The organism is Brenneria nigrifluens DSM 30175 = ATCC 13028 (assembly GCF_005484965.1).
In the GTDB taxonomy this organism is placed as follows: Bacteria; Pseudomonadota; Gammaproteobacteria; order Enterobacterales; family Enterobacteriaceae; genus Brenneria; species Brenneria nigrifluens.
Genome location: NZ_CP034036.1, coordinates 2809270 through 2924612 on the forward strand (window position 1 = coordinate 2809270; position 115343 = coordinate 2924612).

Annotated in this window: 111 protein-coding genes (2 of these 111 only partly in view); 43 read left to right on the plus strand and 68 right to left on the minus strand. The window is 52.7% G+C overall.

The genetic code is table 11. The features are described 5' to 3' along the window. Window positions 1-287, plus strand: the final stretch of a protein-coding gene (locus EH206_RS13175) for an aspartate:alanine antiporter (protein WP_009113263.1). Its footprint begins 1402 nt before the window's first position; only the last 287 of its 1689 coding nucleotides appear in the window; the start codon falls outside the window, past its left edge; its stop codon occupies window positions 285-287. Between the two features lie 196 nt (window positions 288-483). Here the strand turns inward: EH206_RS13175 and EH206_RS13180 are convergent, their stop codons facing one another. The 4 genes from EH206_RS13180 to EH206_RS13195 all read right to left on the minus strand — a co-directional run bounded on the left by EH206_RS13180 (window position 484) and on the right by EH206_RS13195 (window position 4581). Further along, window positions 484-1689 (minus strand): serine hydrolase, encoded by a 1206-nt coding sequence (locus EH206_RS13180; RefSeq protein WP_009113264.1) that lies wholly within the window; start codon window positions 1687-1689, stop codon window positions 484-486. A gap of 277 nt (window positions 1690-1966) precedes the next feature. Then, on the minus strand, window positions 1967-2626 hold the full coding sequence (locus tag EH206_RS13185) for a methionine ABC transporter permease (protein WP_009113265.1): 660 nt from the start codon (window positions 2624-2626) through the stop codon (window positions 1967-1969). Beyond that, on the minus strand, window positions 2619-3635 hold the full coding sequence (locus EH206_RS13190) for a methionine ABC transporter ATP-binding protein (RefSeq protein ID WP_009113266.1): 1017 nt from the start codon (window positions 3633-3635) through the stop codon (window positions 2619-2621). Before EH206_RS13190 ends, EH206_RS13185 begins: the two co-directional genes overlap by 8 nt. 100 nt (window positions 3636-3735) lie before the next feature. Continuing rightward, window positions 3736-4581, minus strand: a complete 846-nt coding sequence (locus EH206_RS13195; protein ID WP_009113267.1) for a MetQ/NlpA family ABC transporter substrate-binding protein — start codon at window positions 4579-4581, stop codon at window positions 3736-3738. Window positions 4582-4745: 164 nt separating this feature from the next. On the opposite strand from EH206_RS13195, the gene EH206_RS13200 reads away from it, so the two are divergent. Continuing rightward, the gene (locus tag EH206_RS13200; protein ID WP_009113268.1) at window positions 4746-5363 is read left to right on the plus strand and encodes a glutathione S-transferase family protein; all 618 of its coding nucleotides are present in this window, start codon (window positions 4746-4748) and stop codon (window positions 5361-5363) included. 41 nt (window positions 5364-5404) lie between these two features. Here EH206_RS13200 and EH206_RS13205 read toward each other — a convergent pair whose 3' ends face one another. After that, window positions 5405-6559, minus strand: a complete 1155-nt coding sequence (locus EH206_RS13205) for a PQQ-dependent sugar dehydrogenase (protein ID WP_009113269.1) — start codon at window positions 6557-6559, stop codon at window positions 5405-5407. A gap of 209 nt (window positions 6560-6768) precedes the next feature. Here EH206_RS13205 and rimO point away from each other — a divergent pair, with 209 nt between their 5' ends. Further along, on the plus strand, window positions 6769-8082 hold the full coding sequence (gene rimO, locus EH206_RS13210; protein WP_009113270.1) for a 30S ribosomal protein S12 methylthiotransferase RimO: 1314 nt from the start codon (window positions 6769-6771) through the stop codon (window positions 8080-8082). Window positions 8083-8321: 239 nt separating this feature from the next. After that, the gene (gene sanA, locus EH206_RS13215) at window positions 8322-9035 is read left to right on the plus strand and encodes an outer membrane permeability protein SanA (RefSeq protein WP_009113271.1); all 714 of its coding nucleotides are present in this window, start codon (window positions 8322-8324) and stop codon (window positions 9033-9035) included. A 28-nt stretch (window positions 9036-9063) separates the two neighbouring features. On the opposite strand, the gene yeiB is transcribed toward sanA, so the two are convergent. The 3 genes from yeiB to EH206_RS13230 all read right to left on the minus strand — a co-directional run bounded on the left by yeiB (window position 9064) and on the right by EH206_RS13230 (window position 12956). Continuing rightward, window positions 9064-10224, minus strand: coding sequence for a DUF418 domain-containing protein YeiB (yeiB, locus tag EH206_RS13220; RefSeq protein ID WP_009113272.1), 1161 nt, complete (start codon window positions 10222-10224; stop codon window positions 9064-9066). Between the two features lie 124 nt (window positions 10225-10348). Continuing rightward, entirely contained in the window at window positions 10349-11011 is a 663-nt protein-coding gene (gene folE, locus EH206_RS13225; RefSeq protein WP_009113273.1) for a GTP cyclohydrolase I FolE, read from the minus strand. Between the two features lie 265 nt (window positions 11012-11276). Continuing rightward, window positions 11277-12956: a methyl-accepting chemotaxis protein gene (locus tag EH206_RS13230; protein ID WP_009113274.1), complete on the minus strand. Its 1680-nt coding sequence runs from the start codon at window positions 12954-12956 to the stop codon at window positions 11277-11279. Window positions 12957-13772: 816 nt separating this feature from the next. Between EH206_RS13230 and EH206_RS13235 the strand changes: the two genes are divergently transcribed. The 3 genes from EH206_RS13235 (at window position 13773) to EH206_RS13245 (ending at window position 16267) form a co-directional block, all read left to right on the plus strand. Then, complete coding sequence (locus EH206_RS13235) at window positions 13773-14894, plus strand: S-(hydroxymethyl)glutathione dehydrogenase/class III alcohol dehydrogenase (protein ID WP_009113275.1); 1122 nt, start codon at window positions 13773-13775, stop codon at window positions 14892-14894. Between the two features lie 28 nt (window positions 14895-14922). Next, complete coding sequence (fghA, locus tag EH206_RS13240) at window positions 14923-15768, plus strand: S-formylglutathione hydrolase (RefSeq protein WP_009113276.1); 846 nt, start codon at window positions 14923-14925, stop codon at window positions 15766-15768. A 286-nt stretch (window positions 15769-16054) separates the two neighbouring features. Then, window positions 16055-16267 (plus strand): KTSC domain-containing protein, encoded by a 213-nt coding sequence (locus EH206_RS13245; RefSeq protein WP_040343912.1) that lies wholly within the window; start codon window positions 16055-16057, stop codon window positions 16265-16267. Between the two features lie 51 nt (window positions 16268-16318). Here EH206_RS13245 and EH206_RS13250 read toward each other — a convergent pair whose 3' ends face one another. Next, a complete protein-coding gene (locus EH206_RS13250) occupies window positions 16319-17407 on the minus strand; it encodes an oxidoreductase (RefSeq protein ID WP_009113279.1) in 1089 nt (362 codons plus the stop codon). A gap of 230 nt (window positions 17408-17637) precedes the next feature. On the opposite strand from EH206_RS13250, the gene EH206_RS13255 reads away from it, so the two are divergent. Continuing rightward, entirely contained in the window at window positions 17638-19149 is a 1512-nt protein-coding gene (locus EH206_RS13255; protein ID WP_040343914.1) for a sugar ABC transporter ATP-binding protein, read from the plus strand. A gap of 71 nt (window positions 19150-19220) precedes the next feature. Beyond that, window positions 19221-20141, plus strand: coding sequence for an ABC transporter permease (locus tag EH206_RS13260; RefSeq protein WP_232216606.1), 921 nt, complete (start codon window positions 19221-19223; stop codon window positions 20139-20141). A 325-nt stretch (window positions 20142-20466) separates the two neighbouring features. Here the strand turns inward: EH206_RS13260 and EH206_RS13265 are convergent, their stop codons facing one another. The 3 genes from EH206_RS13265 to yieE form a co-directional block, all read right to left on the minus strand. Further along, window positions 20467-21429: a 2-hydroxyacid dehydrogenase gene (locus tag EH206_RS13265; protein WP_009113282.1), complete on the minus strand. Its 963-nt coding sequence runs from the start codon at window positions 21427-21429 to the stop codon at window positions 20467-20469. A 502-nt stretch (window positions 21430-21931) separates the two neighbouring features. Continuing rightward, complete coding sequence (locus EH206_RS13270) at window positions 21932-23404, minus strand: amino acid permease (protein ID WP_009113283.1); 1473 nt, start codon at window positions 23402-23404, stop codon at window positions 21932-21934. Between the two features lie 136 nt (window positions 23405-23540). Then, window positions 23541-24413 carry a DNA-binding transcriptional regulator YeiE gene (yieE, locus tag EH206_RS13275; RefSeq protein ID WP_009113284.1) on the minus strand — a complete coding sequence of 291 codons (873 nt, stop codon included), beginning with the start codon at window positions 24411-24413 and terminating at the stop codon, window positions 23541-23543. A 250-nt stretch (window positions 24414-24663) separates the two neighbouring features. Between yieE and nfo the strand changes: the two genes are divergently transcribed. Next, complete coding sequence (nfo, locus tag EH206_RS13280; RefSeq protein ID WP_009113285.1) at window positions 24664-25515, plus strand: deoxyribonuclease IV; 852 nt, start codon at window positions 24664-24666, stop codon at window positions 25513-25515. Between the two features lie 63 nt (window positions 25516-25578). On the opposite strand, the gene fruA is transcribed toward nfo, so the two are convergent. From fruA to fruB, 3 genes are read right to left on the minus strand one after another with little or no spacing between them, the layout of a single operon-like run. Next, window positions 25579-27264 (minus strand): PTS fructose transporter subunit IIBC, encoded by a 1686-nt coding sequence (gene fruA, locus EH206_RS13285; protein ID WP_009113286.1) that lies wholly within the window; start codon window positions 27262-27264, stop codon window positions 25579-25581. A 16-nt stretch (window positions 27265-27280) separates the two neighbouring features. Next, a complete protein-coding gene (gene fruK / locus EH206_RS13290; protein WP_009113287.1) occupies window positions 27281-28219 on the minus strand; it encodes a 1-phosphofructokinase in 939 nt (312 codons plus the stop codon). Next, window positions 28216-29349, minus strand: a complete 1134-nt coding sequence (gene fruB, locus EH206_RS13295; RefSeq protein WP_009113288.1) for a fused PTS fructose transporter subunit IIA/HPr protein — start codon at window positions 29347-29349, stop codon at window positions 28216-28218. Before fruB ends, fruK begins: the two co-directional genes overlap by 4 nt. Window positions 29350-29688: 339 nt before the next feature. Here fruB and EH206_RS13300 point away from each other — a divergent pair, with 339 nt between their 5' ends. After that, a complete protein-coding gene (locus tag EH206_RS13300) occupies window positions 29689-30870 on the plus strand; it encodes a sugar efflux transporter (RefSeq protein ID WP_040343915.1) in 1182 nt (393 codons plus the stop codon). Here the strand turns inward: EH206_RS13300 and EH206_RS13305 are convergent. Next, entirely contained in the window at window positions 30857-31135 is a 279-nt protein-coding gene (locus EH206_RS13305; protein ID WP_009113291.1) for a YkgJ family cysteine cluster protein, read from the minus strand. The genes EH206_RS13300 and EH206_RS13305 overlap by 14 nt on opposite strands. Window positions 31136-31341: 206 nt before the next feature. Here EH206_RS13305 and yeiP point away from each other — a divergent pair, with 206 nt between their 5' ends. From yeiP to yejF, 8 genes are all read left to right on the plus strand, one after another. Further along, the gene (gene yeiP / locus EH206_RS13310) at window positions 31342-31914 is read left to right on the plus strand and encodes an elongation factor P-like protein YeiP (protein WP_009113292.1); all 573 of its coding nucleotides are present in this window, start codon (window positions 31342-31344) and stop codon (window positions 31912-31914) included. Window positions 31915-31992: 78 nt separating this feature from the next. After that, window positions 31993-32979, plus strand: a complete 987-nt coding sequence (locus EH206_RS13315) for a CobW family GTP-binding protein (RefSeq protein ID WP_009113293.1) — start codon at window positions 31993-31995, stop codon at window positions 32977-32979. A gap of 41 nt (window positions 32980-33020) precedes the next feature. Then, on the plus strand, window positions 33021-33737 hold the full coding sequence (locus tag EH206_RS13320) for a phosphatase PAP2 family protein (protein ID WP_009113294.1): 717 nt from the start codon (window positions 33021-33023) through the stop codon (window positions 33735-33737). A 289-nt stretch (window positions 33738-34026) separates the two neighbouring features. Continuing rightward, on the plus strand, window positions 34027-34611 hold the full coding sequence (gene mepS, locus EH206_RS13325) for a bifunctional murein DD-endopeptidase/murein LD-carboxypeptidase (protein ID WP_009113295.1): 585 nt from the start codon (window positions 34027-34029) through the stop codon (window positions 34609-34611). A 325-nt stretch (window positions 34612-34936) separates the two neighbouring features. Continuing rightward, complete coding sequence (locus tag EH206_RS13330) at window positions 34937-36745, plus strand: extracellular solute-binding protein (RefSeq protein WP_009113296.1); 1809 nt, start codon at window positions 34937-34939, stop codon at window positions 36743-36745. 11 nt (window positions 36746-36756) lie between these two features. Continuing rightward, the gene (locus EH206_RS13335; protein ID WP_009113297.1) at window positions 36757-37854 is read left to right on the plus strand and encodes a microcin C ABC transporter permease YejB; all 1098 of its coding nucleotides are present in this window, start codon (window positions 36757-36759) and stop codon (window positions 37852-37854) included. Further along, a complete protein-coding gene (locus EH206_RS13340) occupies window positions 37851-38876 on the plus strand; it encodes an ABC transporter permease (protein WP_009113298.1) in 1026 nt (341 codons plus the stop codon). Before EH206_RS13335 ends, EH206_RS13340 begins: the two co-directional genes overlap by 4 nt. 1 nt (window position 38877) lies before the next feature. Further along, entirely contained in the window at window positions 38878-40470 is a 1593-nt protein-coding gene (gene yejF, locus EH206_RS13345) for a microcin C ABC transporter ATP-binding protein YejF (protein ID WP_009113299.1), read from the plus strand. Between the two features lie 78 nt (window positions 40471-40548). Here yejF and EH206_RS13350 read toward each other — a convergent pair whose 3' ends face one another. Together EH206_RS13350 and rsuA are read right to left on the minus strand one after the other, a co-directional pair. Then, a complete protein-coding gene (locus tag EH206_RS13350) occupies window positions 40549-40893 on the minus strand; it encodes a YejG family protein (RefSeq protein ID WP_009113300.1) in 345 nt (114 codons plus the stop codon). Between the two features lie 456 nt (window positions 40894-41349). Then, window positions 41350-42045 (minus strand): 16S rRNA pseudouridine(516) synthase RsuA, encoded by a 696-nt coding sequence (gene rsuA / locus EH206_RS13355; protein WP_009113301.1) that lies wholly within the window; start codon window positions 42043-42045, stop codon window positions 41350-41352. A 252-nt stretch (window positions 42046-42297) separates the two neighbouring features. Between rsuA and EH206_RS13360 the strand changes: the two genes are divergently transcribed. The 3 genes from EH206_RS13360 (at window position 42298) to rplY (ending at window position 44722) form a co-directional block, all read left to right on the plus strand. Continuing rightward, window positions 42298-42537, plus strand: a complete 240-nt coding sequence (locus tag EH206_RS13360; RefSeq protein WP_009113302.1) for a YecH family metal-binding protein — start codon at window positions 42298-42300, stop codon at window positions 42535-42537. A 3-nt stretch (window positions 42538-42540) separates the two neighbouring features. Next, window positions 42541-44301, plus strand: a complete 1761-nt coding sequence (gene radD / locus EH206_RS13365; RefSeq protein WP_009113303.1) for a DNA repair helicase RadD — start codon at window positions 42541-42543, stop codon at window positions 44299-44301. A gap of 136 nt (window positions 44302-44437) precedes the next feature. Next, complete coding sequence (rplY, locus tag EH206_RS13370; RefSeq protein ID WP_009113304.1) at window positions 44438-44722, plus strand: 50S ribosomal protein L25; 285 nt, start codon at window positions 44438-44440, stop codon at window positions 44720-44722. A gap of 109 nt (window positions 44723-44831) precedes the next feature. Here the strand turns inward: rplY and phoH are convergent, their stop codons facing one another. The 7 genes from phoH to EH206_RS13405 all read right to left on the minus strand — a co-directional run bounded on the left by phoH (window position 44832) and on the right by EH206_RS13405 (window position 54292). Next, window positions 44832-45620 (minus strand): phosphate starvation-inducible protein PhoH, encoded by a 789-nt coding sequence (gene phoH, locus EH206_RS13375; RefSeq protein WP_009113305.1) that lies wholly within the window; start codon window positions 45618-45620, stop codon window positions 44832-44834. 525 nt (window positions 45621-46145) lie between these two features. Then, complete coding sequence (gene fliZ, locus EH206_RS13380) at window positions 46146-46655, minus strand: flagella biosynthesis regulatory protein FliZ (protein WP_009113306.1); 510 nt, start codon at window positions 46653-46655, stop codon at window positions 46146-46148. Window positions 46656-46704: 49 nt separating this feature from the next. After that, on the minus strand, window positions 46705-47427 hold the full coding sequence (locus EH206_RS13385; protein WP_009113307.1) for an RNA polymerase sigma factor FliA: 723 nt from the start codon (window positions 47425-47427) through the stop codon (window positions 46705-46707). Between the two features lie 286 nt (window positions 47428-47713). Further along, window positions 47714-48508 carry an Rpn family recombination-promoting nuclease/putative transposase gene (locus EH206_RS13390; RefSeq protein ID WP_009113308.1) on the minus strand — a complete coding sequence of 265 codons (795 nt, stop codon included), beginning with the start codon at window positions 48506-48508 and terminating at the stop codon, window positions 47714-47716. 105 nt (window positions 48509-48613) lie between these two features. Further along, window positions 48614-49780, minus strand: coding sequence for a nucleotide sugar dehydrogenase (locus EH206_RS13395; protein WP_009113309.1), 1167 nt, complete (start codon window positions 49778-49780; stop codon window positions 48614-48616). Between the two features lie 96 nt (window positions 49781-49876). Then, window positions 49877-53239, minus strand: coding sequence for an O-linked N-acetylglucosamine transferase, SPINDLY family protein (locus EH206_RS13400; protein ID WP_168709093.1), 3363 nt, complete (start codon window positions 53237-53239; stop codon window positions 49877-49879). Window positions 53240-53398: 159 nt separating this feature from the next. Then, the gene (locus tag EH206_RS13405) at window positions 53399-54292 is read right to left on the minus strand and encodes a flagellin N-terminal helical domain-containing protein (protein WP_009113311.1); all 894 of its coding nucleotides are present in this window, start codon (window positions 54290-54292) and stop codon (window positions 53399-53401) included. Between the two features lie 283 nt (window positions 54293-54575). On the opposite strand from EH206_RS13405, the gene fliD reads away from it, so the two are divergent. The 3 genes from fliD to fliT are packed head-to-tail and all read left to right on the plus strand — an operon-like array spanning window position 54576 to window position 56793. Continuing rightward, window positions 54576-55997 (plus strand): flagellar filament capping protein FliD, encoded by a 1422-nt coding sequence (gene fliD / locus EH206_RS13410; RefSeq protein WP_009113312.1) that lies wholly within the window; start codon window positions 54576-54578, stop codon window positions 55995-55997. Window positions 55998-56009: 12 nt separating this feature from the next. Further along, a complete protein-coding gene (fliS, locus tag EH206_RS13415; RefSeq protein ID WP_009113313.1) occupies window positions 56010-56417 on the plus strand; it encodes a flagellar export chaperone FliS in 408 nt (135 codons plus the stop codon). A 1-nt stretch (window position 56418) separates the two neighbouring features. Beyond that, the gene (gene fliT / locus EH206_RS13420; protein WP_009113314.1) at window positions 56419-56793 is read left to right on the plus strand and encodes a flagella biosynthesis regulatory protein FliT; all 375 of its coding nucleotides are present in this window, start codon (window positions 56419-56421) and stop codon (window positions 56791-56793) included. Between the two features lie 115 nt (window positions 56794-56908). Here the strand turns inward: fliT and fliE are convergent, their stop codons facing one another. Next, a complete protein-coding gene (gene fliE / locus EH206_RS13425; protein ID WP_009113315.1) occupies window positions 56909-57223 on the minus strand; it encodes a flagellar hook-basal body complex protein FliE in 315 nt (104 codons plus the stop codon). Between the two features lie 336 nt (window positions 57224-57559). Between fliE and fliF the strand changes: the two genes are divergently transcribed. From fliF to fliR, 13 genes are all read left to right on the plus strand, one after another. Further along, on the plus strand, window positions 57560-59278 hold the full coding sequence (gene fliF / locus EH206_RS13430) for a flagellar basal-body MS-ring/collar protein FliF (RefSeq protein WP_009113316.1): 1719 nt from the start codon (window positions 57560-57562) through the stop codon (window positions 59276-59278). Beyond that, a complete protein-coding gene (fliG, locus tag EH206_RS13435; RefSeq protein ID WP_009113317.1) occupies window positions 59275-60267 on the plus strand; it encodes a flagellar motor switch protein FliG in 993 nt (330 codons plus the stop codon). The genes fliF and fliG overlap by 4 nt, the downstream gene beginning before the upstream one ends. Next, window positions 60260-60958, plus strand: a complete 699-nt coding sequence (gene fliH / locus EH206_RS13440; protein ID WP_009113318.1) for a flagellar assembly protein FliH — start codon at window positions 60260-60262, stop codon at window positions 60956-60958. Before fliG ends, fliH begins: the two co-directional genes overlap by 8 nt. After that, window positions 60958-62340 carry a flagellar protein export ATPase FliI gene (fliI, locus tag EH206_RS13445; RefSeq protein ID WP_009113319.1) on the plus strand — a complete coding sequence of 461 codons (1383 nt, stop codon included), beginning with the start codon at window positions 60958-60960 and terminating at the stop codon, window positions 62338-62340. The genes fliH and fliI overlap by 1 nt, the downstream gene beginning before the upstream one ends. Further along, on the plus strand, window positions 62337-62783 hold the full coding sequence (fliJ, locus tag EH206_RS13450) for a flagellar export protein FliJ (protein ID WP_009113320.1): 447 nt from the start codon (window positions 62337-62339) through the stop codon (window positions 62781-62783). The genes fliI and fliJ overlap by 4 nt, the downstream gene beginning before the upstream one ends. Then, window positions 62780-64072 (plus strand): flagellar hook-length control protein FliK, encoded by a 1293-nt coding sequence (locus tag EH206_RS13455; protein ID WP_009113321.1) that lies wholly within the window; start codon window positions 62780-62782, stop codon window positions 64070-64072. Before fliJ ends, EH206_RS13455 begins: the two co-directional genes overlap by 4 nt. Before the next feature lie 155 nt (window positions 64073-64227). Next, window positions 64228-64707: a flagellar basal body-associated protein FliL gene (fliL, locus tag EH206_RS13460; RefSeq protein WP_040343261.1), complete on the plus strand. Its 480-nt coding sequence runs from the start codon at window positions 64228-64230 to the stop codon at window positions 64705-64707. A gap of 5 nt (window positions 64708-64712) precedes the next feature. After that, window positions 64713-65726: a flagellar motor switch protein FliM gene (gene fliM, locus EH206_RS13465; RefSeq protein WP_009113323.1), complete on the plus strand. Its 1014-nt coding sequence runs from the start codon at window positions 64713-64715 to the stop codon at window positions 65724-65726. Beyond that, window positions 65719-66132: a flagellar motor switch protein FliN gene (gene fliN, locus EH206_RS13470; RefSeq protein ID WP_009113324.1), complete on the plus strand. Its 414-nt coding sequence runs from the start codon at window positions 65719-65721 to the stop codon at window positions 66130-66132. The genes fliM and fliN overlap by 8 nt, the downstream gene beginning before the upstream one ends. Continuing rightward, complete coding sequence (fliO, locus tag EH206_RS13475) at window positions 66132-66560, plus strand: flagellar biosynthetic protein FliO (RefSeq protein ID WP_009113325.1); 429 nt, start codon at window positions 66132-66134, stop codon at window positions 66558-66560. Before fliN ends, fliO begins: the two co-directional genes overlap by 1 nt. Further along, window positions 66557-67333, plus strand: coding sequence for a flagellar type III secretion system pore protein FliP (gene fliP, locus EH206_RS13480; RefSeq protein WP_009113326.1), 777 nt, complete (start codon window positions 66557-66559; stop codon window positions 67331-67333). Before fliO ends, fliP begins: the two co-directional genes overlap by 4 nt. Window positions 67334-67392: 59 nt before the next feature. Beyond that, a complete protein-coding gene (gene fliQ / locus EH206_RS13485) occupies window positions 67393-67662 on the plus strand; it encodes a flagellar biosynthesis protein FliQ (protein ID WP_009113327.1) in 270 nt (89 codons plus the stop codon). Window positions 67663-67664: 2 nt separating this feature from the next. Beyond that, complete coding sequence (gene fliR / locus EH206_RS13490) at window positions 67665-68447, plus strand: flagellar biosynthetic protein FliR (protein ID WP_009113328.1); 783 nt, start codon at window positions 67665-67667, stop codon at window positions 68445-68447. Window positions 68448-68620: 173 nt separating this feature from the next. Here fliR and flgL read toward each other — a convergent pair whose 3' ends face one another. The 11 genes from flgL to flgB form a co-directional block, all read right to left on the minus strand. Continuing rightward, window positions 68621-69577, minus strand: a complete 957-nt coding sequence (gene flgL, locus EH206_RS13495; protein WP_009113329.1) for a flagellar hook-associated protein FlgL — start codon at window positions 69575-69577, stop codon at window positions 68621-68623. Between the two features lie 29 nt (window positions 69578-69606). Beyond that, window positions 69607-71298: a flagellar hook-associated protein FlgK gene (gene flgK / locus EH206_RS13500; RefSeq protein ID WP_009113330.1), complete on the minus strand. Its 1692-nt coding sequence runs from the start codon at window positions 71296-71298 to the stop codon at window positions 69607-69609. A gap of 126 nt (window positions 71299-71424) precedes the next feature. Then, entirely contained in the window at window positions 71425-72372 is a 948-nt protein-coding gene (gene flgJ, locus EH206_RS13505; protein ID WP_009113331.1) for a flagellar assembly peptidoglycan hydrolase FlgJ, read from the minus strand. Then, window positions 72372-73481: a flagellar basal body P-ring protein FlgI gene (locus tag EH206_RS13510; protein WP_009113332.1), complete on the minus strand. Its 1110-nt coding sequence runs from the start codon at window positions 73479-73481 to the stop codon at window positions 72372-72374. The genes flgJ and EH206_RS13510 overlap by 1 nt, the downstream gene beginning before the upstream one ends. 19 nt (window positions 73482-73500) lie before the next feature. Continuing rightward, window positions 73501-74217 (minus strand): flagellar basal body L-ring protein FlgH, encoded by a 717-nt coding sequence (flgH, locus tag EH206_RS13515; RefSeq protein ID WP_040343919.1) that lies wholly within the window; start codon window positions 74215-74217, stop codon window positions 73501-73503. Between the two features lie 122 nt (window positions 74218-74339). Continuing rightward, on the minus strand, window positions 74340-75122 hold the full coding sequence (gene flgG / locus EH206_RS13520) for a flagellar basal-body rod protein FlgG (RefSeq protein ID WP_009113334.1): 783 nt from the start codon (window positions 75120-75122) through the stop codon (window positions 74340-74342). A 28-nt stretch (window positions 75123-75150) separates the two neighbouring features. Continuing rightward, complete coding sequence (locus EH206_RS13525) at window positions 75151-75906, minus strand: flagellar basal body rod protein FlgF (RefSeq protein ID WP_009113335.1); 756 nt, start codon at window positions 75904-75906, stop codon at window positions 75151-75153. A gap of 21 nt (window positions 75907-75927) precedes the next feature. Continuing rightward, window positions 75928-77157 (minus strand): flagellar hook protein FlgE, encoded by a 1230-nt coding sequence (gene flgE / locus EH206_RS13530; protein ID WP_009113336.1) that lies wholly within the window; start codon window positions 77155-77157, stop codon window positions 75928-75930. Window positions 77158-77234: 77 nt separating this feature from the next. After that, window positions 77235-77906, minus strand: a complete 672-nt coding sequence (gene flgD / locus EH206_RS13535) for a flagellar hook assembly protein FlgD (RefSeq protein ID WP_009113337.1) — start codon at window positions 77904-77906, stop codon at window positions 77235-77237. A gap of 12 nt (window positions 77907-77918) precedes the next feature. Continuing rightward, complete coding sequence (gene flgC / locus EH206_RS13540; RefSeq protein WP_009113338.1) at window positions 77919-78323, minus strand: flagellar basal body rod protein FlgC; 405 nt, start codon at window positions 78321-78323, stop codon at window positions 77919-77921. 22 nt (window positions 78324-78345) lie between these two features. Then, window positions 78346-78762 carry a flagellar basal body rod protein FlgB gene (gene flgB / locus EH206_RS13545; RefSeq protein WP_009113339.1) on the minus strand — a complete coding sequence of 139 codons (417 nt, stop codon included), beginning with the start codon at window positions 78760-78762 and terminating at the stop codon, window positions 78346-78348. A gap of 159 nt (window positions 78763-78921) precedes the next feature. Here flgB and flgA point away from each other — a divergent pair, with 159 nt between their 5' ends. The 3 genes from flgA (at window position 78922) to EH206_RS13560 (ending at window position 80472) form a co-directional block, all read left to right on the plus strand. Continuing rightward, a complete protein-coding gene (flgA, locus tag EH206_RS13550) occupies window positions 78922-79590 on the plus strand; it encodes a flagellar basal body P-ring formation chaperone FlgA (protein WP_009113340.1) in 669 nt (222 codons plus the stop codon). 143 nt (window positions 79591-79733) lie between these two features. Then, complete coding sequence (gene flgM, locus EH206_RS13555; RefSeq protein ID WP_009113341.1) at window positions 79734-80030, plus strand: flagellar biosynthesis anti-sigma factor FlgM; 297 nt, start codon at window positions 79734-79736, stop codon at window positions 80028-80030. A gap of 4 nt (window positions 80031-80034) precedes the next feature. Continuing rightward, the gene (locus tag EH206_RS13560; RefSeq protein WP_009113342.1) at window positions 80035-80472 is read left to right on the plus strand and encodes a flagella synthesis protein FlgN; all 438 of its coding nucleotides are present in this window, start codon (window positions 80035-80037) and stop codon (window positions 80470-80472) included. A 71-nt stretch (window positions 80473-80543) separates the two neighbouring features. On the opposite strand, the gene EH206_RS13565 is transcribed toward EH206_RS13560, so the two are convergent. The 17 genes from EH206_RS13565 to dsrB all read right to left on the minus strand — a co-directional run bounded on the left by EH206_RS13565 (window position 80544) and on the right by dsrB (window position 98246). Next, complete coding sequence (locus tag EH206_RS13565; protein WP_232216499.1) at window positions 80544-80948, minus strand: flagellar protein FlhE; 405 nt, start codon at window positions 80946-80948, stop codon at window positions 80544-80546. 5 nt (window positions 80949-80953) lie between these two features. Then, a complete protein-coding gene (gene flhA / locus EH206_RS13570) occupies window positions 80954-83032 on the minus strand; it encodes a flagellar biosynthesis protein FlhA (RefSeq protein ID WP_009113344.1) in 2079 nt (692 codons plus the stop codon). After that, complete coding sequence (gene flhB, locus EH206_RS13575; RefSeq protein ID WP_009113345.1) at window positions 83025-84176, minus strand: flagellar biosynthesis protein FlhB; 1152 nt, start codon at window positions 84174-84176, stop codon at window positions 83025-83027. The genes flhA and flhB overlap by 8 nt, the downstream gene beginning before the upstream one ends. Before the next feature lie 258 nt (window positions 84177-84434). Further along, window positions 84435-85082 (minus strand): protein phosphatase CheZ, encoded by a 648-nt coding sequence (gene cheZ / locus EH206_RS13580; protein ID WP_009113346.1) that lies wholly within the window; start codon window positions 85080-85082, stop codon window positions 84435-84437. 9 nt (window positions 85083-85091) lie between these two features. Then, window positions 85092-85481, minus strand: a complete 390-nt coding sequence (gene cheY, locus EH206_RS13585; RefSeq protein WP_009113347.1) for a chemotaxis response regulator CheY — start codon at window positions 85479-85481, stop codon at window positions 85092-85094. Between the two features lie 38 nt (window positions 85482-85519). Then, window positions 85520-86572, minus strand: a complete 1053-nt coding sequence (locus tag EH206_RS13590) for a protein-glutamate methylesterase/protein-glutamine glutaminase (RefSeq protein ID WP_009113348.1) — start codon at window positions 86570-86572, stop codon at window positions 85520-85522. Continuing rightward, a complete protein-coding gene (gene cheR / locus EH206_RS13595; RefSeq protein WP_009113349.1) occupies window positions 86572-87444 on the minus strand; it encodes a protein-glutamate O-methyltransferase CheR in 873 nt (290 codons plus the stop codon). The genes EH206_RS13590 and cheR overlap by 1 nt, the downstream gene beginning before the upstream one ends. 27 nt (window positions 87445-87471) lie before the next feature. Continuing rightward, the gene (locus EH206_RS13600; RefSeq protein WP_009113350.1) at window positions 87472-89100 is read right to left on the minus strand and encodes a methyl-accepting chemotaxis protein; all 1629 of its coding nucleotides are present in this window, start codon (window positions 89098-89100) and stop codon (window positions 87472-87474) included. Window positions 89101-89163: 63 nt separating this feature from the next. After that, window positions 89164-90849 carry a methyl-accepting chemotaxis protein gene (locus tag EH206_RS13605; protein ID WP_009113351.1) on the minus strand — a complete coding sequence of 562 codons (1686 nt, stop codon included), beginning with the start codon at window positions 90847-90849 and terminating at the stop codon, window positions 89164-89166. Window positions 90850-90992: 143 nt separating this feature from the next. Then, window positions 90993-91490, minus strand: coding sequence for a chemotaxis protein CheW (gene cheW / locus EH206_RS13610; protein ID WP_009113352.1), 498 nt, complete (start codon window positions 91488-91490; stop codon window positions 90993-90995). A gap of 35 nt (window positions 91491-91525) precedes the next feature. Beyond that, window positions 91526-93541, minus strand: coding sequence for a chemotaxis protein CheA (gene cheA / locus EH206_RS13615; protein ID WP_009113353.1), 2016 nt, complete (start codon window positions 93539-93541; stop codon window positions 91526-91528). Between the two features lie 39 nt (window positions 93542-93580). Then, window positions 93581-94633: a flagellar motor protein MotB gene (gene motB / locus EH206_RS13620; RefSeq protein WP_009113354.1), complete on the minus strand. Its 1053-nt coding sequence runs from the start codon at window positions 94631-94633 to the stop codon at window positions 93581-93583. Beyond that, window positions 94630-95517, minus strand: coding sequence for a flagellar motor stator protein MotA (gene motA, locus EH206_RS13625; protein ID WP_009113355.1), 888 nt, complete (start codon window positions 95515-95517; stop codon window positions 94630-94632). The genes motB and motA overlap by 4 nt, the downstream gene beginning before the upstream one ends. A 132-nt stretch (window positions 95518-95649) precedes the next feature. Beyond that, the gene (gene flhC / locus EH206_RS13630; RefSeq protein WP_009113356.1) at window positions 95650-96228 is read right to left on the minus strand and encodes a flagellar transcriptional regulator FlhC; all 579 of its coding nucleotides are present in this window, start codon (window positions 96226-96228) and stop codon (window positions 95650-95652) included. Between the two features lie 2 nt (window positions 96229-96230). Further along, entirely contained in the window at window positions 96231-96581 is a 351-nt protein-coding gene (gene flhD / locus EH206_RS13635; protein ID WP_009113357.1) for a flagellar transcriptional regulator FlhD, read from the minus strand. Between the two features lie 525 nt (window positions 96582-97106). Then, on the minus strand, window positions 97107-97253 hold the full coding sequence (locus EH206_RS23070; protein ID WP_156803278.1) for a hypothetical protein: 147 nt from the start codon (window positions 97251-97253) through the stop codon (window positions 97107-97109). A 792-nt stretch (window positions 97254-98045) separates the two neighbouring features. After that, window positions 98046-98246, minus strand: coding sequence for a protein DsrB (gene dsrB / locus EH206_RS13645; protein WP_009113358.1), 201 nt, complete (start codon window positions 98244-98246; stop codon window positions 98046-98048). A gap of 412 nt (window positions 98247-98658) precedes the next feature. Here dsrB and EH206_RS13650 point away from each other — a divergent pair, with 412 nt between their 5' ends. Both EH206_RS13650 and EH206_RS13655 read left to right on the plus strand, forming a co-directional pair. Beyond that, entirely contained in the window at window positions 98659-100323 is a 1665-nt protein-coding gene (locus tag EH206_RS13650; protein WP_009113359.1) for a methyl-accepting chemotaxis protein, read from the plus strand. A gap of 176 nt (window positions 100324-100499) precedes the next feature. Further along, complete coding sequence (locus EH206_RS13655) at window positions 100500-100718, plus strand: KTSC domain-containing protein (RefSeq protein WP_009113360.1); 219 nt, start codon at window positions 100500-100502, stop codon at window positions 100716-100718. Between the two features lie 672 nt (window positions 100719-101390). On the opposite strand, the gene EH206_RS13660 is transcribed toward EH206_RS13655, so the two are convergent. The 14 genes from EH206_RS13660 to EH206_RS13720 all read right to left on the minus strand — a co-directional run. Beyond that, on the minus strand, window positions 101391-101654 hold the full coding sequence (locus EH206_RS13660) for a hypothetical protein (protein WP_009113361.1): 264 nt from the start codon (window positions 101652-101654) through the stop codon (window positions 101391-101393). After that, window positions 101651-102028 (minus strand): hypothetical protein, encoded by a 378-nt coding sequence (locus EH206_RS13665; RefSeq protein ID WP_009113362.1) that lies wholly within the window; start codon window positions 102026-102028, stop codon window positions 101651-101653. The genes EH206_RS13660 and EH206_RS13665 overlap by 4 nt, the downstream gene beginning before the upstream one ends. After that, window positions 102013-102558 carry a lysozyme gene (locus EH206_RS13670; RefSeq protein WP_009113363.1) on the minus strand — a complete coding sequence of 182 codons (546 nt, stop codon included), beginning with the start codon at window positions 102556-102558 and terminating at the stop codon, window positions 102013-102015. The genes EH206_RS13665 and EH206_RS13670 overlap by 16 nt, the downstream gene beginning before the upstream one ends. After that, entirely contained in the window at window positions 102545-102829 is a 285-nt protein-coding gene (locus EH206_RS13675; RefSeq protein WP_009113364.1) for a hypothetical protein, read from the minus strand. The genes EH206_RS13670 and EH206_RS13675 overlap by 14 nt, the downstream gene beginning before the upstream one ends. A 66-nt stretch (window positions 102830-102895) precedes the next feature. Beyond that, window positions 102896-103033 (minus strand): hypothetical protein, encoded by a 138-nt coding sequence (locus EH206_RS23075; protein WP_009113365.1) that lies wholly within the window; start codon window positions 103031-103033, stop codon window positions 102896-102898. Beyond that, entirely contained in the window at window positions 103033-105237 is a 2205-nt protein-coding gene (locus EH206_RS13680; RefSeq protein WP_009113366.1) for a right-handed parallel beta-helix repeat-containing protein, read from the minus strand. Before EH206_RS13680 ends, EH206_RS23075 begins: the two co-directional genes overlap by 1 nt. A gap of 15 nt (window positions 105238-105252) precedes the next feature. Continuing rightward, window positions 105253-106863, minus strand: coding sequence for a phage terminase large subunit (gene terL, locus EH206_RS13685; RefSeq protein ID WP_009113367.1), 1611 nt, complete (start codon window positions 106861-106863; stop codon window positions 105253-105255). Beyond that, window positions 106860-107207, minus strand: a complete 348-nt coding sequence (locus EH206_RS13690; RefSeq protein ID WP_009113368.1) for a hypothetical protein — start codon at window positions 107205-107207, stop codon at window positions 106860-106862. The genes terL and EH206_RS13690 overlap by 4 nt, the downstream gene beginning before the upstream one ends. A gap of 64 nt (window positions 107208-107271) precedes the next feature. Next, a complete protein-coding gene (locus EH206_RS13695) occupies window positions 107272-107679 on the minus strand; it encodes a bacteriophage protein (protein WP_009113369.1) in 408 nt (135 codons plus the stop codon). 2 nt (window positions 107680-107681) lie between these two features. Then, complete coding sequence (locus EH206_RS13700) at window positions 107682-108440, minus strand: tetratricopeptide repeat protein (protein WP_009113370.1); 759 nt, start codon at window positions 108438-108440, stop codon at window positions 107682-107684. 124 nt (window positions 108441-108564) lie between these two features. Then, complete coding sequence (locus tag EH206_RS13705; RefSeq protein WP_009113371.1) at window positions 108565-109077, minus strand: Rap1a/Tai family immunity protein; 513 nt, start codon at window positions 109075-109077, stop codon at window positions 108565-108567. 371 nt (window positions 109078-109448) lie between these two features. Then, complete coding sequence (locus EH206_RS13710; protein WP_009113373.1) at window positions 109449-112802, minus strand: hypothetical protein; 3354 nt, start codon at window positions 112800-112802, stop codon at window positions 109449-109451. Window positions 112803-112804: 2 nt separating this feature from the next. Next, window positions 112805-114946 carry a hypothetical protein gene (locus EH206_RS13715; RefSeq protein ID WP_009113374.1) on the minus strand — a complete coding sequence of 714 codons (2142 nt, stop codon included), beginning with the start codon at window positions 114944-114946 and terminating at the stop codon, window positions 112805-112807. Further along, window positions 114946-115343, minus strand: partial view of a hypothetical protein gene (locus tag EH206_RS13720; protein WP_009113375.1) — the 3' portion only. It continues 133 nt past the right edge of the window; the window shows 398 of its 531 coding nt (coding positions 134-531); its start codon lies off the right edge, out of view; it ends in the stop codon at window positions 114946-114948. Before EH206_RS13720 ends, EH206_RS13715 begins: the two co-directional genes overlap by 1 nt.

Below are 115343 nucleotides of genomic sequence, written 5' to 3' on the forward strand. Positions count from 1 at the left end.
TTGGCGAGATAGGCGTGCAGATGCTGATATCAGGATTAATCGTCAGCCTGGTGCCGGTGGTTATCTGTTTTCTGTTCGGCGCCTACGTGCTGCGCATGAACCGCGCGCTGCTGTTTGGCGCCATGATGGGCGCTCGAACCTGCGCCCCCGCCATGGAGATTATCAGCGATACCGCCCGCAGCAATATTCCGGCGCTGGGGTATGCGGGAACCTACGCCATCGCCAACGTATTGCTGACTCTGGCGGGTTCGCTGATTGTTATTATCTGGCCTGAATTACCCGGTTGATAAAAAATGCAAAAAATCGTAAATATTTCTTAGATAAGACAGAACTTTTCCTGAGCGGTAAAGTCTGAATTTATGCCACTGCTTTTCTTTGATATCCCCATATTGAGGAGCCCATCTTTCCCGCCATTAAGGTTCAAGATTGATGGGCCTTTTCTTTTCAAATATTCCCGTCATTTCGCTGAATACCTTTCTGGCATTACAGGAATAAGCCGCCAAACCACTGCTGAAGTTTTATCAGCACCGAATCCCACAGGCGGCTGAAAATCCCGGCCTGGGGGATATCGTCCAGCGCCACCAACTGCCGCTGCCCGATGCTTTTACCATCAAGCTGAAAATCGATGGTGCCCACCACCTGATTTTTCGCCAACGGCGCGGACAGCTGCGGTTGAAGCAGCGTAAAGCTGGCCTTGAGATTTTTCATCTGCCCTTTGGGGATGGTCAGCGCGGCATCCTGCGCCACGCCGAGCCGAGCCTCTTTCTGGCTGCCGAACCACACGCGCTGCGTGGTAAACGGCGCCCCCGCCTTGACCGGCGTGACCGTTTCAAAGAAGCGGAATCCCCAGGTCAGCAGTTTTTCACTTTCGCGGAAACGCGTCGCATCCGTCGGCGCCCCCAGCACCACCGAGATCAGACGCATATTCCCTTCGGTGGCCGACGCCACCAGGTTATGCCCGGCGCCGCTGGTATGACCGGTTTTAATCCCGTCCACGTTCAGATTGCTGCTCCACAGCAGGCGGTTACGGTTGGGCTGACGGATATTATTAAAGGTGAACTCTTTTTCTTTATGCAGCGCATATTCATCCGGCACGTCGCGAATCAACGCCTGCCCCAACAGCGCCATGTCGCGCGCGGTGCTGTACTGACCCGGCGCATCCAGCCCATGAACGGTGAGAAAATGGGTATTGGTCAACCCCAGCGCTTTAACATAATTGTTCATCAGGCTGACGAACGCATCCTGACTGCCGGCAACGTAGTCTGCCAGCGCAATGCTGGCGTCATTGCCCGATTGAATAATAATACCTTTATTCAGTTCCGAAACCGGAATGCGATCGCCAGGTTTAAGGAACATCAGCGATGAACCGCGCAACACCGGATTACCCGTCGCCCAGGCGTCCTTCCCCACGGTAACTTCATCAGTGGGGCGAATTTTGCCGGCCTTTATCGCCTGCCCGGTAACGTAACTGGCCATGATTTTCGTCAGACTCGCCGGATCAAGACGTTCATCCGCGTTAGCTTCAGCCAGCACTTTGCCGCTGTGATAATCCATCAGAATAAAGGCTTTGGCATCAATTTGAGGAACCGCGGGAAGCTGTTCGGCAGAGGCGGAAGCGATCAGCCCCGTTAACAATACCGTTCCCGTAGTGAAAGATTTTAGCCTGCAAAGGAAAGTCGTTTTCTTCATGAGATCGCCGCGATGTCCGTAAGTCGTTAGAAATACTTAATTTTCAATATGTTTTGAAAAGTTTAGCAACATCCAAAGGTAACGCTTCATTTCCATCAAGGAAACCGTTCAGTCTGTAAAGATAATCAAAGAAATGAAAAAGTCTAAAAAACAGCGGCATGCGGGGAAAAAATCAGACGACCGCCCATGGCGTTTGTTGCGCCGCAGCGGCAGGGGCTGCGCGGCACCGCTGAGGATGCCGCGCGTTAAGCGGTCAGTGTCGCCGCGGGAAAAGCGATCAGCGCCGCTCGCGCTTATCCGCCCGCCTTGACAGCCAGTCGCCCAGCATTTGCACAATCTGCACCAGAATGACCAGCGCGATAACCGTCACAATCATCACGCCGGTTTCATAGCGGTAATAGCCGAAACGAATGGCCAGATCGCCCACACCGCCGCCGCCGACAATCCCCGCCATGGCCGAATAGCCGATCAGGCTTACCAGCGTAATGGTCAGTCCGCGCAATAAACCGGCTTTCGCCTCCGGCAGCAATACGGTACAGATGATGCGCATCGGGCTGGCGCCGAAAGCCTCCCCCGCCTCAACAATGCCGGGATCCACGTCGCGCAGCGCGCTGTCCACCAGACGGGCATAGAAAGCGATCGCCGCGACCGACATCGGCACCGACGCCGCCACCGGGCCAATGGTGTTGCCCAGCAGAATCTGCGTCAGCGGCAACAGCAGCACCAGTAGAATCACAAACGGAATGGAGCGGATGATATTTACCAGCACCGTGCTGAACAGATACACCGCACGGTTCTCCCAGAACAGGTGACGGTCGGTGACATAGATAATAAAACCCAGGGGCAAGCCGCCGACCAGGGCAAACAGCGTCGAAATCCCCACCATCTGGAATGTCTCGCCGAATGCCGCGACCAGATCGATCCATAAATCAGCCATGCAACACCTCCACCTGGGCGGTTCTCGCCCGAATATGCTCCACCGCCTCCACGACCTTTGCCGCCTCGGAAGGGTGCGTCAGCAAAGCGACCAGTATTCCCAACGCGCGGTTGCCGATATACTCGATTTTGCCATGCAGTATGTTGACCGACACGCCAAAGCGGGTCGCTACGTCTGACAGTACCGGTTGTTCCGCCGAATCGCCAACGAACAGAATTTTCAGCAGGGTGCCCTGCAAATCCTCCAGCAGACGGGGAGGAAGCTCAAGATTCAACGTATGAGCCACCAGTTGCCGGGTAAACGGATGCTGCGGCGCGGCGAAAATATCAAACACGTCGCCCTCTTCCACCACTTTACCGCCGGTCATCACCGCGACCCGGTCGCAGATCGACTTGATCACGCTCATTTCATGGGAAATCAAGACAATGGTAATACCCAGCTTTTTATTGATCTCTTTGAGCAACGCTAAAATCGCCGCGGATGTTTCCAAATCAAGCGCCGAGGTGGGTTCGTCGCACAGCAGCACTTCAGGATGATTGGCAATCGCCCTGGCGATGCCCACCCGCTGTTTCTGCCCGCCGCTGAGCTGGGAAGGAAAAGCCGCGGACTTATCGGCCAACCCCACCAGATTGAGAATTTCCGGCACCCGCTGAGCAATGTCCTCGCTGGATTTTCCCGCCGCCTTGAGGCTAAAGGCGACGTTTTCCGCCACGGTGCGCGTTTGCATTAAATTAAAATGCTGGAAGATCATGCCCATTTTCTGCCGCTGCGCGCGCAGCGTTTTGCCTTGCAGATCGCTGACCTTCACCCCATGCACCTGGACAACCCCGGCTGTGGGGCGTTGTAATAAATTGATGGTGCGCAACAGCGTGCTTTTCCCGGCGCCGCTGGTTCCGACAATGCCGTAAACCTCTCCCGGCCGGATATGCAAAGTCACATTATCCACGGCTCGGTTTCCTCGCTGTTTCCCCTGAGGAAAATCAACGCTAACACCCTCTAACTGAATCATTATCCGCAAACTCCTGGCACAAGCGGAAAAGAAAAAAGCCGGTCATAGACCGGCCAGAAGAATACAGCTCATAAATCTCTGACCAGTACCGACTCGCGAATTACTGTGCTGGCGCCGGCGTTGTCGCCTGCATCCATTCTGGTTTCTGGAACTGACTGAACATGGAGCCCGGCTGATCAATCACCGCCGCATAGGCGGGCGACTCGACGATAGCCTTGGTATCTTTGACGAACGGCTTATCCAGATCGGCGGTGCGTACCGCAATCACGTTCTTAAGATTTTCATCCAACGTTTCCAGTTTGATGGCGGAAGAGAGTTTCAGTCCCGCGGCAAAGGCGAAATTACCGTTAACCAGCGAAGCGGTCACGCTATCCAGCGTGCGCGGCAACTGAGCGGCTTCCAGCGGCTTGAAGACCAACCCGCGCGGATTTTCAACAATATCTTTTTCCGACGCTTTGGTCGCATCAATATCGGGCTTGATGGTAATCAACCCCAGCGATTGCAGAAAACGCAGGCCGCGCGCCAGATTGGTGGCGTCGTTGGATAAGGTGACGACATCGCCTTTCTTCAGTTCATCCAGCGATTTAATCTTATTGGAGTAAAACCCCATGCTGGCCGTTGGCACGGTGATCAATTTGGTGATTTTCAGATTCTTATCGGCGGCGAACTTTTCCAGATACAGCGTATGCTGGAACAGGTTGGCGTCGATGCTGCCGTTGGCCAGCGCCAGGTTCGGCTGAACATAATCGCTGAACTCACGCACCACCACCTTGTAGCCTTTTTTCGTCAATTCGGGTTTAATCGCCTGATTGACCATATCGCCATAAGGGCCCGGGGCCACGCCAAAAACGATAGTTTGCGGATCGCTGTCGGCGCTGGCCTGTTGAATGCCGGCTGCCAACAGCGCGATACATAACGTGGCGCGCAAAGAATGGGTAAATTTCATTGAATAGCTTTCCTGTCTGTATGTAACTACCTGTCATTATTAAGAATGACAAGTTAAATCATAAAGACTAAAAAGGTATATCATTATTTCTCATCTTTCCTTCTCTCGGCGGTCCGCCCCACCCGCGGCGGCCTAAATTCTCTTCTTTCACAGTGAGATCCAGAATGCTGACAATTTGGGGACGTGAAAATTCAACCAACGTCAAAAAAGTGCGCTGGTGCGCGGCGGAATTGGCGCTGTCTTATCAACATATTCCGGCCGGCGGACAGTTTGGCCGCAATCAGGATGCGGACTATCTGGTGCTGAACCCGAACGGGCTGATCCCCTGTTTGCAGGACGACGATCTGGTGCTGTGGGAATCCAACACCATAGTGCGTTATCTGGCGGCGCAATACGGGCAGGATTCGCTGTATCTCGCGAACGCCGGCGCGCGGGCGAGCGCGGAGAAATGGATGGACTGGACCACTACGCTGGCGGTCTCATTTGGCGCCGTGTTTATCAACCTGGTGCGCGTGGCGCCGGAAAAACGCGATATGGCGCTGGTGAATAAAAGCATGGCGGAATGCGAGCGCTTATTGAGCATCGCCGACGACGCGCTGGCGCGGCAACGGTGGCTGTCCGGTGAGAAATTCGGCATTGGCGACATCCCGCTGGGCTGCATCGCCTATGCCTGGTTTTCTATGAATATCGAACGCCAGCCGCGCCCCAATCTGCAACGCTGGTATCAACAGTTGACCGAACGTCCGGCCTATCAGCAAACGGTGATGCTGCCGTTGACGTAGGTTGAATAGCGCGGGATCGCGTAATACGCCGGCGATGGCCGCTACTCCGGCCCCACCTTCAGCAGCTTGCCGTTATCATGATCGGTCAGCAGATAAATATAGCCGTCCGGCCCCTGCCGCACCTCGCGAATGCGTTCGTCCCGGTCATCCAATAAGCGCTCTTCCGCCACCACCTTATCGCCCTCCAGCGTTAAGCGAATAAGGTTTTCCTCCGCCAACGCGCCGATAAACAGCGAGTTTTTCCACTGCGGGAAACGGTCGCTGTTATAGAACGCCATTCCGCTGACGCCGGGTGATTTCTTCCAGTAATAATCCGGGTTCTCCATACCGGCCACCTGCTCGCCCTGGGATTCGGGGATCTTAAGCCCGGAATAGTTGATGCCGTAAGTCGCCAACGGCCAGCCGTAATTTTTACCGGCCTGGGGTATATTGATTTCATCGCCCCCTTTCGGACCGTGCTCATTTTCCCATAACGCCCCGTTCCAGGGATTGATCGCCAGCCCCTGCGGATTGCGATGGCCGTACGACCAAATCTCCGGGCGCGCGCTCGGCCGTTCGACCAGCGGATTATCCGCCGGGACCTTGCCGTCGGCGGTCAGGCGCACGATTTTGCCTTGCAGCTTATCCAGATCCTGTGCCGTCGGGCGCTGGTTATTTTCTCCCAGGGAAATAAACAGATATCCTTGGCGGTCAAAAGCCAGTTTGCCGCCAAAATGGTTCCCGGTGGACAGCTTGGGCTCCTGACGGAAGAAAACGGTAAAATTCTCCAGCCGTTTATAATCCTCCGACAGGCGGCCGTAGCCCACCGCCGTTCCCGCTTTGCCATCGCTGCCTTCTTCGGCGAAACTCAGGTAGATGCGTCGGCCCTCGGCAAAATCGGGCGACAGCGCCACTTCCAGCAGCCCGCCCTGCGATTTGGCATACACTTGCGGTACGCCGGCGATAGGTTCGGAAAGTCCGCCTGCCGCCTGCCAGCGGCGTAAATTGCCCGCCCGTTCGGTAATCAGCATCCCCTGTTCGTCCGGCAAAAACGCCAGCGACCAGGGATGATCGAGTTTATCCTGCAACTCCGTCACCTTGGGCGAAGCGGCAAACAGGGAGGCGGAAAACAGCAGCGCCGTCGCCGGAAATAACCAGCGACTCAGCGGCGGTAGGGATGACGATAGAGAGGAGTAAGGCATCGCGCTACGAGGCATGGCGTTGTCTCCATTCAACAAAAGTTCTGTAAATTTAGGCGTCGGGGGATGTTTGTGCAAAAAATAGACGACAGGTTTACATTTGTTGAAGAAAGGTCATGGGCGGTTGGACTAACATACCGACTTTTACCGTGGTGACTATAAGACGCGCCGACTATGGTGTAGAATCCGGCGGTTTTTCTTTTTTGAATACATTGTGAGCAAATAACATGCAACAACCCCGTATCGGCTTCGTTTCCCTGGGCTGCCCGAAAAATCTGGTGGACTCCGAAAGGATCCTCACCGAACTGCGTACTGAAGGTTATCAGGTGGTGCCGCGCTATGACGATGCCGAACTGGTGATCGTCAATACCTGCGGTTTTATCGACAGCGCCGTGCAGGAGTCGCTGGAGGCCATTGGCGAAGCGCTGAATGAAAACGGCAAGGTTATCGTCACCGGCTGTCTGGGCGCAAAAGAAAATCAAATCCGGGAAGTACATCCCAGGGTGCTGGAAATCACCGGGCCGCACAGCTACGAACAGGTATTGTCGCACGTACATCAATATGTGCCGAAACCCGAACACAATCCGTTTACCAGTCTGGTTCCGGCGCAGGGCGTGAAACTGACGCCGCGTCATTACGCCTACCTGAAAATATCGGAGGGCTGCAACCATCGCTGCACATTCTGCATTATTCCGTCGATGCGCGGCGATCTGGACAGCCGCCCTATCGGTTCGGTGCTGGATGAAGCGAAACGTCTGGCGGGTGCGGGGGTGAAAGAGCTGCTGGTGATCTCGCAGGACACCTCCGCCTACGGCGCCGACGTGAAACAGCGTACCGGTTTCTGGAACGGTCAACCGGTCAAAACCAGTATGGTCAGCCTGTGCGAACAGCTGGCTTCGCTGGGGATATGGGTGCGTTTGCATTACGTCTACCCTTATCCGCATGTGGATGACGTTATTCCGCTGATGGCCGCCGGAAAAATCCTGCCGTACCTGGATATTCCGCTGCAACACGCCAGCCCGCGTATTCTCAAGCTGATGAAGCGCCCCGGCGCGGTGGAAAGAACGCTGGAACGCATCAAGCGCTGGCGCGAAATTTGCCCGGAGCTGACGCTGCGTTCAACCTTTATCGTCGGCTTTCCCGGCGAAACCGAAGCAGAGTTCCAGATGCTGCTCGACTTCCTGCAAGAAGCCCAACTGGATCGCGTCGGCTGTTTCAAATACAGCCCGGTGGAGGGCGCAGCGGCGAATCAGCTGCCGGATCAGGTGCCGGAAGAGATCAAGGAGGAACGCTACCATCGCTTTATGCAGCTTCAGCAGAGCATTTCCGCCCGCCGCCTACGGGAGAAAATCGGCCGCGAACTTCTGGTACTGATCGATGAAGTCGATGGGGAAGGCGCCATCGGACGCAGCATGGCCGATGCCCCGGAAATCGACGGCGCGGTCTATATGAATGGCGAAAGCGGCGTCAGCGTGGGCGATATCGTAAAGGTAAAAATCGAGCACGCCGACGAGTACGACCTGTGGGGAAGCCGGATTTGATTATCCGGCCTTCACCGCTAAGGCGTGCCTGATAGTAGGTCTCAACCTGTATTTTCCCCATCAGCCGCTCTTTTGCGCCATCAAAGAGCGGCTTTTTTAGCCGCTTCGCCTGTTTTTTGCTCCGTCGTTGCAAAATCCGTCAATAAACCGCCCCTGCAACGTCTGCTCCTTGCGTCCGACTTTCAGGTAAAGTAGCCTTGAGGCATGACTCTCCCAATCGCCTTACCTGAGGCATAAGCATGTGGAAACGCCTGATATACGGCCTGTTGATAATTATTGGCGTGCTGCTGCTGTCCGCTTTTGCCCTCGATCGCTGGATCAGTTGGAAAACAGCGCCTTTTGTTTATGACGAGCTTCAAGCGCTGCCGTCGCGACAGGTTGGCGTGGTATTGGGCACCGCCAAGTATTACCGCACCGGGGTCATCAATCAGTATTATCTTTTCCGTATCCAGGGGGCGTTGAATGCCTATAACAGCGGCAAAATCAGTTATCTGCTGCTAAGCGGCGACAATGCGCTGCAAAGTTACAACGAGCCGATGACCATGCGTCGCGACCTGATAGCGGCCGGCGTTTCTCCGACGGATATCGTGCTGGACTATGCGGGATTTCGTACGCTGGACTCGGTCGTCAGAACGCGGAAGGTGTTCGATACCAATGACTTCACCATCATTACCCAGCGTTTCCACTGCGAACGGGCGTTGTTTATCGCCCTGCACCTCGGCATTCAGGCGCAGTGCTACGCGGTTCCCTCCCCCAAAAATATGCTCACCGTGCGTCTGCGGGAATTCGGCGCCAGGCTGGGCGCGCTCTTTGATCTGTACATTGTGAAACGGGAACCCCGTTTTCTCGGACCGCAGATTTCGATTCCGGCAGAGCATAAAATTCCCGAGGATGCGCCGGATTACCCCGCCGTTCCCCCTGAGCAGGCGCTTAACCCGGCCCGCCAGGGCTAGACGATAGCGATACCCGCCGCGCGCGGCGTTATGCCGCTTTGGCGATCGCCGCGGTCAGCCGGCGCCACAGCCACTCAAGCGGCCCCTGACGGAAATGACGCAGCCAGTAATGAGAAAACAGCAGGTTTATGCCCCAGACTACGGGCACCACGGCCAGCAGCTGCAGGCGATCCAGGCGCATAAACAGCCCGAAATGGTTAAACAGCAGGCTACAGACCAGGGTCTGCAGCAGATAATTGGTCAGCGCCATACGGCCGATATCGCCGATCCAGTAAGTGATACGCCAGCGGCATAACGTCGGCCAAAAGCCATAACACAACGCGAGATAGCCCACCGCCTGCAGAATAGCGCTCAACTCGCGGGGGATCTGCAACAACAGGCCGCTCCAGCGATATTCCCACTGCACCAGCCACTGCGTCGCCACGCCGCCGCCGTTGATCAATAACGCCAGCGGAATCAGCCAGCAGGCAATGCGCCGGTAGTGCCGCTGGCTGAACGTCCCTTTCAGCCAGCCGCTGCGCATCAGGCCGGCGCCCAGCAGCATGGCGCCGGCCAGCAGCCAGCCGTATTGGACGCCCAGCGATAATAGGCTGTCGGTAAGCAAATCCACCCTGTTGCCCCATGCCTCCGGCCCGCCCGTGGTCTTCCAGTAGGCCTCATAGGTAATGTCGGCGGCGCCCGGCTGCCAGAATCGTCCCGGCTGCGGACTGAGCAAGCGGCTTAAAACAAACAGCACGCCCACCCCGACAAGATACATTATCGCCCCGGTGCGCAGTAACGCCCGGCTACCCTCGGCGTGGCGGATCATACCGTAGCACACCAGCCCAATCAGGCCGTAATCCAGCAGAATATCGCCGTCCCAGAAAAAAATGCTGTGCGCCAGCCCAATCAGCATCAGCCAGAACAGTCGGGCATGTACCCAGCGCTTTCCTCTGGGCAGCAAAAGCTGTAGCCCGGCCCCGAACAGCAGCGAGAATAACGTCAAAAATTTTGCCTGTACGGCGAGATCCATGATGGCCCAGGTCCAGGCATCCGTCGGCGACGGCAAACCCTGCCAGGCAGGATTGAGATAGGCGGCCTTCGGTAAGCCGAAAGCGGTGATATTGAGCAGTAGAATACCGAGTACGGCGACGCCGCGCGCAAAATCCAACGTGGCGATACGTGAGGACGGTGTGGGTTGAGCAGGCATAGGCGTCAGGGTTCAGGTCATCGGAATACCGATTGTATTAACAGATGGCGTGAAATAATACGCCTTTTATTTCTACGTTGCGTCGCACAGCGGCGGCCAACGTAGAAACTAGGCAATGCCGCCGCTAGCCGTGATGGCGTACCGCGCGCAGAAATTCCTGACGGGTGTTCTGGCTGGATTTAAATAATCCGCCCAGCGAGGTAGTGGTGGTCGCGCTGGTCGCATCGCGGATACCGCGGGCTTTGACGCAATAATGCACCGCATCAATGCATACTGCGACATTGCTGGTACCGAGCAACGTTTGCAATGCAATCAGAATTTGTTGCGTCAAACGCTCCTGAACCTGCGGGCGCTGGGAAAAGAACTGTACGATACGATTGATTTTCGACAAACCAATCACGCCCTCTTTCGGAATATAGGCCACCGTCGCCTTACCATCAATGGTCACGAAATGATGTTCGCAGGTGCTGGTTAAGGTGATGTCCCGGACGGTGACCATTTCATCCACCTTCATTTTATTCTCAATGATGGTGATTTTGGGAAAATTGGCGTAATCCAGCCCGGAGAATATTTCATCGACATACATTTTGGCGATACGGTGCGGCGTCTCCGCCAGACTGTCATCTTGCAAATCAAGGCTTAACAGATTCATGACTTCCGTCATATGTTCGGCAATGCGCTGTTTACGCGTCTCCCGATCCAACAATTCTCCGCGCAGCGGCGTCTCGAGGCCGCGCGCCATCAGCGCCTCATGAACCAGAACGGCTTCTTTACTTAACGATGACATTATTATTCTCCTGCAGGTGTGACTTATGGTGACGTCGGTCGAGTCAAAACGCCGCCACCACTGTAGTTGAGAGCGCTGCGATTATCCAGTGATTGTATGTCATGATTATTGAAATAGATTCAGGTTATCAACCGGCAGGTATCGGCCGGCAAAGCGCATGTCGTAAAGAAAAGGCGCTGGGAGCAATGCCCCTCAGCGCCTGTTTTAAGTGAAATTCCCTGGTGTGGCGTTAATAAACTAGCCTAATCGTGTTGTTGCTTCTTTATTAGAAGGTTTCCCAGTTGGCGCTGCCGCTCTTTTGGCCGCCCTTTGCCGTCAGCAGAGCGGGCTTGATAACCGGGGCCGCTTTTTCAGATAACAGATTTTTAGCGGATTGCCGTTTTTCATCCGCCGCCAATTGGAAGACGGATACCGCTTCATTCAGCTGGCGGGCCTGATCTTCCAGAGAAGCGGCCGCGGCGGCGGACTCCTGCACCAATGCAGCATTCTGCTGGGTCACGCCATCCATTTCAGTCACCGCCTGACCGATCTGGCTGATACCGCGGCTCTGTTCGTCGGAGGCCGAGGCAATCTCGCCCATCAGATCGTTTACCCGGGTAATGGCGGTGATGATGGACTCCATCGCTTCCCCCGTTTGCGTAACCTGATGCGACCCGGTATTCACCCGCTCCACCGACTCGGCGATCAACCCTTCGATTTCCTTGGCGGCCTGGGCGCTGCGCTGCGCCAGATTACGCACTTCCCCCGCCACCACCGCAAAACCACGTCCTTGCTCGCCGGCTCTGGCCGCTTCCACCGCCGCGTTAAGCGCCAGAATATTGGTCTGGAAGGCAATACCGTTGATAACGCTGGTAATATCGGCAATCTTCTTCGAGCTGGTGGCGATAGTGGCCATGGTTCCCACCACCTCAGTGGTGACGTCTCCCCCTTTTTTGGCGGCGATGGCGGCATCCTGCGCCAGTTTGCTGGCCTGATGAACGTTTTCCGCGTTTTGCTTCACCGTGGCGCCGAGCTGCTCCATACTGGCGGCCGTTTGCTCCAACGCCGCGGCCTGCTGTTCGGTGCGGGACGAGAGATCGTTGTTGCCGCTTTTGATTTCGCTCGCTCCCTGATAAATCGAAGAGGCGCTGTCACGAATAGTTGAAACCGTGTTAATCAGGCTGCGTTGCATATCTTTTAAAAAGGGGATTAACTGGCCGGCGCAGTTACGGCCAAAGTCATCAAGATGTATTCCTAACTGACCATCCGCCAGAACCCTGAAGTGGCCTTTAATCATCTCCAACGGCTTGACCAGATAATTCACCAGATAGCGGTCGGTCAATAGCAGAATCAACAGGCCGACCAGCACCGCGACCAGCAGGAGATGTTTGTTCCAACTGACCAGATCGTACACGCGGGCAAACGAGCTGCCGGAGGAGGCGATAGCATTGGCCTGATATTTGTCCATGCTGCCGCCGAAGGTAAGACTCAGATTAGGATAAACGTCTCTGAACAGATGACGGAACTCCTCGGGACGATTGTCGCGAACCGATGCTAACAACGGTTGCAGCCCGTTCTCAATCAGCCGCGTCCAGTTTCCCACCATCTCTTCGACCATGACCTTGTCCACATCGCCGTGATCGGCGGCTTTAAATTCCGCCAGTTTGGCCGAGGTGTTTTTTATCGCCTCATCCGCCAAGACAAGCAACTTGTCCACCTCGGCGGTTTCGCCGCTCTGGTTATAATCCATTGCCCGAACTAAACGGATAGCGGCGCGAAAATATTGATCGCTGCCGTCGGCTATGGTGTCGGCATTCTTTTTCTGTACTTCCCCCGATTCTAATAAGTTGGTCATTTCACTGAGTGACGATGACATATAGAAAGATACCCCTCCCCATAAGAGTAGGAATATTCCCAATATCGTTAAAAGCATTGCCCTGATGGTGATATTTTTTAAAAATTCCACGAAAAACCCCTATAAACTATTTAACCACTTTTATCTGCGCTTTTTGGTAACTTGCCCACGCATTTTTAATTTAAATCAGAGTGACAATTCATAATCTAATGGTGAGATCATACCACAAACCACACAAAAAACTCACAACCTTAACAATTTGATATATTTATTTACATGAAACGCGGACTCCTCCCGGTCTGTACTCCAGGTTATCGGCAGAAATTATAAGGAGTTTACTTTTTTTGATCATTGGCGTTGATCAAAAAAAAGCAAATGATAGATTTAGACTATCAATAACATGCGATTATTTATGAAATTCTTTAACTCTTGAATTTAGATATTTATGTAAAGCCCGGATGATTCACTGAGTTTAACGTTTGGCAGTTTATTTATCGCTAAATGCCCTGCGATTGATTGCTAAAAATATGCCGTATTTCATCTAAACCAAGATCAAAAAAACTATTTAATCGTTGCTGACACAGAAAAATGCTTTAATAAATAGAATGCTATTAATCATTGATGTTAATTATTTATTTCGTTCACTGCCGGCGCGTATCCCGCCATACCCATCCGTTATCGACGCTATACGCCGCGCAGCCAGAAGCTCGCCTGGCGCAAGGTTTGGCGGCGTGCGTCGCCCCTGATTGTTACATGAACGTTGCTAACAGGGCGACTTATGGTTAGTCTCATCACAGTTTTCGGCCCCGATGCGGCAGCCCTGAAAAAACGCATTATCGCGAAGTTCCCCGCCAGCGATAAGTTTCGCTAAAATCAACCATTAACTACTACAAAACTTTTACGCAACACGACAACAGGAGCCACACCATGCAAATGATCAAAACCCGCGCCGCCGTCGCCTGGGGGCCAAACCAACCGCTTTCCATTGAAGAAGTGGATCTGATGCCGCCGCAGAAAGGCGAGGTGCTGGTACGTATTGTCGCCAGCGGCGTTTGCCATACCGATGCCTATACGCTTTCAGGCAAAGATCCCGAGGGCGTTTTCCCGGCCATTCTCGGCCATGAAGGCGGCGGCATTGTGGAAGCCGTCGGCGAAGGCGTGACCAGCGTGGCGGTTGGCGATCACGTTATTCCGCTCTACACGCCGGAATGCGGCGAGTGTAAATTCTGCCGCTCGGGAAAAACCAACCTGTGCCAGGCGATCCGCACCACGCAGGGGAAAGGACTGATGCCCGACGGCACTACCCGCTTCTCCAAAGAGGGTCAGCCCATTTTCCACTATATGGGCACCTCCACGTTCTCCGAACTCACCGTAGTGCCTGAAATCTCGCTGGCTAAAATCAGCAAGGAAGCGCCGCTGGAAGAAGTCTGCCTGCTGGGCTGCGGCGTCACCACCGGCATGGGCGCCGTTATCAACACCGCCAAAGTGAAACCGGGCGACAGCGTGGCTATTTTCGGACTCGGGGGCATCGGGCTGTCGGCAATTATCGGCGCGCAGATGGCCGGCGCCGGACGGATTATCGGTATTGATATCAACACCAGTAAATTCGATCTGGCGCGCAAGCTGGGCGCCACCGATCTGATTAATCCCAAGGATTACGACAAACCGATTCAGGAGGTAATTGTCGAACTGACCGACGGCGGCGTGGATTTCTCTTTTGAATGTATCGGTAACGTCAGCGTGATGCGTTCGGCGCTGGAGTGTTGTCATAAAGGCTGGGGCGAATCGGTGATTATCGGCGTTGCCGGCGCGGGCGAAGAGATCGCCACCCGTCCGTTCCAACTGGTGACCGGCCGGGTATGGCGCGGTTCCGCTTTCGGCGGCGTGAAAGGACGCAGTCAACTGCCGGGGATCGTGCAGCGCTATATGGATGGCGAGTTTCAGCTCAGCGATTTTATTACCCACACCATGGGGCTGGAAGAGATCAACACCGCCTTTGATTTAATGCACCAAGGCGAATCGATCCGCTCTGTCATCCATTTCAGCTAACGCCATAGATAAGGGAGGCAGCACCGAGATGAACCTGTCGCTGGAACTTTTGGAAGAACACCGTATGTTCGGCGGCTGGCAGCAGCGCTACAGCCATGCGTCCGAGACGCTGAACTGCAATATGACGTTCAGCATCTATCTGCCGCCGACGTCCGATGATACCCCGCCCCCGGTGCTTTACTGGCTATCGGGATTGACCTGCAACGATGAAAACTTCACCATCAAAGCCGGCGCGCAACGCATCGCCGCGCAGCTTGGGCTGGTGCTGGTGATGGCGGACACCAGCCCGCGGGGCGACGACGTGGCGAATGACGCCGGATATGATCTGGGCCAAGGCGCCGGATTTTACGTCAACGCCACCCGGCAGCCCTGGGCGGCGCATTATCAGATGTATGACTACATCGCCGTTGAACTGCCGGCATTGATTCAGCAACATTTTAACGTTAGCCGCCGTCAGTCGATCAGCGGGCATTCGATGGGCGGCCACGGCGCGCTGATGCTGGCATTGCGCAATCCGCAACATTATCTGTCCGCATCGGCCTTTGCGCCCATCGTTAACCCCAGCCAGGTGCCCTGGGGGCGTAAAGCGTTATGCGCTTATCTGGGTGACGACGAAACCCAGTGGTTGCAGTACGACAGTTGCCATTTACTGGCCAAAGGCGGGCACAAACTGCCGATACTTGTCGATCAAGGCGATTGCGATCAGTTTTTACCCGACCAGTTGCAGCCGGCGAAACTGGCCGAAGTGGCCCGTCGGCACGACTGGCCGCTCACGCTGCGCACCCAGTCAGGCTACGATCATAGCTACTTCTTTATCGCCAGCTTTATTGAAGATCATCTGCGCTTTCACGCCCGGTATTTACACCAGCAATAATGTCCCCGCTATTGTCATCCCCGCGCAGGCGGGGATCTCGGCAACACCGATCGCCAGCGAAAACAGATCCCCGCCAACGGCCGCAAGGATGACGGGAACCAAGCGGTTCCAGGTTTCCTCCTGGGTGGGTAAAGGAATCAGCCGGCATGCCGATAAAATGCCATAAGGGGCGGGCCTATTTTCGCAACCATAAGAGACGGCCATCCTCATCTGACTGGCGGTTATCTGATAAATAGCGCCTTTTTAGCGCGAAAGCGCGGCGTTATTCGGTTGGGAGTATATGATTTTGCAAAGAAAACGAGTTTCATCAGCAGAGCTGTTCGCCATCGGCTACGATGCGGAAAAAAGCATACTGGAAGTAGAATTACTCAACGGCAGCATCTATCAATATAGCGGCGTGGCGCGCATGATTTATGAAGAGTTAATGTCGAGCACCGCCAAACACCGCTACTACTCGCGCTATATCAAAAGCTCGTTTCCCTACGAGAAATTACAGTAAAAACCGGGCGGATCGGCAGCCTATCGTCATGGCCTCGCGATCCGCTCACGGTTATTCCGCCAGCGTCTCTACGGTTTTAAACGCTTCCAGCAGCAGCGACTCATTCAGCGTTAACGGTAAATAGTGGATAGACTCCTCCCGCTGCAGGGTGCGTTCAATCACCGCCCGCACGGACGCCCGGTCATTAATATCCACACTCAGTTCGGCCAGCGATGTCGGCAGTCCCAGCACCTTATAGGCGGCCTTTAATTGCCGTAACGTATCGATATCGCCCAGCAGAGCGCTCTGCACCAGGATGCCATAGGCGACTTTTGTTCCGTGCAGGAAGCGCTCCGTCTGCGGCAAGACCGTCAGCCCGTTATGCACCGCATGGGCGGCCGCCACCCGCGTGAAGCGCTCCCCTAATCCGCCCACCATACCGCCGCCGGCGATCACCGCATCGATTACGTCAAGAAAATCCTGGGTCAGCGTACCGTCAGCGGCCGCCTGCAGCGCGGCGGCGCTTTTTTGCAGCAGTACGTCGCGAATATCCAGCGCGGTTTGCAACCCAAGGCGCACGGTCAACGGCAAGGTTTCAGGACGCGGGCTGAGCACCATCGCTTCGTACCACTTCGCCAGCGTATCCCCCACGCCGGCCAACAGATACTCCACCGGCGCGGCTAAAATAATGCGCGGCTCCACCAGCACCAGATGGTTGGCGTCGGTAAAAATCTCAAAACGCAGCGCTTGCCCGGCATCGTTATACCATACGGAAAGCGGCGTCCAGGCGGAGCAGGTGGCGGCAATGGTCGGAATCGCCACCAGCGGCGCACCCAGTCGGCGCGCCGCCACCTTGGCCGTATCCAGCACCGCCCCGCCGCCGATGCCGATCACCACCCGACACTCCTCCCCCGCGCGCGCCACCAGTTTTGCCACCTCGCCTTCGCTGCAATGGGCGCCGAACACCACGCGCCGGGCCGCCGGGGCGTCGAATTCAGCGGGAAGATAGGGCCTTGCCGCCGCCAGCGCCCGCTCGCCGGTTATCCATAACGCGTTGTTCAGCACCGCGGGCGGATAAAATTCCCGCAGTTTATCGATTGCCCCAGGGAATGAAAAATAGTTGGCCGGACCGACCTGTACGCGGATTGCCGTTGTGTTCATCTGCTGATATTCCTTGCGTGTCATTGTCTGTAATAAGCGCCAAATCGCTGATAACGCCATCTTAGGCACTTGCCTGGCGCGGTTTAAGAATTTTTTTACTTAACTTATGCTTTTTCATTCGTAGTTAAGACTCCCGCGGACGTTGAATCTGTATTAAATTCTGCCGGCTATATGTTACCTTGCAGGCCAGTTTCTGATGCGACTTATCGCCAAGAGCGTTACCGAACATGATGTCTAACACCCAACCATCCCGACTGGAAATGCGCCATATTTCCATCTCATTTTCCGGCTTTCATGCGCTGAAACAGGTTGATTTCACTCTGCGGGGCGGGTCTATCCATGCCTTGACCGGGGCGAACGGCGCGGGAAAATCGACGTTAATGGCGATTCTGTCCGGCGCCTACGACCACTACAGCGGCGACATCATTATCGACGGCGCGCGGGTTGATATCCATTCTCCGCGCGACGCCAAACGGTATGGCATCCATCTGGTGCAGCAGGAGGTGGACGTGGCGCTGGTGCCGAGTCTGTCGGTGGCGGAAAATATTATGCTGGATACGCTGGCGCAGTCCGGACATGTGCTTAACTGGCCGCAGCTTTATCGCCAGGCGCAGTCCCTGCTCGACCAGCTCGGCATCCATCTGAATGTCCGCCAGCGCCTGGACCGCTGCTCGCTGGCGGAAAAGCAACAGATCCTGTTGGCCAGAGCTTTATCCCATGAGTGCCGTTTTTTAATTCTGGATGAGCCGACCGCCCCGCTGGATCAGGCGGAAAGCGCCCGTCTGTTTCAGGTGGTGCGACGCTTGCAGGCCGAGGGGATCGGCATCGTTTTTATTTCTCACCGCATCCATGAGCTGAGTGAAATCTGCGACACGCTGACCGTGCTGCGCGACGGCGAGTTCGTCAGCAGCGGCGCGATGCAAGGACTAAGCGGCGAGCAAATCGTCGAACGCATGCTCGGCCACCGGCTGGATGATATTTTTCCGCCGCGCCGCACGGCGCCGCCGGCGGATCCGCTGCTGCGGGTCGCCGGCCTGCACGACGAAACGCTGTTGCGGGATATCTCGCTGACGCTGCATAAAGGCGAAGTGCTGGGGATCGCCGGGCTGGCGGGCGCCGGCAAAACCGAGCTATGCAAAGCGCTGTTCGGCGCCACGCCCAGTCAGATCGCCCAGGGAGAATATAACGGCGTCGCCTGGCGGCCCCACTCGCCGCATCAGTCTGTCGAACAGGGTATTGCGCTGGTTCCCGAAGAGCGGCGCAAAGAGGGCATATTTCTCGATGAGTCCGTCACCATGAATCTCAGCGTCAGCGCCAGCGACAGCTTTTCCCGCTGGGGAATATTCAACCGCCGGCAGGCGCTGGCCTGGGCCGGAAAAGTGATTCAGCAGTTAACCATTCGCACCACCGGACCGATGCAAAAGCTGGTTCGGCTGTCGGGCGGCAATCAACAAAAAGTAGCCATCGGCAAATGGCTGCGCAGCGAGGCGCAGGTGCTGATCTTTGATGAACCCACCAAAGGGGTGGATATCAAAGCCAAACAGGATCTGTTCTCGCTGATTGACGGCCTCGCCCGGCAGGGTAAAGGCATTATCTACGCCTCGGGCGAATTTTCCGAACTGGTCGGGCTGTGCGACCGTATCTGCGTACTGTGGGATGGCCGTATCGTCGCCGAACTGGACGCATCCGCCATCGATGAAGAAACACTATTATTGTATTCAACCGGAGGAACTCCCGCGTGAGTCACCAACTTTCACCTAACGGGGTTCTCCCCTTTCGCCACCACCTGTTTGAGTTTTTGTACAAGTGGGGCATGCTGATCACCGTTCTGGCGCTGATTACCCTTTTCGGCCTGGCATCGGATAACTTTCTCGATCCCTACAACATCATCAATATCCTGCGCTCCATCGCCATCGTCACGGTGATTGCCATCGGCGTATCCATTTCCCTCTCCGTGGGCGGGTTCGACCTTTCCGTCGGATCGACGGCTTCGCTTGCCAACGCGCTGGTGATTTCGCTGTTCGTCTGGCACGGCTTCGGCACCACCGGAGCCATCGTCCTGACGCTGCTGCTGTGTACGCTGGTGGGGCTGTTTAACGCCTTTCTGATCGTGGTGCTGAAAATCCCCGATATGCTGGCGACGCTCGCCAGCCTGTTTGTCATTCAGGGCGTGGCGATGACCTACAGCTACGGCGGTTCCATCACCCAGAATATGGTGCTGCCCGGCGGCGAAATAGCCGAAGGCCTTATCCCCGAGTTTTTCTCCACGCTGGGGCAGGTTCCGGTGATTGTCGTCATCATGCTGGTGGTGACGCTGGTGGTGCAACTTTATCTGTCGCTGACCAAACACGGCCGCCGCATGTACGCCATTGGCGGCAACCCGGAAGCGGCGCGTCTGGCGGGCATCAGAACGGCGCGCTATCGGGTTCAGGCGTATATCTTCTCTTCGCTGCTGGCGGCGCTGGGGGGAATTTTACTGGCCTCGCGCATCGGCTCCTCACAGGTCAACGCCGGCGGAGGCTATTTAATGGACGCGGTGGCCGCCGCCTATATCGGTTTCTCGCTGGCGGGTTCCGGCAAGCCGAATGCGTTGGGAACGCTGGTCGGCGCGGTGATTCTCGGCGTACTGCAAAACGGGCTGGTGATGCTCTCCGTGCCATACTACGCCATGGATATCATCAAAGGCCTGGTGCTGGCGCTGGCGCTGGCCATCACCTACATCCAGAAACGCTAACCACCCCCGCCCCTCACTGCCTGACGACGCCAAACTCAGGCAGTGTCCCGCCGCTGTCCGTATCGCGACTTTCGGGCGATTTATTGCCGTGGCGACATTCATCGGGAAAAAGGATGACCGCTAAAAATAGTAAACTTACTTATTTAAGGCGGAATCATTTATAACGTCGTATTAATAATATAAATAAAAACCTTTTACGTGGACTCCGCAAACCAATAAGCAGTCTAATTAAATGCCAAGAGAGGATTACCTACGCGATATTACTGCCAGAGGATACCTGGAAACTGACCGATATATCCCCCGGCTATACTCTAATAGGCAGATATCAATATCCATTTTGCTGAACAAACTCATCAATATTCTCGACCGTTTTTTCCATCAATACCTGTAGAGATGAAGCGGAAGTCCAGCCAATATGAGGCGTAATCAGCAAGTTAGGCAATATTTTCGCCGCGTTCATTAACGGATTATCTTTTGCCGGCGGCTCCTGGGTCAGACAATCCAATGCCGCGCCGGCGATGCGGCGGTGATTCAGGGCGGACAACAGCGCGGCTTCATCAATCAGCCCCCCTCTGGCGGTATTAACAATCGAGACCGTGGGTTTACACAATGCCAGCGTGTGTGAATTTATCAGACAGCGGGTTTCATCGCTTAACGGGCAGTGCAGGGAAAGGGTATCCGCAGACTGCAAGACCTGTTCAAACGGTAAATACCCCGGACGGCACTGCGCCACGCCCCTGCGTTCGGCGAACAGGACTTTCATCCCCAGCGCCGTGGCCAGGCGCGCCACTTCGCGGCCAATGGCCCCGGCGCCAATGATTCCCAGCGTTGAACCGGCGATATCTTTTACCGGATGGTCAAAATAGGAAAACTGCGGCTGAATGGCCCAGCGATCGCCAAGCTGATCGCGATACCAGCCTATCAGGCTATGTTTAAGCGCGAAAATCATGGCGATGGCGTGTTCGGAAACCGCCTGGGTGGAATAATTGGCCACGTTCTTTACGCTGATGCCCAGTTCCGCGGCGGCGACGGTATCAATATTATTGGTGCCGGTAGCCGTTACCGCAATCAGTTTAACCGCGGGTAACGCCGTCAGGATTTCCCGCGTCAATACCGTTTTACTGGTGATAATGATATCGCTGTTTTTCGCCCGGGCAATAACCAGCTCAGGAGGAGTATGGCTATATTCAATCCATTCATGGCGGCATTGTGGACGCCTGAAACTATTTTTTTTCAAAAAAATAGTTTCAGGCAATGCGCCCTTATCTAAAAAGGTAATTTTTAACATTGCGTGTGTCCTGTTTATTATTTATACGTTAAGCGTTTAATAGCGATAGTAACAAAATCCACTTGCCAAAACTAACCGCTCTAATTTCCCTGCGGAAATAACAGCGGCGCTTTTCCGCTTATATTTCCAAAAGCATAGCATGCTAATTATTTAGTTCTAAATTTAATTTGTGATAAATCTTATTTTCATCCGGCGCTGATATATGCATCGCGACTTAGTGGCTATCAGCGTAGACAGCATTAAGAAAATTAACAACGTAACGCTAATGAATTTCATTCATTAGCGTGTTTATAAAAACACTCAACAAAAAAGTGAATAAATGTTTTAACTATGCTGACTTAAACCACGTCAACCGACGGAGGATGCAAGAAATCAGATGAAAAAAATTGGCAGGGCAAGATAAACAGCATAACAAAGGGTTATCCCACCTGCGTGAAACAACCCGATAAGAGCCGGCGCCATACCCGTCAGATATTGAGAGCAACACCTGCGGGCATAGGGCTTATTTGCTTTCCGGGAAGGTCATATCCCGATATTTGATAAAACGCGTACCGCGGGAAAGTTTATAGCCAAACCAAATCAATAAAAACAATGGGATACCGATATAGGTTGCCGTTACGCCGTACCAGTCGATCTTATCTGCCAGAAAAGCCTGATAGTTTTGCCCGAGAGTGATGGTCAGGCAGAGCACGAAGGCGAAGATCGGCCCCAGCGGGAAGAAACCGGAACGGTACGGAAGAAGGTCAAGATCGCGCCCCTGCATCACGTAACCGCGGCGGAAGCGATAGTGGCTGATGGCAATCCCCAGCCAGGCGATAAACCCGGTCATGCCCGAGGTGTTCAGCAGCCACAGATACACCGTCTGGTTGCCGTACATCGACGACAGGAAACAGAGCGCCGCCACCACCGTGGTGGCATACAGCGCATTGCGCGGCACGCCGCCTTTCGACAGCCGGGCGAAAATACGCGGCGCCTTGCCTTCGGAGGCCAGGGTAAACAGCATGCGCGTCGAAGCGTACATGCCGGAGTTACCCGCGGACAGCACCGCCGTCAGGATAACCGCGTTCATAACCGCCGCCGCCGACAGCAGCCCGGCTTGCTGGAACACCAGGGTAAACGGGCTGACGGTAATGTCTTTCACATCGTTACGCAGCAGGCTGGGGTCGGTATAGGGAATGATCAGGCTGATGATCAGGATGGCGAAAATATAAAACAGCAGAATACGCCAGAACACCTGACGAACCGCGCGGGGAATATTTTTCTGCGGATCTTTCGACTCGCCGGCGGCAATGCCGATAAGCTCCGTGCCCTGAAATGAAAAGCCGACGATCATCGCCACGCCGATCATGGCGGAGAAACCGCCGGCAAAAGGTGCATCGTCGATCTGCCAGTTATGGAAGCCGGCGTTTTCCGCGCCGCGCAGAATGCCGGCGATCATCAGAATCCCCACGGCGATAAAGATAATGACCGTCGTCACCTTAATCAGCGAGAACCAGTATTCCGCTTCGCCGAATCCTTTTACCGAAATGTAATTCAGCAGGAACATCAGGGCCAGGAACAGCGCGCTCCAGATCCAGCCGGACACCTCCGGAAACCAATATCCCATCACCAACTGGGCGGCGACCAGATCGACCGCAATGGTAACGGCCCAGTTGTACCAGTAATTCCATCCCAGCGCGAAGCCGAAACCCTCTTCCACGTAGCGGGCGCCATAGGTGGAAAATGAGCCGGACGTCGGCATAAACGCCGCCAGCTCTCCCAGACTGGTCATCAGGAAGTAAACCATCAGGCCGATCAGGGCATAGGATAACAGCGCGCCGCCCGGACCCGCCTGTGAAACCGTGGCGCCGGAAGCGACGAAAAGCCCGGTGCCAATCGAGCCGCCAATGGCGATCATCGTCAAATGCCGGGCTTTAAGCTCGCGGCGTAGTGTGGGTTGCCCCTGAATATCACGTTGAGTGTTTTGCTGAGCCATTATTATCCTGACTGCTCTTACTAAAAATCGAGGCGGGATTGTAACAAATAGCCTTATGCTGAATAGTCAGGATCGCCGAGTTATAAGTGAGGTTCATAACTCGCGCCCGATTATTAGCAACGGTACAAGGAGAAGGCTACGCCGTTGCGCGGCAATAGCTCAGGAAACGCTGCCAAACCGTTGAAATATGTTTCTGGCGATGGTGAACCAGATACAGCGTACGCAGCAACTTGGGCAACGGCACGGAGAGTTCCACCAGCGTGCCGATCTCCAACTGTTCGGCAATAACGTGGCGCGACAGGCAGCTAATCCCGATACCGTGACGCACCGCATGTTTGATGGCCTCGGAATTGCCCAGTTCCATTACCAGATGAAAATGGGGCAGACGCGCCAGCAGCAGATGGTCCAGCACCTCCCGCGTGCCCGAACCGCGTTCGCGCAGGATCCACGGCGCTTCGGCCAGCGACGTTAATGTAATGTCCTGTTGGCTGAGAGGATGGGTCGGCGCGCAGAATACCACCAGCTCATCTTCCAGCCAGGGTTGCGTCACCAGATCGGGATGATGGCACGGCCCTTCAATCAGCCCGAGATCGACCCTGAATTCGGAAACGCCGGTAATCACATCCAGCGTGTTGCCGACATGCAGCTCCAGCGGGATATCGGGGAAATCCCGGCGATAGCGGGCAATCATTTCCGGTAACAGGTAATTGCCGATGGTGCTGCTGGCATAAATGCGCAACGCGCCGTTGTCGCGGCGAAAAAGCTGTTCAATCTCCACCGATTGCTCAAGTAATGACAATGCCTTGGGATAAAGCAGGCGCCCGTGCTCATTCACCACCAGCCGTTTACCAACGCGGTCAAATAACTGAACGCCCAACTGCCCTTCCAGATCGGCCAGCGCGGCGCTGACGGCGGACTGGGAAAGCGCGAGTACCACCGAAGCCTGAGTTGTCGAACCGCTTTTCAGAACTTCAGTAAAAACTTCTAACTGGCGTAAGGTAATATGCATAATCGGCTTTTATCGAAAATATCTATAGTTGGGAAGATATTAATAAATATCTCTGGAGAATTCACGTAGTCAACGGTCCGAGCGCCGGCCTGTTTTCGCGTTGCGACCTGGCGGGCGCAAGACCTGCATTACAGTATAGATTCTTTAGACAAGATGGTTTTTTCTATAGTCATGGATAATTTTCCGTTTAACGCCTGGTTAACCGCTCTGACAATGCCATAATGCCTGCGTCATCAAGAGGAAAATCATCATGAAATACATAGGCGCCCACGTCAGCGCCGCCGGTGGCGTAGACCAGGCGGTAATACGAGCCCATGAGCTTGAAGCGACCGCTTTCGCATTGTTTACCAAAAATCAGCGTCAATGGCAGGCGGCGCCATTGACTCCGGAAACGATCGCGCGGTTTAAATCCGCCAGTGCAAAATATGGCTACACTCCGGCGCAGATTCTGCCGCACGATAGCTATCTGATTAATCTCGGACACCCGGAAAACGCGGCGCTGGAAAAATCGCGCGCCGCCTTTATCGACGAGATGGCGCGCTGCCAGCAGTTGGGGCTGAGCCTGCTTAATTTCCATCCCGGCAGTCACCTGAAGCAGATTGATGAAGACCGTTGTCTGGCGCGCATCGCCGAGTCGATCAATATTGCGCTGGCGGCCACCGAGGGCGTTACCGCGGTAATTGAAAACACCGCTGGCCAGGGAAGCAATCTGGGATTTCGCTTTGAACATCTGGCCGCCATTATCGCCGACGTCGAAGACAAGAGCCGCGTCGGCGTGTGCATCGATACCTGTCACGCCTTTGCCGGGGGATATGATTTACGCACCAGCGGCGCATGCGACCGAACCTTTGCCGAATTCGAGCGCATCGTCGGTTTTGATTATTTACGCGGTATGCACCTGAACGACGCCAAAAGCGAGTTCAACAGCCGGGTGGATCGTCACCACAGCCTGGGGGAAGGAAATATCGGTAAAACCGCCTTCAGCTACATCATGAAGGATCGGCGTTTTGACGGCATCCCACTGATTCTGGAAACCGTTAATCCGGATATCTGGGCGCAGGAAATCGCCTGGCTTAAGGCGCAGGATCCGCAATCTTGCTAAAACGAAAAAAGGAGCCGCTGAGCGGCCCCTTTTTTCTACATCCCTGTATACCGACTCGTCCCGTTAAGCGGTTTTTTTCACCAGTTGCTCATCCGGGCGTTTCAGGAACGCGTACAGCACGCCCGCAACCACCGTTCCGGCGATAATGGCGAACAGATAACCCAGTACCGGCGCAATGGCGCCAGGGATCAGCAGCACAAACAGGCCGCCGTGCGGCGCCATCAGCTTGGCGCCGACCGCCATGGACAAGGCCCCGGTCAGCGCGCCGCCGATGATACAGCACGGCAATACGCGCATCGGATCGCGGGCGGCGTAAGGAATCGCCCCTTCGGAGATAAAGCACAGCCCCAGAACCAGCGCCGCCTTGCCCCCTTCACGTTCCGTCGCGTTGAATTTCTTACCGGCCAGCAGCGTCGCCAACCCCATCGCCAGCGGCGGCACCATCCCGCCGGCCATAACCGCGGCCATCGGCGCATAAATCTGGCTACTCAGCAAGGTGGTGCCGAACACGTAGGCCACTTTGTTTACCGGCCCACCCATATCGGTACACATCATGCCGCCGAGGATGGCGCCGAGGATCACCGCATTCGCCGTGCCCATGGATTGCAGCCAGTCGGTCAGACCGGTCAGGATCTTGGCGACCGGCGTTCCCACGGCATACACCATAATCAACCCCATGATCAACGTCGCTAACAGCGGGATGATCAAAATCGGTTTCAGGGCCGACATACTCTGCGGAAGGTGAATGTGATTACTGAGCGCTCTGGCCACGTAACCCGCCAGGAAGCCGGCAATAATACCGCCGAGGAACCCCGCGCCCATACCGACCGCCAGCACCCCGCCGGCCAGCCCCGGAGCCAGACCAGGACGATCGGCGATGGAAAACGCAATATAACCCGCCAGCACGGGAACAATCAGCGCAAAGGCAGAATCCCCCACCATTTTCAGCGCCGCGGCCAACGTACCTTCTTCCTTAAAGGCTTCGATGCCGAACACAAACGACAAGGCGATACACAGGCCGCCGGCCACCACCACCGGCAGCATATAGGACACGCCGGTCAACAGGTGGCTATAAGGACCCGCCCCGCCTTTTTTGGCCTGACTGGTCGCCTCGGCGCCGCTCTGCCCGTTCGGCTGATAAACCGTCGCTTCCGCCAGCGCCTTATCTAGCTCCTGCGCAGTCTTTTTCAAGGCCAGACCGGTGGAGGTACGGTACATTTTCTTACCGGCGAACTTGCTTAGATCGACTTCGATATCCGCGGCGACAATCACCACGTCCGCCTGTTCCACTTCTTCGGGCGTAATCGGATTGCCGGCGCCGACGGAGCCGCGGGTTTCAACCTTAACCCACCAGCCGCGTTTCTTCGCCTCGGTTTCAATGGCTTCAGCCGCCATAAACGTATGCGCCACCCCTGTCGGACAGGCGGTCACCGCCACAATGCGTGTGGCCGAGCCTGGCTGAACGGGTGCTGACGCCGGCGCCTGATAGGGCGCGGCATCGGCTTTCGCCTGATTGAGGAACGCCTCCGGCTGGCTGACCGCCAGTTCCACGTCGCCAACAAATACCTGTTTGCCATTCAGCGCGGCGTCCGCGGCGGCGGAAGCGCCAAGCACGATCGCCAGTTCGGCCTCATCGGCCTGTTCGGTAAACGTCAGCCCGGCTTTCTCAGCGGCAGCGCCGAGCAGGTTCTTCACCAGATGGCTTCGCGCCAGACCCAGTGATTTATCTAAAATCAGCAGCGTTTTCATCATTCGTCTCCTGCTGTCAGTTAAAGGGTTTCAGATCGACACGCGCCATCATTGCGGCCAACTGAGGACGATCGGTAATGCCGACGTTGCTTTGGCTGACCGCCAGCGCAGCAACCGCTGTCGCCAAACGCAACGTATGTTCACTGGACTCGCGCATTAATAAGCCATAAATCAGTCCTCCAACCATGGAGTCACCCGCTCCGACCGTACTTACCACGTCACAGGCAGGCGGTTTTGCCAACCACGCACCGGATGCATTTACCCACAGAGCGCCTTCCGCCCCCAGTGAGATCACCACATGCGCGATACCCTGCTCACGCAGCGCGTGCGCAGCATCAACCACATCGGCCAGCGTAGGCAGTTTACGCCCGGCCCAGATTTCCAGCTCCCGGCGATTGGGTTTAACCAGCCAGGGAGCGGCTTTCAACCCGGCGACCAGCGCCTCGCGGCTGCTGTCGAAAATAATGCACGGACAATGGCTGCGTAGCCGGGACATCCAGTCGGTAAAGGCGTCCGGATCGACGCCGGCCGGCAGACTGCCGCTGACGGCGACCATATCGAACTGCCCCAGCCAGCTCAGGGAGTCATTGACGAAGCGCTGCCAGTCCTGCGGGGTGACCTCGAAACCGGAAAAATTGAGATCGGTAACGTCTCCGTCTTTTTCGGTCAGTTTGACATTGATACGCGTACGTCCCGGAACAACCTGAAAACGGTTGGCAATGCCCAGTTCGCTGAACAACTGCTGAAAACCGTCCTGATTGTCTTTCCCCAGGAATCCACCCACCGTGACATCAATCCCGAGGTCTTTCAGCACTTTGGCAACGTTGATGCCTTTACCGGCGGCATGCAGACCCGCCGTCTGAACCAGGTTCACTTCGCCCCGCTCGATTTCCGGGCAATAGCCGACCAGGTCATAGGCCGGATTCAGGGTAATGGTGGCGACTCGCCTGCTCATGCCGCCCCCTCACCCAAACCGGAATTAATGGCTTCGCCAATGGCGGCCAGTGCCTGCTCCGCGTCGCTGCCGCTGGCGGTAAAGCGTAGTTTGTGGCCTTTCTTCACCCCCAGAGCGATAACTTTCATCAGGCTGCGGCCATTTACCGCTTTGCCGGTACCGTCCAGATTGGCGACGGTGACTTCGCTGTCGAACTGTTTAATCACATTAACCAGCGTGGTGCCCGGGCGCGCGTGCAAGCCGTGTTCGTTACGCACGGTGAATTCCGCCGTCAGCACGTCGCTTTCTTCCGCCGCATCGCTGGTCAGCAGGGCTAACAGCGTTGGCGCGTCGGCCTTCAGCAAGCGTTCAGCTTTTTGCGCCGTCAGCAGATTGGCGAGGTAATCAATCGGGGCCAGCGCCTGTTCATCCGCCGCCGCGACGGTCACCAGCAAGGCGACCGATTCGTTATCCACGCTGAACGGCGCCGCGGGACGGGCAACCGCGACCGCGCTGCCGAGGTTTCCCTCGGCGCTGTCGCTGAACCACACGCCCTGCCCCAGATTCAGCGGTTTATGGCCGACCACGTTGCTGACGAAAGCGGCATCCACCGCGCCGACCTGTTGCAGACGTCCGGCGTTCAGCGCCTGCAGCGTCAGCAGATTATCCGTTGCCACATCAAGCGCAATCAGCGAGGTATCGAAACGGAAGTCGGCCGGTTGCTGCTCGCCCATCAGCAGGCTGCGCAGTTCTTCCGCCGAGTCGGTGTCCGCCAGACGGGCGGCGACGCGGTCGTCGCTTAGCACATGCGTAAGCTGACGCAATAGCGCCAGATGCTCATCGGAACTGGCGGCGATGCCCAGCACCACGTAAGCGGTCTGGTCTTCACCCCAGGCAACACCCTGCGGAAACTGGAAAACCTGTACCCCGGTTTTCAGCACCAGATCGCGGGTATCGGTGGTGCCGTGGGGGATCGCAATACCGCTCCCCAGGTAAGTGGACGTCTGTTGTTCGCGCTGCAGCATGCCATCGACATACCCTGCGCTGACGCACCCGGCGTCAGTCAGCGCTGAAGCAACAAGCCGTATGGCTTCCTGCTTGCTGCCGGCCGTCGCGCCTATATGAATATCCTGCTGTGACAACTGGAACATGGCTCTCCTCTCTTGCTGAAAGTTGAATCGTTTCAGCTTTTATGAGAAAAAAATGTGTCCGTTAAGGACAGGGTTTCAAAAAAAACATCGCTGAAACGTTTCAATGAGTCTGTTGCCATTGCGATGTTTATGCAAGTATTCTCCACAATCGGCGTAACAAAATTTAGACATCACGCACATTTTAGCCGGCAGAACCCCGGTCGATAGCATAAAAAAACCCTCAGGCTGAACCTTTGCTGAAGAAAAATTATGCAACAGGTTTTCTGTTTTTTTATAAACCGGCGTAATATGACGATGTACGGTCTGTCTTCCACCTCCTTCTTAAGCGTTATCACTTTTATGCACACATCCGTCAGCAGCACGCCTCGACGTCAGCCCGATCTGACTTCGTCGGCATTTTTGGTCATCGCCTTTCTGACAGGGATTGCCGGCGCACTGCAACTCCCGACGCTCAGCCTCTTTCTGTCAAACGAAGTACAGGTGCGGCCATTTCTGGTCGGCATGTTCTATACCGGCAGCGCGGTGATCGGCATCGTCGTCAGCCAGTTGCTGGCAAAGCGCTCAGACAGGCAGGGCGATCGCAAAACGCTTATTTTTCTCTGCTGCCTGATAGGCGCCCTGGGCTGCATGTTGTTCGCCTGGAACCGGAATTACTTTATTTTGCTGTTTGTCGGCGTGCTGCTCAGCAGTTTCGGCTCCACCGCCAATCCGCAGCTATTCGCGCTGGCGCGGGAACACGCCGATCGCACCGGCCGCGAAGCCGCCATGTTCAGCTCGGTGATGCGCGCCCAGATCTCGCTCTCCTGGGTTGTCGGCCCCCCTATCGCCTTTGCCCTGGCGCTGGGTTTCGGCTTTACCACCATGTATCTCACCGCGGGGCTGGTCTTTGTTCTCTGCGCCATACTGGTCAGGCTATTTCTTCCGTCCATGCCGAAAGTGATGGTGAAAACGGCGGCGACGCTTGAATCCCCGCGCCGCAACCGCCGGGATACGTTGCTGCTGTTCGCCGCCTGTACGCTGATGTGGACCTGTAACGGTCTCTATATCATCAATATGCCGCTCTATCTGGTGCACGAGCTGAATCTACCGGAAAAAATGGCCGGGATTATGATGGGAACGGCCGCCGGACTGGAGATCCCGACCATGCTGATCGCCGGTTACGTCGCCAGCCGTTTTGGCAAACGCCTGCTGATGCGTCTGGCCATCTCCGCAGGTCTGCTGTTTTATGTGGGATTATTGTTGCTCGACGGGGAGATCGCCCTGCTGGCTTTACAGTTGCTGAACGCCATTTTCATCGGCATTCTCGCCGGGATCGGCATGCTCTATTTCCAGGATCTGATGCCCGGTCAGGCGGGCGCTGCAACCACGCTCTTTACCAATACCACTCGGGTGGGCTGGATTATTTCCGGCTCCCTGGGGGGCGTGGTTGCGGAAGTCTGGAGTTATCATGCGGTCTTCTTTATTGCGCTGATCATGATCGCCAGCGCAGGCTACTGCATGTGGCGCATCAAGGACGCGTAGCAGCCGGGGCATCGGACGCGGTGTCCGCTTCCAGCCGCGCCAGATAAATCAGCGCGTCGTCGCGATGGCTGAAACACATGTCTGCGCGCGCCTGCAACCCGGCGCATACCGCGGGTCGCAGCGGCGAATGGAATATTGCGCAGCGCATATGCGCATCCAGATGAATACAGCGGGTATTGGCCGGCTTGCCGTTCGGCATGCCCGGCAGCGGGCTGGATATTGAAGGCGCGATGCAGCAGGCGCCGCAGTCGGGGCGACAGTCCATCAGCAGGCTCCGGCTGGCTGGCTATAAATGAGGGAACGTCCGCCACCATAACAGCCATGCGGGCAAATACCAATGCTTATCCCCCGCGCGCGATAAATGGTTAACCGCGTCAATCATGCCGCACGGTAAATTCCCGCTTGCCTGAATCCTGCGGCGCGAGTAACGTGTCGCCACAAAAATCTCACTCCTTATAACAGGTAATTTGTATGGCAAGAGCGAACGAAATCAAACGCGGTATGGCCGTCAACTATAACGGCAAATTGCTGCTGGTAAAGGACATCGATATCCAGAGCCCCAGCGCCCGCGGCGCCAGTACGCTGTATAAAATGCGATTTGCCGACGTGCGCAGCGGATTAAAGGTTGAAGAACGTTTTAAAGGCGATGATATTCTCGATACCATCTCCCTGACCCGCCGCACGGTCACCTTCTCCTATATTGACGGCGACGAGTATATCTTTATGGATGACGAAGACTACACGCCTTACCACTTCAAAAAAGAACAAATAGAAGAAGAGCTGCTGTTTATTCCCGAAGGCGGCATGCCTGGTATTCAGGTGCTGACCTGGGACGGCGAAATCATTGCCCTTGAACTGCCGCAAACGGTGGATATGGAGATTGTCGACACCGCGCCGGGCATCAAAGGCGCATCGGCCAGCGCCCGCAACAAACCGGCGACCATGAGCACCGGTCTGACGATTCAGGTGCCGGAATATCTGAGCGCCGGAGAGAAGATCCGTATCCATATTCCAGAACGCCGCTATATGGGACGCGCTGAATAAGCAACCGTCGCACCGTCCGCCGGGGTAACGCTCCGGCCGGCGGGTCAATCCCCGGCGCTATTTTCTCAGGAGCCCGTTTTGTTAACCCAAGTGAATGTCATTACCGGCTTTCTCGGCAGTGGAAAAACCACGACGATCCGCCATCTGCTTTCTCAAAAGCCCGAGGATGAAGTCTGGGCCGTATTGGTTAATGAATTCGGCGAAGTCGGGATTGACGGCGCCTTGCTGGCCGACAGCGGCGCGGTATTGAAAGAGATCCCCGGCGGCTGCATGTGCTGCGTGAACGGCCTGCCGATGCAGGTCGGCCTGAATATGCTGCTACAGCAGAAAAAACCGCACCGCCTGTTGATCGAACCGACGGGCCTCGGCCACCCGAAGCAAATCCTCGCGCTGCTGACGGGCGAAAGCTACCGGCCCTGGCTAACGTTGCAGGCCACACTATGTCTGCTGGATGCCCGCCAACTGAATCAACCCCGTTATACCGAGAATGAGAATTTCCGCGATCAGCTGGCGGCGGCCGACATTATCGTCGCCAATAAGCAGGAAACCTACCTCGATGCGGATCTCTCCGCCTTGCGGCAGTGGCAAAGCAGCAACGGCGATAACCGCCAGGTGGTGCTGGTCAGCCAGGGAGAGGTGGAGCGGCAGCTGCTGGCGCAGCCGCGCCATAATCTGCGCGAGCTGCCCGACGGCGCGCATCATCACCCGCATAGCGCCGCGCAGGGGCTGGCCGCGTTACGGCTGCCGGGGGGCGAATCCTGGCGTCGTTCATTGAATCAGGGCCAGGGCTACCACGCCTGCGGCTGGATTTTCTCGCCGGACACCGTCTTTGATACCGCCGCGCTGCTGGACTGGGTTCGCCTCTCCCCCGTCAGCCGGGTTAAAGGAGTGATGCGTATCCGGGAAGGTACGTTGGTCGTCAATCGTCAGGGTTACGACCTGCATATCGAAACCAGACCGGCCGCGCCGGTGGATAGCCGTATCGAGCTGATTAACGAGACGCCGGCGCAATGGAATAACCTGCAAGCCGGCCTGTTAAAGGCTCGTTTAACTACCGCCGGGTAGAATGGCGATTCAGTTCTAGCGGATCCTGGGTTGTTTCCTGTATGTCTCGGCGTAACATTTTTTTTATCTTGCTGCTCAATGTGTTAGGCATCGGGCTGTTTTTGTCCTGGTATTTGCCGCCCGACCACGGCTTTTGGTTCGGGTTGGACAGCGCTGTTTTCTTCTACTTTAATCAGCAATTGATCGAAAGCCCGATATTCCTGCGATGGGTGGCGATAACCAACGTCCGGGCGTTTGACGGCTGTGCGCTGCTGGCGATGGGTCTGTTGTATCTGTCATTTTATCTGCGGGCGACGCCGCCGGAGCGTCGACGCCTGCTGATCGTCGGCATGGTTATGCTGCTTAGCGCGTTAATCCTTAATCAACTGGGCCATTTATTGCCGGTTCAGCACGCCAGCCCGACCCTTTCTTTCAGCAATATCAACCGCGTTGGCGAACTGACGTCGATCCCGGCAAAAGATGCCTCCAGGGACAGTTTTCCCGGCGATCATGGCATGATGCTGATGGTCTTTGCGGCATTTATGTCGCGCTATTTCACCCGTACCTCCTTTGCCGTAAGCCTGGCGATAGTGATTATTTTTTCCCTGCCCCGCGTTATGATTGGGGCGCACTGGTTTAGCGATATCGCCGTGGGATCGCTATCGGTGGTACTGACCGGATTAAGCTGGTGGTTGCTTACCCCGGCCAGCGATGCATTAATTAATTTGCTGCATCGCTATCTGCCCGGCAAATATCGTCCGATAAATAACCATCCGTAGCGGTCGCCGGCTATCGACATTTTTTTGCTGACTACATCATTAGATCTTATAAATAAAATAGTTAAAACTGCTCGCAATCCGTTTATCGATACGGTAGTCTCGATGAAGTTTGCTTTTTTCCCTATATTGAGCTAGCGGCGAAAGGAGAAATAATGTGCGTTCAGGCACACTTTCACCGTTCGATATTTGGTGAACCGCAAACTCTGCTTTAGTCTGAATCTCGTTTTCGTTTGGCATTTATTACATAACGGCATCCGTCCGTTAAGGACTTCAAGGGAACATAACAATAATGGTCACATCTCAACCGATCCTGAGATATATCTGGCGGGCGTTGCCTGCCGTCGCGATAGCGATAACGCTTTCCGCATGTGGTAGTAACAGTGCATCCAACAATCAGAACGCGCAAACTGAGATGCATGCAGTCAATGATAAAGACGGTCTTTTACTGCAAGCCTCTCAGGATGAATTTGAAGCATTGGTGCGTAATGTGGATATCAAATCCAAATTGCTTAACCAATATGCCAGTTGGAAAGGCGTTCGCTACCGTTTAGGCGGCGACAGCAAACGCGGCATCGATTGTTCCGCATTCGTGCAGCGTACTTTCCGCGATCAATTCGGCATGGACTTACCGCGTTCAACCTCCGAACAGCAAGCAATCGGTCAGAAAGTGCAACCTGCCAAGCTGCGTCCCGGCGATCTGGTGCTGTTTCGCGCCGGTTCAACCGGTCGCCACGTCGGCATCTATGTCGGCAACGGACAGTTTGTTCATGCCTCCACCAGCAGCGGCGTAATGATCTCCAATATGGATGACAGCTATTGGAAAAAGCGTTACCGGGAAGCCCGGCGCGTGCTGAGTAAAGGAACCAACAGCTAACCGATTTTTATCCCTGATGTACCTGAGATGCCAAACGAGACAGTAAACGCCGCTTAGCAATAAGCGGCGTTTTTTTATTCGTCGCAAGCGACGTTTTTTTAGTTAAAATTTCCCAAACAATTTCTTACAGTGGTTGCAACTTGCAAGGCAGTGATTATGGTAGGTTTATTACAGTCATTCATGGTAAAAAGGGAAAAACCCGGTTTACGGGAGGTAATGTCTGTTATATCAACAACTTTATATCGCCAAAAACCGCTATAGAAAATCATGCCTGAACGCAGGCATCCGATAAACCCTTGTTGGTCCGCAGGAGATTACCGTCAAGATGTTGAAACGCGTCGTTACCGCCGTATTGCTTTGCGCCCTGCCCCTGGGGCTGCATGCCGAAACGATCGAACACAGCACGTCTTTCGCTATTTTGGGGGAAGCTAAATACGGCGCGGACTTTCGCCATTTTGACTACGTCAACCCCGATGCGCCGAAAGGCGGCGCTATTACGCTCAGCACGCTCGGCACCTTTGACAACTTTAACCGCTATGCTTTACGCGGCGTGGCGGCGACCCGCACCGAGCGGCTCTACGACTCCCTGTTCGTGACCTCCGACGATGAGCCCGGCAGCTATTATCCGTTAGTCGCCCAATCCACCCGCCATGACGCTGATTTTCACTGGATAGAAGTCGACCTCAACCCCAGCGCGCGCTTTCATGACGGTACGCCGATTACCGCGGCCGATGTCGCTTTCACCTACAATATGTTTATGACGCAGGGCGTTCCCCAGTTTCGCATCTACTTTAAAGGCGTGACGGCCAAAGCCGTGGCGCCGCTGACGGTGCGCTTTGATTTCCCCGTCCCCGATAAAAACCACATGTTCAGCCTGCTTTCGCTGCCGATCATGCCGGAAAAGTTCTGGAAAAATCATAAGCTAAGCGATCCGCTGCCCTACCCGCCGCCAGCCAGCGGCCCCTATCGCATTACCGCCTATCGCACCGGGCAATATGTTACCTACTCGCGCGTACAGGATTACTGGGGAGCGGACCTGCCGGTAAATAAAGGCCAGTACAACTTCGATAAGATCCGCTACGACTACTATCTGGACGACAACGTCGCCCTGGAGGCCTTTAAAGCCGGCGCTTTCGATCTGCGTATCGAAGGTTCGCCAAAACATTGGGCGACGCAGTATCACGGCGGTAACTTCAGCCGGGGCTATATCATCAAGCAGGATCAGGAGAATGAGTCCGCGCAGGACACACGCTGGCTGGCGTTCAATATCCAGCGCCCGATTTTCAGCGATCGCCGGGTTCGCCAGGCGCTGACGCTGGCGTTTGATTTTAACTGGATGAACAAGGCGCTGTATTACAGCGCCTATCAGCGTGCCGACAGCTATTTCCAGAATACCATCTATGCTGCGAAAGACGAGCCGAGCGCGGATGAACTTGTCTGGCTGACACCGTTGAAAGATAAAGTGCCGCCGGAGGTATTCGGCCCGCGCTACCAGCCGCCGTCATCCGACGGCAGCGGCTACGACCGGGAAAACTGGCGCAAAGCGTTGGCGCTGCTAAAGGAAGCCGGGTGGGAACTGAAAGATCAGCGTTTGGTTAACCATCAGACCGGAAAGCCGTTTACCTTTGAACTGCTGCTGCCGAGTGCGGGAAATTCCCAGTATGTGCTGCCTTTCCAGCAAAATCTGAAAAAACTGGGCATTACCATGACGGTGCGCAATATCGACAGCGCCCAGTTTAGCAGCCGCGTGCGCAAGCGCGATTTCGATATGACGGCAACGCTGTACAGCGCCTACATTTACCCCAACACCAATTTACAGATGGAATGGCATTCGCAGTATATCGACTCCACCTACAACAGGCCCGGCGTACAGGATGCGGCGATCGATACACTGGTTGAGCAAATCGTCGCCCATCAGGGACAGGCTGCCCCCTTGCTGTCGTTAGGGCGGGCGCTGGACCGCGTGCTGACCTGGAATCAGTTTATGATCCCCATGTGGTATTCCAATCATGACCGTTTTGCCTACTGGAACAAATTCGCCATGCCGGCGGTGCGTCCGGCCTATTCATTAGGTTTCGACGGCTGGTGGTACGATGTTAAACAAGCGGCTACGCTGCCGGCAGAGCGACGTTAAGGAGTCACGACGTGGGAACTTACCTGTTACGCCGCCTTTTACTGGTGATCCCGACGCTATGGGCGATTATCACCATTAACTTCTTTATCGTGCAAATCGCCCCCGGCGGCCCGGTCGACCAGGCGATTGCCAATATCGAGATGGGGCGCGGCGGCGGTTATACCGCCAGCGGCGGCCTTGACGCCGGCATGGCCCGTTCCGGCAGCGCAGGCGCGCCCAATATCGAGAATACCTATCGCGGCGCCCGCGGGCTGGATCCCGAGGTAATTGAAGAGATCACCAAACGCTACGGTTTTGATAAGCCCATCCATGAACGCTATTTCAAACTGCTGTGGGATTATGCGCGTTTCGACTTTGGCGACAGCCTGTTTCGCGGCTCTTCGGTGATGCAGCTGATCAAAGAGAGTATGCCGGTTTCCATCTCGCTGGGGCTGTGGAGCACGCTGATTATCTATCTGGTTTCCATTCCGCTGGGGATCAAAAAGGCGGTCAAAAACGACACCTCCTTTGATACCTGGAGCAGTACGCTGATTATTATCGGCTACGCCATTCCCGCATTCCTGTTCGCCATTTTGCTGATTGTCGTGTTCGCCGGCGGCAGCTATCTGGACTGGTTTCCGCTGCGCGGGCTGGTATCCAGCAATTTCGATACCCTGCCCTGGTACGGCAAAATCACCGATTATCTATGGCACATCGCCCTGCCGGTGCTGGCTACGGTGATCGGCGGTTTCGCCACGCTGACCATGTTGACGAAAAACTCCTTTATGGACGAAATCCGCAAACAGTATGTGGTGACGGCGCGCGCCAAGGGGCTGGATGAAAAAAGCATTCTCTACCGTCATGTGTTTCGCAACGCTATGCTGCTGGTGATTGCCGGCTTTCCCGCCACCTTTATCAGCATGTTTTTCACCGGCTCGCTGTTGATCGAAGTGATGTTCTCATTGAACGGACTGGGCCTGTTAGGCTACGACGCCACCCTGCAGCGCGATTACCCGGTGATGTTCGGCACGCTGTATATTTTTACCCTGATCGGTCTGTTACTGAATATCATCAGCGATCTGACCTATACGCTGGTTGACCCGCGTATTGATTTCGAGGGACGCCAATGAGCCGATTAAGCCCCATTAATCAGGCGCGCTGGGCGCGTTTCAAGAGCAACCGCCGCGGCTACTGGTCGCTGTGGATTTTTCTGGCGCTGTTTGTGGTCACGCTGTTCTCAGAGCTGATCGCCAATGACAAACCGCTGCTGGTGAAGTACGACGGTAAACTCTATACGCCCTTTATCGTCAACTACAGCGAAACCACCTTCGGCGGTCAGTTTGACACCCGCGCGGATTTTCGCGATCCCTACATCGCCCAGCGCATCGACAGCCACGGCTGGGCATTGTGGCCGCTTATCCGCTATAACTATGACAGCATAAACTTCGCTACGACCGTCTCTTTCCCCTCTCCGCCGTCATGGCAAAACCTGCTGGGAACCGACAGCCAGGGGAAAGACGTCGTTGCCCAGGTCATGTACGGATTCCGTATCTCAATCCTGTTCGGCCTGGCGCTGACGATACTTTCCAGCCTGATCGGCATTACCGTCGGCGCCACGCAGGGATATTACGGCGGGCGGCTGGACCTCTGGGGCCAGCGCTTTATTGAAGTCTGGTCCGGGATGCCGACCCTGTTTCTGATTATTCTGCTCTCCAGCGTGATCCAGCCCGATTTCTGGTGGCTGCTGGGCATCACGGTGCTGTTCGGCTGGATGAGTCTGGTGGGGGTGGTGCGGGCCGAGTTCCTGCGTACCCGCAATTTTGACTATATCCGCGCCGCGCAGGCGATGGGCGTCAGCGATCGGATGATTATGTACCGCTGTATGCTGCCGAACGCCATGGTCGCCACCCTGACCTACCTGCCGTTTATTCTGTGCGGATCGATCACCACCCTGACCTCGCTGGACTTTCTGGGATTTGGTTTACCGATGGGATCGCCCTCGTTAGGCACGTTATTGCTGGAGGGGAAAAACAACCTGCAGGCGCCATGGCTGGGCATTACCGTATTTATGGCGCTGTCCGTGGTGCTGTCTTTACTTATTTTTATCGGCGAAGCGGTGCGCGACGCCTTCGACCCCAGTAAGGCGTATTGATATGTCTACCTCACCGTTACTACAGATTAAGGATCTCAGCATCGCCTTTCGCAACGGAGAGAACGAACAGCGCGTCGTAGATGGGGTCTCGCTTAGCGTAAACGCCGGCGAAACGCTGGCGCTGGTCGGCGAGTCCGGTTCAGGCAAGAGCGTGACCGCCCTTTCCATCCTGCGCCTGTTGCCGTCGCCCCCCGTCGTCTATCAGCAGGGGGATATCCTGTTCGCCGGTCAGTCACTATTGCATGCGGATGAGAAAACGCTGCGCCGCATCCGCGGCGATCGTATCGCCATGATCTTTCAGGAACCGATGGTGTCGCTCAATCCGTTGCAAAGCATCGAAAAACAGCTCGTCGAGGTTTTAGCGCTGCATCGGGGCATGCATAATGAGGCGGCGCGCGGCGAGGCGCTTTCCTGTCTGGATCGCGTGGGCATCCGGCAGGCGAAAAGCCGGCTGAAGGATTTCCCTCATCAGCTTTCCGGCGGAGAGCGCCAGCGCGTGATGATTGCGATGGCGCTGCTGACCCAGCCCGACCTGCTGATCGCCGATGAGCCCACCACGGCGCTGGACGTTACCGTACAGGCGCAGATACTGACGTTGCTGAACGAGTTGAAACAGGAGCTGGGCATGAGCTTGCTGTTTATCACCCACAATCTGCATATTGTCCGCCGGCTGGCGGACAATGTCGCGGTGATGAAATCCGGCCAATGCGTTGAACGCAACACCTGCGACGGCTTATTCAGCGCGCCGCAACACGCCTATACCCGCCAGTTGTTGGATGCCGACCCCGCCGGCGAACCTTTGCCGCTCGTCGGCGATGCGCACCCCATTCTGCGCGTCGAGCAGTTGCGGGTTTCTTTCCCCATCAAACGCGGACTGCTGCGGCGCACCGTCGATGAAAAACGGGTGGTCGACAATATCAGCTTCAGCCTGCGCCGCGGAGAAAGCATCGGGCTGGTGGGCGAATCAGGTTCGGGTAAAAGCACCACCGGGCTGGCGCTGCTGCGTCTGCTGAATTCAAGCGGCGAAATCTGGTTCGATAACCAGCCGCTGCACGGCTTGACCCGCAAGCAGATGCTGCCTTTCCGGCGGCGGATCCAGGTGGTGTTCCAGGATCCCAACTCCGCCTTGAACCCGCGGCTGAACGCCGAGCAGATTATTGCCGAAGGGCTGACCGTCCATCAGAAACTGAGCGAGGAGCAGCGGCAACAGCGGGTGATTGAAGCCATGCGGGAAGTCGGGCTGGATCCGGCCACACGCCACCGTTACCCCGCCGAGTTTTCCGGCGGACAGCGCCAGCGTATCGCCATTGCCCGGGCGCTTATTCTGCAACCGGAACTGCTTATTCTGGATGAACCGACGTCATCGCTGGACAGAACTGTGCAGGCGCAGATTCTGGCGTTGCTGAAATCGCTGCAGCAAAAGCACCGGCTGGCATACCTGTTTATCAGTCACGATCTACAGGTGGTGCGGGCGCTGTGTCATCAGGTTATTGTGCTAAAACAAGGCGAAGTGGTGGAGCAAGGAGAGTGCCGGCAGGTATTCGCGCATCCGGCGCAAGACTATACGCGGGAACTGCTGCAACTGTCGTCTTAAAAGCGGCCGAACGTTAGGTCGTTCCAAATTCCTACGCGTAAAAGAGCGGCAAGATCAGCTTGACTGATGTTGCCGCTCTCAAAACGGATACTGCGCCGACACCGGCTCCGCAATCGCCACGCCGACATTTTTCAAGCGACACATGGCGGTGCTTTCATCATTACGGTGTAAAAACAGGCAAGGCTCACCTTCCCATTCCAGCACAACGCACTCAACCTGGATTTCCTCCAGCGACTGACGCAGTTGGTGCATGATTTTCCATGCCACATCGCCATCATGGCTCAATAACTTGAGACCAATCAGATTATTGTCTTCTTCTCTGCCGCTCAGCGGAATCGGTTCGACTTTTACACCGGCAAAACCCGATAGCCAGCGATAACTTAGCGGCAAACGATGCACTACCGAAAGTTGGACATTAGCCACTACTGTTTTTCCTCAGGTTAAGTTTTACTGCAATTTTACAATACAATAACATATTTATCATGGCAGCCTGACCGCCGCCTCTTTTTTTACCACTTTCCCAATCTAAAAAAGCAACGCACTCAGAACAAATAAGCATCAACAGCCGTTGGTATAGGTTACTACAACGTTAATTAATGCTTGGGAGATCACAAATCACCATTCTTTTTCGGGCTATATGTAACTCTTTTCGTGTAGCATCTCAACCTTTTTAGCGCCGAATGTTTACTTTTAAGTCATATATTTTACATATACAGAACATTTGCAGCTAAGAAAAGCGCTGACGCCCGATAGATATTGGATCGCCCAAGGGAATAAATATGGTAGAAAAACCAGGCCGCCCGACGACAGGCCACCGCCCGCCGTCAGGGAAATCGGAGTGCGCCGGGACTGCCGGCGTAAAGGTAAAGCAGGAAGGAACTACCTGATGGCGGTGATCTCCTGACCGCTCAGCGCCCGGTATTCGCCGGGTTGCAACGCACTGTCCAGGATGATATCGCCGATGCGTTCGCGGTGTAACTGCACCACGCGGTTCCCCACCGCGGCAAACATTCTTTTCACCTGATGATAACGCCCTTCGCTGATGGTCAGACGCACCTGATAATCCGTTATCTTTTCCAGCGTCGCGGGCTTGGTCACATGCTTCTCGCCATGCAGTTGCACCCCGGCCGCAAACTGCGCTGGGGTGTCGTCGCTTAACGGCTGCTCCAGCGTCACCAGATAGGTCTTCTCGCAGTGATGGCGGGGCGAGGTGATACGATGCGACCACTGCCCGTCGTCGGTCAGCAGCACCAGCCCGGTGGTATCGATATCCAGACGTCCCGCCGCATGCAGCTTGTACGCGACGGGGACATCCATAAAATAAAGAATGGTCGGATGATCGGGATCGTCCGTCGAGCAGACGTAGCCCTGCGGTTTATTCAGCATAAAATAACGCGGTCCGCACTGCTGCGCCAACGGATTGCCGTCGAACGCCACCTGATGCTCGGGAAGCAATTTAAAAGCACCGTTTTTCACCACGTCCCCATCAACGGTGACCCGCTGCGCGCGCAGCTCGCGCGCCACCAGCGAACGGCTGATTTCCAACTGCTGGGATAAAAATTTGTCCAATCGCATTAACGACCCACTGCCTGTGTGAAATCATCGCACAGCACACGCCTGAGCGGCGCCTGTACCGATGAATAATGAAAAAAGAGCAACGGGCGCTCCGCTGCCGGAATGTTCCAGTATAACGGCGCTTGAGCCGAGGTCATAGAATTCAGCGACGCCGATCCCCCTTTGTCATCGTGGTATATCTCACGCGCGCTATCGCGCCGGACATTATCAACGGGCATAATAAGGATAACTACTTACCTTGAGGGTTGTACCATGTCATCCATTCACGGCCATGAAGTTTTGCAAATGATGATCGCCTCCGGCGACTCTTTTACCAATGAACAGCTGATTGCCGCCATTGAAAACCGTTTCGGGAGCGATGCCCGTTTTCATACCTGCTCGGCCACCGATCTGACCGCGGCGAAACTGGTACAGTTTCTGGCCGAACGCGGCAAATTTATTCCGCTTGAGGCCGGTTTCACCACCAGCGCCAGTAAAATCTGCCGGCACTAGGCAATGCCGGTTACCTTACGGCCTTACCAGCGTGAGGCTGTATCCGCTACGCTTGAATATTTCCGTCGTCATACCCAGCCAGCCGTTATCGTACTGCCGACGGGGGCAGGAAAAAGTCTGGTTATCGCCGAACTGGCCAAACTCGCCCGCGGACGTGTGCTGGTTTTGGCGCACGTCAAGGAGCTGGTGGCGCAGAATCATGCCAAATACTGCGCCTGGGGGCTGGAGGCGGATATTTTCGCCGCCGGACTACGGCAACGGCAAAGCCAGGGGAAAGTGGTGTTTGGCAGCGTGCAGTCGGTGGCACGCAACCTGGATCGGTTCGAACACGCCTTTTCATTGCTGATCGTTGATGAATGCCACCGCATCGGCGATGACGACGACAGCCAATATCAACGGATTATCCGCCATCTGCAACAAACCAATCCGCAACTGCGGCTGCTGGGGCTGACGGCAACGCCCTTTCGTCTGGGGAAGGGCTGGATTTATCAATACCATTATCACGGCATGATACGCGGCGGCGAACACAGCCTGTTCCGCGATTGCATCTATGAACTGCCGCTGCGCTATATGATCAAACACGGCTTTCTGGTGCCGCCGGAACGGCTGGATATGCCCATAGTGCAATACGATTTCAGCAGGCTGGCGGCGGGCAGCACCGGCTTGTTCAGCGAGGCCGATCTTAATCACGAGCTAAAGCGCCAGCAGCGCATCACCCCGCATATCGTCAGCCAGATCGTCGACTATGCGCAGACGCGCCTGGGGGTGATGATTTTCGCCGCCACCGTTGAACATGCCCGTGAAATCCATGGCTTATTGCCGCCGGGCCAGGCCGCGCTGGTCAGCGCCGAAACGCCGCCGGCGGAGCGTGACGCGCTTATCGCCGACTTTAAACGGCAGCGGCTGCGCTATCTGGTCAACGTCGCCGTGCTGACCACCGGCTTTGATGCCCCGCACGTCGATCTGATCGCCATATTACGCCCGACGGAATCCGTCAGCTTATATCAGCAAATTGTCGGCCGCGGCTTGCGTCTGTTTCCCGGCAAAACCGAGTGTCTGATCCTGGATTATGCCGGAAACCCACACGATCTCCATACCCCGGAGGTCGGACACAGCAAACCCCGCCGCGACAGCCAGCCGGTGCAGGTTTTCTGTCCGCAATGCGGTTTCGCTAATTTATTCTGGGGGAAAACCGCCGCGGACGGCAGCGTAATCGAACATTACGGCCGCCGCTGCCAGGGGTGGGAGACGCTGGACGACGGTCTGCGCCGGCAGTGCGACTTTCGCTTTCGCTTTAAGATCTGCCCGCACTGCGGCGCGGAGAACGACATTGCGGCCCGCCGCTGTCACCAGTGTGAAAATGTGCTGGTCGATCCCGATGATATGCTGAAAGCGGCGCTGAAGCTGAAAGACGCGCTGGTATTGCGCTGCAGCGGCATGAGCCTGACGCCCGGCAAGGACGCCAGAGGGGAATGGCTCAACGTCACCTACCATGACGAAGACGGCGCCGAGGTGAGCGAGCGTTTTCGCCTGCAAACGCCGGCGCAGCGCCACGTATTCCAGCTAAATTTCTTGCGCGTTCATCAACGGGCGCCGGGCGTCCCTTTCGTCTGGCAAACCGCCGCCGACGTTTTGGCGCAGCGGCATTTACTGCGCGCGCCCGACTTTGTGGTTGCCCGCCGCCAGGGGAAATTCTGGCAGCTACGGGAAAAAATGTTCGATTATCAGGGCCGTTTCCGGCGGGCAAACGAGCTGCGCGGCTAGCTTATTCACGGTTTTATTTGCCCGCAGACCCATATTCCGCTAGAATTCAGCCCGCTTTTGTATCGCAAAAGCAGAACAACCCAACTTGCTGCTGGGTCGCCTGTAGCAGGATTACTTATCTTAAGTAGAGTAAAAAATGATTATTATCAAAGCAGAAGCACGTAAAGATCAGGGTAAGGGTGCGAGCCGCCGCCTGCGTCATGCCGGTAAATTTCCGGCCATCGTTTATGGTGGTTCCGAAGCGCCGGTTGCTATCGAACTGGATCACGACAGCGTTAAAAACCAGGAACTGAAAGACGGTTTCTACGGTGAAGTGGTGATCCTGTCTATCGACGGTAAAGAAACTAAAGTCAAGGTTCAGGCTGTACAACGTCACCCGTTCAAGCCCAAACTGACTCATATCGACTTTATCCGCGCTTAATCACGCAGAAGTCTATCCGGGATGCCGGAAAGAAAAAACGCCGCTTACGCGGCGTTTTTTTATGGCGCGCCATCCTTGGCCGCTCTCTTACGGGCCATCGCTGGAAACATTAACCATAGGCGTTAAGGGTACGCTGGCACAGCGCCGAACGCACGCAGTCCTGCTTGCCGAAAGAGACCACGCCTATCATCTCGTCCTCGGAAAAACGCTCCAGCGCATCGCGCAGCCCGGATTTCACTCCCGCGGGCAAATCACACTGCGTAACATCGCCATTGACGATTACCGTCACATTTTCCCCCAAACGCGTCAGAAACATCTTCATCTGGTTAACCGTTACGTTCTGAGCTTCGTCGAGAATAACCACCGCGTTTTCGAACGTCCGCCCGCGCATATAGGCAAAAGGCGCGATTTCCACCTTGGCTATTTCCGGTCGTAAACAATACTGCATAAACGACGCGCCCAGCCGCCGCAGAAGCACGTCATAAACCGGACGGAAATAAGGCGCAAACTTCTCGGCAATATCTCCGGGTAAAAAGCCCAAATCCTCGTCGGCCTGTAACACCGGCCTGGTAACAATAATGCGATCAACCTCTTTATGAATAAGCGCTTCCGCCGCCTTGGCCGCGCTCAGAAACGTTTTGCCACACCCCGCCTCACCGGTGGCAAAGATTAACTGTTTATTCTCTATTGCAGACAAGTAATGCTCCTGGGCGGCGGTTCTAGCTTCAATGACAGAGGTGTCGCGGCTTTCCCGCGCCATGCCTATCGATTCAATTCCGCCCATTTGAACCAGAGAAGTGACCGATTCTTCCTCACGTTGACGATGACTACGCGACTCGCGCCGAATAACGCGTTTCGCTTCACGACGTGCTTTGATCACTGCTTTTTGTCTTCCCATAGTGGCACCTTACAGTTTGTTTCACTTACCGCACTGCCCGGCAGCGCGTGACGTTTCACTCACAAGCGAGGTTTGGCTTCCTTATTAAGCCGATGGAGAACAGAACGAATAACGCCCGAACCGGAACCGGTCGGACGAGATAATTGACGAGGAGGAGTAAGCAGACAGGCAAAAAATGGCGTTAACGAAAAATGGCACAGTGCAGAAAATTGGTGGGGAAGAAATCCCTCGCATCGGCGAGTCGGCAGACCTGAGTAGCAGTTTCGACTATTTAGTCCCCAACAGGACATTACCATTCGCGTTCCTCACTGTGACAACAACTATTCCAATGAATAATGATTGACCGTATTAAGAACCACTGTTAACCATCAGTCTGAAAATTAGAGTGGAATGATTGCAGTAGTATGACAGTGCAATAGTTTGCCTCTATTTTGCAAGCTTTTTTACACTGTCATAATATTTACATATAGTCAGGATATGGCGATCTGGCAACATTGCATAGGAGAAAAAGTATTACGCGCGGTATCAGTAGTATTTCTGCCAATCCAGATACTGATCGTATTTGCGCAGCGCGCTGCGGTAGCTAGCCTGATCAATTTCGGGAAGATAATCGTGAATATGTTTCTGTATGTTTCCAGAAGCAAAGTTTTCCTTGGGAAAACGCTTCGCCACCAGTTGTTCATCCAACCGACGCAGCCGAATGGCATATTCACGCATCGTGCTATGCTTGACTTCCGTCTGTTTAATCAGGTACTGGGTGAATGCTTTAATATTAAAATAGTTAGCATAGGTATGGCACAATATTTCACTACAGAACCGACAGAGGGGAATTAGCTCCTGTTGCAGACTTGACCATATTTTGTCATCGATTAACCGGTCAATATCGCCAATCGTTTTTTTATTGATAAGCTGGTTACGAAACATCAACGAGACACGGTCAAGTGCTTTATTGCAATGAGAACAATGGGTCTGCTTATGTTTGAAATCTTTCAGATAACGGCTAAGCAGCTGTTTCTTCCGGGTTGGCTGAGGCATGAATCCATTCCATGACAATTACTGAAAACACTATTCCTACGCAGCCAAATTAAACGTCATTCATTAATTTTACGCGCAGGCGCTTTATCGCCTGGCTATGCAACTGACTGACTCGCGACTCCCCTACTTCCAGAACGGCACCGATTTCTTTTAAATTCAGCTCTTCCTGATAGTAAAGCGTTAACACCAGCTTTTCGCGTTCCGGCAGGTTTTCTATCGCCTCCATTACCCGATGGCGTAAATTACCTTCCATCAGTTGGTGTAACGGATTGGCATCTTCGTTACCTTCCAACAACGCTTCCGCGCTGTCGCCATGCTCTTCACGCCATTCATCGTAAGAAAAAAGCTGGCTATTATTGGTATCCAGCAAAATCTGACGATAATCTTCGAGCGTAATATCCAAAGCATGCGCAACTTCCTGCTCCGTTGGCGCACGACCCAGCTGCTGTTCAGCCCGTTGCATCGCTTGTGCCACTTCCCGCGCATTACGCCGCACGCTGCGCGGCGCCCAGTCGCGACTGCGTAACTCATCCAGCATTGAGCCTCGAATCCGCTGAACCGCATAAGTGGTAAATGCGGTGCCCTGCAGTGAATCGAAACGCTCAACCGCGCTAAGCAAGCCGATACCGCCGGCCTGGAGTAGATCATCCAACTCAACGCTCGCGGGGAGACGAACCTGTAGACGCAAGGCTTCATGGCGCACCAAGGGAACATAACGTTTCCAGAGGGCGCTTTTATCCATTGTTCCTTCGGCGGTATACAGATCGCTCACAGTGACAAATACCTACGATAATAGTGTTATCGACACTATTATGCTTTTGCGTAGGGGAGCCAATCGCTTGAATAGCGCCAGAAAAGGCACCCTATTTGCAATATGCCCGACTATCACGCCGTGTCCGGGCGGGTTCCCTGCCCGTAGCGGCGCCTGATTTTATACGACAACGGCATAATTGCGATTGCAAGGCACCGCTTCCTGATAGTGGTTGCCGACTACCTTAGCGGATCGGCTATCTCAGGGAAGTGGCACGGTAAAAAGTGTGGAAATGCTTCTCAGAAAGTTATTTCTCAGCAGGCATCGCCGTCTGCATATCCTCATCCGACAGACCGGTCATCTGCTGTACCTGCTGCGACGGCATACCGCTTTTCAGCATCTGGCGGGCAATGCGTAATGCGCTGGTTTTCATGCCTTGTTCCAGACCTTCAGCCAGCCACTTTTCTTTTCCCTGCAACAGCCCTTCCTCAAAACCTGCACGCTTCAGCTGCTTCGCGATGGTTTCCATATTTTCCTCCCGTTCACCGGTTAACGGTTCGGTTACCCCATCAATAAAGGCCCGATAATCGGATGTCCGCCCCACATGAGCAATATAAAACATCAACGCTCGCTGCTGCGTCAAGGGCAGCGCCCACAATTCCATCAACACACCGATATCCCGCGCCAGCAAGGGATCGTGAAAGCTCTCCAGCCAATTCAGACTGTACGGATACGGACGGCGATCGCCGTGATAGAACAGCAGCGGCACGACCAGCGGCAGGGTTTTATGCCCTTGCGACAGATGCTGCTCCATCGCCGCCAGACAGTAGCGCAGAAGCCGGAACGCCATCAGCCTGTCCAGCGTGCTCTGATGCTCGATAACGCAATAGATATAGCCTTTCCCCTGTGTAGTGCGGCAGGAATAGAGCATATCCGACACTCGCGAGCGCAGTTCCTCGTCCACAAACGAGGCGGACTCCCGTTGCAGGGTGGTGAAATCGCAGTGTTGCCGGATTTCCGGCGGTAGATGGATAGAAAGGAAATCCCGCGCGATATCGATATCGCCGAGAAACTGCTTAAAGATCGCATCGTGCGATGGCATGGCGCCGCATCCCAGTGGTGGTGGTTGCCGTCAGCCTAGCGGTTCGGCAAAATTAGGGAAGCAGTATGATAAAAAGTGTGGAGGCGCTACGCAGAAAATTATTCGTCAATCTATACCAAAGATATCCCGAGTATAAATCTTATCTGCGACATCCAAGAGATCCGACGACATTCTGTTAACTAAAATGACATCCGATAATGACTTAAATTCATTTAAATCACTAACAACTCGGGAGCGGAAAAAGTCTTTGTCATGTAAATTGGGTTCGTAAACAACAACCTCAATGCCTTTCGCTTTTATCCGTCTCATTATCCCCTGAATAGCAGAAGCTCTGAAATTATCAGATTCAGCTTTCATCACCAGTCGGTAAATTCCGACGACGCTCGGATTCATTTTTATTATTGATTCCGCAATGAAATCTTTACGTGTACTATTAGCTGCTACAATAGCCTGAATGATGTTATTCGGAACGCTGGCATAATTAGCTAATAACTGTTTTGTGTCTTTGGGAAGACAATAGCCGCCATAACCGAATGAAGGATTATTATAGTGATTGCCAATTCTTGGATCCAGACCTACTCCCTCGATGATCTGCCTGCTTTGCAGGCCCAAAGATTGAGCATAGGTATCTAACTCATTAAAATAAGCAATCCGCATTGCCAAATAAGTATTCGAAAATAATTTAATCGCTTCTGCTTCTGTAGATTCGGTGAATAAAACAGGAACATCTTTTTTAACTGCTCCCTGTAATAATAACTTAGCAAACTGCTCAGCACGCTCGGAACGTTCACCCACCACAATGCGTGATGGATAAAGGTTGTCGTAAAGGGCTTTCCCTTCTCTTAAAAATTCAGGTGAAAATATGATATTATCGGTATTGAATTTACTTTTTATTTCCTGAGTATAACCAACCGGTACCGTTGACTTAATCACCATCACCGCATTGGGATTGAAAGACAGCACCTGCCGTATCACTGATTCGACAGAATCCGTATTGAAATGATTTGTTTTCGGATCATAATCAGTAGGCGTGGCGATAATAATAAAATCCGCGTCTTGATATGCGGTTGACGCATCCAACGTTACTTTGAAATTCAATGTGTTATGATGAAGAAAATCTTCAATCTCTTTATCAACGATAGGAGACACTTTATCATTCAACATTGCAACCTTTGCAGCTACAACATCGACAGCAACAACTTCATTATGCTGAGCCAAAAGCATCGCATTGGACAATCCAACATACCCTGTTCCGGCAATGGCTATTTTCATGATAGTCTCGCTATATATTTTGCTAAAATCCACATAAAGGCACCCGTCGTTTAGAGGGTGCCTTTATATATTCAGCTATCTCCCTCAAGATTCCATTTATTGAGGAGCATACTTGTATCTTTCTAACATTTCGTCGAGCGATGCTATGTTTATATTTTTTTTGATCTTAAAGAGCCCTGCAGTTTCTGCTGTCTCTTGCGTATCTAAAAATGCCAATACCGCATGATAATCAGGCCTACACCAGAAGTCATGGATAAAAATCAGTGTATCTGCAACATTTTTTTGTTGCTTTAAGCTATGCTTTATTGCGTTCAGAGTACAGGCAACGCGAAAACGTCCATCGACAAGAATAAGGTCAAATGGGTTATCATATTTCAAGATAGATTCGCTATAACGGGGAAAATGTTCCTTCTTGGTATTATCAACCGGGTAGCCCCATTCTTTAGTTGGACCAATATCTGCGAACTCAACTTTGCAAAGAGGACCGACCTCCTTTCGAAGCGTTTCTACCCAGAACTTATCACTTTCAACACCAAATATTTCTATATTACATCTGGCTGCAAGTTTTGTTGAACCGCCACTACCAAACTCGAAGTAAGATTTCGCATTCTTTAAATAACGCTCAAAAAGCTGCGTTTCTTTTACTGACATCCGCGGCATATCAGGAATAAGAGTGCCAGGAGCCTTTATGACTTTTTTCTTTGACTCAGATACATCATCAGACTCAACGTATTTATTGTCATTAATATAGTGTCTGGCTCTTTCTTCAGAATCCATTGCCAGTATGGAATAAGTCAGATCGTGAATGCTGTAGACCGTATGCAGAATAAAGGCCAGCTTTTCACGCTGATCTGAAGAAAATGCTTTTAGACGAGTATTATCGGGCACATATACCGCGATAGCCGAAATCATTTTTGATGACGTTAGCGTTTTCTGCTCATCAATCGTGACAGGCTGAGCATATTCAATATTTTTCAACGTATGGAAAACAAAACCATAATTCGTCAACAGCGCTGTAATATCGCCGAACAGCAGTTGATCCTGATGCGTTTGTATAAAGGTGATACGCACCTGTACAGCAAGGCAGCCCGACAGAATACGCTCACCATAAGCAATGGCTTTTCTGATATCATAGCGGTTATCCAAAATAAGCCAGTCAAGATGATCCAGACCATGGATATGATCTAACTTTGACGTTTGCGCAACTATCTCAGCAAGCACTTGTTTTCCAGGAACCTTTTCTTGTAGTTCTCCATTTATTGTTAATGGTTTCAGATCACTACTGTATTCAGGGGCAAGACACATAGAGACAGGCGTCGGATTACCGTCACCCAAGCCATGTAATTTGATGTGCTGTATGGATTTTTTACGCAGCGGCAAATGTTTTTCTTCAACCGCGCCGATGATATCCATAATAACAAAGTGGAAAGCGTCGGTTGAGATTAAATTAATAAAATTTGAACCGGTAACCATGCCGCCGCCATTATCAATAGTAATAACTTTGCCAGGCAGTTGGAAACTGAAGCCGTCCGATACGTTACTATTACCCAGAGCAATCGCATCGACAGGGTGCTGCAATGTAACCGGCTGATTATCATCATGGAAATAAGGCGCAAAATCACTACTCAGCGTCAATGCCTCTGGCGCTTTCCCTTCACAATAACGCTGCCATATTGCGCGCATGGCATCAGAGAAATGTTTGGCAAAACGTTTACCATCACAGACGGGTGACGAAAGTAATATATCTCGCAGGTGCTGACGAATAACGCTTAAACTATTTAAATCATTCGCAATACCTACGGTGATATTAATATATTGTTCCCAGTCATTGGCGAGCAGTTCCGGCATACCGGCATTAACCAAATGAGAAGCGGAATGGCGACCGGCAAATGTCGGCCCAGGTAAAGTAACAACGGGTACGCCCATTGCCATCGCTTCACAAGTGGTCAGCCCGCCGGAATAAGGCCATGGGTCCAGGGCGATATCGACGTCGTTGTAGCTGGCTAACAGTTCCTTATGCGGCGATGATCCTTCAATTCTAACGCGTTCTCGAACAATGCCATGTTTCTCCAACGTGGCATAAATACGTTCACTCAATGACTGATTTTTATAGTTAAAACTTTTCAAAAATAACCGCGAATTCGGAACCGCGTGTAAAATAATAGCCCATTGCGCTAGCAAGATATCATTTATTTTCGATGCGTTATTAAAACAGCCGAATGTGATATATCCCTTGCTTGTCGCCGGCAGACCACTAATCGGGGGCAAATAATGAGGAGGTTCATAACAGATATAGTCATCCGGCAGGCGAATCAGCTTTTCAGTATATAACACATCCACCCCTGGCGGCGTTTCGACATGGTCGCTTAACAAATAATCCATCGTTTCCAGACCGGTACTGCTAATCAACCCTCCCACCCACTTTATTTGAATCGGTGCAGGAGACAGTTGAATGGTCAACATACGGCTATTGGCGTTATAGCCGCATAAATCGAACAATATATCAATCTTATCCTCACGGATTATTTGCGCCAGCGCATCATGGGGAGTCTCGGCAATCACTTTCCATTGGGCGCAAATACCTTGTATTTTTTGCGTGATATGATCTTCGCTATAGTTAGTACTGTACGCGTAAAGCTCTATTTGTGATTCCGGGATATGCGCTAGCCCTATAGTAATCATATTCCCCACTGGATGAGAGCGAAAACCATCGGAAATCATGCCAATACGCAACCGTTTATTGGCTGCTTTATTCTCGGCAATAGCACGACGCACTTTCTCAGCAGGTTTAAAGATAGGCTGCCATGACTTACACAGCGCGAGTATCTGTTCAGCCGTTCTTTCGGGGTGATAGTGTGCGCCGACAATGCGGTTAAAAAATGGAGTGGGATTGTTTTTAGTGGTTGTCTCGCCCTTTTGATAAACCGCATCCATCTCATCAAAATATCCGAGATCCTGCTTAATCATCCCCATATTGCTCCAATACAGCCAGTTGCCGGGATCTTCTTTTATCAGTTCTTGGAATATCTCTTCCGCCGGTTCATATTTTTTCAACTTCTGCAAAACCGTCGCCTGAATCGACCGTAGAGGCCTTGATTCCACCTTTGCTACCGTTTTTATTACATCAGATAAGAATATTTCCGCTTCTTCCAGCCGTTCTCTGCGGTACAGCAGATCCGCCTTGGCATGCAAGGCTTCAACATACGATGGGTAAATTTTCAGCGCCTCGTCAATATAGCGCTCCGCTTCAAAAGAATTACCGAGCTTTTGCTGTGCTCTTCCTGCAATCACCAGCAGCAACGGATTTTGAGTATCTTTTTGCAACAGTTCCGTCACTAACTGCAAAGCGTTTTCCGGCTGAATTGAAAGCCACTCGGCCGCCAATTTGATTTTCTTATTCACTGCAGAATGTGAGTTTTGCTGCTTGGCAACAACAGTTTTTGCGGACGACTTTTTCATATTGAGCGCTTCATCATAGGGATAACACTGGCATACCACATCAGGATCTGATCCAGATATACCGGTCTGGAGAACTCCTAGTATAAAGAGCATAAATAAAAATAGCGGGTATAAAACCCGCTATTTTTTACGCTATTTATTACGATTGATGCGATTAGATTATTGCAGCAGAGACAGTACGCTTTGCGGAACCTGGTTTGCCTGCGACAGGACTGCAGTACCCGCCTGTTGCAGAATCTGGTTCTTGCTCATATTGGAAACTTCCGTCGCCACATCAGCATCTTCAATACGGCTACGGGCGGACGTCAGGTTGGTTACCGTGCTGTTCAGGTTGGTAACGGTAGATTCAAAACGGTTCTGAATCGCACCCAGGCTGCTACGCAGTGAGTCAACGCTGGAGATGGCCTTGTCGATTTCAGCCAACAGACCACTTGCAACCGTTGCGGTTGCTGCCGTTGCGCCAGTAGCAGCAGTATAAGTAGCCAGAATACCCACACCTGATGCAGCACCGGTGCTGCTTTCAGTGATACCGGTCAGTCCGGTAGTGCTGAACAGCGTAGTCGAATCGATTTTCTTCAGGCTAATATCGATGGTTTCATCATCATTGGCGCCAACCTGAATAGACAACGATTGTTCAGTAGACAGCACTTTCACGCCGTTAAACTGAGTCTGTGCGGAAACGCGGTTGATTTCTTTTACGCGGTCAACGATTTCATTGTTGATAGAAACCAGGTCATCCGCAGAGTTAGAGCCGTTGTTTGCCTGCACGGTCAATTCACGGACACGTTGCAGGTTGTTGTTGATTTCGTTCAGCGCGCCTTCAGTGGTCTGCGCGATGGAGATACCGTCGTTGGCGTTACGGGCAGCCTGAGTCAGACCTTTGATGTTCGCGGTGAAACGGTTGGCAATTGCCTGACCAGCAGCGTCGTCTTTGGCGCTGTTGATACGGTAGCCGGAAGACAGACGTTCAATAGCCGTCCCCAGTGCGGACTGAGATTTGTTCAGGTTGTTTTGAGCTATCAGCGACAGGCTGTTAGTATTAATGACTGCCATAATTATATTCCTTATTGCAATTCAAGTCGGTTTAGGTTCGGGCTGTAGCCCACGGCTTTCATCACCGTCCTAACCTGTATCGGCACCCTTGAAAGAAGCTTTAAAATTATTTTCAGAAAAAAATCCGTCAGACAATTTAATGCAGTACCGTTATTTAAATCGCCATAATGATTGCATACACTGTAATTACTGCCTGTTTTTTCTTTTATGGGTGAACCTAAACTTTCCTCTTGTATTGCCGATACCCTTTCCACGACATATGAAATACTTTTAAGGAAGCATAATGGCCAGCATCAGTTTTACCGGTTCTACCAGCGGCTTAAGCGATATCCTGTCTCAATTGACGACCAATGAACAGACGCGCCTTACCCCAATTAAAACCCAGCAAACGCTGTATGAAAATCGTAGTAAAGGTTTCGACACGCTGAAAACGGCGTTAACCAAGCTGGAGTCCGCCAATGAAGCGTTGGCCAAAGCCAACTCAATCAATAAAACGACGGTCAGCAGCACCAATAGCGCTTTTACGGCTACCACAACGAGCAGCGCGTCTTCCGGCTCTTACAACGTTGAAGTCAAGAATCTTGCCACCGCTCATTCATTACTTTCGTCTGAATTCACCAGCAGCACCGATAAGCTGGGAGAAACCTCAGGTGGAACCCGGACGCTGACCATCAGTCAGCCGGGACGTGAAGAACCGCTGGAAATTACGCTTACCGACAGCCAGACCTCGCTGGAGGGTATCCGTGACGCAATTAACAAAGCGGATAGTGGGATTGGCGCCAGTATTATCAAAGCGGATGATGACAGCTATTATCTGGCCATCACGGCGAAAGAGACCGGCACTGACGCCCAAATAAGCGTCAGCGTCACTGGGGACGACACGTTGAACAGCAAGCTCAACTACTCCGCAGACACCAATAGCGGCGCCCTGACGCAACAAACCGCCGCGCAAAATGCCGAAGTCGTTATTAACAGCATTACCGTAACACGCCAGAGCAACACCATCACCGATGCCATCGACGGTGTATCGCTGACGCTAAAAGCGCAAACCACTTCCGGCTCGCCGGAAACACTTGATGTCGCCAACGATACAGAGCCGATGCAGAAGGCCATTCAGGAATGGGTGGATGCCTACAACGCGCTACAAACCACGATCGGCACCTTAACAAAATACACCGCCGTTGACTCCGGCGCCGATGAGCAAGACTCAAGTAATGGCGTGTTGCTTGGCAATAGCACGTTACGTAATATTCAGAACAAGCTGAAAACGCAGATCTCCAATGCCCAAAACGGAATGGATATCAGCACCCTGAATGAACTCGGGGTTAAGCAAAATGCCACTACCGGGGTACTGGAAGTCGACACGGAAAAACTGCAAACGGCGCTGAAAGAAAAATCCGGCAGTGTGACGGAGTTCTTTATCGGCGACGGAAAAACCACAGGTTTTGCCACCCAGGTTAATACTTATCTGGATAATGTCCTGGATTCTAAAGATGGTGCTATCCAGGTTGCAAAAGACGGGATTGCATCCACGCTAAAAACATTACAGAAGCAGTATGACAATACGCAAGTCAGCATCGAGGCTACCATCGCCCGATATAAAGCGCAGTTCACGCAGTTAGATACGCTGGTTTCACAGATGAACAGCACCAGCGATTATCTGACAACGCAACTCGCCGCATTAAGCAATACCAGCAGCAGCTAAGAAGGAGCCTTGATGTACACTAGAAACGGCAGTCAGGCCTATGCGCGCGTGGGCCTGGAAAGTGGCGTAATGAGCGCCAGCCCTCATCAATTGATTGTAATGTTACTTGACGGGGCGAAAAGCGCGATGGTCAGGGCACGCATTTTGATGCAACAAGGCGACATAGCCAATAAGGGTATTGCCTTGTCTAAAGCAATCGACATTATCACTAATGGACTTAAAGCCGGTCTGGACGTAGAGAAAGGTGGTGAGCTGGCGGAAAACCTGTCGGCACTCTATGACTATATGGCGCAACGGTTGATGATCGCCAATCTGCATAACGACGTAAAAGTCATTGAGGAAGTGGAAGCTTTGCTGGAAAACATTGCCGATGCCTGGCGTCAGATTGGTCCAAACTATCAACCGGCGCAGGAAGCATAAAATGGATGATCTCCGCCAGCTTCTTAAAGATTATAAGCAACTGCAATCCCTCAGCAGAAAGATCCTTGGTCTAGCCTCAGGCGGCCAGTGGGACGAGTTGGTTGAGCAAGAGATTATTTATATTCAATCCGTCGAGAAATTGAGCGCTACGCCCATTCCGACTAATTTAGATAGCGTTATACAGTTGCATTTTCGGCGGATTTTGCAGGAAATTCTTGAAAATGAAGCGCAGATAAAACAACTGCTGCAAAACAGGATGAATGAGTTGAGTTCACTGATGGACACTTCGCGTAAACAACATGCCGTCAACTCCGCCTACGCCGAATTTGCCGGGCATAAACTATTACCTGGCGAACCAACCAAGATCGTAAAGTAAGCTATCGCTTTGCTCTATATGAGCTCAATTCATCATGCCTGCGCCGACAGGCATTTCATGACAATCGAAAGGCTAATTTGCACATCGATTTCTACTGCGGGAAATAACGGCAGAATCACACCGTCATATTCATCACTTCCTGATAGGCGGATACCAGTTTATTGCGTACCTGAATCCCCATTTGCATGGATATTGAGGATTTCTGCAGATCAACCATCACATCGTTCAATGCCACGCCGGGCTTACCCAGGGTAAAATTCTGCGCCTGAGTGCGGGAGTGCTGCTGCACTTCACTGATTTTATCCATTGCCGATCTGAGTTCAGTGGCAAAACCAGGTTCTACCGCAGGCCGGGAAACCGGCGCGTTTGCCGCCTGCAAAGCGTTAACCTGCAGCTGCTGTAATACTCCTTCGATACCGTTAACAGACATATTCCCCTCGCTCGTCTCCCAGAGTGCATTTTCATTGCCGTAAGTGATGATTGTTTAACTAAATAAACCTTATAACGGCAAGCATTTCGTTTGAAATACGCCGATTTTTTCTGTCACCACTCCAGGTCACACACCCTATCACATCCTTTACGCGCTAAATCGTCCAATTAGCGTTAAAAAGGTGGGCTTATCGACCCATCGATTTTTCTTTTCCGGAAAATAATGACATGCCTGCAATTGTAGGCGAATTGTTTTATTGATTGCGCATTCAGGGAGTTCTGTTTTGTTACGTAACAACGTTAAGTATACCGTTCAACAACCAAGCAGAGATCGAGTATGAACGCCTCGATAACCGGCACTGCTACCGGTAAAAACGGCTTTGGCGAAATACTCAACCGCTTACGCGCCAATCCGAAAATTCCTCTATTGATTGCCGCCGCCGCTGCCGTCGCCATTATTGTCGCGCTGGCCTTGTGGGCCAAAGGTCCCGACTATCGGGTGCTGTATAGCAATGTCAATGACCGTGATGGCGGGGCCATTGTCAGCGAATTAACCAAACTGAATATTCCTTATCGCTTTGCCGATGGCGGCGGCGCGATAATGATCCCGGCACAAAATGTGCACGAAACGCGTTTACGTCTGGCGCAATTAGGTTTACCTAAAGGCGGCGCAGTCGGTTTTGAACTGCTCGATCAGGAAAAGTTCGGCATCAGCCAATTCAGTGAGCAGATCAATTATCAGCGCGCTCTGGAAGGCGAGCTTTCAAGAACCATCGAAACGCTGGGACCGGTACAAAACGCCCGCGTTCATTTGGCTATTCCCAAGCCCTCTCTTTTTGTTCGTGAGCAAAAGTCCCCTTCCTCCTCGGTAACATTAACGCTGCAACCCGGCCGTGCGCTGGACGAAGGGCAAATCAACTCGATTGTCTATATGGTATCCAGCAGCGTTGCCGGGCTCCCCCCGGATAACGTTACCGTCGTTGACCAAACCGGGCGTCTGCTGACGCAGGCCGGCGGCAGCGCCCGCGATCTGAACGCGGCGCAGCTTAAATACAGCAACGAAGTCGAAGCCATGTATCAGCGTCGTATAGAGGCTATCATCGCTCCTATCGTCGGCATGGGAAATGTGCATGCGCAGGTGACGGCTCAAATCGACTTTGCCGCCCGAGAGCAAACCGATGAGCAGTATCAGCCAAATCAGGCGCCAGACAAAGCCGCGATTCGCTCGCAGCAAACCAGCCAGAGTGAGCAGAGAGGCGGGCCTAACGTCGGCGGCGTGCCTGGCGCGCTGTCTAATCAACCCGCACCCGCGCCTACCGCGCCGATTGAGGCGCAGCCCAATAATAACGCCAACGCGAATGCCAATAATCAGCCCGGCCAGCAGAATAACGCGGCGGGTACGCAGGCCAATGCCAGCGCCAATACCGCCATTCAGACGTCCAACGTCCGTAACGATGCCACGACAAACTACGAAGTAGATAAAACCATACTGCACACCAGGCACAGCAGCGGTGGCGTAAAACGGTTGTCCGCGGCGATCATCGTTAACTATTTGCCTCCGGGCGAAGACGGTAAACCGGTCGCGCTGACAGAAGATCAAATCAAACAGATTGAAACCGTTGCCCGTGAAGCCATGGGATTTTCAGCCGAACGCGGCGACTCGTTAAACGTTGTCAATACGCCGTTTATGGAGTCGGTTGAAGGCACCGGCGAACTCCCCTTCTGGCAGCAACAGGCGTTTTTCGATCTGCTGATCGAAGCGGGCCGCTGGTTGCTGGTACTGATTGTCGCCTGGATATTATGGCGCAAGCTGGTCCGTCCGCAGTTGCAGAAGAAAGCTCAGCAACAAGAGGCCGCCATGGCGGCGGCAGCCATGGGTAAAGACGGAAATGACGATGTCGTCGTCAATCTGAGCACCTCGGAAGCGGAGCAGCAGAGAAAATCGCAACAGCGTATCAGCGCAGAGCTGCAAAGCCAGCGGATACGTGAACTGGCAGAGAACGATCCTCGCGTCGTCGCGTTGGTCATTCGTGAATGGATGAGTAGTGAACTATGAGTCTGACAGGAACAGAGAAAAGCGCCATCTTATTGATGACCATCGGTGAAGACCGGGCGGCCGAGGTATTTACTCACCTCTCTACCAGAGAGGTGCAGCACCTTAGCGCGGCGATGGCGAGTATGCGCCAGGTGTCGCAACAGCAGTTAGTGGAAGTGCTTAAAGAGTTTGAGTCGGATTCAGAGCAATACGCGGCACTGAGCGTTAACGCGGGTGACTATCTGCGCTCTGTTTTGGTCAAGGCGCTTGGAGAGGAGCGCGCGTCAAGCCTGCTGGAAGATATCCTGGAAAGCCGCGAAACCACCACCGGCATGGAAACCCTCAACTTTATGGAGCCGCAGACCGCCGCCGATTTGATTCGCGACGAGCATCCGCAGATTATCGCCACTATTCTGGTGCATCTGAAACGGGCGCAGGCGGCCGATATTCTGGCGCTATTTGACGAGCGTCTGCGTAATGACATTATGCTGCGTATCGCTACCTTTGGCGGCGTACAGCCAGCCGCATTAGCCGAACTGACCGACGTTCTGAACGGCCTGTTGGATGGTCAGAACCTCAAACGCAGCAAAATGGGGGGGATTCGTACCGCCGCCGAGATTATCAATCTGATGAAAGCCCAGCAGGAAGAAGCCGTTATCGATGCGGTCCGGGAATTCGACGGCGAACTGGCGCAAAAGATTATCGACGAAATGTTCCTGTTCGAGAATTTGGTGGATGTGGACGACCGCAGCATTCAGCGTCTGCTGCAGGAAGTGGAGTCCGAATCCCTGTTGCTGGCGTTGAAAGGTGCCGAAGAACCGCTGCGCGAGAAATTCCTGCGCAATATGTCGCAACGCGCGGCGGAAATCCTGCGCGACGATCTGGCCACCCGTGGTCCGGTACGTATGTCCCAGGTGGAAAACGAACAGAAAGCCATTCTGCTTATTGTTCGCCGTCTGGCGGACAGCGGAGAAATAATTATTGGCGGCGGCGAGGATGCCTATGTCTGATGCCGCAAACAGCCTTGACTGGCAACCCTGGAAACTTAACGATCTGGCCGCTCCCATCGTCCCCAACAATGATGAGCCGGAAGCCGTTGAGCCGGACATCGTTACCGAAGCGCTCCCCCAGGAAGACGATGAGCTCGTTTTTTTGCGTCAGCAAGCGCAGCAACAGGCGCGGGAAGATGGCTATGCGCAGGGGCATCAGCAGGGTTATGACGCGGGCTATCAGGAAGGTCTGAACGCGGGTCGGCAACAAGGGCTGCAGGATGCTTTACAGCAACAACAGCCCATGGTTGAACAGATACAACAGATGGTTAGCGAATTTCAGCAAACGCTGGATGCGCTGGACAGCGTCATCCCTGCCCGATTGATGCAACTGGCATTGACGGCCGCCAAGCAGATTCTGGGGCAGCCGCCGGTGTGTGACGGCACCGCGCTGTTAAGCCAGATTCAGCAATTAATTCAACAGGAGCCGATGTTTTCCGGCAAGCCGCAGTTACGCGTGCATCCGGCCGATCTCGAACGCATCGAGCAGGCATTAGGCCCGACGCTCAGTCTGCATGGCTGGCGGCTGCTGGCGGATAATCAACTGCATCCCGGCGGCTGCAAGATCAGCGCGGAAGAAGGCGATTTGGATGCAAGCCTGGCTACTCGCTGGCATGAACTCTGCCGCCTGGCGGCGCCGGGAGAGTTATGATGACCTCACGCCTCGGACGCTGGCTCGAATCTCTGGATTCATTTGAGAAACGCATAGACAGAACGCCATCTGTGCGTCGCTACGGCCGTCTGACCCGGGCAACAGGCCTGGTGTTGGAAGCGACGGGTTTACATATGCCATTGGGGGCGACCTGCCTTATCGAGCGTCAAAACGGCACTCAGATAGAAGAAGTCGAAAGCGAGGTCGTTGGGTTTAACGGACAACGACTTTTCCTTATGCCTCTTGAAGAGGTGGAAGGCATCATTCCCGGCGCGCGCGTTTATGCCCGAGTCGACCTGAAGAGCAGTTCCCAGGGCAAACAACTGCCATTGGGACCAGAGCTATTGGGCCGCGTATTAGACGGCAGCGCCAAACCGCTGGATGGATTACCGGCGCCGGATACCGGCTATCGGGCGCCATTAATTACCGCGCCATTCAATCCATTGCAGAGAACGCCGATTGAGAGCGTATTGGATGTGGGTGTCCGCGCCATTAATGCACTGTTAACCGTTGGCCGGGGACAGCGCATGGGGTTATTCGCCGGTTCCGGCGTCGGTAAAAGCGTACTATTGGGCATGATGGCGCGCTATACCCAGGCCGATGTCATTGTTGTCGGTCTGATCGGCGAGCGTGGGCGTGAAGTAAAAGACTTTATCGAAAATATTCTGGGTACCGAAGGTCGCGCCCGCTCTGTCGTCATTGCCGCTCCCGCCGACGTGTCGCCGTTATTGAGAATGCAAGGTGCGGCTTACGCGACCCGCATCGCGGAAGATTTTCGTGACCGCGGTCAGCACGTGCTGCTAATCATGGACTCATTAACGCGTTATGCCATGGCGCAACGCGAAATCGCGCTGGCCATTGGCGAGCCTCCCGCCACCAAAGGTTATCCGCCATCCGTTTTCGCCAAGTTGCCTGCGCTGGTTGAACGTGCAGGCAACGGTATTCACGGCGGCGGTTCGATCACCGCTTTCTATACCGTATTAACCGAAGGGGACGACCAGCAAGATCCCATTGCCGACTCCGCGCGGGCCATTCTTGACGGACACATTGTTCTGTCGCGTCAGTTGGCCGAGTCCGGTCACTATCCCGCAATTGATATAGAAGCGTCGATCAGTCGTGCGATGACCGCGTTGATTGATGAAAGTCACTACGCGACGGTACGCCAGTTTAAACAATTACTGTCGAGCTATCAGCGTAATCGGGATTTAGTCAGCGTCGGCGCTTATGCCGCCGGGAGCGATCCCATGCTCGACAAAGCGATCCGCCTGTATCCACAGATGGAAGCTTTTCTGCAACAAGGGATGTTTGAACGCAGCAGTTATGGCGAAGCCTGCCAGGCGCTGGAAACAATTTTCCCCCGTAACGGGCAGGAGAACAAATGAAACCCCAGTCACCCCTGATTACGCTGCGCGAACTGGCGCAGCAAGAGGTCGAAAAAGCGGCCGGGCAATTAGGCCAGGTGCGGCACGCGCATCAGCAGGCTGAACAGCAGTTGAATATGCTGTTAAACTATCAGGATGACTACCGCCAGAAATTGAATACCACCATGTCTGGCGGTATGGCCAATAATAGTTGGCAGAATTATCAGCAGTTTATCCAAACGCTGGATAGCGCTATTGAACAACATCGGCAACAGCTTTTGCAGTGGACATCGCGCCTGGATCTGGCGATGAAAGCGTGGCAGGAAAAACAGCAACGGTTAAACGCGTTTGAAACTTTGCAGGACCGGGAAACAACCAGGCAAGTTGCCAGAGATAATCGCATAGAACAAAAATTGATGGATGAATTCGCCCAACGGGCCTCACTGAGGAAAACCGAATCATGAAGCTGCCCGCATTACCTATAACAACCAGCACCGGCGATACCGGTAGTTCTACTGCTTCTCTGTCGACGCAGGGCGAGTTACCGAAAAATTTTATCGAACTGCTGGGAAAACAGCTATCCCTGTCTTCCGATCCGTCAGCTAACAAGTCGCTTGACGCAACGGATAAAGAAGCCCTGTTGAACGCGCTCGGAAAAGATGCCGCCACGTTGAATGGCGACGATTTGAACGCGCTCCTTGCCTCATTCAGCGCGTTAGCCGGCACCTTGGCGCCCGCGGGCAAACAAACCCCGGAGACGACAAAGCAACTGGATAGCGCAGCAGAATCCGACGATAAAACCAATCATTCCGCCGATGATGCGGCAACTATGCAGGCGCTCCTTGCCATGTTGTCAGCAACGCCGGCTGCGACCGTGGACAACGGTACCGCTGATAACATCCAAAATGCGAGCTTCGGTATTTCGGGATTGCTTGACGGCAAACGTCAGGCCGACGCCGCTTTAGCAGACACCAGCGCCACTGACGAAGACGCGAAAACGACGCTGGCGAAAATTTTCGGCGCTTCCGACACTGCGCGTAACGACGCAGACAGCCTGCAATCATCCGCCAATCCGTCTGGTGCGGTAAAACGCAACGCGGCGACGGCGCAATCCGATGATTCAGTAAAATCGGCGCTCGCCTCTCCCTTGATTGCCGGCGAGCGCAGTAATAGCCAGGAGCCTGCTCTCACTGCCGGCAACCAGAGCGTGGCGTCTCCCCAGGTTGCGCTGGCGCCGAATGTGCAATCGACATTTTCCAGTAGCTCTGCGACACTAGTACCGCCAGCCCACGCGCAGTTAAATACGCCATTTGGATCGCCGCAATGGCAGGACGCATTGGGGCAACAGATCGTTATGTTTAGCCGCAACGGGCAACAAAGCGCCGAGCTGCGTCTGAATCCGCAGGAATTGGGAGCGCTTCACATCAGTTTAAAAATTGACGATAATCAGGCACAAATTCACCTGGCGTCGGCAAATAGCCAGGTTCGTTCAGCGTTGGAAGCGGCACTGCCCCACCTGCGTAACGCGATGGCGGAAAGCGGCATTAACCTGGGGCAAAGCAGCGTCGGTAGCGATGCATCCAGTTGGCAAGCCCAGCAGCAAACGGCAAATAACAGCGGCGAAGGCAACAGCGGTACTTCCTATCAGCAGCAATTTGGCGATTCGCCAGAAAATATTGCCAAGCCATTAGAAGTTCCTGCCCATTTACAGTCAATGGCGTCTTCAGCCAATGGCGTTGACATTTTTGCCTGATATTGCAGTAAAGAAATAAGTTAACGCGGTTTTTCTTGTCTATTCCCTGTATTGATCGCTTGAATAGACGAGATAATCATTAACATTACGAAATTATTTATTGTTGATTCGAGTCGGTAATAAATATCAATAAATAACAGGAACTCTCTTTGGCTATGTCTGATATACAAGTCCGGCCAGGACAAAAGCGCTCTGTTTGGCTAATTCTACTGATTATCGTTGCTCTCGCCGCCACGGCGGCGGCAGGCGCCGGTTGGTGGCTATTGCATCAGAAAAACACAGCGACTGCCGAACAAGTGGCGCCACCGCCTCCAGAGCCCGTTTTCATGCCACTAGACACTTTCACCGTCAATTTAGTCAATGCGGATAACGATCCCGATCGCGTGTTATACGTTGGATTTACCCTGCGTTTGCCGGATGAGGCGACCCGCACTCGATTCAATAACTATCTGCCCGAGGTGCGCAGCCGTTTATTGCTGCTCCTGTCTCGTCAGAATGCCCTTTCGCTGGCAAGCGAACAGGGTAAACAACAGTTAATCGAAGAAATCAAACAAGTGTTAAGCCCGCCATTGATCCCCGGTCAACCGAATCAGGTGGTCACTGATGTTCTGTTCACTGCTTTTATACTGCGGTAATCAATATGGGCGATAGCATTCTTTCTCAAGCGGAAATAGACGCGTTACTAAATGGCGACAGCGGCGATAGCGACGCCGATGACAAGGCGTCCGCCAAAAACGACGGTGACGTTAAACCTTACGACCCCAATACCCAGCGACGCGTAATTCGTGAACGATTACAGGCGCTGGAAATTATTAATGAACGTTTTGGCCGTCAGTTCCGGATGGGTTTGTTCAACCTTCTGCGCCGTAGCCCCGATATTACGGTGGGCGCAATCAAAATCCAGCCTTACCATGAATTTGCCCGCAACCTGCCGGTTCCGACAAACCTCAACCTGGTTCATCTGAAACCGTTACGCGGCACGGCGCTGTTTGTCTTTTCGCCGAGCCTGGTGTTTATCGCCGTTGATAACCTGTTCGGCGGTGACGGCAGATTTCCGACAAAAGTGGAAGGCCGCGAGTTTACCCATACCGAGCAGCGCGTGGTGAAACGCATGCTGCGCCTGGCGCTTGAGGCATACAGCGATGCCTGGAATGCCATCTACAAGCTGGACGTGGAGTATGTGCGTTCGGAAATGCAGGTGAAATTCACCAACATTACTACGTCACCCAACGACATCGTAGTAACCACGCCATTTCATGTTGAAATTGGTTCATTGACCGGGGAATTTAATATCTGTATTCCCTTCTCGATGATTGAACCTCTGCGTGAGTTACTGGCCAACCCGCCGCTGGAAAATTCGCGTCAGGAAGATCAGAACTGGCGGGAAACCTTAGCCAAACAGGTACAGTATTCCGAACTCGAACTGGTGGCGAATTTTGCCGATATTCCTTTGCGTTTATCCAAGGTATTGAAGCTGAAGCCCGGGGATGTGTTACCAATCGATAAACCTGAGCGCTTGATTGCCCATGTTGACGGCGTACCGGTGCTGACGAGTCAATACGGTACGCTTAACGGGCAATATGCATTACGAGTAGAACACTTGATTAACCCTATTTTGAATTCTCTGGACAATGAGGAACAGCCCAATGAGTGACACCAAGAAACCGTCCGACGACAAAGAATCAGTGGACGATCTGTGGGCTGATGCATTCAACGAGCAACAGACTGCGGAAAAAGCCACCGCCACGACTGAAGGGGTATTTAAAACGCTGGAAGGTCAGGATGGCGTGGGGTCGTTACAGGATATCGACTTGATCCTGGATATCCCGGTAAAGCTTACCGTCGAATTGGGACGCACCAAGATGACCATTAAGGAACTGCTGAGATTATCTCAGGGTTCGGTTGTCGCCCTCGACGGACTGGCCGGCGAGCCGTTGGATATATTGATTAACGGCTATCTCATTGCCCAGGGCGAAGTGGTCGTTGTCGCCGATAAATACGGTGTGCGTATTACCGATATCATCACGCCGTCCGAACGTATGCGTCGCCTGGGTCGCTGATGCCAACCGTTCAGACGCCGACCTCGCCTGTTACAGTAACCGGACAGCCATCCACGCTGGCTACCGCTCCCCCGCTTACCGGCAGTATGCTGCTGACTCAGGTAGGCAGCGTGCTGGGTGGAATATTATTACTTATTTTGTTTATTGCCTGGCTGGTGCGCAAACTCGGTTTGGCGCCGCAGGCAAAACAGAACAAGTTATTAAAAGTCGTTTCCAGTTGCCCGGTCGGGCAGCGCGAGCGTGTGGTCATTGTCGAAGTTGAGGATACCTGGCTGGTGCTGGGTGTTACCGCGCAACAAATCACGCCGCTGCACACGCTGCCGGCGCAGGCAACCGATAACGGCGGCACCTCGGCCGGTGAAATCAAGCCGGTTGATTTTCAGCAGTTGTTCAAAAAAGTTCTAAAACGTCCGGAAAAATCGGAATGAGTGTGTTATCTCGTCAATCGTTCGGCCCTGCGCTGTTCCGCTCCCTGCGCTACGTACTGGCCGCCAGCTTACTGTTTTTGACGCCATCCGTGTGGGCGCAGTTGCCCGGAATTGTGACTCAACCGCTGGCAAATGGCGGTCAGAGCTGGACGCTGCCGGTACAGACGCTGGTTTTTTTAACCTCACTGACTTTTATTCCCGCCGCGTTGTTGATGATGACCAGTTTCACCCGCATCATCATCGTGCTCAGTTTATTGCGTAACGCCCTGGGCACGCCAACGGCGCCGCCCAATCAGGTGCTGCTGGGGTTGACGCTTTTCCTGACTTTTTTCGTCATGTCGCCGGTATTGAACCGCGTATACGAAGACGCCTATGTTCCATTCAGTCAGGATCAAATCAGTATGGAACTGGCCATCGAACGAGGGGCTGAGCCTTTGCGGGAATTTATGCTGCGGCAGACTCGCGAGTCCGATCTGGCATTATTTACCCGACTCGCCGAAATCCCGCAGATACAGGGACCGGAGGCGGTGCCAATGCGCGTATTATTACCGGCCTTTGTCACCAGCGAGTTGAAAACGGCTTTCCAGATTGGCTTTACCGTATTTATTCCGTTCTTGATTATTGACCTGGTGGTTGCCAGCGTTCTGATGGCGCTGGGGATGATGATGGTGCCGCCGGCCACAATATCACTGCCATTCAAACTTATGCTGTTTGTATTGGTTGACGGCTGGCAATTGCTACTCGGCTCACTCGCCCAGAGTTTTTATAGTTAGCGGTTTTTAATTAACCGAAGTTTCAGCATATTGCGTGCGCTTGATAGAGGAACGCTAAAATGACGCCAGAATCGGTAATGGCGCTTGGCTACGAGGCAATGAAAATTGCCCTGGCGCTGGCGGCGCCTCCGCTATTATCCGCCTTGCTCAGCGGGTTGATCATCAGTTTGCTGCAGGCGGCGACGCAGGTAAACGAAATGACGCTATCGTTTATCCCTAAAATCCTCACCGTATTCCTGACGCTGGTTATTGCCGGCCCGTGGATGTTAAACCTTATGCTGGACTATATGCGCACCCTGTTCGGCCAGCTTCCCTACATTATCGGTTAAACATGCTGACGTTTAACAGTTGGGATATGCTTAACTGGGTCAGTCAGTTTTTTTGGCCTTTTGTCAGGATCCTGGCGCTTATCAGCACCGCGCCAGTTTTCAATGAACGCTCGATTAGCAATCGGGTAAAAATCGGGCTGGCGCTGTTTATCACTCTTCTTGTTGCGCCCTATTTGCCATTAAACGCCACGCCTATCTTCTCCGTGGTCGGTATATGGGTGTTGATTCAGCAGATTATAATCGGCATTGCATTAGGCATATCAATGCAGTTGGCCTTTGCCGCTATTCGTCATGCGGGAGAACTGATCGGGCTACAGATGGGGCTGGCATTCGCCACCTTTTTTGATCCGACCGGCGGCCCGAATATGCAAGTGTTGGCGCGCTTTCTTAATATACTGGCGATTTTGCTTTTTCTCACTTTTGATGGGCATCTCTGGCTGATTTCACTGCTGGCGGACAGCTTTTACACCGTGCCGATAAGCGCTAATCCATTGAACAGCGGTGCGTTCCTTGCCCTTGCCCGGGCCGGCGGACTGATTTTTATCAACGGCCTTATGCTGGCGCTGCCGATAGTCACCCTGCTGTTAACCATTAACCTGGCATTGGGATTTCTCAATCGCGTCGCGCCCCAGCTTTCTATTTTTGTAGTTGGTTTCCCGATTACATTGGCCATCGGCATCATGACCATCGGCCTGTTGATTCCCCTGCTCCCGCCCTTCGCCGAGCGCTTATTCGGCGAAGTCTTCGATTTATTGGCGGATATTCTCACTCAGTTACCCTCATAAAAGGTGGGGTTCTGACAAAACGGGAGAGTGATTCAGGGAAGGAAAAACCAATAAAAAACGGCACGTCGTCTCAACAAAACAATCAAGAGGACGTGCCCAAAAAATACGCCCGGTTTAAGCGTATTCAAATCGGTAGCGCTGATTTGGCAATATCAATGGCTATTGCTAAGCGGCTATTTATTAAGCTGGAAAAGCGACATACCCTGCATGCTCTGAAAATTGGTATATGCCGCCTGTAATGAAGCCTGCTGCATGGTATAAGTTGAAATAGCGTCATACCAGTCCGTGTCTTGCAGTTGAGACAACGTCTCCGTGTTGGCAAGCGTCCGGTCAGCGCCGATGGAGTCCAGGTTATCGAGTTCTTCAAGCTGAACGCCAAGTTCGGCACGTACAGAAGACACATTGTTTAATGAGTTGGTTAAACCACGATTGGCCGTAGCCAATGCGGCCTCAACGGTAGCTTTGGTGGCGTCATCAGCTCCGTCGAGCGGTGTTTCAAGCGCATTAATCGCCAGATCCAACGTTGCGAACAAATCGGACTGTACGCTTCCATCTGGTTCTTTTTGCGCATCTCCCGTTACGCCATTAAATACCGCAGACCCGATATGGCTGACCGTCATTGAGCGGGCGGCGTCAACACGCTGTTCAATAGCCTGGTATCCGCCGATATAGTCCACACTGCTCGTCCCCTGTACATACGGTGCGCTATCGGTTTCATAGCCGGCAAAAATATAATTGCCGTTACCGTCGGTGCTGTTGGCCATATTCAGCAGTTGCGCTTTAATGCCACGCAATTCCGCTGCCACCGACTGACGATCATCATCGCTCTTCACGCCGCCGCCGCTGATAACCTGAGTGTTTGCCGCGATAACGGAGTCAGCCACTTTTGAAAGTATCGACTCTTCAAGCGACATACTTTGTCGGGCGAAGGTCCGCGCCAGCGTGTACTGGCTATTTTCCGACTGGGCCTGGCCCAGCATAATCACCTGAGCCGCGGCAATAGGATCATCCGATGGATTAACTACGCGCTTTCCGGTAGAAAGTTGCATTCCCGTTTTTTGCCAGGCCGTCTGACCGTTCAAAATGCCTTGCATATTCTGCTGATATATCATGCTGGTGCTCAGACGCATGGTATTTATTCCTCTTTATAACAGTCAGATTAATTGCGAATCGACAACAGAGCGTCGAATATGGTCGATGCAGTCTGAATAACCGCGGCATTTGCCTGGTAATACTGCTGATAACGCATTAACTCGCCATATTCTTCATCCAGGTTTACCCCGGATACGGATTGTTGTTCCGCCGTAAGCTGCGTCACCACGCTGGCCTGCGATGTGCTATTCACTTTCATGGTATTGGTTTGGTTGCCGACATCCGCGACCAGGCCGGCATAGGCGCCGGTAATGGTGGACTTGCCCTCAACGATTTTTTCGCTCTGCAAGGCGAGCAGCGCCTTGGCATTGGTATTGTCGCTGGCGCCGCCGAATACCGGTTCGCCGTTCTCCAGCACGGGATCGCCATTTTCATCCAGCTTGACGGATGCCGCAGCGATTTTACTGGAATCAGTGATGGCGACGCTCATGCCGGTAACCACGCTGGCGACCGGTTTTAGCGTAAAGCTGTCGTTGGCGGCGGGCGTCCCGGAGATGGTGAGCTTCAGGCCATCAAAATTCAGACTGGAGTCTGACGTATCAACCGTGGCGGTAAATTTCGCATTGTCGGATAGGCGGGTTACCTGCCAGTCAGTACCGTCATATTTGATCGTATAATCAGACGCCTTGACGGCGCCGGTGTCCGTGTAACTGGCCGTCAGTTCGGCGCTTCCGGTATTTTTGCTGTTTTTCAGCGTCGCCGAACCGCCAAAGGTAAAAAAGTCTTCCCCCTTCTCCCCGTTAAGATCGTAACCTTCTTTATGCTGGGTATTAAACACATCGGCAAAGGCCAACGCCATCTGGCCCAGTTGGTTACTGACGCTGTCCAGCGTCTCGCTGCGGAAAGAAAGCAAGGCGTTCAGGGAACCGCCGGAAATTGAGCTTTCCTTGACTTCGGTAACGCCGGCAATCTTGTCGTTGTACCCTACCGTAATACGGGAAGGATCGCTGTCGGAACTGACCGCAACCAGTTCATTGGTCCGCGTTCCCTGCACCAGGCTAAGGCCGTTTTTAAGCGAAACATTGTAGACGATGCCGTCCTGAACCGAAACGTCGACACCGACCAGCTTATTTAACTCATTGACCAACTGATCGCGCTGATCGAGTAAATCATTTGGCGCGGCGCCCTGATTCGCCCCCGTCAGACGCGTAATCTGGTTATTTAGATCGGCAATCTGGTTGGCATAGGTATTTATCTGTTGCACCGTACTCTGAATTTGCGTATTCAGACCCTCAGCGGTGTCCTTCAGATATTTATCCGTTACCTGAAACTGATTGACCAGCCCCTCGGCTTTTCCCAGCACCGTCTGACGGGTAGATGAGTCGCCTGAATTGCTGGTCAGATTCTGCAAGTTGGTAAAGAAATCCTGCAGGGTTGCGGAAAGACTGGTGGTACTGTCAGCCAGCAGATTATCAATCTTGGAAATCTGCTCATAATAGGTTGTTGCCGAACTGCTTTGGGTTTGTGCTGAACGCAACTGCGTCGCAATAAAATCATTATATTCGCGGTTAATCCCCACGACATTCACGCCATTGCCAATATAACCCGCGGACGTACTGGTGCTCACCGCCTGAGAAAGTAATGCGTTCTGCCGACTGTATCCTGTCACTGCCTGATTACTGATGTTATTACTGACCGTGCTCAGCGCCGCCTGCGCGCCTTTCAAGCCACTCATCGCGGTATTAATCAAATTGGACATGTGGGTTTCCTTGTACACAGGCTTTTAACCAAATGCGCTGCGTTTATTAATTAGATTGCCGCGAAAGAGACTCTCGCTTGGCCTGAATCAGTTATCGACCTGGAAAAACAAAACTTGAAAGAAAAATCAAAACAGCCGGCTTAAATCATGGGTATAGGCCTTAACCGCTTTTTCGCCCGAGCTTTTCATCTGCTGAATCATGCCGACCAGCTTTTTAGCGTATTGGGGATCGGTCGCATAACCGGCACTCTGCAAGGCGTGGGCGGCCTGTTCGGCGCTGCCGGCATTCGCCACATCGGCATAACGTGGGTTTTGCGTCAGCAGTTTCACATAGTCACCAATAGCCTCGGCATAGGACTCGTAAACCCGGAAGCTGGCCTTGACCTTTTTGGCCACGCCCTGTTCATATTCTGTCGTGGTTATCTCGGTAACCGGCCCATCCCAGCGACTGCCGGCCTTGATACCGAACAGATTGTGGCTTGGCCGCCCGTCTTCGGTAGGAATTTCACGCTGTCCCCAGCCTGACTCCAGCGCCGCCTGGGCAATAATCAAATGGTGCGGAATACCGCTCTGCTGGCTGGCCATCTGGGCGGGGAGAGAGAGATGGGAAACGAAATTCTCACTGGTTAAAGGCAAGGCCGAGCCTTCGGCGGGCAACTTCGGCATCGCGCGACGCACAATTTGCTCCACCGCCGCCGCAGGCATGCTTTGCAGCGTCGGTCCATCGAATGTTAATGGTACCGGCGCTTTCGGTTCAGAGGATGCCGCTCGCTCCCCGGACAGTTGCCGGACCATCACATCCGCCAGTCCTAACCCTTTCCCGGCAACTTGCTGGGATAGCTGCTGGTCATACATGGAGGTATACAAACGCGTTTGCTCGCTGCTGAAGATCCCGTCCTGCGGCAGCGCGGAACGCATACTCTTCATCATCATCTGGACGAAAAGACCTTCCATCTGTTGTGCGACAGCACGGATGCCCTCTTTACTCTGAGGATTGCCGGATACTTCCCTTTTCAGCGAGTTCAGCGATTGGGCATCATAAGCAGCGCTGCTTAGCGTCTGTATATCCTTCATTAGATGATTTCCAACTTGGCGCGCAGGCAACCCGCACTCTGCATAGCCTGCAGGATGGACATCAGTTCCATCGGCGTTGCCCCTAACGAATTCAGCGTACGAACCACATTGTTCAAGTTAGCGCTTGAATTAACTCGCTGCAGCGCCCCACCGCTCTGCTGAACCGCGATCTCGGTCTGCGGGGTGACAACGGTCTGCCCGCCGCCAAAAGGCGTATCGGGCTGACTGACATTCGCTTGTTGGTTGATGGTGACTGACAGATTGCCTTGCGCAACCGCGCAGCTATCCAGCGTGACGTCACGATTCATTACCACCGAACCAGTACGCGAATTGATGATCACTTTGGCGTCCTGCATACCGACGTTGATTTCAATATTTTGAATATCGGCCAGGAAACGCACCTGCGAGCTATTGCCATGTGGAACAATAACCTGAACGGTACGTGAATCCAACGGCGTGGCGCTGCCGCTATGGCCGGCACGGTTGATGGCGTCGCTGATACGCTGCGCCATGGTAAAATCATCATCGTTCAGCTGCAGCATAATGGTGTTGGAAGCGCCAAAAGTGCTCGGTAGTTCGCGCTCGATAATCGCACCGTTGCTGATACGACCGCCGGCCAGCTGATTCACCTGAACGCTGCTGCCACCGGCAGACGCGCCTGCCCCGCCAACCAGTACGTTTCCCTGAGCCAACGCATACACCTGGTTATCAACCCCTTTCAATGGCGTCATCAGCAGCGTGCCGCCGCGCAAGCTCTTGGCGTTCCCCATAGAAGAGACAACGACATCAATATTTTGCCCGGCGCGGGCAAACGGCGGCAGTTTCGCCGTCACCATCACCGCAGCAACGTTCTTGAGCTGCATATTGGTACCGGTAGGCACGGTAATACCCAGTTGGGAAAGCATGTTGCTCAGGCTCTGAGTGGTAAAAGGCGTCTGCATGGTCTGATCGCCCGACCCATCAAGCCCGACGACCAATCCGTAACCAATCAGCGCGTTGTCGCGCACGCCCTGGACGCTGACCAGATCGCGAATCCGCTCTGCTGAAGCCGGCATAGTGACAGATGCCAACAGGCTAAACAGGACGGTGAGAAATAAAGTAATCCGCATCAGGTGCCTCTTTATTAACTTAGAACGGAGAAACATTCAGGAAGAACCGCTGCAGCCAGCCCATATTCTGCGCTTCGTTGATGTAGCCATTGCCCACGTATTCTATACGCGCATCCGCAACCTGAGTTGAAGGTACCGAGTTGCTGCCGCTAATGGTGCGGGGATTCACCACGCCGGAAAAGCGGATGAACTCGGTTCCCTGATTAATCGCAATCTGTTTTTCACCAACCACATTCAGGTTACCGTTCGGTAAAACCTGATTGACGGTAACCGTAATGGTGCCGCTGAAGGTGTTGTTGGCGTTCGCCCCGCCCTGACCGCCGAACTCATTTGTTCCCGATGCGTCCAATGTCGCCCGGTTATTGCCAAAAAGCCCCTCCAGATAACGCGGCGTCGTGCCGAAACCAAAAGTGGAAGAGCCATCACGGCTGGCACTGGCCGATGAACTCTTACTGGCGCTCACATTTTCCTGCAGAACGATAGTCAACGTATCTCCCACATTGCGCGGCCGACGATCTTCAAACATCGGCTGATAGCCATAGTTCATTGGCTGTGCCGTCTGAAAAATAGATCCGTTGGACGCGGTCAGAACCAGAGAGGCCGGCTGAGCCGTCGTCGGGCCGGTCACAACTTTATCATGTGGAATATAGGCGCAGCCGTTAAGTGTTAACATCACGATCAATGCCAACAGGCCAGGTCGGCGGAGCTGTTGGATAACAACCGACTTTGCATTCATCATCACTACGGATATCGCCTTAAATTGAATATATTTCAATACATTAGAAATAACCGCGACACCTATCCCCACACCTGAGGCGTTAAACATGCCAAACGGTTATTTCGTAACCACTGCGCTTATTACAGTTGGGTTAATTTCTGCAGCATCTGATCGGAAGAAGAGACGGCTTTACTGTTAATCTCGTAAGCGCGCTGAGTCTGAATCATGGAAACCAGCTCTTCAGCCACATTCACATTCGAGGTTTCAACATATTTCTGGTACAGCAGCCCCGCGCCATTCAGACCCGGATTGCTTTCGTTCGGCGCCCCGGAGCTCTCAGTCTCCAGGTATAAGTTCTCACCAATACTTTCCAGGCCGCTGTCATTAATAAAGGTTGTCAGCGTCAACTGGCCGACCTGCGTTCCCGCGGTCTGTCCCTGTTGCGTAACGCTGACAATACCATCACGACCAATCGTCAACTCAATGGCATTGGAGGGAATGGTTATCGCCGGCTGAACCAGAAAACCGCTGGAGGTGACCAATTGACCGTTGCCATCCAGTTGGAAAGCGCCGTCCCGGGTATATGCCGTGGTGCCATCCGGAAGCTGAACCTGGAAAAATCCCTGCCCCTTGATCGCCACATCCTTGGAATTTCCCGTTTCCGAGAAAGTTCCCTGCGTATGTATACGTTCGGTCGATACCGGACGAACCCCCGTCCCCAACTGCAACCCCGAAGGCAACATTGTTTGTTCCGACGACTGAGCGCCCGGCTGGCGCACGGTCTGATACAGCAAATCCTCAAACACCGCACGCTGACGCTTGAAACCATTGGTGCTGACGTTCGCCAGGTTATTGGAAATAACATCCATATTGGTTTGCTGGGCGTTCAGACCGGTTTTGGCAATCCACAAAGAACGGATCATTTAGTCACTCCTGTGCGCGCATTGGCGCTTAACTCATGGCTAATATCTGATTAGCGCGTTGGGCGTTATCATCGACGCTGCTGATAACTTTCATCTGCATTTCGAAGCGTCGGGCGTTGGCGATCATATCCACCATGGTGTCAACCGGATTCACGTTACTGCCTTCCAACACGCCTGGCATAACACGCACATCGGGGTCGTTGGGCAGCACATTGCCACGCTGCTGCTGCGCGGCCTGCGTCAGACGAAACAGACCGTCATCGGAACGCGTCACTTCCTGCCCCGTGGCCTGAACCAGCTTCAATCGCCCCAGCTGCGCCACCGTGTTTGGTGGGTCGCCGGCGTTCAATGCGGTAATGGTGCCATCCGATGCAATGGTGATCTGCGCCTGGGGAGGTATCTCGATCGGACCGCCATCCCCCTGCACCAAATGCCCCTGAACCATCAACTGTCCGTCGGCATTGATTTCCATATTACCGTTACGGGTATATGCCTCACCGCCATCCGCCGCCTGAACCGCCAACCAGCCATCCTTGGGCAGCGCCACATCCATCGCGCGTCCGGTGTAATCCATTACGCCCGGCGTCATATCCGCGCCCGGCGTTGAAGCGGCCACCAACGTGCGGGTAGGAAGCGTCAGCCCGTTAACCGGCACGGCGCGCAATGCCGACAACTGGGCGCGAAACCCGGGAGTAGACGCATTGGCCAGATTGTTGGCGGTAACGGCCTGCTGCTCCAGCGTTTGACTTGCCGCGCCCATCGCGGTGTAAATAGCATGATCCATGCAATATCCCCGTTAAAACGATTAACGCAGGCTAACCAGCGTTTGCAGAATGGAGTCCTGCGTTTTGATGGTTTGCGAGTTGGCCTGGTAGTTACGCTGAGCGACGATCATATTGACCAGCTCTTTACTCATATCGACATTGGAACTTTCCGTCGCCTGACCGATCAGCTTGCCCAGGTTACCGGTGCCGGCGATATTGACCACCGCCTGACCAGAGTTATCGGTCGCCGACCAGACGTTATCGCCCTCGGGAGATAACCCCTCAGGGTTGGCGAAGCTGGCTAATACGATTTGGCCAAGAACCTGCTGTTTCTGGTTGGAATAGGTGCCGACCACAGTGCCGTCGTCATTAATGCTGTAGCCCGTCAGTTCGCCGGGAGCATAGCCGTTCTGGGTCGGGGTTTTGGTACTGCTATCGCTGTTCTGCTGCAGGCTGCCGGCGAAGCTCAGGGTAAAGTCAACTCCGTCCGAACCATTCAGCGGCTCCACAGCTACCGCCATCGGTTCAGTATTTAGCAATGCGCCATTGGAACTGAATTCCATTTGATATGCTGGCAGAAAATCAGAACCATCAACACTCGTATCTTGTACATAGACGCTCCACACAGCAGTAGCGCCGGTATTTGTAGGGGGCGTTGTAGCAATATCATTTTTAACAAAATACAGCGCAAAGTCATGAGCGTTGCCCAGGCTGTCATAGGTGGTGATAGACCCTTTGTAGTTCGAGGTATCAGCCGCATTGGCCGCATCCCAGGTCTTTACCTCATCCGAAGAGTTCAGGTTAGCGATGATGGAAGCCACGGTGGTCGCCTGCGCCTGCATGGCGTCTTCCGGGATGCTCAGCGCGACCGGATCGGCGCCCTGCTGAATGGTGGGCGGCGTACCGGTGGCCGGATATCCCGTCAGTTGCATGCCCTGCATATTGACGATATTACGCGAGCCGTCCAGGGTGAACTGGCCGTTACGGCTGTAATAAACGGAACCATTGGCATCCTGAACACGGAAAAAGCCGTTGCCGCTGATGGCGATATCCAGTTCGCGCGAACTGCTGGTCACCGTACCGTTGCTGAAATCCTGCATAACGGCGGCAACCTGGGTGCCCATCCCAACTTTGGAACCGGCGAACATATCCGCGAAAGATACCGTGCCGGATTTGAAGCCTACCGTTGCCGAGTTGGCAATGTTGTTGCCGATGACATCCAGATTATTGGATGCGGCATTTAATCCGCTGACAGCCTGAGAAAAACCCATGTTACTCTCCAGATAAATTGATTAAACCCTATCCCAATGCCTCAACGGCGTTGGAAAAGTGCAAGTTGAGTTGACCGTTATAAGATCTGCCGAACGTCTTCCAGCGTTGCCTTACCGCGCAGGCCGAGATCCAGCACCGCGCCGGAATCGCTGTTGGTTACGCTGTTCACCAGCGCATACTGCAATGGCTGAACAACCTGTTGCGCGCCGTTGGAGCTGGCGGCAATCGTTAGGGTGTATGCGCCATCCGGCGCCACCGTTCCGTCCGACATCTGGCTGTCCCAGTTAAAGGAGTGGACACCGGCGGACAATGCGCCCAGTTCCAGGGTGCGAACCGCTTTACCGGTACTGTCGCTGATGGTGACGGTAACGTTCTCCGCTGCCTGTTCCAGTTCCAATCCAAACGGCGTGCTGGTTTCACTGCCCACTAATAGGTTGCTCCCGGGGATCATCACGCCATGGCCAATCAATGTCGTTGCCTGCAACGATTGATTGTTATTAATCTGACCGGAAATAGAACCCAGGGTGGTATTCAGTTTTTCAATACCGCTCACGGTATTGATTTGCGCCAGCTGGCTCAATAACTGGTTGTTGTCCATCGGATTGGTAGGATCCTGATTCTGCAATTGCGCAACCAGCAGAGTCAGAAACTGATTTTGCAGATCGACACTGCCTGTGCCGTCTGTGGTAGTCGTCGTACTGGCGCTCGTATTAGTCGCCGAACTTGTATCATTAATTGTAACTGACATCCCAACCCCCGATTACTGTCCAATCGTCAATGTTTTTAACATCATTGCTTTCGTGGTGTTCAATACTTCCACATTTGCCTGATAGCTGCGGGATGCAGAAATGGTGTTGACCATTTCCGACACAGGATCCACATTCGGCATACGGACATACCCTTGCCCATCAGCCAGGGGATTACCCGGTTCGTAAACCAGGCGGCCCGGAGATGGATCTTCAATTACATTGGCGACGCGAACCCCCCCCGTAGATTGACCGGGGGCGGCATTCACTTCAAATACCACCTGCTTGGCGCGATAAGGCTGTCCATCCGGACCCGTCACGCTATCGGCGTTCGCCAGATTACTGGCGCTTACGTTCAGGCGCTGAGATTGCGCTGAAAGCGCTGAGCCAGAAATTTCAAATATATTTAATAACGACATAAACTCTTACCTTTCTATCGCGCTACTGACCTGATTGTAATACCGTCATCATGCCTTTGATTTGACCGCTCAATACCGTCAGACTGGTTTGATATTTCAGGCTGTTATCGGCAAAATTGGTTCGCTCGCGATCCATATCGACGGTATTACCGTCCAGTGCGGGTTGGTCAGGAACGCGATATAGCAGGTCAAGTTCTGCTGGCTGGAAGTTCTGCGCGGGAATATGACGCGCCGCGGTTGTTTTTAACGCAATACCCGTGCCTTCTGCTCGCCCCTGCTCCATGACTTTATTGAGCTGGCTCGCAAAATCGATATCACGTGCCTGGTAGCCCGGCGTATCGGCATTGGCGATATTTGCGGCCAATATTTCCTGCCGCTGGGCACGCAGGTTCAACGCTTCCTGCTGAAACTGCAATGAGGCGTTCAATTTATCCAGCATGCTCCCTCCGCAAGTTAGAATTCAGAGCAGATAGGATAATTCTCATTATGGCGATACCATCGGACGAATAAACGTAAAATGCAGCGCTATTTGTGGCCTTAACCTGACACCAATGCCATTACACTAACGCAGGGTGGTACGGTTATCTGGAGGTCTTATATGAACATCAACAATGCCGTCATTCGGCTGCTCGCCAGCGTGTCGGCATTAGTGAGCGGATATGCCGCCGCAGGCGATCTCCCCGGCCAGATAAACCGATTTTTTTCAGATCGTTATAAAGAAAGCGCTCATAGCGTTAACGTCGTGGTAAAGTCGCCCGAGTCACAGTGGCCTAAATGCGCAAGGCCGCAGATATCCTTGCCCGGAAATACGCGCGCCTGGGGCAATATCAGCGTATCTGTTCGCTGCGATGGACAGCGCCGGTTTATTCAAACCGAAGTGCAGGTTACCGGGAATTATGTGGTCGGCGCCCGTATCGTGCATCGCGGTTCAACGCTGGCAGAGAAAGACTTGCGCCTGACCAAAGGCCGCCTTGATAAGCTGCCGCCGCGCACCATTCTCAGGCTGGAAGAGGCCGAGGGGGCGATTGCGCTGCGCGATCTGTCGCCCGGGCAACCGATAACCACATCCATGCTGCGTAGAGCATGGATTGTAAAAGCGGGGCAGAATGTTCAGGTTTTGGCTGAAGGAGCAGGTTTCGCCATCAACAGCGAAGGCAAAGCCATGACGAACGCGGCGGTAGGTCAGTCGGTCAGGGTCAGAATGGCATCAGGGCAGATTATAAGCGGTATTGCGCGCGAGGATGGGATTATTCTTATCTCACAGTAATTTATTAAAGATTTCCTCACGCTTGCCGATGATTATAGTCAATACCGTTACTGACAATTTTTCCTCACCTGATCTGTTGTAAACAATCGCTGTTATCAGGTTGATAATTAACCTATTTTATCCTCATAGTAGAGGGCTTATTTATGAGTATCGATCGTGCCCAGCCGCTGAAACCGGTCAGCCCCGTTCAGCCGCGTGAAGCGAATGATGTATCCAAGCAGAAACGTAAACAGACTGAAGCGCAGACCGAAATCAGCGGTACTCAGGTCAGACTCAGTGATGCTCAGGCAAAATTGATGCAGCCTGGTACGCAAGACATTGATATGAATCGCGTTGAAACCTTGAAACAGGCGATCCGCGATGGCTCGCTGAAGTTTGATGTCGAAAAAATCGCTGACGCGTTAATCAAAGACACTCAGGACTTTTTAGCGAGTAAATAATCACATGCAAAAGTTACAGACGATACTGGATAAGCTACTACATAATCTGGATAGCCTGCAGGCGGTTATGTCTGAGGAGCAAGTTCAGCTTTGTGCCGGACAAATTAACAGCAGCGCGCTTCAGCAGGTAACGGAGAAGAAAAGCTCGCTGTTGGCAACAATGCAATATCTGGAACAGTGTCGTCATGAAGAAGAATCGCTAGCGACACTTAAGGCGCCCTATGAAGGCAATGAAGAATTGGCGGAGCGCTGGCGGCAGGTACAGCAGTTGACGAAAAACCTGCGCGAACAGAATCAACATAATGGTTTATTGCTTAATCAGCATATTTCCCACACCGATAAAGCGCTGGAGATACTGAAACCGCGTCACGGGCAATCATTATACGGACCGGACGGTCAGGCAAAAGGCTCCAGTATTTCCGGCCGTAAAATCAGTATTTAGATCATTGTCTCTGTAGCATGCAGAGACATTTTCCTCACAGATTGACTCCCCCGATATTCCACAGCGACGCGTTACTTATAGTTGACCGCGATGCTAATGCTGTGCACGTTAAATACACGATTAAGTCTTCCGGTGCCTTCAATATAATATATAAAGCGAAACTCGCTATTGGCTGGCAAGCCGGTGAAACTTCTTGTCTGGCCGCTTCCTCCCTGCAGATTGACACATCGCTGAAGTGTGCAAAGCCGGACGACCAAGCCGACGGGAGGCGGCGATAATGACTCATAACGCCAGTGGATCAGCGTAATTGTACTGTCGCTGCCTACTTCCATATTCGCAGTAGGCAAAAATGCCGGAGAGGCGGCGGTGACGCCGCGATGCTGCAGCACCACCCCGTTTTTGCTGGCATTCCAGGCGCCCGGCGTGGCGAACGCCACGGCAGGAATAAATAACGCCGCCAGCAGTAATTTCACCATTCGCATTACGCTTCCCCGATAATTGAGGTCATCCGAATCTGCCGGTTATCGCTGATTTCCAGATTGGAAAGCACGGCCAGATTCGGCAAGCTGCGGTGCAGAAAGCGGGCAAGTAAAGCGCGTAAAGCATGATTGACCAGCAGGACAGGCGGCGCCCCCAGCATTTCCTGTCGTTGCAGCGCCTGTTTTGCCTGCTCAAGCAGACGATCGGCGAGACCCGGCTCCAAACCGCCCCCGCCCTGGAGAGCCTGAAGCAACAGACGCTCCAAAGAACCATCCAACCCAATCACCTTAAGCTCGGTTTCGCCGGGGAACCACTGCTGTGTTATCGCCCGCCCCAGAGCGACCCGAACAACGGTGGTCAACTCATAAGGATCCGATTGTACCGGCGCATGTTCGGCCAGTGTTTCCATAATGGTCCGCATATCGCGGATGGAAACGCTCTCGCTCAATAGATTCTGTAAAACTTTATGCAGTGTGGTTAACGTCACCACGCCGGGAATAAAGTCTTCCGCCAGCTTGGGCATTTCCTGCGCCACGCGATCCATCAGTTGCTGCGCTTCCTGTCGGCCAAACAGTTCACTGGCATGCAGGCTAATTAAATGATTAAGATGCGTGGCAACAACCGTACTGGCTTCCACTACCGTATATCCCTGGGTTTGCGCCTGCTCTTTTATCCCGCTTTCTATCCAGACCGCCGGCAGCCCGAATGCGGGGTCCTGGGTAACCTCTCCCGGAAGATCGCCTACGGCATTGCCCGGATTAATCGCCATCCAACGGCCGGGATAAGCTTCGCCATGGCCGACCTCCACCCCTTTCATCAAAATACGATAGCTGGCCGGCTGAAGTTCCAGGTTGTCCCGAATATGAACAACGGGCGGCAAATATCCCATTTCCTGGGCAAATTTCTTTCGGATACTACGGATTCGGCCTAACAGTTCGCCATCCTGCTGAAAATCCACCATGGGAATAAGTCGATACCCGACCTCCATGCCAAGTGGATCTTCCAGTTGAACATCCGCCCAGCTCGCCTCTACCACCTGATGTTTTTCCATTGCGGAAGGTTCAGGGGCAACAGCCGGCATCTTTTGCTGCGCGCCACGCATCCACCAGGCCAGCGCCAGTAGCGCGGTGGTGAACAGCAGAAACACAAAGTTGGGCATGCCGGGGACCAGGCCGATCAATCCCAATACCGCCGCACTTAATATCATCACCCGGGGATTATTAAACAGCTGGGTGACCATCTGCTGCCCGACGTCCTGATCGGTGCTGACGCGGGTAACAATCACCCCCGCGGCGGTCGAGATAACCAGCGCCGGAATTTGCGCCACCAGGCCGTCACCGATGGTGAGCAGGGTATAACTCTCCGCGGCGTGCCCTACCGGCATATCATGCTGAATAACGCCGACCAGCAACCCGCCGATGATATTGATCACCATAATCATCAGACCGGCGATGGCGTCGCCACGAACAAACTTGCTCGCACCGTCCATCGAGCCATAAAAGTCGGCTTCCTGAGTGACTTCGGAACGCCGCTTTTTCGCCTCTTCCTCGCCGATCAATCCGGCATTGAGGTCGGCGTCGATCGCCATCTGCTTCCCTGGCATACCGTCCAGCACAAAGCGCGCGCCCACTTCGGCGATACGCCCGGCGCCTTTGGTGATAACCATAAAGTTGATCAAAACCAGGATGATAAATACCACAATACCGATGGCGAAATTACCGCCCACCAGAAAATGGCCGAATGCTTCAACGACCCGCCCCGCGGCGGCGGTTCCGGTATGACCTTCCAGCAGAATAATACGTGTCGACGCCACGTTAAGGGATAAACGCAGCAGGGTTGAGAACAGCAGAATAGTCGGAAAAGCCGCAAAATCCAGCGTACGTTGGGTGAACATGGCAACCAGCAGCACCATGATTGAAAGCGCAATGTTAAAGGTAAACAGCAGATCCAGGATAAAGGGCGGCAGCGGCAGCACCATCATGGACAATATCAGCAGGATCAGGACAGGTCCGGCTAATATTTGCCACTGAGCTCCTTTAAAGTTACTCGGTAAACGTAGTATAGAGGCCAAATTAGCCATCAGTAGTATTCTCTTTAGCAAAATCCAGTGCATCCGGCACCGGTAGATGTTTAGGCTTTCTCGGGATTAAGCCACCTTCACGCTTCCAGCGTTTCAGTTGATAAACCCAGGCTAAGACCTCTGCAACAGCAGCATACAATGCAGCCGGAATATGGCGTCCGACTTCAGAATGACGATACAGCGCACGCGCCAGCGGCGGCGCTTCCAAAACAGGGATCCGATGCTCTGCGCCCAGCTCGCGGATACGCAACGCAATCTCGCCGGCACCTTTTGCCAACACTTTAGGCGCATTCATTTTTTTCTCATCATATTGCAATGCGACGGCATAATGGGTCGGGTTAGTCACGATCACATCGGCTTTAGGCACATCAGCCATCATTCTTCGCTGCGCCATAGCCCGCTGCTGCTGGCGAATGCGCCCTTTAACATGCGGATCGCCTTCACTTTCCTTGTGTTCGTCACGAATCTCTTGTTTGGTCATGCGCAATTTTTTGATATGGCTCCAGATCTGCCAGAACACATCAAACGCCACCATCGGCACCAGCCCCATGATGACAAAAAAGCCACAGAGCGTTGCCAAATTTAATGCATCGCCCAGCGCCGCCATCGGCGGCTGTGATATCAGATGCAGCATCTTCGGCCAGTTATGTAATAAAAACCAGGCGGTGACTAGACCGACCATTACCGACTTTAATATGGCTTTAAAAAGCTCAGCCAATGACTGAGAAGAAAACAGCCGTTTTAAGCCGGATAGCGGATTTAATTTCTTTAAATCAAACTTGATTGACTTAGGGCTGAATAACACACCGCCCAGTAACATCGGGGCTGATAATGCAACCAGCACCGACCCGAGCATAATAGGAATCAAAGCCGACGCGCCCAGCTTCAGCAATACACCGATATGACGCAGCATTCTGGTGTCATCGCCAATGGTTTGATGATCGAAATACAACCCCTGGCTCACCATTAAAGCCAACTTGCGCGCCATCGACTCACCGCCAATCCACAGTATGGCTAACCCCGCCATCAGCATCAGAATCGAGCTCAATTCACGGGAACGAGGGATCTGTCCATCTTCGCGCGCCTTCTCCTCTTTATGGGGAGTAGGGGACTCTGTTTTTTCCAGATCGCTATCTTCAGCCACACAGCGTTCCTGTCATTACTACCATGGAATAGGCATTTGCTGCCTAGCATGACAAATATGGAAAAACTTTATGGCTGGAACAACGGGAAAAACCTACGTTTCTTTAACGGATAGTAGGCCGGTAATCCGGGGGAGGAAAGGATTTGGCCGGCGGCGGCGGCCGGATAAGCGGAATATGGCCGGCGCAAAGCTTGCCGGGCCGTACTCCCGCGGGTGTAACGATGGCGCTGCTACACCCGCGGGAATTAATCTTTAGAACTAGAACCCGAGGCTATCCAACAAATCGTCCACCTGATCCTGGTTAGACACCACCCCTGCCGCGGTTTTATCCACTTGCGGGCCGTTTAACAGGCCGTCGTTGGCGCGTTTGGGCGCTGCGGGTTTCTCCGGCATGTTTTCCAGCAGCACCATCAGTAATTGTTTTTCAATTTCCTGAATAACATCCATCATGCGCTTGATGACCTGACCGGTAAGATCCTGGAAGTCCTGGGCCATCATGATTTCCAGCAGTTGCGCGTTGGTAAATGAAGTATGCTCCGGTACATCTTCAAGGTATTTACGCGTATCGGTCACCAGTTCGCGCGCGTCGACCAACTCAATCGGATTTTCAAACCATTGATCCCAGCGAGTCTTCAGCGATTTGGCGTCGGCCTCCAGCTGATTCTGGCGCGGCTGCGCCGCTTCAACGCAGTTTAATGCCCGCTCTGCGGCCTGGGCCGTCATTTGCACGACATAATCAAGACGATCGCGGGCATCGGGAATGGCTTCAGCCGCTTCGGCAATCGCATTGTCCAGCCCCAGCTCGCGCAGGCTGTCGCGCAGCATGCGGGTCAATTGACCGATGCGAGAAATAATCTCGGTGGCCGAAGCGTTGTCATTTACAGGCGGCATTGGATGTGACGTCATAAGATCCCCTTACATACCCAGTTTTTCGAAAATCTTACTCAGCTTCTCTTCCAGGGTCGCAGCAGTAAATGGTTTAACAACATAGCCGCTAGCGCCAGCCTGGGCCGCGGCGATAATATTTTCTTTCTTCGCTTCCGCGGTTACCATCAATACCGGCAACTTGGAGAGCGCGCCATCCGCGCGAATGGTTTGCAGCAGTTCCAGACCGTCCATATTGGGCATATTCCAGTCGGAAATAACGAAATCGAAAGCGCCAGCGCGAAGCTTGTTCAGCGCGTCGGCGCCGTCTTCCGCTTCTTCCACGTTATTAAAGCCCAGTTCCTTCAGCAGGTTGCGAACAATGCGGCGCATTGTCGAAAAATCATCCACTACCAGAAACCTGAGTTCTTTGTCGGCCATACCTACTCCTAAAATATTTATTGCTCACCGGGAGCTGCTTATATACGTAATGCCTGTCCGGCAGAGATTTGAGCCAGCATCCGCTGACTAACCTGGTGCAAATCCACCACTTCGTCGACGCCCCCCATAGCGATAGCTTCGCGCGGCATACCGAATACCACGCAGCTTGCTTCATTTTGCGCCAGGGTATAGGAACCGGCCTGGTGAAGTTCCAACAAACCGGCAGCTCCGTCGTTTCCCATTCCCGTAAGGATGACCCCTACGGCATTTCGTCCGGCATGCTGCGCGACCGAACGAAATAATACATCAACCGATGGACGGTGGCGGTTAACCGGAGGACCGTCATGTAGCCGTACCTGATAATTCGCCCCGCTGCGCGCCAGTTCAAGATGCCGGGCGCCAGGGGCGATATAGGCGTGCCCGGGTAAAACACGTTCGCCATCCTCGGCTTCTTTCACCGTAATCTGACAGAGTTTATTCAGCCGCTCGGCAAATGACCGGGTGAATCCCGGCGGCATATGCTGCGTAATCAGCAATGCTGGGCTGGTGGGCGGCAGCGGTTGCAATACATGGCGTATCGCCTCCGTTCCCCCTGTCGATGCGCCGATGGCGATTAATTTCTCACTGCTGAGCAACGGCGTATGCTGAATAATCGCCATCGGCTCATGGTTATTGCTGCGCTGCGGCAGCCGCGCCTTGGCGGCAGTACGGATTTTTTCGGCAATAAGCTCGCTGTAGGCCAGCATACCTTCGCGGATCCCCAACTGCGGTTTGGTCACGAAATCGATAGCGCCAAGCTCCAGCGCGCGCAGGGTGATTTCAGAACCTTTCCCGGTCAGCGACGACACCATGACCACCGGCATCGGACGCAGGCGCATCAGTTTTTCCAGAAAATCCAGTCCGTCCATGCGCGGCATTTCGACATCCAGCGTTAATACCTGCGGATTGAATTTTTTGATCAAGTCGCGGGCGACTAACGGGTCGGGCGCCGTGGCGACCACTTCCATATCCGGGTGGCTGTTAATGATTTCCGTCATGATCTGACGCATAAGGGCAGAATCATCAACACACAACACTCTAATTTTGCTCATTATCTTTCCTTAGCCAGTCCATAAACAGTCTGCCCTCGCAGATAGAATTCCCGACTGATCTGACTGAAATTCTCTGAATGACCGGCAAATAACAGCCCGCCCGGTTTAAGTAACGGAACAAATCGGCGTAAGATGCGCTCCTGTGTTTCCTTATCAAAATAAATCATTATGTTACGACAAAAAATGGCGTCGAACGGCGCAGGAACGGGCCACTCGGGCGCCAACAGATTCAACTGCTGGAAATGCACCATGGAGGAAAGCTCCGGGCGGACGCGCACCAGCCCGCTATGCGGACCGGTGCCGCGCAAGAAGAATCGCTGTAACTGCTGGGGGGAAAGCGAGCGCAACTCCTCTTGCCGATAGATACCGGCGGTGGCTTTTTCCAGCACCTGGGTGTCGATATCGCTGGCCCACACCTGACAGCCGCTCGCCCGGTTACCCAAAACCTCAGCCAGCGTCATCGCCAGAGAATAAGGCTCTTCACCGGTGGATGCCGCGGTGCTCCAGACGGTATAGCCATTAGGACGCTTGCGGGCATGCTCGGCCAGTATCGGAAAGTGGTGGGCCTCGCGAAAAAAAGCCGTCAGATTGGTCGTCAGCGCATTAATAAACGCCTGCCACTCCGCGCTGTTGAGGTCGGATTCCAGCAGCGCCAGATACTGACCGAAATCATTTATCCCCAGCAAACGCAAACGCCGCACCAGGCGATTGTAGACCATTTCTCTTTTGTGATCGGCCAGCACGATACCGGCACGCTGATAAATTAGCTGGCTGATACGTCGGAAATGGACATCCGACAGCGGCAACCGGTCTACCATCTGCGTCAGGATAGATGCAGGTTCGGGGCGATTTTGCGATGGTATACTTTTCATATCAAACCGCTCGAATATTTATTTTTGCTATGCTGTTTTCCAATCTGGACTGTCCCTTACGGCTATGGCAGATTTGTCGTTGCTATCATTTATCAGGTATTCATCCCTTGCTGACGCAAGATTAAAAACCGATACGGTATTGGCCAGCATCCCGGCCTGTTCGGCGAGCGAACGCACCGCGGAAGAGGCCTGTTCGACCAACGCCGCATTTTGCTGGGTAACGCCGTCCATCTCCGTGACGGCTTGAGCGACCTGCTCGATTCCCCGGCTCTGCTCATCGGAAGCCGAAGCGATTTCGCCCATGATATCGGTAACCTGCGCCACAGATCGAACAATATCGCTCATCGTGCTTCCTGCGGACTCGACCAAATCGGAGCCCTGGCGGACACGGCTGACAGACTCATCAATCAGCCCTTTGATTTCTTTCGCCGCCTGCGCGCTACGCTGCGCCAGACTGCGCACCTCGCCGGCGACCACGGCGAACCCCCTTCCCTGTTCGCCGGCTCTGGCGGCCTCCACCGCCGCGTTCAGCGCCAGAATATTGGTCTGGAACGCGATGCCGTCAATCACGCTGGTGATATCGCTGATTTTTTGTGAACTTAACGCAATATGCTGCATGGTCGTCACCACATCGCCGGTTATTTCGCCGCCTTTCTGCGCGGTGACCGAGGTCTGCCGCGCCAGCTTCGCCGCCTGATGCGCATTGTCGGCGTTCTGTTTCACTATCGACGTCAGTTGCTCCATACTGGCGGCGGTCTCTTCCAGGGCGGAGGCCTGCTCTTCCGTACGGGAAGACAAATCGTCATTGCCGGCGGCGATCTCCTGCACGCCGTGCAACATGGCGTCCGTCCCCTGTCTGACGGAATGAACCATGCCCGCCAGCGACGCCTGCATTTTTTGCAGAGCGCTAAACATCACGCCTATTTCGTTGCGTCCGAAGTCGGCGATCCTTTCCGCCAGATTACCGCCGGCGATGAGCTCAAAATGCTCACGCATCGTCTCCAAGGGCTGCAACAACGCTTTTTTCAGCCACATCAATCCCAGCAGGGTGATAAGGAGCGACAGGGTAACCACAATGCCGAACGACCATTTGGAGTCGGAATAAGACTCTCGGCTACTGTCCGCGGCCACTTGCAAATGCCCGTTGATATACTCCACATAGGCTGAAAAATCAGCCTCGAAGTTATCCTGAAAAGACTGCGTCGGCTGATCGAGAAACGGCTGTAGCTGCCCGCTGTCCAAAAACACGATCAATTCAGCGAGGGCGGCCTGCAGCTTCTCATAGCTCACCTGCACGTTACCCGTCAGCTCCACGCCCTTATCGGTTATTCTGGGCACCGCAAGATACTGTTTAAAATGGGCATCGGCCTGGGCCAGATACGTTCTGGCGCTGGTCATCAGCACCGATACCTGCTCCTGCGCCACATTGCGGGCGGCGCGCGTCGCCGCCCGGTTCAAGGTATTGCGCGTCTGCAGCAAGGCAACCCAGCTCATGGTTAATGCATCCCGCTGCTGGCTTCCCACATTCACCTGAGTGAAGTTCTGGTAGTCGATACGGAACCCGTTAAACGAGAAGCTACTGGATACCAGTTGCATAACAAAAAACACCATCAACAACAAAAACACACAGGTAGAAATACGGATCCGCCGAAACATGGAATGTCCTTTAACGTTCTTATTAAGCCAGAAAACCTTTGCCGCACATTGATACTGATTTGTTTAAAATGTTTCCCAATTCTCCGTCGACTGGCTTTGTTGCGACTTTTTCTCCGTATTCGCGGATACCGCCGGCAGAGCCGGTTTTTGACGGCTTTGCGCTGGCGTTGCGTGCTGCGTGTCGGCGCCGACATCCGCCAGGCGGAATACCGCCACCGCCTGGCTGAGAATGCGCACCTGTTCTTCCAGCGCCACGGCGGCCGTAGCCGACTCCTCAACCAATGCGGCGTTTTGCTGGGTGACGCTGTCCATCTCGGTGATAGCCTGACCGACCTGGTCGATACCTTTGCTCTGCTCATCGGAAGCGGAAGCGATTTCGCCCATAATGTCCGTCACCCGCGTCACCGCGCTGACGATTTCCTCCATGGTTTCACCCGCGCTTTCGACCAGTACGGAACCTTCATCGACACGATTGACGGAATCTTCAATCAAACCTTTAATTTCTTTTGCCGCCTGGGCGCTACGCTGCGCCAGACTGCGCACTTCTCCAGCCACAACGGCGAAACCTCGCCCTTGTTCTCCCGCTCTTGCCGCTTCCACCGCCGCATTCAAGGCCAGGATATTGGTCTGAAAAGCGATGCCGTCAATCACGCTGGTGATATCGGCGATTTTTTGCGAGCTGCCGGCAATATTGTGCATCGTTTTAACCACGTTATCGACAACCTTGCCGCCTCTCTGCGCCGTCTCCGATGCGCTCAACGCCAGTTGGCTGGCCTGCCGCGCATTCTCGGCGTTCTGTTTCACCGTCGAGGTCAACTGCTCCATACTGGCGGCCGTTTCTTCCAGCGCGGAAGCCTGCTGCTCGGTGCGCGAGGAGAGATCGCTGTTGCCGGCGCTGATTTCGGTGGCGCCGGTGTAAATGGCGTCGGCGCCCTGCCGCACCGCGCTTACCGTGGTAACCAATTCATGCTGCATATCCCGGATACTGTCCGCCAGGATGCCCATTTCATTTTTACTGTGGTAATTGACCGCTTTGGTCAGATCGCCCTTGGCAATATGCCGAATATGTTCAACGATAGACTGCAGCGGACGCGTGATTAGTTTTTGAATGCCCAGCCAGGCGATAAGCGTTAATGCCGCCACCAGAATAATAATGGTGCCTAATACCCACAGCGAGGAATCGTAAGCCTTGTCGTTTTCAGCGATCCCCGCCCGATGTACACTGTCGCTGTCGATTTGATAGGCGTTATAGGCCTTTTCAAAATTATCCTGAAATCCCTGCGTCGGTTGTTCAACAAATTTTTCAAACTCATTATTGGCAAGAAACTGAACCAGCTCGGACAGCGCGCCGTGCAGCGCGGTATAATTCTCTTTTACCGCTTGGGCGACCTTGGGATCCTGCTGTGCGGCAAGCGCCGTTTTTTCATAATTGGCAAAGTGGACGCCAGCGGAATCCAACTGGGTTTTGGCCAAATTGAGCAGTTCATCAAACGCCGCGCCGGCGCCCCGCCCTTCCGCATCCAGCGCCACGCGGATACCTGCCCGGTTTAAGGTGTTGCGTGTCTGCAGCAAATATGACCATACCGCATCCAATTCCGCTTTCTTCTGGTTGATAACCTGAGTCGAGCTGAAAATACCTTTATCATTTTTTAAAGAGCTAAAAAACAAGCCTGCCGAAATAAGCTGAAGTGTGCCGAATAATACCAATATCAGTATCAAACTTGTAACAACCTTCATACGACTGAACATATCATATCCTTTGAGTTGATCGACTACCGGTGACAGCGATAGTATCGGCATTACTTCAAATATCTTTATGGTTTCTCAAATTGAAGGGTAATATAAGAAAGAGAGGAGCGGACCCCCCGGCTGGCCCGCCAATCAGCAATAAATCAGATTTTCGCCACGCTGTCGACCAGCGCCATTTCTTCGCTGCTGAGCAGTTTTTCAATATCCACCAGAATCAGCATCCTTTCGCCTAGCGAACCCAGACCGGTGAGATATTCGGTTGACAGCGTAACGGCGAATTCAGGCGCCGGGCGGATCTGGTCGGCGGTCAAAGAGAGCACATCGGACACGCCGTCGACGACAATCCCGACAACCCGCTGTCCGAGATTCAGCACGATAACCACGGTATTATCGTCATAATCCACCTCCTGCTGCGCAAATTTAATGCGTAAATCCACGATGGGTACAATCACGCCGCGCAGGTTGGTTACGCCTTTGATAAATGCGGGCGTATTGGCAATGCGGGTTACCTGATCATAACCGCGAATTTCCTGTACCTTTAAAATATCGACACCGTACTCTTCATCACCCAACGTAAAAATCAAGAACTCCTGTCCTACGGTTTCACCGGTCAATTTGGTGACGTTTGCAAGTCCAGTCATGTTTTCCACCCTTTAATCACCTATCTGTTTTATTATTAAGCAGCGGTTTCAACCACACGCTTTTCACGATTAAGCGCCTGCAACGCTGAAACGTCCACAATCAGCGCAACGCTGCCGTCACCCAGGATGGTAGCGGCTGAAACGCCTGGCACCTTGCGATAATTGCTTTCCAAATTCTTCACCACCACCTGATGCTGCCCGATTAACTGATCCACCAGCAGCGCATAGCGGCGCCCGGCGCTTTGCAATATCACCACAATACCCTGGGTCGGATCGGTTTTCGCGCCATCCACATCAAAAATATGGAACAGCTCAACCAACGGCAAATACTCGCCGCGTACTTGCAAAACACGCTCTCCGCCGGCCAGCGGATACAAGTCTTCGACCTGCGGCTGCAATGATTCCATAACGGCATTCAGCGGCAGGATAAAGACTTCGTTATTGACCTTGACGGACATGCCGTCAAGAATTGCCAGCGTTAACGGCAGCAGAATACGGATGGTCGTTCCCTTGCCGGCCTGGAAACGAATTTCGACGTGCCCGCCCATTTCCTGAATGTTGCGTTTCACCACATCCATGCCGACGCCGCGGCCGGAAACGTCGGTGACTTTCTCCGCGGTGGAGAAGCCGGGGGCGAAGATCAACATGCCGACTTCTTCATCAGAAATGTTGTCGCTCACCGCCAGCCCTTGCGCAAGAGCCTTGGCCAAAATTCTTTCGCGATTCAGGCCGGCGCCGTCATCTATCACTTCAATGCAGATATTTCCGCCCTGATGCTCGGCGGACAGCGTCAAATTACCGACTTGAGGTTTACCCGCCGCAATGCGCTTCTCCGGGGATTCAATGCCGTGATCGAGGCTATTGCGCACCAGGTGGGTAAGCGGATCGATAATGCGTTCGATCAGACTCTTATCCAACTCGGTGGAACTGCCGCGCAAGGTAAGCTCTACCTGCTTATCCAACTTGGCGGCCAAGTCGCGGACCAGACGGGGGAAGCGGCTGAATACGTACTCCATCGGCATCATACGAATAGACATTACCGACTCTTGCAAATCGCGGGCATTACGCTCCAACTGTCCCATGCTATTCAGCAAGTCGCCGTGGGCGACGGGGTCAAGCTCGCTTGAACGCTGCGCCAGCATCGATTGGGTAATAACCAGTTCGCCGACCAGGTTAATGAGTTGGTCAACTTTCTCTACCGCCACGCGAATACTGGTATCGCCGGTTTTATTGCGCTGCTTCGAGGCGTCGGGAACAATATGCGGTTTGGCTGCGGCCGGCGCGGCGACAGCCTGAAGCGTCGGAGCGGCAGGCGCCGCCGGTTTTTCCGGTTCTGGCAGGGATTCAGCCGCCGCGCTTTCCGGCTGGACAGGTGCCGCTGCCGGATGAAAGTGGATCTGTTCCGGCTCCAGCACAAAACACAACACCGCGCTGATATCATCTTCACTCTCGGATGTCACCAAGGTCACTTCGACGCTGTTATCAGTCTGATGGGGATCTTTTACCGTGCCCAGATTGCCGAGTTCCTCCAGCATTTGGGGAATTTCCTGCGCTTTAAGCCCGGTAAGCGCAATACGCAATTCACCCGAACCGGTTGACGCCGGACCGTTCTTATCCTGCTCCGGCGCGATGGAAGACGAGGCGTCGTTCTGAGCCGCCGCGATTTCGGCCTGAGACTCTAAAGCCAGTTGGCGCAGAGCCTGACAGATATACTCAAAGCTCTCGGCATTGGGTTCCTGCGCGGTTTTGTAAGCGTCCAACTGATCCTGCATGATATCTTTTGTTTCCAAAAACAAGTTGATGATATCAGTGCTAAGGCGCATTTCACCACGCCGAGCACCGTCGAGTAGGTTTTCTAAAAGATGAGTGGTTTCCTGTAACACAGTAAAACCAAAGGTTCCGGCCCCCCCTTTTATTGAGTGAGCGGCCCGGAAAATCGCATTCAATTGCTCGGTATCAGGTGCCAGGGGATCCAGCAACAACAAGTGCTGCTCCATATCCGCCAGTAATTCATCTGCTTCATCAAAGAATGTTTGATAGAAAGCGCTCATGTCCATGCTCACGTGGTCACCTCTGCTGTGAATCGCGGCTTATTGAGAAAGGGGCGCCTGGCTGTCCGGCGCAGCAGGCAACGACGTCGTCGGCTGCTGGCGCTCTGGAGCAGGAACTCCATTAACGGGTTGCGGCGGAGTTTCACCACTTCCATCCATATTATTATTACTATTGTCGGCAGGCGGAGTGGTAGGTTTAGGATTTTCCAACTCCATATTTTGTAAATTTTCCGCTTTGTCTACATTTAACGCATCGCTTTCGGCGTTTTCATGTTCAATATCCCGCTGCGCCTGCCTATTCAACACCAGCAGGCTAATGCGGCGATTAATCGCATCGTTACCGTCGACCGCCTGTTTCAGACTCATGGTTGACGCCATGCCGACCACGCGCAGCACTTTACCGTCGGCCAGCCCGCCGATAAGCAGCTCGCGGCGGGAAGCATTGGCGCGATCGGCGGATAATTCCCAGTTGCTATAGCCCCGCTCGCCTCTGGCGTACTGTATATCATCGGTATGGCCGGAGATGCTTAACTTATTGGGAATATCATTCAGAATAGGGGCTATCGCCCGCAGAATGTCGCGCATATAAGGCTCCACCTGCGCGCTGCCGGTCTGAAACATCGGGCGATTCTGGCTATCGATAATCTGTATGCGCAGCCCGTCATCCACCATTTCGATCAGCAAATGCGGGCGCAGCGCGCGCAGCCGCGGGTCGGCTTCAATAAGCTGGTCCAATCTTTCGCGCAGCCTATTCAAACGGATTTCGTCTAGTCGCCCCTCCAACGTATCCATTTTAATGGTCCTTTTAACCTCGCCATCCTGTTGGGTGACATCATCCCCACCGCCGGGGATAGGACTCTCGCTTTCGCTGGATTTACTACCGCCGGTTAAGGCTATTTTTAATGGGGTGCGAAAATACTCGGCAATCTGGGCCAACTGCATCGGTGTGGAAATGGCAATCAGCCACATCACCAAAAACAGCGCCATCATCGCCGTCATAAAGTCGGCATAGGCAATTTTCCAGGAACCGCCGTGGTGGCCGGCATGCCCGGATTTGCGCTTTTTACGAATAATGGGGTGCTGATGTTTCATGCGTCATTTTCCGCTGCCTGCTGAGCGGGAGCTTTCACCCGACGGATATGCTCTTCCAGCTCGATAAAGGAAGGCCTTTCCGTTGAGTATAATGTCTTACGACCGAACTCTACGGCGATTTGCGGCGCATAACCGTTGAGGCTGGAAAGCAACGTAACCTTAACGCATTGTAAAACCTTTATTTTTTCTGAATTTTTCTGACGCAGCAAAGTTGCCAATGGCGACACAAAACCATAAGCCAACAGAATCCCCAGGAAAGTCCCCACCATGGCGTGGGCAATCATCATTCCCAGTTCCGCCGCGGGACGGTCGACATATGCCAAAGAGTGAACCACCCCCATTACCGCCGCCACGATACCGAACGCCGGCAAGGCATCGCCGACCATGGCGAGGCTGTTGGCCGGTACATCGCTTTCGTGTTCAACCGTTTCGATCTCTTCATCCATCAGCGTTTCAATTTCAAACGCATTCATGTTGCCACTGACCATCAGCCGCAGATAATCTGTAATAAATTCAACGATATTACTGTCGGCCAAAATACGGGGGTAGCTTGAAAAAATTTCACTTTCGCGGGGATTATCAATATCGAATTCCAGGGAGAGCATGCCCTGCTGACGGGACTTGGCCATCAGCCGAAAAAGCAGCGCCATAAGATCCATATACAACGCCTTATTGTATTTCGATCCTTTAATCAGCAAAGGTAACGCCCGCCCCGTAGCTTTTATCGCTTTGCCATTGTTGCCTACGATAAAAGCCCCCAGGGCGGCCCCGGCGATAATCAATACCTCCGCGGGTTGATAAAGCGCCCCCAGGGCCCCACCGACCATGAGATAACCGCCAAGTATCGACCCCACAGTTACGAGATAACCCAATATAACCAGCACAAGAATTCCTTATACGAAAAGGTGGGCGGAAAGTGAGATAAAACGCAGGTATGAAGCCAGGAATTACTTGAGGAGAAACCTATCACTGTCCTCAATAACAAACAGTGATAGATTCACAAATCGCTACCAAGCTCAGACTGCGTGTTTTACCTGTTCATCCAGCAGTTGAGGTATAATATCGGCAAGATTTTGCGAAAGTTTACGTCTTTTTACCGCCCTGGATGGGGGCTGACATAAGCTGCAGACAAAACTGTTTTTTGGCTGATGAGCGTGGGTGATAAACATACCGTTGCAGCAATTACACGCTGAGAGTTGCAGCATGCCGCTGTCGACAAATCGAACCAGCGTCCATGCGCGAGTCAACGCCAGTAAGGGCGTATCATTTTTTGGTGAACACTGTTCCAGATAAAGGCGATAGGCTTTGATTACCGCCTCAACGCCGCTGCATTGCCCGTGTTTCAGCAAGAAACTATAGGCGTTATAGAACATGGATGAATGAATATTCTGTTCCCAAGTCATAAACCAATCCGTTGAAAAAGGCAGCATTCCCTTTGGCGGCGGACTTCCTCTAAGTTCTTTATATAGCTTAATCAAGCGTCCGCGACTTAACTGCGTTTCACTTTCCAGCATCTGCAAGCGGGCGCCCAGAGAAATAAGCTCCATCGCCAGCTGGATGTCTTTCGCTTCCTTAACAATACTTTTCTCCGCCATTACTATGCCCTTTTCTTAGGCTGGTTCTCTTCTTTCGAAGTTGACTGTTGTAATAGATGGCTCGACAACAAAATACCGGTATGGATTTGCTGTAAATCATCCACACGCGATTCTTGAGTCAAGAGTTTGATGGTATTGTGATCGTTAAAACGGAAATGACATATCAGTTGGTTGGTTTCAGCTAATTTAACCATCTGCGGCAAAGTCAGCTGCATCAGCATATCCGCCATTGTTTCGTCAATACCCAGACGAAACATTGCAGAGGCTTTTTCGTCATTAATTAAACGTTGTGCCAGTAACAAATAAGACAGATTAATGTCATAAATGTGCTTGAGTAATTCAGAGGTACCCATATTTCCCATCCCGATAGGCTATGTTTAAAACATAAGTTAGGTGATAGACCATATCGCCCGGTTCAAAAATCACTCTCCATTGATGGCATAAAAAACTATCAGTGCCAGATACTAGCTGCTATTTTTTATCTCTAATGCAGGACAGTGAGTACTTCCGCCAACTTCCATCATGATGCATCCATTGCGCATCGCATCCCTACGTTCCCAGCGCTTTAGATCCCGTCAAGGTCCGTTACAGCCAAATCATAGGATTATTCCTAAAACAGCGCAACTGTACCGCCTAATCCTTAGCACATACAACGCGAGCGAAGAATGATTATAGTAATTATGTGACATGGATCACAAAATTGGAAGAGCTATGGGTGATTTTCGATCAGCAGGTGTTCTTGCTTACTCATTTTTGGCACAAAAAACTGTATCAAACGTTACAAAATAACATTCTGTATGCGCAGACAAAATACTTTCTCTGCTATCTAAATGATAGATAAACGAAAACAAGGATTATCTTGGTATAGCAAATTTACATTAAGACATCCATTTATGTTCTTTACCAAAAATTTGCATTCCTTTACGTACTGAAACAGTATCCATCCATTGCTTAGCGGTTTCAGCTCTTATCCCCGCTCCCCTGTTTTTTGCCGCGCCCCCCCCTCCGCTTTTACGTTGACGCATTGATGCGGGTTTCCACGTTCTTTAATAAATTAAAAAACGCAAAGGTTACCCGATTAAGACGCGCAAAGGAAAAAGCGGCAGAAACTGTCGTAATACACCTCGCCCGCCAGTCAGACAATTAGTCAACTGCGACAATAAAACTCCATTGGACATGGCTATTAATAATTAGGAAACTTGCTAATTAGTGATTTTAAAAAATCGATATATTATATCTGTGTTATATCAATGCACTGGGCAGTTATTAATAATCCGCAAGCATTCAATTTACCGGCCTGATTCAAACACCACGCAACCAATAATATATGGGCACAAAAACGCCTAACATCAAGTTATTACTTTATTACTCCGTACCGAACGACGGCTGATGCAGAAAACCATTCACAAAACACGCGACAAATACCATGCCCGACGTCTTATCGCCATGCTGATATTGCAACGGGGCGTTACCGTCAGCGATGTCGCCTGAATCCTCTGCTAACTATGGCAACAATGAAATTGGCACATTGAGCCGAAACGTTCAGTAGATACGGTTATCGTTGGCTGCCACGGTAACAACCGTGCGCGAAAACGCGGACGCAATCTATCAAGGCACTACAGAGATCTGCGGGAGAACAAGGGCGAGGTTTCACCGTTGTGGCCGGAGAAGATAGCGCCGACAACCCGGCCAACGCCTTCTCTGGCGTTAACCCGGCAAAAAGCCACAGCGGAGAATGGTAATTGGGAGACCTTTTAACGTAGCGGACTAAAATCCGCAGCGGGTGTTGATCCGACCTCTGGTCAATACCCGCAACATCACTCCGCTGAAGACGATTTAAACTCCACGAATGTCCCGTCTTTGCTTTCAACTTCGTTAAAGAACCAAACGCCCGCGGGATAATCTTCCAGCGCTACCAAATACATCGTTCCTTCCTGAAATTCTTCAGCGGCCAGAATAACGCCTTCCCTGCGGGTCCTACCGTCTGTCTTGACCGTTACTAAATCATTCACTTTCATAAATTTCTCTCAAAAACCTCTCTAACCCCAAGAAACGGGATAATCGTTGCTAAATATTATAACCCGCAAGGAATATCTGACATATTTAGCGCCGCGCCAGCAGTGTTACCTTTTTCGCTTCGAGCCATTATTTATCCTGCTAATTATACCGTTAGTTTTTATCCTTTACACCACGGCCGCATTATTTCCTGGCGGTTACAAAAATTAACATTAATCAGGTTAAATAATTTCAAACCGTTATGAAGCCCACCGTTTACACGCCGATAACAGAAACGCAAGAGACATACCGTCATGGATAATTGATCAGACTGTAAAAATTCACCAGCAGCCTGGCATCTGAAGGGAAACGCTAACGCGATCCTGTCTTTTTTAGGATTAACCGCCTTATCATTTTTTCACCGGGATTTACACTATGAGATTTGTACGCAATATCAAAATCAGAACCATGATGATTCTGATTCTTATACTATTTTCTTTATTATGGGGCGGAGTATCGGCCTTTGCGCTGTACTCGCTAAGCCAATTGACCGCCGAGCTCAAGTTGACCAACGTACAGCAAAACAACGGCGATATTATTAATGGCGCCAACGGACAGTACTATCGCATTATCAGCGCCCTGGAACGTGCCACACGCGCAAAACAAAATAACAATACCGCAGAAGTCGAACTGGAGCTTAAGTTGGTTGAGGGGGAACTGGCGAGGATCAAGGTCGGCCTGGAGGAATTTAAAACCACCGATCATGCCAACATCGCCCCGGCCACCATTGACAACATTTATAACAGTTCGTACCAGCTTTACACTAACGGCGTGCTGCCGCTCTATGAGGCAGTCAAGGCCGGCCGCGTTGATGAGTTCATTCAGTATGCAACCCAGACATATCGCCCTTTACGCCAAAATTTCACCGATGCTATCGATGAATACAATCTGGTTATTGAAAAGTTGAAAAGCGAGGCGCAAAGCAGAATCGACTCCTGGGTCCACTGGTGCCAGTACGCGCTGATTCTGGCGCTGATTACCGGCTTGATCATCGTCTTGCTGACCGATCGCTATCTGGCCATTTTTGTGGTCAAACCGCTCGAGTTGATTAAAAAGCACCTTCAGGTCCTGGCGGTTGGGCATTTACACACCCAAATGCTCGATATGGGCAAAAACTGCGTCGGACAATTGATTCCTTTCGTTCAGCAAATGCAAAACAACTGGATCACAACCGTATCCGAAATTCGTGGCAGCGCAGAAGAGATTTACCGCGGTTCCGGTGAAATATCTTCCGGCAATACAGACTTATCTTCACGCACGGAGGAGCAGGCATCAGCACTGGAGCAAACCGCAGCCAGCATGGAACAGCTAAGCGCCGTGGTAAAACAGAACGCGGACAATGCCAACCAAGCCAGCGTATTGGCGCAGAACGCCTCCAAAACGGCAAACAATGGCGGTGAGATTGTCGGCGATGTGATCAAGACGATGGGTAAAATCACCAGCAGCTCGCAGAAAATCGCCGATATTATCAATGTCATCAACAGCATTGCTTTTCAAACCAATATCCTGGCGCTGAACGCGGCCGTAGAAGCGGCCCGCGCCGGAGAACAAGGACGCGGATTTGCCGTCGTCGCCAGCGAGGTACGCAGCCTGGCGCAGCGCAGCGCCCAGGCTGCGAAAGAGATTGAAGGATTAATCGATGAGTCGGTGGAAAATGTAAAAACAGGCTCGAACCAGGTAACGCTTGCGGGTGACGCCATGGAGAACATCGTCAAGGCGGTGACCAACGTAACGGATATCATGGGTGAGATTGCTTCCGCCTCAAACGAGCAGAGTAAAGGGATCACCCAGGTTGGTCAGGCGATGGTGGAAATGGACAGCGTGACGCAGCAAAACGCCGCTCTGGTTGAACAGTCAACCGCGGCGTCAGCATCATTGGAAGAACAGGCGCGCCGTTTGACGAAAATTGTCTCTATCTTCAAACTTTCCGAAGCAGCGGAAAAAAACCGGGAAAGAACGCCGGCTAAAGCGTCGCACGCGCTGCCATCAGCCGCGACAAAGAAAACAAGCGGCAATACCAGCAATTGGGAAACGTTTTAAGCGGTATGAAAGCGGGCGATAGCGCCCGCTTTTACTCAGCAACCACCATTGGTCAAGCCGCCAGCCAGATGAAACTCCGCTGTACATTCAACAGATAAGCATGATCATTAACAACACGACGGGCCAAAAATCCTTTATAGTTCCATGCAAGGTTCCACACAAAGGAGGAGCAGTCATTGCAGCGGCAATTCGTTTCATCATCAAGGATTCGTTCGATTGGATACGACCCGGAAAAACGTATCCTTGAAATAGAGTTTCATAACAAAGATATCTATCAATACATTAGCGTTCCTGAACGCATTTACGGGAAATTCATTTCTGAAGCCGTGGTTTCCAAAGGCCGCTTTTTTGATGGGGTAATAAAAAACAAGTACCTGTGCCGAAAAATCAGGTAACGGTCAGAATAAAGCGCCCCCCCCCTCAAGTAGACCATTCAAAGCCGGGATAGTCCTTAGCCGTGCGTTTCCACGGTATCAGTCCCCCTTTTGCCAGGCACTTCAGGTGATGTACCTCAAGAAAGGGTGAGCCGTCAGCTTCACAAAAGGGCTGGATTGCGACAACATTCACGCACGTCGTTCGCTTCCTGAATAAAATGATGTTAGCTATCATCAGCCGTCCTGGCGGGCCAGTTCTCCATACGTAGTCCCGGCGCGGCTTCCCTGCCCCTAGGATATTGTACCCAAAGAGGCATGTTTAGCGCAGGCAAGACGGGGAGCAAGCACGCTTTGGGATTTGGGTAGGGGGTCTCTGGTGTCGCCACTCTGCCGCCATTTTGTCGCCACTTTCCATTTTCCAGGCACAAAAAAACCGCCTGCTTGGCGGTTAACGACATTGCTCTACATTCTTGTTTTAATTGAGTTTTTATCGATGGTGCCCGGAGTGGGACTTGAACCCACACAGCGCGTACGCCGAGGGATTTTAAATTCCTGATGTTTATCTTAAAAAACAATTAGTTATTATTTATTTTCCTAACAAAAACAAAATAAAATATATTTAATATCAGCATGTTGCGATATCGATAAATCACATTTTAGGAAATTGCGCGGTGATGGCGTGGAAAAAATTATTCACTCACTGCAGGCGGTGATGGCCGCCAGCAATTGCCTTTCATATCCGGTCCGCTGGTGCCGCTCGGCGCGCAGCGCCCGCATCTGTTTGTCAATCGTGGAACCGATTGGTAATTGGTCAACAGCGAACGCTGGCCGCTCGACCGGAAAAGCCTTGCACGGAACGGCTATCGGTACCTTAACTTCGACATAAACCGGATCCGGCGCTGGAGCGTTGCCACATCCGGCCAGTGCCAGCGCCACCCATATCGCCCACCGCTTCATTTCGAACGCTCCCGCCGTAGCTCATCGTCAAACGCCGATGACGCAGCCATACACGCATCGCCCTGCGTCTGTTCCGCCAACACCGTGTTGGCAGCGGCATAATCGCCCTGTGCTTCCCGCTGCGCATCCAGCTTGGCTTTCTCGGCGTCTGCGGCGCGCAGATCGGCCAACACCTGTAAAGCCGTCACCGCGTTGTTTTGTACCGTTATCGTGGTATCCTGCTGGCGCCTGGCACCTTGGCATTGCGTCAGCTCCTCGTTCAGATTGTCGATAGCCGGCTGGTAATGCCGCGCGGCCAGCCAAGCGCCAGAGCCGACGATAGCGGCCAGCGCCAGCATAACGATAATAACTTTCGCGATTATCTGCCAAGGCATAGCGCCCTCTCTTTCGCCCTGCGATCGACGAGCCCCGGCAATTTTTTACCGCCGCCGTATACCCAGCGCGAAAGCTGATCGCACGCTGCCGTATATGTCGTATCAAGAAGATAGCGGTACATCGTTGACGTGAGGAACTTTGAGCACCCGGCGTTAAAGATGAAAGAGCCAATGCCATCAAATACACCCTGCGGCAGCCGAAACCCGAGTTTATTTTCAACGTTTCTTTCAATGCAGTTCTGCGCGTCCATGGCGTCCATAGCGAACCATCTGGCAATCGTCGCATCATTGGCTACCGGATCCAGCCCAACACCATCGCCAGTGTGTCCTATGCCTTGGGTAGCGATTCGCGCGGGGCAAAGATAGGGATCGCGCCGGCATCCCTCGGCGTTCGCCATGATTTCCAGCGCTTGTTTGCTGAACCGTAATGGGTTGCCGTTCACCGATCGCATATCGGGGGCCATGCTCAGCACAAGCGCGATTATTCCACCTATGGCGCAGACGATGGCGGATGATTTACGCGTGCTCATCGGCGCCACCTTTTATGTTTTTCGTGGCCGCGATAAATTCTTTCGGGGTTATGGATTGCTCCTTTACGCCGGCCAGGAGTATTTCAGTTTGTCGGCGAGCTTCCGCCGCAATGGCTTTATTTTTTCTGGAATTAGAAAGGTAGGTAAGGACGGTGAATATTGCAGTAAACACCGCCCCAATGGCGAAAATCACGTCTTGTGTTGATAGCGTGGTTAAAAAACCTGTCATCCATGACCAAAAGTAAGAATCAGAGCTGCCACTTGTTTTCATGATATGCATTGAGCTGGTTGGTTATGGCTCAATGCTATGTTTGCGAGGCGGTCGGTTTCCCGACCATTAAACATCATCCACTGAAAGCAACATTAACTTTTCAGATAGAAGAATTCTAACATCCGATGGAACCATATTAAACACAGAATTACCCAATTCATCCTCAATCTGTTCTTTCAATTCATCATAATTAACATCAGGCATTACAAGCTCCCCCATTCAGACCTTTTTGTTTCAACAGTGTATGCATCATCGAAATCAGAAACAAAATTACCCGCCACATATGCCGAACCATCCCATTTAGTGATAGTTGTCGTGCTTTCTGATGTGGCATAAACCTGATACGTGTTGCCATTAATTGTTAGATATTCCCCTATATTACCGAAGTGACCATTTAAATCAGTATACCCATCAACCGTGTTGTTAAATCGAGCGTATGCGGCCCAAGACGTGTTTCTAACAATAACGGCAGTAGCCCTGGTAAAATTATTCTCCCCGGAGTTTGCAAGGTAGGAGAAGTTCGCTTCATCAAACTTAACCGAGCCATTCAGGCGATTGGGGTAGTTGCTCGGGCAATTACGCGGCGAAAATAGTGTAGGAAAACCCGCTGCTTGTGTCCCGAGGAAGCTTTGCTCATAGATTCTACTGCGGATAAGGGCGGATGCTTGCCGATCTAGCTCAATTAGTAATTTAGTTATACCTGTATGGGTATTTATCCCGATAGTAAGGTTATTGATTACTGCACTACAGCGTATTGCTGCATATAAATCCATGAATACATTATCAGCAATGTGGTACGCACCAACCTGATTTATTAGACGGATGCCCCGGGTAGACTCTGCATCGGCACCTTTAATATAATTTGCAGTTATAGAAATGCGGCTAGCGTTTGAATTTATTCTATTCCCGATTACACCCACGCTGCGCGCCAAATCTATATTGTTTCCAGTTATCAGCGCATTACCACAGGATTCCATGAATATGCCATGTTTGTTATCTCGCAAATTGTTATTTGCAATTGTAAGCATGGCAGCTAGACCTATACCCGTAGTCGCCGAGTTATTACCCTCCACGTCTATGCCGTTGTCACCAGAATTAATGACGGTATTACCATGCACTAATGCGCCGTTAGGGCGCTCTAATTGAATTCCAATATAGTGCACATTATTCACGTAACAATTAATTATCTGAGCGTTAGAACATCCATAATCAGATGAGCTACTTCCAGACCTGCGTAGATATATTCCTCCGGCGGTAGAGTCTTTAACGTTAACTCCATTTATAACAACATTTTCTGAATCAACAATGTTGATGCCATTAATACCACTACCAGACGCTTCACCGTAGGCACCATTTATTGTTATATCGCGCACACTACAGTGATTAGCAGCACCCAGCCAATTTGTAATCACAGCACCGGAAGATGCGCCAGTAAACCCTTTATCAAGTGTTATCTGCCCATGACCACAAATATGTACACCCGCCTTAATGCATAACGCTCCTCGTCCGGCCGCCACTTCACCCGGGATAAGGGTAGATGCGGGGTTGAGCGACACAAGATAATTTTTTGATAGATATACGTCCGCAGACGTACCTGTTTGTGCATATACAAGGGACGCAAAATCAATAGCCGACTGGATTGAAATGCGGTCATCAGCAACGCCATCCCCTTTAGCACCAAACATTTCAGGGGTAATATATGTAATGGATTTATCAAGGTAATCGCCAAGATTACCCGTATAAACAGATTCCCTATTGTAACCAGTGAGGTATGATCCAGTCGGTTTTGCTAATTCTATCAACACATCGGCGGCCGAACCTGATACAGGGATCATGACGACAGGATCACCGGCATCATTAAAGGCGGGGACCTTGTTTTTTCGATACTCAACAGACGGAAGCGCGGAGATGAAAGATTCAGGTACTCGCAGCGTTTTATTTAGATTGGCATTAACCCATAATTTAGTTGCCCCATCCTGATTATTGATAGGATCTCCAAGATTCTCAATACGGAACCCCTGCGCATTGAACGGACCTCCAGAGATAGGGCGCGCCAACACAAAAGTAAAATTAACAAACGCCTGTTTAATAGCCATCCAAAGCCGATCGAAATCTTTGTTTACCGTATCAGCCAATAAGTCGCCATTGTCTTGATATTCAGTGGTTCGCGTTGCGGGAATAACGCGCTCCAGCGTAATGACGCTGCCCGCCAGCGGCGCGGTTAGGAATGCAACCTCTCCGCCGTTAACGTTTCCAATACCTGACACGGTAAAACCCGTAGAAATCTGATCGCCATCAATATAAACGGCCAGATCATCAGACCGCAGCAGATAAAATTCATAGGGGAATACGGTAGTTACGCCGTTGGCCGTGTAGATGTTATAAGGGGTTTGTTCTGGAACAGCCATGGTGTCAGCCTCAGATTAGTAGTCTGTAGCGACCTCGCAATCGCCATCGTATGGCTGCCAATTTTCCCGCGCCCCGGCGGTCGGTTTCCCGACCAACTTGCCGATGCGTACCGGCGTCTGACTTATTGCGCCGGCGCCGGAGTCTATATAGTCGTCCGGCTGGTTGGTGATCGCCGGGTTGAAGTCGCGCATCTGGTCGTACATCGGGCCATCGAGCACATCGCTGTGCGCCCACAGGAATTTAGACGATAGTGGCGCCTCAAACGCATCCAGAATGCGTTTCTGTTTGTTAGTGGTGGAGAATTCTTCTTGCACGCCGCAACCTGTGCCTTTCAGCGCCTGGCGCAGTAATTTTCCGGCGAAGCTGCCTGGCCCGTTGACTTCGACGGCGACGCGGGGGATCTGGTATTTTGTGACCAATTCGCGGATCTGTACTACCTGTCCGCCGGTGATTTTGTCGTTATCATCGAATTCCGCCAGTTCGCCAGTCAGTTCCTGACAGACGTGCCAATACAGATGCCCGCGCGCGTCTGTCAGCATCAGAGTAAATGCGCTGGCATCCGCTTTTACTTTGCCCGTTGCCACGTCCCACCACGCCACGGCGCCAACGATCTGCAGATTACCCAGCCACATCGAACAGCCGCCGTTGGCGTAGCGGATTTCTGGTTGTACGGCATACTCGCGGATGCGATCGGGATCCAGGCGGATATCCCCAACCGGTTTGCTATGCAACTGGTACTGGCTATCCCAGCCGTTTAATGTTCTGGTTTTCTTCCGCCGCCGGAGCATTTCGGCACGCGTAAACCGCTCTGGCCATTCGCAACCTGCGTAGCAGTCAATGGTCATGTCTGGCGCTTCGGCGAATTCAATGCCGGAATCAGTCAGCCGATAGTCGGTTCCCTCCGTCAGCAGCCGGGCGCCAATATGAATTCCGGTAAAAACATACTCGGGGCGGAATGGAAGTGTGTATCGCGTTTTTTTCGCGTCCCTGGCCTCTATGCGGTGCTCCTGATGAAACAACTTGATCGTTAGACAATCCGCCCCCATTTTTTCCACCTCATCGTAAAGGCTGTCATGGGTGTGCGGTGTGCCGATATACAGCGTCCGCCCGCCCGGCACCAGGATGTGCGTCTGCTCATCCAGCCGGTAACGCAGCTTTTCCCGCGCCTCTGGCGTCTGAATGTTTTTCGGCACCTCCACATCATCGTTCTGGCATTCGTCGGCGCGGGCGGATGTGACGTTAGATAGAATGCCCTTTGCGTACATGCTGGCGTTGCGCTTATCGAGAGAGTTATTAACCCACCACTGTTCAACCGTTCCCTGCCCGTCCGGCAACATTCCACGCGTCAGTGGGTGATTGCGTAATACGTTTTGCGTGTCTCGGCTGGTTTTGTATGCCGTGCCGTCAGATTCTGACTGATGCAGGATCCGGTAGGTGTTATCCCGGTAATATCGCCAGGCGTTATAAACGGCGAGGATTGTTGATTTCCCGAAACCACGAAAGCAGCGAAGCACCGCCAGATCCCCGCGGTGCTCCAGCCAGTTTACGGCGCGCCAGTGGCAGTCCGGCACATCCCACCGCATACGCTCCGCCCACATAATGAAAAAGGCGACGAAAGAGATCATTTTTTCCCTTTCTGCATCCCCTGAATGCGTTCAATTACCGCCGCCGCCTCACGCTCTGCCGCTGCCACCTGCTGACCCAGCGAAAAGGCTTCATCGTCCGGGTTATTTTCTCCAGGCTTACCGCCGCGGGTGTGCATACCAATCAGGGAATGAACTTTCGTTAACAGCGTCAGCGTGGCCGCCGCGTTTTTTTTGAACCAGTAGCGATCGCCGCGTTCCTGCTTTGTGTGTTTGTCGATGGTTTTACCAGCGCCAGGCCAGTTATCCGGATCGGCCTCTGTCAGCACGGTATCGGTGAGCTTATCGCTCAGGATGGTAAGACGCGATTTGTAGTCGTCGCTCATAAAAAAAGCCCCATGATTAACATGAGGCTATGATGCTGCGGCCGGGTGGTCGGTTTCCTGACTATTAAGGCTTGCTAAGGCTATCAACGTCCCGGGCTACTTCCTCGGCAGCCACAACCATCTTTAGCGCATCGATTCTATTGATTTTCTTTTCCAAAGCATAATCAGCATCGCAGCGCTTCTGGTGTGCGGACCTTAATTTCATGCCGATTTTTTCAGCGGTGGGGCCATCAAGAGAATAATCTTCTGCCGCGTCCCCACTGCACAGGTACTCGCTTAGCCTTTTATGCTCACCGAAAGGAAGTCTGTTACCCGCTTTATCCCGGTCGGGGGCCTTATCAATAATGATACTTTTCACGGAATGAAACATAAAATAGTACGAACGGCTTATTGCGTTTCTAGTCCACTGTTCACCGCTGTTTTTTAAAGAGTCTTTGGCGATATCTAAAAAGCAATCCCGGCTTACAGGCATGGCTACTCTTCCTCGGCTATGGACTCGAAAAACGCAATGCAATTTTTTGATTTAATGCCTTGGGCGATCAATCTATCGAAGAGCATGTTATCCAGCTTAACCAGATAATGGGGATCTGTCGTATCCACCCCGTAGGCGAAGCCGTACTCACCAGAACCATCATGGGTTACTCGGGTGGAAACTAAAGGAAGGTGCTCTTCTTCAGCAATATGCATAACAACAGACGACATTTCCGATAACTCATCCGAGATCGTATTACCTGCATTTTTAAGTTGAGAGTAAACAGACATAGCTGCCTCAAACAAAGTCTTATGAACGCCGTGGAAGTTGCGCTGGATATCCATTTTTTCGATCACTGGATACGCGGAATCCATTATCTCCCTATCGGCCCAACTAGAACCCCACACGAATGCAAATTCCAGCATCACAGGGATACGATTACTTATACCGCGCCTAAATACTTCCCTTGCTTTACTGAACTGGCACCATGAATGAAGGGCTGAAACATAGTTTGACCAACTTACAGACTCACCAGGAGACGAGGAAATGGACATTTCAAACAACCTAATCCCTTCCTCAACATCCCCCTTCAGAAAGGAGATCATTCCTTCAACACACCATTTTTGGTTTAATTCCCTTATGCTGCCGGCCTCTTTAGCTGCCCTTCGCAGTTCCAGCTCGCTAAGAAGATTGCGACCTTCTGTAATAGAAGGTTTTAATTTCTCAATTAAACTATTGGTTTTAGGTTCGGGTACGTGCATGTATGAAAGCGCTGGCTGTTTTAGACTTTACTAACTATAACGCTATCCACCGCTCTACGCTACATGTCAAACGTGTTTACAGGATAATTGCAAAATTTCACACGTTCGGGGTTTGAGGTGAGTGTCAACGTATTTTTAACTTTTTCAGGGGTGCGCACTCCTTCAGTGCTCTTTCCCTGACGTCCGCCTGCTTTTGACCAACGCACATTTGAAACTCAGGGTAAGGGCATGGATATGCTTCGCTTAACGCAAAGTACACCACCCCCTGCGCAGGGCCTTTCATGTTAGGGGTTTTGTCTAAATATCTACCCACAGTTTTAACTATAACGTTTGGGGTGACCTCGTCCGGGATACATACAGGACCCTTGAAATTTTCAGAGTCCGCTACACCGAGAACATAACCAATAAATGCTGTTGTTTTAGTTAAACCAGTATGGCTCTTGTCGTTGAGCTTTACAGCGTTCCATTGGTCGCGGAGCGTTTCTTCAGAAATCTCCGCCAATGAATTACTTGCGCCACAAACGAACAAAAACACGAACAAAAATAACCTTCCCATTATTCCCCCCATGCCGTCCCAAAATCCGGCGCCCTGTCCAGCGTCGCGTCGCCAGGCCCCCACCAGAATCGTTGCCCCCATTCCTTGCGCGATTAGAAGCAGTAAAAAAGAAGTAAACTCATGAAAGCCCACCCTACGGTGGGCTTAATCGAGAAAATCAGAGAATTTGGCTTCCGCATAGCTTTTCCCAAGGTTAGACCAACAATATGAATTTAGGGAATCGGTGTATTTTATCCTTCTTTTCCTGCTGGATACCCACTTATAAACACAAAACACAAGCATTGTCGTAATTATATAAAAACCAATCAATTTATTTTCTTGCGGGAATATTGAGTAAACGAACAACCCAGCGCCAATAAGCACGCTCAGTACTCTACTTGTCTCTTCTGTGCTCTTAACTCGCAATAACTCGATGTGAAATAACTTAGCGTGTTCTAAATTCATAAAGTCGCCTATTTCATCTGTTCTTCGACCTGATTTAGCAGCGGGGCTATAACATGTAGATTTTGCAATGGCAGCATCTTCCTTACAGCATGCACCTGCTTATCATCAAACTCGCCGTTAAGCACACCATTTGCCACCGTTGCGGCATCACCACCGAGATCAAACGTTGGCCCCATTAATGCACCAATGGCGTTACGACTTTGAAAACGGGAAACGGGCGGCGCGCCAAACATGGCCCCCAAGCCAAAGCGCCCACCGCTGATATTCTCAACGGTATTAATCGGCTCCGATATCCAGCCCAACATCCCGGAGCGGTCGATTCCCTCTTTCACCAGGTTATTGGGGCTGTAGTCGATATCACGCCCAGACAGCTTTTGTTTCATCATGTAGACCATAGATCCAAGAGCTATAGACCCCAACGAACCAAGATAGAATGACGCGTCACCTTGCTGAATTCCAGACACAAGCATACGGTTGTGTGCGGCAAAAATAAACGTCTTAAACTGCAAGATGATTTTACCCGCCTCAGAACTCATCATTAACGGCGTATCGCCCACACCCGGCGTAATAATGGTTGAATCAACGTCTTTCAGGATAGCCGACTGGAACGCCTCACGCACCGCGCGATCATCCCAAAGATGGCTGTGTCCGGTCAGTAGCCCGTCCATATCCTCGCCGTGCTTCGCAAACTGTTCACCAATGCGGCGCAGCATGCTTTCATCGATCCCCATCTGCGCCAGCTTGCGTAAGTCTGCCTTTGGGATGCTCTTCCCGCCGGCAGTAAGACGGGCGTTATCCAATACACGCGACTGCGCAATAAGCCCAGACCATGATTTTAACGTGCTGTTCCATTGGTTCATTAGTGTCCAGTTGCCAAACTTCTGCGTACCCCAATTCAATCCACGTTCCAGACCTGATCGGCGACTATAGGGATCAGTTAGGTCAGCGATAGCCTTTGTTCTGGTGGAAAGCACGTAATCAAGGCCAACCGCCATTTCTCGCAAGTCTTTAGTGGCAATCTTTACCGCTTCCATATTGCGCAACATGGAAGCCATAGGACGCAACGATTTACTTAATCCGTGCTGCATAACCGGGCGCATTAAGTCGGGTAATGCTGATATCGTCATCCCCCCCAGCAGGCGCAAAAAATTAATGTTGCGAGCAACGCGCCCAGCGCGCACAAAAAAACTACGGGGATCACGCGGCGCGCCGTAGGTTCCCAATAAACGATCACGCATCGCGTTAATATCCCGTAAATCTGCCTCTCGTTGCTTTTCAAGGCGGGCGCGCTCTTTGGGGTTTTTAGCATCACGAATTAGTTGACTGTATTCCTCTGAAACCTGCCGGATTTGTTCGCCCATATCCTTACGGCCAAACTGTGCTGTAAGCTCAATCTCTGGCGCAATCTGACGCAGGTAACTCTCCATAACATAGTTGATATCAGATTCAAGAAAGTCCTCTATTCTCTCATCAGGGATTAACAGCGTGCGGCTTTTGGTGAAACCGGCTCGGCCAACCAATCTTTCAGGTAGCAATTCAGTAGGCACCATGCCAGACGGCGCACCAATGATTTTATTTACGATCTCGTCTGCGGCGTCTTCAGCTTCTTCACGGCTCAACGGTTCCATCGCCTTAAGATTGCGTTCTCGACTGGCATTTAGCCTGGTAGTTGCGTTAGCCCTTCGCTCCAAACGGCGTAATTCATTACGGTGTTGGCGTGGGTTATCCAAAATTTCAAGGTGGCGCTGATACTTCGCCAGCGTGTTTTCTGCCTCAGAAATACGAGCGAGTTTAGATTCAAGTTCAACTTGTTTCTTTGTTGGCCTTTTTCTCCTTGAGAGCCGTGATATGTGGACCTCAAGTTCGGATCGCTGACTTACAAACTGCCTAAGTTTATGCATTTCATCGCCAAGCAATACTTTTTTTCCAGACCACGCTTCCGCTTCAGCTATCTCATCCGCCAGCGCTTTCGCCTGTGGTGTCGCTTCCTCTGCTGCCGTTAATCCAGCGTCGATTTTTTCAATACGCTGCGCCGCTTTCTCTGAACCTTTAGTGCTGATGCCTTGAATCCAATTAGCGATACGTCCGCGAAACTCAGTGCGATCGCTCAGTATTTTATCGAATTTATAGACTCGAGGCAGATAGCTTTGCGCTGTTACCACATCCACATCTTCCGGAAGAATACCAAGCTCCTGCATGCGCTTTTTCGTGATTTCAAACGTCGGGCGGATCTGCGCTGCCGCCTGGGCGACTTCCGGAATATCGCTCTGGTCACCCCTGCGCATTGCCATGCCAATAGCTTCATTGAACTCAACAAAATTAACCCGCTGGCTGCGACCCAACCGCTTGCTATATTGCTGATAGGCGTCTTTCGTTGACTCCATCTGCTTATACAGCAATACGTCATACTGTTTAATTTTCGTCTCGGATGCGGTGAACGTTGCCAACCCTTCATCATTCTTGGCAAAAAAGTAATTATTCTCCGCCAACATCTGGTTTATCTGGCGAGAGGTTTTAGCGGGTGACTGCGCTAGGCGTCCAGATGGGTTAACGCTTAATGTTTTATTAATCAGCCCGACACCTGCCAATTGCTCCTGATCGAGTGTGGTATTAAATACCTGCGCGGCACCAATGCTTTGTGGTGAATCGGTGCCATTCAAATGACTCGAAACCGCTTGCGAGATCGCGGTTCGCTGTGCTGGCCCTGCCAGTAATTGCGCACCAGCACCAAGAACGCCGCCTACCATTGCATCAACAAGAATATTTGTTGCGCTTTCGCCAAACGTCCGGGTTTGCTGTGTGGATTGCAATACAGTTTCAGATGCGACGCTCCCCGCTGCTGTTGATGCTGCAAAGCGCCCAGCAGTCGCGGCAATTGCCCCACCTCGTGCCACCGCGCCAACCGGTAAAAAAACAGATGCGATATTAATCGGGTCTATAACCCCCATAGCCATGCTGGATATTAGTCCGGCGCCGCCCATTTCTGATAGGTATTGTCGATCCTGTATCTGTCGGTCAATTCGATATTTAATGGCCGCGCTCTCCTGCGGGGACTGTGAGTTGATAAACGAGTCGGCATAATCTTCATACCCTTTGATGCCAGCGGCATCATTATCGAATGGGTTATACCCGTCTACTGGTTCGAACTGGCTAAATGGTGCGGTAGCAATAAAGCTCCCCAAAGAGTTATCGATTCTAAAGGCGGCATCCCTTGCTCGATTAACCCTTTGATCGTTGGTAAAGGGGTTAATTGCCGATAATAAAGACGGCGTTTCCATATAAAACGCGCTATCCTCTTGTTGAGGAAGCGCTTCTATATCAGCCGAAAGAATGCTGCTGGGGTCAAATTCGTATGTTGGCATGGCTATTCACCCTGTTCTCTGCGCTGTTTAGCCTTTTCAATCCTATCCAGCTTAATTCCTTGCATGGCTTTATAGAGCGGTGATGTTTGTTGATCGAATTTGAACCTAATAGGAAGCCCGTTATCACCGTAATACGGACGAACATCATAACCATCGGCGTTTTTCTGATAAACCATAACGGCGTAATCTTGATTTCTTGCGGTGAACATATCGGAAACCAGTAATAACTCGGTGTCATCTCTCTTTCCACCGAACGATTTTGATTTTAATTCCTGCTTTTCTTTTTCCCATTGGCTATCCATCCAATTCACCGCCCCAGAAACACCAAACGCAGCCTCGGGTGCATACTTCATTACCTCCGGGGAACCGTTTATTGAGGTAACGGCCCAAACGTTTTTCACCTGAGCGTTTGTTATAGACTCCGCCCTTTTCGCATCCCCTCCTGTGAGCGAAAAATTAGCATCATAAATAGCTCGGTAGTCACGCAGGTATTGCTGATTTGACACACCAGGATCTGTTATTGCCGGCGCGCCAAATGAGGTCAACGATGGTGATATTTCGTTGATATTTTTTTGTGCCGCCCCATCCCTTTCTTTGATGTAGTCCTTATCCCTCAACTTCTGACTGATTATTTCTTTCATTCCAGCGCTTTGTTGATAAGTCTGTGTGTATGCCGTATCAACGGCTTTATCGGCGGGTATTCCAGCGTTAGTGTAATCATAAACCGACTTGAAGAACGCGGATGTGTCGGCGGGCATAGACGCGACAGCGGCGGGATTATTGTCGAAAAGACCACCGAACATTTTCGCCATAGGAACGGCAATCGACGGATCTTTTGTTGCGGCCCCCGCATTAAACATTGACTGGACCTGGCTGGGAATGATACCAGTGCGTCTCACTACGCCAGACAGGTTATTAATGCTATTGGTGTCGTTGTAATCAAACCCTTGCATGTTTTTTTGAAACCAGATATCTACGGCGGCCTGGTTATTTTTATCAGTAGGATCGAGCGGTACACCATCCTTTATTGATGACTCCACGCGTTGCATAACAGCAATCTGATTTTGCTCTTCCTGATAACGCTGAAATGCAGCGCTTCTTCTTTGTAGGGATTGCCACTGATCAGCGGTGCCGCCGTTTTTCTCCAGTTCGGTTTTTTGGTTGAGAATGAGGCTCTCAAATGCCTGTGTACCTTCAAGCTTGGCCTGTTTGATCGCCAACTCATCACTAAGAACTGATTGCGCATAGCTTTGGCTTGTAGTGCCTCTTGTGGTCTGCGATAACGCTGCCCGCATTTCGTCTGTCGGCTCCATACCGTTATCAACAAGCGACGCATATTCGCTTACTTGCCGAGACGCTAAAGCCTCTCTCCTTGCGGATTCAATCCTCGCCTGGTTTTGTAATTGTAATTGTTGGTTTTGTACCCTATTCCATAACTCTATACGTGTATTTGGATCTAACTTATCCAAATACAATCCATCTTCTGAGGTTAAATCATTGTTCAATTGAGATAGCGCGGCTCCGCTGCTGCTTGCTTTTAAAAAACGCTGCTGCGCCTGATTATACCAATTCTGATCTACCCAGTTTTGGCGAACCTTTGGCCATTGCGCCCCGTAGGCGATCCGGCCCTGCTCTTCCAGACTGGCGGACATGCCGTTAATCTTCTCAATATCCGCATCTGGGTAGTTGGTCAGTTTTCCAAGCTGGTCGAGCTGGGTGTCAACCTGATCCCTGGCCTCTATTTTTAACGCCGTGCGGGCATAACCGCGGGCCGTCGATAACCCATCAGACTCATAACGCTTTAACCCGCCCTCTACGGTCTGCATTTCTGCGATCCCGAGGCCGGAGAATTGTGGTTTATCCAGTTTACCGACCGCGTCCTGGTAAACCTTTTCCACCTGATCGGCGCGCAATGATCCGTCTTCAACGCCCTGGCGGATTGATTCATTGACGTCTTTTATTTTTATCTGGTAATCGAGTAAGGATTCGCTGGCGCGCGCACGAACAACGGCGTTAACCTCCTGCTGTATTTCCTTTCCCAACCCCTCCACGGCCTGACCAACAGCGCCGGAGTTGCTGACATTAACGCGTGTGGGCTGCGGGTTTGGTGTGAGGTTTCCAAAGTTACCGGTTGGGATACGCATCACTTAACCCCCATGTTGGTAAACATGTTATTGGATGAGGTTCCACTGGTGGTGGTTGATGTTGTGTTTGCCGTTGGCCTTTTCCAGCCTGAATAAGCGGTGCCGCCCGCCTGCAAAAGAGAGCTTCCGGCGCTGATATACCCAGAGGTGGCAGCGTTTTTACCACTGATGCGATCCGCTTGCGCCTGGGCGTTATACCGGGCGGCGGAATCCTGCCCCCCAAGAATGGTTGTTACCGCGTCCTCTTCCGCATCCCCCACAATATCCGATGTGATGCGCAGCGCGGTTCCTTCGCCAGTTTCTACGCCTGACGCCGCATAAGAAGCGTTGGCCTGCGCCGCCTGCGCCGCGCCTGCCTTGCGTATCTTCTCCGCCTGTACCCGCGCTGCTGCCGCAG

What these genes read in the sequence shown, in the direction of transcription:
- fliG (WP_009113317.1), top strand. Translation starts at nt 59,275, where the DNA reads ATGAGTCTGACAGGAACAGAGAAAAGCGCCATCTTATTGATGACCATC.
- flgD (WP_009113337.1), bottom strand. Translation starts at nt 77,906, where the DNA reads ATGTCAGTTACAATTAATGATACAAGTTCGGCGACTAATACGAGCGCC.
- flgB (WP_009113339.1), bottom strand. Translation starts at nt 78,762, where the DNA reads ATGCTGGATAAATTGAACGCCTCATTGCAGTTTCAGCAGGAAGCGTTG.
- sanA (WP_009113271.1), top strand. Translation starts at nt 8,322, where the DNA reads ATGTGGAAACGCCTGATATACGGCCTGTTGATAATTATTGGCGTGCTG.
- terL (WP_009113367.1), bottom strand. Translation starts at nt 106,863, where the DNA reads ATGATCTCTTTCGTCGCCTTTTTCATTATGTGGGCGGAGCGTATGCGG.
- EH206_RS13700 (WP_009113370.1), bottom strand. Translation starts at nt 108,440, where the DNA reads ATGCACGTACCCGAACCTAAAACCAATAGTTTAATTGAGAAATTAAAA.
- fliO (WP_009113325.1), top strand. Translation starts at nt 66,132, where the DNA reads ATGCCAACCGTTCAGACGCCGACCTCGCCTGTTACAGTAACCGGACAG.
- EH206_RS13565 (WP_232216499.1), bottom strand. Translation starts at nt 80,948, where the DNA reads ATGGTGAAATTACTGCTGGCGGCGTTATTTATTCCTGCCGTGGCGTTC.
- EH206_RS23075 (WP_009113365.1), bottom strand. Translation starts at nt 103,033, where the DNA reads ATGCCTGATGTTAATTATGATGAATTGAAAGAACAGATTGAGGATGAA.
- EH206_RS13670 (WP_009113363.1), bottom strand. Translation starts at nt 102,558, where the DNA reads ATGAGCACGCGTAAATCATCCGCCATCGTCTGCGCCATAGGTGGAATA.
- cheY (WP_009113347.1), bottom strand. Translation starts at nt 85,481, where the DNA reads ATGGCCGACAAAGAACTCAGGTTTCTGGTAGTGGATGATTTTTCGACA.
- flhA (WP_009113344.1), bottom strand. Translation starts at nt 83,032, where the DNA reads ATGGCTAATTTGGCCTCTATACTACGTTTACCGAGTAACTTTAAAGGA.
- EH206_RS13405 (WP_009113311.1), bottom strand. Translation starts at nt 54,292, where the DNA reads ATGGCAGTCATTAATACTAACAGCCTGTCGCTGATAGCTCAAAACAAC.
- fliQ (WP_009113327.1), top strand. Translation starts at nt 67,393, where the DNA reads ATGACGCCAGAATCGGTAATGGCGCTTGGCTACGAGGCAATGAAAATT.
- EH206_RS13695 (WP_009113369.1), bottom strand. Translation starts at nt 107,679, where the DNA reads ATGCCTGTAAGCCGGGATTGCTTTTTAGATATCGCCAAAGACTCTTTA.
- fliH (WP_009113318.1), top strand. Translation starts at nt 60,260, where the DNA reads ATGTCTGATGCCGCAAACAGCCTTGACTGGCAACCCTGGAAACTTAAC.
- fliE (WP_009113315.1), bottom strand. Translation starts at nt 57,223, where the DNA reads ATGTCTGTTAACGGTATCGAAGGAGTATTACAGCAGCTGCAGGTTAAC.
- EH206_RS13390 (WP_009113308.1), bottom strand. Translation starts at nt 48,508, where the DNA reads ATGCCATCGCACGATGCGATCTTTAAGCAGTTTCTCGGCGATATCGAT.
- EH206_RS13560 (WP_009113342.1), top strand. Translation starts at nt 80,035, where the DNA reads ATGCAAAAGTTACAGACGATACTGGATAAGCTACTACATAATCTGGAT.
- fliZ (WP_009113306.1), bottom strand. Translation starts at nt 46,655, where the DNA reads ATGCCTCAGCCAACCCGGAAGAAACAGCTGCTTAGCCGTTATCTGAAA.
- EH206_RS13180 (WP_009113264.1), bottom strand. Translation starts at nt 1,689, where the DNA reads ATGAAGAAAACGACTTTCCTTTGCAGGCTAAAATCTTTCACTACGGGA.
- EH206_RS13235 (WP_009113275.1), top strand. Translation starts at nt 13,773, where the DNA reads ATGCAAATGATCAAAACCCGCGCCGCCGTCGCCTGGGGGCCAAACCAA.
- EH206_RS13265 (WP_009113282.1), bottom strand. Translation starts at nt 21,429, where the DNA reads ATGTTAAAAATTACCTTTTTAGATAAGGGCGCATTGCCTGAAACTATT.
- EH206_RS13195 (WP_009113267.1), bottom strand. Translation starts at nt 4,581, where the DNA reads ATGAAATTTACCCATTCTTTGCGCGCCACGTTATGTATCGCGCTGTTG.
- rimO (WP_009113270.1), top strand. Translation starts at nt 6,769, where the DNA reads ATGCAACAACCCCGTATCGGCTTCGTTTCCCTGGGCTGCCCGAAAAAT.
- EH206_RS13185 (WP_009113265.1), bottom strand. Translation starts at nt 2,626, where the DNA reads ATGGCTGATTTATGGATCGATCTGGTCGCGGCATTCGGCGAGACATTC.
- EH206_RS13710 (WP_009113373.1), bottom strand. Translation starts at nt 112,802, where the DNA reads ATGCCAACATACGAATTTGACCCCAGCAGCATTCTTTCGGCTGATATA.
- EH206_RS13680 (WP_009113366.1), bottom strand. Translation starts at nt 105,237, where the DNA reads ATGGCTGTTCCAGAACAAACCCCTTATAACATCTACACGGCCAACGGC.
- EH206_RS13305 (WP_009113291.1), bottom strand. Translation starts at nt 31,135, where the DNA reads ATGGACTGTCGCCCCGACTGCGGCGCCTGCTGCATCGCGCCTTCAATA.
- EH206_RS13205 (WP_009113269.1), bottom strand. Translation starts at nt 6,559, where the DNA reads ATGCCTCGTAGCGCGATGCCTTACTCCTCTCTATCGTCATCCCTACCG.
- EH206_RS13660 (WP_009113361.1), bottom strand. Translation starts at nt 101,654, where the DNA reads ATGAAGCGGTGGGCGATATGGGTGGCGCTGGCACTGGCCGGATGTGGC.
- fliP (WP_009113326.1), top strand. Translation starts at nt 66,557, where the DNA reads ATGAGTGTGTTATCTCGTCAATCGTTCGGCCCTGCGCTGTTCCGCTCC.
- fliN (WP_009113324.1), top strand. Translation starts at nt 65,719, where the DNA reads ATGAGTGACACCAAGAAACCGTCCGACGACAAAGAATCAGTGGACGAT.
- EH206_RS13200 (WP_009113268.1), top strand. Translation starts at nt 4,746, where the DNA reads ATGCTGACAATTTGGGGACGTGAAAATTCAACCAACGTCAAAAAAGTG.
- EH206_RS23070 (WP_156803278.1), bottom strand. Translation starts at nt 97,253, where the DNA reads ATGCGTCAACGTAAAAGCGGAGGGGGGGGCGCGGCAAAAAACAGGGGA.
- flgA (WP_009113340.1), top strand. Translation starts at nt 78,922, where the DNA reads ATGAACATCAACAATGCCGTCATTCGGCTGCTCGCCAGCGTGTCGGCA.
- cheW (WP_009113352.1), bottom strand. Translation starts at nt 91,490, where the DNA reads ATGACTGGACTTGCAAACGTCACCAAATTGACCGGTGAAACCGTAGGA.
- EH206_RS13360 (WP_009113302.1), top strand. Translation starts at nt 42,298, where the DNA reads ATGTCATCCATTCACGGCCATGAAGTTTTGCAAATGATGATCGCCTCC.
- flgM (WP_009113341.1), top strand. Translation starts at nt 79,734, where the DNA reads ATGAGTATCGATCGTGCCCAGCCGCTGAAACCGGTCAGCCCCGTTCAG.
- EH206_RS13270 (WP_009113283.1), bottom strand. Translation starts at nt 23,404, where the DNA reads ATGGCTCAGCAAAACACTCAACGTGATATTCAGGGGCAACCCACACTA.
- fghA (WP_009113276.1), top strand. Translation starts at nt 14,923, where the DNA reads ATGAACCTGTCGCTGGAACTTTTGGAAGAACACCGTATGTTCGGCGGC.
- EH206_RS13260 (WP_232216606.1), top strand. Translation starts at nt 19,221, where the DNA reads ATGCTGATCACCGTTCTGGCGCTGATTACCCTTTTCGGCCTGGCATCG.
- motB (WP_009113354.1), bottom strand. Translation starts at nt 94,633, where the DNA reads ATGAAACATCAGCACCCCATTATTCGTAAAAAGCGCAAATCCGGGCAT.
- EH206_RS13395 (WP_009113309.1), bottom strand. Translation starts at nt 49,780, where the DNA reads ATGAAAATAGCCATTGCCGGAACAGGGTATGTTGGATTGTCCAATGCG.
- mepS (WP_009113295.1), top strand. Translation starts at nt 34,027, where the DNA reads ATGGTCACATCTCAACCGATCCTGAGATATATCTGGCGGGCGTTGCCT.
- EH206_RS13330 (WP_009113296.1), top strand. Translation starts at nt 34,937, where the DNA reads ATGTTGAAACGCGTCGTTACCGCCGTATTGCTTTGCGCCCTGCCCCTG.
- fliF (WP_009113316.1), top strand. Translation starts at nt 57,560, where the DNA reads ATGAACGCCTCGATAACCGGCACTGCTACCGGTAAAAACGGCTTTGGC.
- flgK (WP_009113330.1), bottom strand. Translation starts at nt 71,298, where the DNA reads ATGTCCAATTTGATTAATACCGCGATGAGTGGCTTGAAAGGCGCGCAG.
- fruB (WP_009113288.1), bottom strand. Translation starts at nt 29,349, where the DNA reads ATGTTCCAGTTGTCACAGCAGGATATTCATATAGGCGCGACGGCCGGC.
- EH206_RS13300 (WP_040343915.1), top strand. Translation starts at nt 29,689, where the DNA reads ATGCACACATCCGTCAGCAGCACGCCTCGACGTCAGCCCGATCTGACT.
- flgL (WP_009113329.1), bottom strand. Translation starts at nt 69,577, where the DNA reads ATGCGTCTGAGCACCAGCATGATATATCAGCAGAATATGCAAGGCATT.
- fliI (WP_009113319.1), top strand. Translation starts at nt 60,958, where the DNA reads ATGACCTCACGCCTCGGACGCTGGCTCGAATCTCTGGATTCATTTGAG.
- yeiB (WP_009113272.1), bottom strand. Translation starts at nt 10,224, where the DNA reads ATGCCTGCTCAACCCACACCGTCCTCACGTATCGCCACGTTGGATTTT.
- radD (WP_009113303.1), top strand. Translation starts at nt 42,541, where the DNA reads ATGCCGGTTACCTTACGGCCTTACCAGCGTGAGGCTGTATCCGCTACG.
- flhC (WP_009113356.1), bottom strand. Translation starts at nt 96,228, where the DNA reads ATGGCGGAGAAAAGTATTGTTAAGGAAGCGAAAGACATCCAGCTGGCG.
- EH206_RS13340 (WP_009113298.1), top strand. Translation starts at nt 37,851, where the DNA reads ATGAGCCGATTAAGCCCCATTAATCAGGCGCGCTGGGCGCGTTTCAAG.
- EH206_RS13650 (WP_009113359.1), top strand. Translation starts at nt 98,659, where the DNA reads ATGAGATTTGTACGCAATATCAAAATCAGAACCATGATGATTCTGATT.
- dsrB (WP_009113358.1), bottom strand. Translation starts at nt 98,246, where the DNA reads ATGAAAGTGAATGATTTAGTAACGGTCAAGACAGACGGTAGGACCCGC.
- flgE (WP_009113336.1), bottom strand. Translation starts at nt 77,157, where the DNA reads ATGGGTTTTTCTCAGGCTGTCAGCGGATTAAATGCCGCATCCAATAAT.
- EH206_RS13590 (WP_009113348.1), bottom strand. Translation starts at nt 86,572, where the DNA reads ATGAGCAAAATTAGAGTGTTGTGTGTTGATGATTCTGCCCTTATGCGT.
- rsuA (WP_009113301.1), bottom strand. Translation starts at nt 42,045, where the DNA reads ATGCGATTGGACAAATTTTTATCCCAGCAGTTGGAAATCAGCCGTTCG.
- EH206_RS13400 (WP_168709093.1), bottom strand. Translation starts at nt 53,239, where the DNA reads ATGAAAAAGTCGTCCGCAAAAACTGTTGTTGCCAAGCAGCAAAACTCA.
- EH206_RS13320 (WP_009113294.1), top strand. Translation starts at nt 33,021, where the DNA reads ATGTCTCGGCGTAACATTTTTTTTATCTTGCTGCTCAATGTGTTAGGC.
- EH206_RS13605 (WP_009113351.1), bottom strand. Translation starts at nt 90,849, where the DNA reads ATGTTCAGTCGTATGAAGGTTGTTACAAGTTTGATACTGATATTGGTA.
- cheZ (WP_009113346.1), bottom strand. Translation starts at nt 85,082, where the DNA reads ATGACGTCACATCCAATGCCGCCTGTAAATGACAACGCTTCGGCCACC.
- flhD (WP_009113357.1), bottom strand. Translation starts at nt 96,581, where the DNA reads ATGGGTACCTCTGAATTACTCAAGCACATTTATGACATTAATCTGTCT.
- phoH (WP_009113305.1), bottom strand. Translation starts at nt 45,620, where the DNA reads ATGGGAAGACAAAAAGCAGTGATCAAAGCACGTCGTGAAGCGAAACGC.
- cheA (WP_009113353.1), bottom strand. Translation starts at nt 93,541, where the DNA reads ATGAGCGCTTTCTATCAAACATTCTTTGATGAAGCAGATGAATTACTG.
- fliD (WP_009113312.1), top strand. Translation starts at nt 54,576, where the DNA reads ATGGCCAGCATCAGTTTTACCGGTTCTACCAGCGGCTTAAGCGATATC.
- fruK (WP_009113287.1), bottom strand. Translation starts at nt 28,219, where the DNA reads ATGAGCAGGCGAGTCGCCACCATTACCCTGAATCCGGCCTATGACCTG.
- EH206_RS13455 (WP_009113321.1), top strand. Translation starts at nt 62,780, where the DNA reads ATGAAGCTGCCCGCATTACCTATAACAACCAGCACCGGCGATACCGGT.
- fliJ (WP_009113320.1), top strand. Translation starts at nt 62,337, where the DNA reads ATGAAACCCCAGTCACCCCTGATTACGCTGCGCGAACTGGCGCAGCAA.
- flgG (WP_009113334.1), bottom strand. Translation starts at nt 75,122, where the DNA reads ATGATCCGTTCTTTGTGGATTGCCAAAACCGGTCTGAACGCCCAGCAA.
- flgH (WP_040343919.1), bottom strand. Translation starts at nt 74,217, where the DNA reads ATGAATGCAAAGTCGGTTGTTATCCAACAGCTCCGCCGACCTGGCCTG.
- fliT (WP_009113314.1), top strand. Translation starts at nt 56,419, where the DNA reads ATGGATGATCTCCGCCAGCTTCTTAAAGATTATAAGCAACTGCAATCC.
- EH206_RS13525 (WP_009113335.1), bottom strand. Translation starts at nt 75,906, where the DNA reads ATGGATCATGCTATTTACACCGCGATGGGCGCGGCAAGTCAAACGCTG.
- EH206_RS13665 (WP_009113362.1), bottom strand. Translation starts at nt 102,028, where the DNA reads ATGCCTTGGCAGATAATCGCGAAAGTTATTATCGTTATGCTGGCGCTG.
- flgJ (WP_009113331.1), bottom strand. Translation starts at nt 72,372, where the DNA reads ATGAAGGATATACAGACGCTAAGCAGCGCTGCTTATGATGCCCAATCG.
- cheR (WP_009113349.1), bottom strand. Translation starts at nt 87,444, where the DNA reads ATGAAAAGTATACCATCGCAAAATCGCCCCGAACCTGCATCTATCCTG.
- EH206_RS13715 (WP_009113374.1), bottom strand. Translation starts at nt 114,946, where the DNA reads ATGCGTATCCCAACCGGTAACTTTGGAAACCTCACACCAAACCCGCAG.
- EH206_RS13255 (WP_040343914.1), top strand. Translation starts at nt 17,638, where the DNA reads ATGTCTAACACCCAACCATCCCGACTGGAAATGCGCCATATTTCCATC.
- fliM (WP_009113323.1), top strand. Translation starts at nt 64,713, where the DNA reads ATGGGCGATAGCATTCTTTCTCAAGCGGAAATAGACGCGTTACTAAAT.
- rplY (WP_009113304.1), top strand. Translation starts at nt 44,438, where the DNA reads ATGATTATTATCAAAGCAGAAGCACGTAAAGATCAGGGTAAGGGTGCG.
- folE (WP_009113273.1), bottom strand. Translation starts at nt 11,011, where the DNA reads ATGTCATCGTTAAGTAAAGAAGCCGTTCTGGTTCATGAGGCGCTGATG.
- fliR (WP_009113328.1), top strand. Translation starts at nt 67,665, where the DNA reads ATGCTGACGTTTAACAGTTGGGATATGCTTAACTGGGTCAGTCAGTTT.
- EH206_RS13600 (WP_009113350.1), bottom strand. Translation starts at nt 89,100, where the DNA reads ATGTTTCGGCGGATCCGTATTTCTACCTGTGTGTTTTTGTTGTTGATG.
- EH206_RS13190 (WP_009113266.1), bottom strand. Translation starts at nt 3,635, where the DNA reads ATGATTCAGTTAGAGGGTGTTAGCGTTGATTTTCCTCAGGGGAAACAG.
- yejF (WP_009113299.1), top strand. Translation starts at nt 38,878, where the DNA reads ATGTCTACCTCACCGTTACTACAGATTAAGGATCTCAGCATCGCCTTT.
- EH206_RS13705 (WP_009113371.1), bottom strand. Translation starts at nt 109,077, where the DNA reads ATGGGGGCAACGATTCTGGTGGGGGCCTGGCGACGCGACGCTGGACAG.
- yieE (WP_009113284.1), bottom strand. Translation starts at nt 24,413, where the DNA reads ATGCATATTACCTTACGCCAGTTAGAAGTTTTTACTGAAGTTCTGAAA.
- EH206_RS13675 (WP_009113364.1), bottom strand. Translation starts at nt 102,829, where the DNA reads ATGAAAACAAGTGGCAGCTCTGATTCTTACTTTTGGTCATGGATGACA.
- nfo (WP_009113285.1), top strand. Translation starts at nt 24,664, where the DNA reads ATGAAATACATAGGCGCCCACGTCAGCGCCGCCGGTGGCGTAGACCAG.
- fliS (WP_009113313.1), top strand. Translation starts at nt 56,010, where the DNA reads ATGTACACTAGAAACGGCAGTCAGGCCTATGCGCGCGTGGGCCTGGAA.
- EH206_RS13250 (WP_009113279.1), bottom strand. Translation starts at nt 17,407, where the DNA reads ATGAACACAACGGCAATCCGCGTACAGGTCGGTCCGGCCAACTATTTT.
- flgC (WP_009113338.1), bottom strand. Translation starts at nt 78,323, where the DNA reads ATGTCGTTATTAAATATATTTGAAATTTCTGGCTCAGCGCTTTCAGCG.
- yeiP (WP_009113292.1), top strand. Translation starts at nt 31,342, where the DNA reads ATGGCAAGAGCGAACGAAATCAAACGCGGTATGGCCGTCAACTATAAC.
- fruA (WP_009113286.1), bottom strand. Translation starts at nt 27,264, where the DNA reads ATGAAAACGCTGCTGATTTTAGATAAATCACTGGGTCTGGCGCGAAGC.
- EH206_RS13690 (WP_009113368.1), bottom strand. Translation starts at nt 107,207, where the DNA reads ATGAGCGACGACTACAAATCGCGTCTTACCATCCTGAGCGATAAGCTC.
- fliL (WP_040343261.1), top strand. Translation starts at nt 64,228, where the DNA reads ATGTCTGATATACAAGTCCGGCCAGGACAAAAGCGCTCTGTTTGGCTA.
- EH206_RS13510 (WP_009113332.1), bottom strand. Translation starts at nt 73,481, where the DNA reads ATGCGGATTACTTTATTTCTCACCGTCCTGTTTAGCCTGTTGGCATCT.